The 114,293-nt window shown below is 61.9% G+C and carries 101 protein-coding genes, 2 tRNA genes and 2 pseudogenes (2 of these 105 only partly in view); 62 read left to right on the forward strand and 43 right to left on the reverse strand.

Going from position 1 to position 114,293, the window contains the following annotated elements:
• Together GGQ66_RS02870 and GGQ66_RS02875 are read left to right on the forward strand one after the other, a co-directional pair.
• Nucleotides 1-721 carry the 3' portion of an MFS transporter gene (locus tag GGQ66_RS02870; protein ID WP_183789210.1) on the forward strand. 584 nt of this gene lie to the left of the window's left edge, so the window shows 721 of its 1,305 coding nt (coding positions 585-1,305); its start codon lies off the left edge, out of view; its stop codon occupies nt 719-721.
• Complete coding sequence (locus tag GGQ66_RS02875) at nt 718-912, forward strand: DUF1192 domain-containing protein (RefSeq protein WP_183789212.1); 195 nt, start codon at nt 718-720, stop codon at nt 910-912. The genes GGQ66_RS02870 and GGQ66_RS02875 overlap by 4 nt, the downstream gene beginning before the upstream one ends.
• Before the next feature lie 106 nt (nt 913-1,018).
• Here the strand turns inward: GGQ66_RS02875 and GGQ66_RS23305 are convergent, their stop codons facing one another.
• Entirely contained in the window at nt 1,019-2,461 is a 1,443-nt protein-coding gene (locus tag GGQ66_RS23305; protein ID WP_306414055.1) for a methyl-accepting chemotaxis protein, read from the reverse strand.
• Nucleotides 2,462-2,980: 519 nt separating this feature from the next.
• On the opposite strand from GGQ66_RS23305, the gene rcdA reads away from it, so the two are divergent.
• Nucleotides 2,981-3,496, forward strand: a complete 516-nt coding sequence (gene rcdA, locus GGQ66_RS02885; protein ID WP_183789214.1) for a protease adaptor protein RcdA — start codon at nt 2,981-2,983, stop codon at nt 3,494-3,496.
• A gap of 144 nt (nt 3,497-3,640) precedes the next feature.
• Here rcdA and rpmE read toward each other — a convergent pair whose 3' ends face one another.
• The gene (gene rpmE / locus GGQ66_RS02890) at nt 3,641-3,862 is read right to left on the reverse strand and encodes a 50S ribosomal protein L31 (RefSeq protein WP_183789216.1); all 222 of its coding nucleotides are present in this window, start codon (nt 3,860-3,862) and stop codon (nt 3,641-3,643) included.
• 194 nt (nt 3,863-4,056) lie between these two features.
• On the opposite strand from rpmE, the gene GGQ66_RS02895 reads away from it, so the two are divergent.
• On the forward strand, nt 4,057-5,847 hold the full coding sequence (locus GGQ66_RS02895) for an ABC transporter transmembrane domain-containing protein (protein ID WP_183789218.1): 1,791 nt from the start codon (nt 4,057-4,059) through the stop codon (nt 5,845-5,847).
• Nucleotides 5,848-5,865: 18 nt separating this feature from the next.
• On the opposite strand, the gene GGQ66_RS02900 is transcribed toward GGQ66_RS02895, so the two are convergent.
• The 7 genes from GGQ66_RS02900 to GGQ66_RS02930 form a co-directional block, all read right to left on the reverse strand.
• Nucleotides 5,866-6,897: a peptidoglycan -binding protein gene (locus tag GGQ66_RS02900; RefSeq protein WP_183789220.1), complete on the reverse strand. Its 1,032-nt coding sequence runs from the start codon at nt 6,895-6,897 to the stop codon at nt 5,866-5,868.
• On the reverse strand, nt 6,898-7,920 hold the full coding sequence (locus tag GGQ66_RS02905) for a flagellar motor protein MotA (RefSeq protein ID WP_183789222.1): 1,023 nt from the start codon (nt 7,918-7,920) through the stop codon (nt 6,898-6,900).
• 103 nt (nt 7,921-8,023) lie between these two features.
• Nucleotides 8,024-8,824 carry an inositol monophosphatase family protein gene (locus GGQ66_RS02910; protein WP_183789224.1) on the reverse strand — a complete coding sequence of 267 codons (801 nt, stop codon included), beginning with the start codon at nt 8,822-8,824 and terminating at the stop codon, nt 8,024-8,026.
• Nucleotides 8,825-8,937: 113 nt separating this feature from the next.
• Nucleotides 8,938-9,237: a hypothetical protein gene (locus GGQ66_RS02915; protein ID WP_183789226.1), complete on the reverse strand. Its 300-nt coding sequence runs from the start codon at nt 9,235-9,237 to the stop codon at nt 8,938-8,940.
• A gap of 143 nt (nt 9,238-9,380) precedes the next feature.
• A complete protein-coding gene (locus tag GGQ66_RS02920) occupies nt 9,381-10,532 on the reverse strand; it encodes a tetratricopeptide repeat protein (RefSeq protein ID WP_183789228.1) in 1,152 nt (383 codons plus the stop codon).
• An 8-nt stretch (nt 10,533-10,540) separates the two neighbouring features.
• Nucleotides 10,541-11,194, reverse strand: coding sequence for a thiamine phosphate synthase (locus GGQ66_RS02925; protein ID WP_183789230.1), 654 nt, complete (start codon nt 11,192-11,194; stop codon nt 10,541-10,543).
• A 232-nt stretch (nt 11,195-11,426) separates the two neighbouring features.
• Nucleotides 11,427-11,603: a YdcH family protein gene (locus tag GGQ66_RS02930; RefSeq protein ID WP_183789232.1), complete on the reverse strand. Its 177-nt coding sequence runs from the start codon at nt 11,601-11,603 to the stop codon at nt 11,427-11,429.
• A gap of 323 nt (nt 11,604-11,926) precedes the next feature.
• Here GGQ66_RS02930 and GGQ66_RS02935 point away from each other — a divergent pair, with 323 nt between their 5' ends.
• The 6 genes from GGQ66_RS02935 to GGQ66_RS02960 all read left to right on the forward strand — a co-directional run bounded on the left by GGQ66_RS02935 (nt 11,927) and on the right by GGQ66_RS02960 (nt 15,797).
• Nucleotides 11,927-12,130 (forward strand): YdcH family protein, encoded by a 204-nt coding sequence (locus tag GGQ66_RS02935; protein WP_183789234.1) that lies wholly within the window; start codon nt 11,927-11,929, stop codon nt 12,128-12,130.
• A gap of 16 nt (nt 12,131-12,146) precedes the next feature.
• Nucleotides 12,147-12,647 carry a 5-(carboxyamino)imidazole ribonucleotide mutase gene (gene purE, locus GGQ66_RS02940; RefSeq protein ID WP_183789236.1) on the forward strand — a complete coding sequence of 167 codons (501 nt, stop codon included), beginning with the start codon at nt 12,147-12,149 and terminating at the stop codon, nt 12,645-12,647.
• The gene (locus GGQ66_RS02945) at nt 12,644-13,720 is read left to right on the forward strand and encodes a 5-(carboxyamino)imidazole ribonucleotide synthase (RefSeq protein ID WP_237358766.1); all 1,077 of its coding nucleotides are present in this window, start codon (nt 12,644-12,646) and stop codon (nt 13,718-13,720) included. The genes purE and GGQ66_RS02945 overlap by 4 nt, the downstream gene beginning before the upstream one ends.
• A gap of 159 nt (nt 13,721-13,879) precedes the next feature.
• Nucleotides 13,880-14,005 (forward strand): type B 50S ribosomal protein L36, encoded by a 126-nt coding sequence (gene ykgO, locus GGQ66_RS02950; RefSeq protein WP_141147817.1) that lies wholly within the window; start codon nt 13,880-13,882, stop codon nt 14,003-14,005.
• An 88-nt stretch (nt 14,006-14,093) separates the two neighbouring features.
• On the forward strand, nt 14,094-14,726 hold the full coding sequence (locus GGQ66_RS02955; protein ID WP_183789239.1) for a tetratricopeptide repeat protein: 633 nt from the start codon (nt 14,094-14,096) through the stop codon (nt 14,724-14,726).
• 9 nt (nt 14,727-14,735) lie between these two features.
• Nucleotides 14,736-15,797, forward strand: coding sequence for a hypothetical protein (locus GGQ66_RS02960; protein WP_183789241.1), 1,062 nt, complete (start codon nt 14,736-14,738; stop codon nt 15,795-15,797).
• Between the two features lie 56 nt (nt 15,798-15,853).
• Here the strand turns inward: GGQ66_RS02960 and pyk are convergent, their stop codons facing one another.
• Together pyk and GGQ66_RS02970 are read right to left on the reverse strand one after the other, a co-directional pair.
• Nucleotides 15,854-17,293, reverse strand: coding sequence for a pyruvate kinase (gene pyk, locus GGQ66_RS02965; protein WP_183789243.1), 1,440 nt, complete (start codon nt 17,291-17,293; stop codon nt 15,854-15,856).
• Nucleotides 17,293-17,742 (reverse strand): DUF1036 domain-containing protein, encoded by a 450-nt coding sequence (locus GGQ66_RS02970; RefSeq protein ID WP_370686282.1) that lies wholly within the window; start codon nt 17,740-17,742, stop codon nt 17,293-17,295. Before GGQ66_RS02970 ends, pyk begins: the two co-directional genes overlap by 1 nt.
• A gap of 205 nt (nt 17,743-17,947) precedes the next feature.
• Between GGQ66_RS02970 and GGQ66_RS02975 the strand changes: the two genes are divergently transcribed.
• From GGQ66_RS02975 to GGQ66_RS02985, 3 genes are all read left to right on the forward strand, one after another.
• Nucleotides 17,948-18,733 carry an N-formylglutamate amidohydrolase gene (locus GGQ66_RS02975; protein WP_183789247.1) on the forward strand — a complete coding sequence of 262 codons (786 nt, stop codon included), beginning with the start codon at nt 17,948-17,950 and terminating at the stop codon, nt 18,731-18,733.
• An 11-nt stretch (nt 18,734-18,744) separates the two neighbouring features.
• Nucleotides 18,745-19,050 (forward strand): DUF1244 domain-containing protein, encoded by a 306-nt coding sequence (locus tag GGQ66_RS02980; protein WP_183789249.1) that lies wholly within the window; start codon nt 18,745-18,747, stop codon nt 19,048-19,050.
• Between the two features lie 82 nt (nt 19,051-19,132).
• Complete coding sequence (locus GGQ66_RS02985) at nt 19,133-19,399, forward strand: DUF2312 domain-containing protein (protein ID WP_183789251.1); 267 nt, start codon at nt 19,133-19,135, stop codon at nt 19,397-19,399.
• Nucleotides 19,400-19,477: 78 nt separating this feature from the next.
• Here the strand turns inward: GGQ66_RS02985 and GGQ66_RS02990 are convergent, their stop codons facing one another.
• The 3 genes and pseudogenes from GGQ66_RS02990 to GGQ66_RS02995 all read right to left on the reverse strand — a co-directional run.
• Nucleotides 19,478-21,322 (reverse strand): peptidoglycan L,D-endopeptidase MepK, encoded by a 1,845-nt coding sequence (locus GGQ66_RS02990; protein WP_183789253.1) that lies wholly within the window; start codon nt 21,320-21,322, stop codon nt 19,478-19,480.
• A 297-nt stretch (nt 21,323-21,619) separates the two neighbouring features.
• Nucleotides 21,620-21,811 (reverse strand): annotated as a pseudogene (locus tag GGQ66_RS23345) (helix-turn-helix domain-containing protein); the annotation flags it as partial.
• A 120-nt stretch (nt 21,812-21,931) separates the two neighbouring features.
• Nucleotides 21,932-23,158 (reverse strand): annotated as a pseudogene (locus GGQ66_RS02995) (sigma-54-dependent transcriptional regulator); the annotation flags it as partial.
• A gap of 135 nt (nt 23,159-23,293) precedes the next feature.
• Here GGQ66_RS02995 and GGQ66_RS03000 point away from each other — a divergent pair.
• The 9 genes from GGQ66_RS03000 (at nt 23,294) to GGQ66_RS03040 (ending at nt 34,779) form a co-directional block, all read left to right on the forward strand.
• The gene (locus GGQ66_RS03000; RefSeq protein ID WP_183789256.1) at nt 23,294-25,099 is read left to right on the forward strand and encodes a M3 family oligoendopeptidase; all 1,806 of its coding nucleotides are present in this window, start codon (nt 23,294-23,296) and stop codon (nt 25,097-25,099) included.
• Nucleotides 25,100-25,254: 155 nt separating this feature from the next.
• Nucleotides 25,255-26,184, forward strand: coding sequence for a heme-dependent oxidative N-demethylase family protein (locus tag GGQ66_RS03005; RefSeq protein WP_210287167.1), 930 nt, complete (start codon nt 25,255-25,257; stop codon nt 26,182-26,184).
• A gap of 162 nt (nt 26,185-26,346) precedes the next feature.
• Nucleotides 26,347-27,789 (forward strand): homospermidine synthase, encoded by a 1,443-nt coding sequence (locus GGQ66_RS03010; RefSeq protein ID WP_183789259.1) that lies wholly within the window; start codon nt 26,347-26,349, stop codon nt 27,787-27,789.
• 198 nt (nt 27,790-27,987) lie between these two features.
• On the forward strand, nt 27,988-28,371 hold the full coding sequence (omp10, locus tag GGQ66_RS03015; RefSeq protein WP_183789261.1) for an outer membrane lipoprotein Omp10: 384 nt from the start codon (nt 27,988-27,990) through the stop codon (nt 28,369-28,371).
• 281 nt (nt 28,372-28,652) lie between these two features.
• The gene (locus tag GGQ66_RS03020; protein WP_183789263.1) at nt 28,653-30,542 is read left to right on the forward strand and encodes a 5'-nucleotidase C-terminal domain-containing protein; all 1,890 of its coding nucleotides are present in this window, start codon (nt 28,653-28,655) and stop codon (nt 30,540-30,542) included.
• 164 nt (nt 30,543-30,706) lie between these two features.
• Nucleotides 30,707-31,741: a ferrochelatase gene (hemH, locus tag GGQ66_RS03025; RefSeq protein ID WP_183789265.1), complete on the forward strand. Its 1,035-nt coding sequence runs from the start codon at nt 30,707-30,709 to the stop codon at nt 31,739-31,741.
• A 94-nt stretch (nt 31,742-31,835) separates the two neighbouring features.
• The gene (locus tag GGQ66_RS03030) at nt 31,836-32,831 is read left to right on the forward strand and encodes an SPFH domain-containing protein (RefSeq protein ID WP_183789267.1); all 996 of its coding nucleotides are present in this window, start codon (nt 31,836-31,838) and stop codon (nt 32,829-32,831) included.
• Between the two features lies 1 nt (nt 32,832).
• On the forward strand, nt 32,833-33,291 hold the full coding sequence (locus GGQ66_RS03035; protein WP_183789269.1) for an NfeD family protein: 459 nt from the start codon (nt 32,833-32,835) through the stop codon (nt 33,289-33,291).
• A 90-nt stretch (nt 33,292-33,381) separates the two neighbouring features.
• Complete coding sequence (locus tag GGQ66_RS03040; RefSeq protein ID WP_183789271.1) at nt 33,382-34,779, forward strand: outer membrane beta-barrel protein; 1,398 nt, start codon at nt 33,382-33,384, stop codon at nt 34,777-34,779.
• Nucleotides 34,780-34,858: 79 nt separating this feature from the next.
• On the opposite strand, the gene galU is transcribed toward GGQ66_RS03040, so the two are convergent.
• Entirely contained in the window at nt 34,859-35,743 is an 885-nt protein-coding gene (gene galU, locus GGQ66_RS03045; RefSeq protein WP_183789273.1) for a UTP--glucose-1-phosphate uridylyltransferase GalU, read from the reverse strand.
• A 198-nt stretch (nt 35,744-35,941) separates the two neighbouring features.
• Here galU and GGQ66_RS03050 point away from each other — a divergent pair, with 198 nt between their 5' ends.
• Entirely contained in the window at nt 35,942-37,153 is a 1,212-nt protein-coding gene (locus GGQ66_RS03050; protein ID WP_183789275.1) for a lytic murein transglycosylase, read from the forward strand.
• 17 nt (nt 37,154-37,170) lie between these two features.
• Complete coding sequence (locus tag GGQ66_RS03055; protein ID WP_183789277.1) at nt 37,171-38,367, forward strand: SGNH/GDSL hydrolase family protein; 1,197 nt, start codon at nt 37,171-37,173, stop codon at nt 38,365-38,367.
• Between the two features lie 77 nt (nt 38,368-38,444).
• Here GGQ66_RS03055 and GGQ66_RS03060 read toward each other — a convergent pair whose 3' ends face one another.
• From GGQ66_RS03060 to gltB, 3 genes are read right to left on the reverse strand one after another with little or no spacing between them, the layout of a single operon-like run.
• Nucleotides 38,445-39,899, reverse strand: a complete 1,455-nt coding sequence (locus GGQ66_RS03060; RefSeq protein ID WP_183789279.1) for a glutamate synthase subunit beta — start codon at nt 39,897-39,899, stop codon at nt 38,445-38,447.
• A 14-nt stretch (nt 39,900-39,913) separates the two neighbouring features.
• Complete coding sequence (locus GGQ66_RS03065; protein ID WP_183789669.1) at nt 39,914-40,084, reverse strand: hypothetical protein; 171 nt, start codon at nt 40,082-40,084, stop codon at nt 39,914-39,916.
• Complete coding sequence (gltB, locus tag GGQ66_RS03070; protein ID WP_183789281.1) at nt 40,081-44,808, reverse strand: glutamate synthase large subunit; 4,728 nt, start codon at nt 44,806-44,808, stop codon at nt 40,081-40,083. The genes GGQ66_RS03065 and gltB overlap by 4 nt, the downstream gene beginning before the upstream one ends.
• Nucleotides 44,809-45,246: 438 nt before the next feature.
• Between gltB and GGQ66_RS03075 the strand changes: the two genes are divergently transcribed.
• A complete protein-coding gene (locus tag GGQ66_RS03075; protein WP_183789283.1) occupies nt 45,247-46,299 on the forward strand; it encodes a threonine aldolase family protein in 1,053 nt (350 codons plus the stop codon).
• Here the strand turns inward: GGQ66_RS03075 and GGQ66_RS03080 are convergent, their stop codons facing one another.
• Nucleotides 46,300-47,160, reverse strand: a complete 861-nt coding sequence (locus tag GGQ66_RS03080; protein WP_183789285.1) for a LysR family transcriptional regulator — start codon at nt 47,158-47,160, stop codon at nt 46,300-46,302.
• Between the two features lie 81 nt (nt 47,161-47,241).
• Here GGQ66_RS03080 and GGQ66_RS03085 point away from each other — a divergent pair, with 81 nt between their 5' ends.
• Nucleotides 47,242-48,225 carry a bile acid:sodium symporter family protein gene (locus GGQ66_RS03085; RefSeq protein WP_183789287.1) on the forward strand — a complete coding sequence of 328 codons (984 nt, stop codon included), beginning with the start codon at nt 47,242-47,244 and terminating at the stop codon, nt 48,223-48,225.
• Between the two features lie 52 nt (nt 48,226-48,277).
• Here the strand turns inward: GGQ66_RS03085 and GGQ66_RS03090 are convergent, their stop codons facing one another.
• On the reverse strand, nt 48,278-48,745 hold the full coding sequence (locus GGQ66_RS03090) for an Hsp20 family protein (RefSeq protein WP_183789289.1): 468 nt from the start codon (nt 48,743-48,745) through the stop codon (nt 48,278-48,280).
• Between the two features lie 383 nt (nt 48,746-49,128).
• Between GGQ66_RS03090 and GGQ66_RS03095 the strand changes: the two genes are divergently transcribed.
• Entirely contained in the window at nt 49,129-50,088 is a 960-nt protein-coding gene (locus GGQ66_RS03095; RefSeq protein ID WP_183789291.1) for an alpha/beta fold hydrolase, read from the forward strand.
• Here GGQ66_RS03095 and hisN read toward each other — a convergent pair.
• Nucleotides 50,078-50,851, reverse strand: a complete 774-nt coding sequence (gene hisN, locus GGQ66_RS03100) for a histidinol-phosphatase (protein WP_183789293.1) — start codon at nt 50,849-50,851, stop codon at nt 50,078-50,080. The two genes, GGQ66_RS03095 and hisN, sit on opposite strands and share 11 nt — an antisense overlap.
• Nucleotides 50,852-51,257: 406 nt before the next feature.
• Nucleotides 51,258-52,142 (reverse strand): N-formylglutamate amidohydrolase, encoded by an 885-nt coding sequence (locus GGQ66_RS03105; RefSeq protein ID WP_183789295.1) that lies wholly within the window; start codon nt 52,140-52,142, stop codon nt 51,258-51,260.
• A gap of 188 nt (nt 52,143-52,330) precedes the next feature.
• On the opposite strand from GGQ66_RS03105, the gene cpdR1 reads away from it, so the two are divergent.
• The 3 genes from cpdR1 (at nt 52,331) to GGQ66_RS03120 (ending at nt 53,087) form a co-directional block, all read left to right on the forward strand.
• Nucleotides 52,331-52,693, forward strand: a complete 363-nt coding sequence (gene cpdR1 / locus GGQ66_RS03110; RefSeq protein ID WP_112828718.1) for a response regulator CpdR1 — start codon at nt 52,331-52,333, stop codon at nt 52,691-52,693.
• 83 nt (nt 52,694-52,776) lie between these two features.
• Nucleotides 52,777-52,851: transfer RNA gene (locus GGQ66_RS03115), tRNA-Val, on the forward strand.
• Between the two features lie 161 nt (nt 52,852-53,012).
• Nucleotides 53,013-53,087: transfer RNA gene (locus GGQ66_RS03120), tRNA-Val, on the forward strand.
• Nucleotides 53,088-53,190: 103 nt separating this feature from the next.
• On the opposite strand, the gene GGQ66_RS23245 is transcribed toward GGQ66_RS03120, so the two are convergent.
• From GGQ66_RS23245 to GGQ66_RS03130, 3 genes are all read right to left on the reverse strand, one after another.
• On the reverse strand, nt 53,191-53,316 hold the full coding sequence (locus GGQ66_RS23245; protein ID WP_272872518.1) for a hypothetical protein: 126 nt from the start codon (nt 53,314-53,316) through the stop codon (nt 53,191-53,193).
• A gap of 236 nt (nt 53,317-53,552) precedes the next feature.
• Nucleotides 53,553-55,346 carry an ABC transporter ATP-binding protein/permease gene (locus tag GGQ66_RS03125; RefSeq protein WP_183789297.1) on the reverse strand — a complete coding sequence of 598 codons (1,794 nt, stop codon included), beginning with the start codon at nt 55,344-55,346 and terminating at the stop codon, nt 53,553-53,555.
• An 88-nt stretch (nt 55,347-55,434) separates the two neighbouring features.
• Nucleotides 55,435-56,418 (reverse strand): zinc-dependent alcohol dehydrogenase family protein, encoded by a 984-nt coding sequence (locus tag GGQ66_RS03130; RefSeq protein WP_183789299.1) that lies wholly within the window; start codon nt 56,416-56,418, stop codon nt 55,435-55,437.
• Between the two features lie 148 nt (nt 56,419-56,566).
• On the opposite strand from GGQ66_RS03130, the gene GGQ66_RS03135 reads away from it, so the two are divergent.
• The 15 genes from GGQ66_RS03135 to GGQ66_RS03205 all read left to right on the forward strand — a co-directional run bounded on the left by GGQ66_RS03135 (nt 56,567) and on the right by GGQ66_RS03205 (nt 79,053).
• Nucleotides 56,567-56,956 (forward strand): DUF2946 family protein, encoded by a 390-nt coding sequence (locus GGQ66_RS03135; RefSeq protein WP_183789301.1) that lies wholly within the window; start codon nt 56,567-56,569, stop codon nt 56,954-56,956.
• A 117-nt stretch (nt 56,957-57,073) separates the two neighbouring features.
• On the forward strand, nt 57,074-57,571 hold the full coding sequence (locus GGQ66_RS03140) for a copper chaperone PCu(A)C (protein ID WP_183789303.1): 498 nt from the start codon (nt 57,074-57,076) through the stop codon (nt 57,569-57,571).
• Between the two features lie 69 nt (nt 57,572-57,640).
• Nucleotides 57,641-58,015 carry a c-type cytochrome gene (locus tag GGQ66_RS03145; protein ID WP_237358768.1) on the forward strand — a complete coding sequence of 125 codons (375 nt, stop codon included), beginning with the start codon at nt 57,641-57,643 and terminating at the stop codon, nt 58,013-58,015.
• 298 nt (nt 58,016-58,313) lie between these two features.
• Nucleotides 58,314-61,640, forward strand: a complete 3,327-nt coding sequence (locus tag GGQ66_RS03150; RefSeq protein ID WP_183789305.1) for a transglutaminase family protein — start codon at nt 58,314-58,316, stop codon at nt 61,638-61,640.
• A gap of 6 nt (nt 61,641-61,646) precedes the next feature.
• On the forward strand, nt 61,647-64,067 hold the full coding sequence (locus tag GGQ66_RS03155; protein WP_183789307.1) for a circularly permuted type 2 ATP-grasp protein: 2,421 nt from the start codon (nt 61,647-61,649) through the stop codon (nt 64,065-64,067).
• A 10-nt stretch (nt 64,068-64,077) separates the two neighbouring features.
• The gene (locus GGQ66_RS03160) at nt 64,078-64,959 is read left to right on the forward strand and encodes a transglutaminase family protein (RefSeq protein WP_183789309.1); all 882 of its coding nucleotides are present in this window, start codon (nt 64,078-64,080) and stop codon (nt 64,957-64,959) included.
• 125 nt (nt 64,960-65,084) lie between these two features.
• Nucleotides 65,085-66,263, forward strand: coding sequence for a vWA domain-containing protein (locus GGQ66_RS03165; protein WP_183789311.1), 1,179 nt, complete (start codon nt 65,085-65,087; stop codon nt 66,261-66,263).
• A gap of 311 nt (nt 66,264-66,574) precedes the next feature.
• Entirely contained in the window at nt 66,575-69,037 is a 2,463-nt protein-coding gene (locus GGQ66_RS03170; RefSeq protein ID WP_183789313.1) for a glycogen/starch/alpha-glucan phosphorylase, read from the forward strand.
• On the forward strand, nt 69,037-71,250 hold the full coding sequence (glgB, locus tag GGQ66_RS03175) for a 1,4-alpha-glucan branching protein GlgB (protein WP_183789315.1): 2,214 nt from the start codon (nt 69,037-69,039) through the stop codon (nt 71,248-71,250). The genes GGQ66_RS03170 and glgB overlap by 1 nt, the downstream gene beginning before the upstream one ends.
• 34 nt (nt 71,251-71,284) lie before the next feature.
• Complete coding sequence (gene glgC / locus GGQ66_RS03180; protein ID WP_183789317.1) at nt 71,285-72,544, forward strand: glucose-1-phosphate adenylyltransferase; 1,260 nt, start codon at nt 71,285-71,287, stop codon at nt 72,542-72,544.
• A 2-nt stretch (nt 72,545-72,546) separates the two neighbouring features.
• On the forward strand, nt 72,547-73,986 hold the full coding sequence (gene glgA / locus GGQ66_RS03185) for a glycogen synthase GlgA (protein ID WP_183789319.1): 1,440 nt from the start codon (nt 72,547-72,549) through the stop codon (nt 73,984-73,986).
• A gap of 7 nt (nt 73,987-73,993) precedes the next feature.
• A complete protein-coding gene (locus GGQ66_RS03190; protein ID WP_183789321.1) occupies nt 73,994-75,622 on the forward strand; it encodes an alpha-D-glucose phosphate-specific phosphoglucomutase in 1,629 nt (542 codons plus the stop codon).
• A 20-nt stretch (nt 75,623-75,642) separates the two neighbouring features.
• Nucleotides 75,643-77,622 (forward strand): glycogen debranching protein GlgX, encoded by a 1,980-nt coding sequence (gene glgX / locus GGQ66_RS03195; RefSeq protein WP_183789323.1) that lies wholly within the window; start codon nt 75,643-75,645, stop codon nt 77,620-77,622.
• A 177-nt stretch (nt 77,623-77,799) separates the two neighbouring features.
• Nucleotides 77,800-78,024 carry a 30S ribosomal protein S21 gene (rpsU, locus tag GGQ66_RS03200; RefSeq protein ID WP_183789325.1) on the forward strand — a complete coding sequence of 75 codons (225 nt, stop codon included), beginning with the start codon at nt 77,800-77,802 and terminating at the stop codon, nt 78,022-78,024.
• A gap of 141 nt (nt 78,025-78,165) precedes the next feature.
• Nucleotides 78,166-79,053 (forward strand): tetratricopeptide repeat protein, encoded by an 888-nt coding sequence (locus tag GGQ66_RS03205; protein WP_183789327.1) that lies wholly within the window; start codon nt 78,166-78,168, stop codon nt 79,051-79,053.
• Nucleotides 79,054-79,131: 78 nt separating this feature from the next.
• On the opposite strand, the gene GGQ66_RS03210 is transcribed toward GGQ66_RS03205, so the two are convergent.
• The gene (locus tag GGQ66_RS03210) at nt 79,132-81,378 is read right to left on the reverse strand and encodes a putative bifunctional diguanylate cyclase/phosphodiesterase (RefSeq protein ID WP_183789329.1); all 2,247 of its coding nucleotides are present in this window, start codon (nt 81,376-81,378) and stop codon (nt 79,132-79,134) included.
• Nucleotides 81,379-81,629: 251 nt separating this feature from the next.
• Here GGQ66_RS03210 and GGQ66_RS03215 point away from each other — a divergent pair, with 251 nt between their 5' ends.
• Together GGQ66_RS03215 and GGQ66_RS03220 are read left to right on the forward strand one after the other, a co-directional pair.
• The gene (locus GGQ66_RS03215; protein ID WP_183789647.1) at nt 81,630-82,169 is read left to right on the forward strand and encodes a TRAP transporter small permease subunit; all 540 of its coding nucleotides are present in this window, start codon (nt 81,630-81,632) and stop codon (nt 82,167-82,169) included.
• A 50-nt stretch (nt 82,170-82,219) separates the two neighbouring features.
• Nucleotides 82,220-83,698 carry a TRAP transporter large permease gene (locus tag GGQ66_RS03220; protein WP_183789331.1) on the forward strand — a complete coding sequence of 493 codons (1,479 nt, stop codon included), beginning with the start codon at nt 82,220-82,222 and terminating at the stop codon, nt 83,696-83,698.
• Nucleotides 83,699-83,826: 128 nt separating this feature from the next.
• Here the strand turns inward: GGQ66_RS03220 and GGQ66_RS03225 are convergent, their stop codons facing one another.
• On the reverse strand, nt 83,827-84,933 hold the full coding sequence (locus tag GGQ66_RS03225) for a TRAP transporter substrate-binding protein (RefSeq protein ID WP_183789333.1): 1,107 nt from the start codon (nt 84,931-84,933) through the stop codon (nt 83,827-83,829).
• Between the two features lie 257 nt (nt 84,934-85,190).
• Between GGQ66_RS03225 and GGQ66_RS03230 the strand changes: the two genes are divergently transcribed.
• Complete coding sequence (locus GGQ66_RS03230) at nt 85,191-85,949, forward strand: gamma-glutamyl-gamma-aminobutyrate hydrolase family protein (protein ID WP_183789335.1); 759 nt, start codon at nt 85,191-85,193, stop codon at nt 85,947-85,949.
• A gap of 45 nt (nt 85,950-85,994) precedes the next feature.
• Here the strand turns inward: GGQ66_RS03230 and GGQ66_RS03235 are convergent, their stop codons facing one another.
• From GGQ66_RS03235 to GGQ66_RS03245, 3 genes are all read right to left on the reverse strand, one after another.
• A complete protein-coding gene (locus GGQ66_RS03235) occupies nt 85,995-86,954 on the reverse strand; it encodes a 2-hydroxyacid dehydrogenase (protein ID WP_183789337.1) in 960 nt (319 codons plus the stop codon).
• A 32-nt stretch (nt 86,955-86,986) separates the two neighbouring features.
• Nucleotides 86,987-88,009, reverse strand: a complete 1,023-nt coding sequence (locus GGQ66_RS03240) for a LacI family DNA-binding transcriptional regulator (RefSeq protein ID WP_183789339.1) — start codon at nt 88,007-88,009, stop codon at nt 86,987-86,989.
• Nucleotides 88,010-88,105: 96 nt separating this feature from the next.
• Complete coding sequence (locus GGQ66_RS03245; protein ID WP_370686277.1) at nt 88,106-88,636, reverse strand: MarR family winged helix-turn-helix transcriptional regulator; 531 nt, start codon at nt 88,634-88,636, stop codon at nt 88,106-88,108.
• Nucleotides 88,637-88,728: 92 nt separating this feature from the next.
• Between GGQ66_RS03245 and GGQ66_RS03250 the strand changes: the two genes are divergently transcribed.
• The 3 genes from GGQ66_RS03250 (at nt 88,729) to GGQ66_RS03260 (ending at nt 91,639) form a co-directional block, all read left to right on the forward strand.
• On the forward strand, nt 88,729-89,487 hold the full coding sequence (locus GGQ66_RS03250; RefSeq protein WP_183789341.1) for a creatininase family protein: 759 nt from the start codon (nt 88,729-88,731) through the stop codon (nt 89,485-89,487).
• Between the two features lie 77 nt (nt 89,488-89,564).
• A complete protein-coding gene (locus GGQ66_RS03255; RefSeq protein WP_183789343.1) occupies nt 89,565-90,647 on the forward strand; it encodes a CobW family GTP-binding protein in 1,083 nt (360 codons plus the stop codon).
• Nucleotides 90,647-91,639 (forward strand): WD40 repeat domain-containing protein, encoded by a 993-nt coding sequence (locus tag GGQ66_RS03260; protein WP_183789345.1) that lies wholly within the window; start codon nt 90,647-90,649, stop codon nt 91,637-91,639. Before GGQ66_RS03255 ends, GGQ66_RS03260 begins: the two co-directional genes overlap by 1 nt.
• Before the next feature lie 12 nt (nt 91,640-91,651).
• On the opposite strand, the gene GGQ66_RS03265 is transcribed toward GGQ66_RS03260, so the two are convergent.
• From GGQ66_RS03265 to odc2, 3 genes are all read right to left on the reverse strand, one after another.
• Nucleotides 91,652-92,584 carry a bifunctional helix-turn-helix transcriptional regulator/GNAT family N-acetyltransferase gene (locus GGQ66_RS03265; RefSeq protein ID WP_237358769.1) on the reverse strand — a complete coding sequence of 311 codons (933 nt, stop codon included), beginning with the start codon at nt 92,582-92,584 and terminating at the stop codon, nt 91,652-91,654.
• 140 nt (nt 92,585-92,724) lie between these two features.
• Nucleotides 92,725-93,315 (reverse strand): GNAT family N-acetyltransferase, encoded by a 591-nt coding sequence (locus GGQ66_RS03270; protein ID WP_183789347.1) that lies wholly within the window; start codon nt 93,313-93,315, stop codon nt 92,725-92,727.
• Between the two features lie 142 nt (nt 93,316-93,457).
• Nucleotides 93,458-94,591 (reverse strand): ornithine/lysine decarboxylase, encoded by a 1,134-nt coding sequence (gene odc2, locus GGQ66_RS03275; protein ID WP_183789349.1) that lies wholly within the window; start codon nt 94,589-94,591, stop codon nt 93,458-93,460.
• Between the two features lie 542 nt (nt 94,592-95,133).
• Here odc2 and GGQ66_RS03280 point away from each other — a divergent pair.
• The 3 genes from GGQ66_RS03280 (at nt 95,134) to GGQ66_RS03290 (ending at nt 97,827) form a co-directional block, all read left to right on the forward strand.
• Nucleotides 95,134-96,033: a LysR family transcriptional regulator gene (locus GGQ66_RS03280; protein ID WP_183789351.1), complete on the forward strand. Its 900-nt coding sequence runs from the start codon at nt 95,134-95,136 to the stop codon at nt 96,031-96,033.
• Nucleotides 96,034-96,163: 130 nt separating this feature from the next.
• Nucleotides 96,164-96,799, forward strand: a complete 636-nt coding sequence (locus GGQ66_RS03285) for a DUF1007 family protein (RefSeq protein WP_183789354.1) — start codon at nt 96,164-96,166, stop codon at nt 96,797-96,799.
• Nucleotides 96,793-97,827 carry a nickel/cobalt transporter gene (locus GGQ66_RS03290; protein WP_183789356.1) on the forward strand — a complete coding sequence of 345 codons (1,035 nt, stop codon included), beginning with the start codon at nt 96,793-96,795 and terminating at the stop codon, nt 97,825-97,827. Before GGQ66_RS03285 ends, GGQ66_RS03290 begins: the two co-directional genes overlap by 7 nt.
• 33 nt (nt 97,828-97,860) lie before the next feature.
• Here the strand turns inward: GGQ66_RS03290 and GGQ66_RS03295 are convergent, their stop codons facing one another.
• From GGQ66_RS03295 to GGQ66_RS03305, 3 genes are all read right to left on the reverse strand, one after another.
• Nucleotides 97,861-98,535 carry a GNAT family N-acetyltransferase gene (locus GGQ66_RS03295; protein ID WP_183789358.1) on the reverse strand — a complete coding sequence of 225 codons (675 nt, stop codon included), beginning with the start codon at nt 98,533-98,535 and terminating at the stop codon, nt 97,861-97,863.
• 74 nt (nt 98,536-98,609) lie between these two features.
• A complete protein-coding gene (locus GGQ66_RS03300) occupies nt 98,610-99,314 on the reverse strand; it encodes a tellurite resistance TerB family protein (protein WP_183789360.1) in 705 nt (234 codons plus the stop codon).
• Nucleotides 99,315-99,392: 78 nt separating this feature from the next.
• Nucleotides 99,393-100,028, reverse strand: a complete 636-nt coding sequence (locus GGQ66_RS03305; protein WP_183789362.1) for a 2-dehydro-3-deoxy-phosphogluconate aldolase — start codon at nt 100,026-100,028, stop codon at nt 99,393-99,395.
• Nucleotides 100,029-100,145: 117 nt separating this feature from the next.
• On the opposite strand from GGQ66_RS03305, the gene GGQ66_RS03310 reads away from it, so the two are divergent.
• The 3 genes from GGQ66_RS03310 to trhO all read left to right on the forward strand — a co-directional run bounded on the left by GGQ66_RS03310 (nt 100,146) and on the right by trhO (nt 102,529).
• On the forward strand, nt 100,146-100,634 hold the full coding sequence (locus GGQ66_RS03310; RefSeq protein ID WP_183789364.1) for a CYTH domain-containing protein: 489 nt from the start codon (nt 100,146-100,148) through the stop codon (nt 100,632-100,634).
• The gene (locus tag GGQ66_RS03315; RefSeq protein ID WP_183789366.1) at nt 100,618-101,514 is read left to right on the forward strand and encodes a CHAD domain-containing protein; all 897 of its coding nucleotides are present in this window, start codon (nt 100,618-100,620) and stop codon (nt 101,512-101,514) included. Before GGQ66_RS03310 ends, GGQ66_RS03315 begins: the two co-directional genes overlap by 17 nt.
• A gap of 70 nt (nt 101,515-101,584) precedes the next feature.
• Nucleotides 101,585-102,529 (forward strand): oxygen-dependent tRNA uridine(34) hydroxylase TrhO, encoded by a 945-nt coding sequence (gene trhO, locus GGQ66_RS03320; RefSeq protein ID WP_183789368.1) that lies wholly within the window; start codon nt 101,585-101,587, stop codon nt 102,527-102,529.
• A 58-nt stretch (nt 102,530-102,587) separates the two neighbouring features.
• Here the strand turns inward: trhO and GGQ66_RS03325 are convergent, their stop codons facing one another.
• From GGQ66_RS03325 to GGQ66_RS03355, 7 genes are all read right to left on the reverse strand, one after another.
• The gene (locus GGQ66_RS03325; RefSeq protein ID WP_183789370.1) at nt 102,588-103,367 is read right to left on the reverse strand and encodes a MetQ/NlpA family ABC transporter substrate-binding protein; all 780 of its coding nucleotides are present in this window, start codon (nt 103,365-103,367) and stop codon (nt 102,588-102,590) included.
• Between the two features lie 71 nt (nt 103,368-103,438).
• Nucleotides 103,439-104,218 (reverse strand): MetQ/NlpA family ABC transporter substrate-binding protein, encoded by a 780-nt coding sequence (locus GGQ66_RS03330; protein WP_183789372.1) that lies wholly within the window; start codon nt 104,216-104,218, stop codon nt 103,439-103,441.
• Between the two features lie 24 nt (nt 104,219-104,242).
• Nucleotides 104,243-104,911, reverse strand: coding sequence for a methionine ABC transporter permease (locus GGQ66_RS03335; protein ID WP_183789374.1), 669 nt, complete (start codon nt 104,909-104,911; stop codon nt 104,243-104,245).
• A complete protein-coding gene (locus GGQ66_RS03340) occupies nt 104,901-105,944 on the reverse strand; it encodes a methionine ABC transporter ATP-binding protein (protein WP_183789652.1) in 1,044 nt (347 codons plus the stop codon). Before GGQ66_RS03340 ends, GGQ66_RS03335 begins: the two co-directional genes overlap by 11 nt.
• Before the next feature lie 338 nt (nt 105,945-106,282).
• Nucleotides 106,283-107,656, reverse strand: a complete 1,374-nt coding sequence (locus GGQ66_RS03345; RefSeq protein WP_183789376.1) for a GH1 family beta-glucosidase — start codon at nt 107,654-107,656, stop codon at nt 106,283-106,285.
• A 100-nt stretch (nt 107,657-107,756) separates the two neighbouring features.
• Nucleotides 107,757-109,334, reverse strand: coding sequence for a DHA2 family efflux MFS transporter permease subunit (locus tag GGQ66_RS03350; RefSeq protein ID WP_183789378.1), 1,578 nt, complete (start codon nt 109,332-109,334; stop codon nt 107,757-107,759).
• Between the two features lie 12 nt (nt 109,335-109,346).
• Nucleotides 109,347-110,459: an HlyD family secretion protein gene (locus tag GGQ66_RS03355; protein ID WP_183789380.1), complete on the reverse strand. Its 1,113-nt coding sequence runs from the start codon at nt 110,457-110,459 to the stop codon at nt 109,347-109,349.
• Between the two features lie 138 nt (nt 110,460-110,597).
• On the opposite strand from GGQ66_RS03355, the gene GGQ66_RS03360 reads away from it, so the two are divergent.
• The 5 genes from GGQ66_RS03360 to lysS form a co-directional block, all read left to right on the forward strand.
• Nucleotides 110,598-111,278, forward strand: coding sequence for a TetR/AcrR family transcriptional regulator (locus GGQ66_RS03360; RefSeq protein ID WP_183789382.1), 681 nt, complete (start codon nt 110,598-110,600; stop codon nt 111,276-111,278).
• 105 nt (nt 111,279-111,383) lie between these two features.
• Entirely contained in the window at nt 111,384-112,133 is a 750-nt protein-coding gene (locus GGQ66_RS03365; protein ID WP_183789384.1) for a TerC family protein, read from the forward strand.
• A 125-nt stretch (nt 112,134-112,258) separates the two neighbouring features.
• A complete protein-coding gene (locus tag GGQ66_RS03370) occupies nt 112,259-112,441 on the forward strand; it encodes a hypothetical protein (RefSeq protein ID WP_183789386.1) in 183 nt (60 codons plus the stop codon).
• A gap of 200 nt (nt 112,442-112,641) precedes the next feature.
• Nucleotides 112,642-114,096 (forward strand): glutamate--tRNA ligase, encoded by a 1,455-nt coding sequence (gltX, locus tag GGQ66_RS03375; RefSeq protein WP_183789388.1) that lies wholly within the window; start codon nt 112,642-112,644, stop codon nt 114,094-114,096.
• Between the two features lie 21 nt (nt 114,097-114,117).
• Nucleotides 114,118-114,293: the start of a lysine--tRNA ligase gene (gene lysS / locus GGQ66_RS03380; RefSeq protein WP_183789390.1), read on the forward strand. 1,318 nt of this gene lie beyond the right edge of the window; 176 of the gene's 1,494 nt are visible here — the first part of the coding sequence; it begins with the start codon at nt 114,118-114,120; its stop codon lies off the right edge, out of view.

Genomic DNA, 114,293 nt, shown 5'->3' on the forward strand with positions numbered 1-114,293 from the left:
ACTCTATCGCACCTCGCCCATTGCCTGTTTCGGCATTCTGCTTATCGGCATCGCCAACGGCGCCTATGGCACGCTCGGCGCCGTGTTCGGCGCTCGCGCCGGCCTCTCCCAGAGCAGTGTGGCGCTGATGATGAGCCTCACCATCTTTGCCGGCGCATTGGCCCAGTTTCCGGCCGGCAGGCTTTCCGATAGGGTGGACCGCCGCCTCGTTCTCGCGGGCCTGTCCGGCGTTGCGGCCCTTGCCGGCCTTCTGGTGGTGGTGACACACCCCTTCGAGGCCCTACACCTCATCCCGCTCATCATTTTCTACGGCGCCGCCGCGAATGCGCTCTATCCGATCGCCGTGGCCCATGCCAATGACTTTGCTGCTCCGGAAGATTTCGTGAAGGTCTCCGGCGGCCTGCTTCTGCTCTTCGGCATAGGCACCATCATCGGCCCGACCATCGGCGGCCCGATCATGACCCTTTACGGCCCGCATTACCTCTTTGCGGTCACGGCATCGGCCCATCTTGCAATCGCGCTCTACGCCATCTTCCGCAGCCGCATGCGCGCACCGGTGCCTGTCGCCGACCGGGAAAGCTATGCGACCATGCCCATGGGCACCACCCCGGTCAGCACGCCGGAGGCCAGCGCCCTTGACCCGCGCGCCACAGCGGAGGACATTTCTCCCGAAGGGCAGCCCGAGGCCGCCCCGGCAGAACAGGAAGGGGAACGCCCATGAGCTTTCTGGCGGATGACGACAGACCCAGGAAGAAGGCCGCACACGAGATCGGCGAGGATATCAGCAGCTTTTCAGCCGATGAACTGTCGGCGCGCATCGCCGTGCTGCAAGCGGAAATCGACCGGCTGGACGCCGAAAAGGCCCGCAAGTCTGCGGGCCGTTCGGCTGCGGAAAGCCTGTTCAGGCGCTAGAGTGTTTCCAGTCGAAGCGTGCCCGCTTCAACGTCGGACAATGCGGCAAAGAACAGAAGGATAGTGCGTTTCCGGTGATCCCGTGATCACCGGAAAGACTCAAGCATCACGCCGCACGGCGCGGTGCCGCGGCGCGACCGGCCCCGGAATCCACGCCGATCTTGAAGTGACTGACAAGCCGCGCCAGTTCGGCGGCATCGCTGGCCAGCGAGTGGCTGGAGGCGTTGGTTTCCTCCACCATGGCCGCGTTCTGCTGGGTCATCTGGTCCATCTGGTTCACAGCCGTGTTGATCTGGTGCAGACCGGTGGACTGTTCCTGCGTCGACGCGGCGATTTCCGTCACCAGACCGGCAACATCGGTAATCTGCCGCACGATACCCTTCAGTGCCTCGCCGGTCCTGTCGACAAGCTTGACGCCCTCCTCCACCTGATGGGTCGAAGCGGTGATGAGCGCCTTGATTTCCTTGGCGGCATTGGCAGAACGCTGGGCAAGCTCGCGCACTTCCTGTGCGACGACCGCGAACCCCTTGCCGGCTTCGCCCGCACGCGCAGCCTCGACGCCCGCATTCAGCGCCAGAAGGTTGGTCTGGAAGGCGATTTCATCGATAACACCGATGATCTGGCTGATCTGGCTGGAAGACTGCTCGATACCCGCCATGGCGGCGGTGGCGCTCTCCACCACAATCCCGGAATTCTCGGCATCGGAGCGTGCCGCCGACGTTGCCCGCGCCACACGCGTGGCCCCTTCAGCGGTCTTCTTGACGGTCGCGGTGATCTCGTCGAGGGCGGCGGCTGTTTCCTCAAGCGATGCCGCCTGCTGCTCCGTCCGGCGCGAAAGATCGTCCGCCGCCTGGCTGATTTCGCCCGAACCGCTGTGCATGCTGACGACAGCGTTGTTCACCGCCTTCATCATCTCCAGCAACTTGTCGGCGGCAGCGTTGAAATTGTCCTTGAGCGGCTGCGCCTTCGGCACCATGTTTTCCGTCACCCGGTGCGTCAGGTCACCATTGGCCAGGGCAACCAGTCCACCAAGAAGCGCGGTAATGGCGATGCGATCGCCCTCCGCCTCCTCAGCCACACGGATTTCGGCAAGCTTCTGTTCGTGAACATCCGTCAGCGATCCACAGGCCCGGATCGTCACCCCATCGGCCTGATGAATGCACCCGCCGGTCGCCCTGAACCAGCGATAGGAACCGTCACGCATCTTGAGGCGATACACAACGTTGTAGCGGGCGCGACCAGTCTTGTCTTCAAGGTGCTTGCCAAAGGCCGCAAAGGTCGGCTCCACATCGTCGGGATGCAGCCTGTCGGACCATGAATTGACGACATTGGGAAACTCGCGGTCATTGTCGAAGCCGAGCATGCGACGCATCTCCGCCGACCAGGTCCAGCGGCTTTGCGGATGCATAGCGTCTCCCTGAAAAAGGACAGCCTCCCACAGCCCTACACCGCAGGCCTCATCGAGAAGTGCAGAACGCTCCGCTATCCTGGCGACTTCCGCCTTCAGCGCCTCGATCTGCCTCGACGTCCCTTTTCCGAATAAGCTCATGACTTTGCCCTCCCGTGCGACGTCACGCGAATTTGAATTTCGCGCGTCAGGCTAGGGATCGAATGGTTAACGCTTTCGCAACGGGGCACGCCCACTTATGACCAGTTGCATTTTGTTATATTTTAGAGTGCCTTCATCTAACTGCACCCTGCCGGACAATACTGTAAAACAACTTCCGGAACTCGATTTTTATCAATTCACGGCATCAGAAATTAGGGAAACATTAAGCTTTATGGGAGATTACTATGGGTATCCGGACTCGTTCGGATTCAGACAGTTTCACCATCTTGGCGAATTGGTCTGATTTTCTCCCTGTTTTACCTTTGGAGCCGCTTCTTGAGCGGCTCTCTTTTTTTGCCCCAAAAAGCGCAAAATTGTGGGAATTAACCTTTCCTTAAGAAACGGCTTGCGCATTTCTGGTATAGGGGGCATCCTCAAGGACAGAAAAAGACGGGATAAAAAGCTTTGTTCAGCGACCCGTCGATGCCCGAAAGTGATGCGTTAACAGGGATTGGTTCTATGTCTGACCTCGGATTGAATACGATCAGCTTTGCAGGTCGCGCGGCGTCCTCCTCGCAGTTCAAGGCACTTTATGCCGAAGGCATGGCGCTGGTTGAAGAAACGGCAACCTATCTCGATGGCGACGGCCGCACGGCTTCCAAGGTTCTGCCCCGCATGGCTTCCGTGCTCTATGCAGCCGAGTCGATGCGCCTCACCACCCGCCTGATGCAGATGGCCTCCTGGCTGCTTTTGCAGCGCGCCGTCAACAATGGTGAAATGACCCGCGATCAGGTTCTGTCCGAAAAGAGCAAGGTGCGCCTCGATGGTTTCAACGTCGACCGCCATGCACCGGGCTGGAACGATCTGCCGGAAGCCTTCCGCGACCTCATCGAGCGTTCGCTGCGCCTCCAGAACCGCATCGCCGTTCTTGACCGTGAAATCTACCGCCCGAACGATGCGGCCATCGTTCCGGACAACGAGAACAGCGTCCAGGCACAGCTCAACCTGCTGCGCACGGCCTTCTCGGTTCACTGACTTCCAGTAGAGTACCTCCAAGTCAACTTCCAAAGCGCGGTTTCGACCGCGCTTTTTTTATTGCCCACATCATCAGGGTCTTTCGCAGACAACAAAAAACCCGGCCAGAGGCCGGGCTTTCGAAACGTCGAGTTCCAAGCGGAATTAGAGGCCGAGGCCGCCGAAACGCTTGTTGAACTTGGACACGCGGCCACCGCGGTCCATGAGCTGCTGGTTGCCGCCGGTCCAGGCCGGGTGCGAGCTCGGGTCGATATCGAGGTTCATGACAGCGCCTTCCGAACCCCAGGTCGAACGGGTTTCGTACTCGGTGCCATCGGTCATAACTACCTTGATAACGTGATAGTCGGGATGGATGTTCGCCTTCATCTTATTCTTCCTGGTGTTTCGTGGGCCATTTGCCTTATGTCAAGGAGGCAAGCGGACCGATCCAATATTCGAACCCATGCGCGCGCGGAACGGAACACGGCTTTTCAATTTCGTGCCGTGCCTATACATGATGGCCAGCAAGATAACAAGAGCCTGATGCGGGTGATCCGCAGCGTGGTGAGAATGGAGGAAGCGTGTCGAGACAAGCCCAGGGAACGGAAGAAAAGCGCCGCAAATCCGTCAAGCCGCTGCTCGGTCTGCTGCCCTATATCAAGCGCTATCGAAAACTTGTAACCGGCGCGCTGTTCTTCCTCGCGCTTGCCGCAGTCGCCACGCTGGCGCTGCCGCTTGCCGTGCGGCGCATGGTGGACCACGGCTTCAACCAGACCGATTCCGGCTTTATCGACAGCTATTTCGTCATGCTGATGGCAATTGCCGCGGTGCTCGCCGTCTCTAGCGCCATGCGCTATTATTTCGTGATGCTGCTGGGCGAACGGGTCGTGACCGACCTGCGCAACGATGTCTTCGCCCACATCACCGCGCTCTCGCCGGAATTCTTCGACAAGAGCCAATCCGGCGAAATCGTATCGCGCCTGACGAACGATGCCTCGCAAATCCGTTCCGCTGCCGGCTCCACCGCATCCATGGCGCTGCGCAACACCATCCTCTGTCTCGGCGCCATCGCCATGATGGTCTATACCAGCCCCAAGCTGTCGGCCATGGTGCTGGTCGCCATCCCGCTCATCGTCTTCTCGCTGGTCGCATTCGGCCGCTCCGTGCGCCGCCGTTCGCGTCAGGCGCAGGATACGCTGGCCAACGCATCGGCCTTCGCCGGCGAAACCATCGGCGCGATCCGAACCGTGCAGGCCTTCAACGGCGAACCCGCCGCCAACCGGCATTATGGCACGGCCATCGAGGAGGCCTATGAAGCCGCCCGCTCGGCCGTCGGCGCTCGCGCGGTGCTGACCGGTGTCGCAATATCGCTGGTCTTCGGCAGTGTCGTCGCCATCCTGTGGTTCGGCGCACAGAGCGTGCTTTCCGGCTCCATGTCCGCCGGAACGCTCGGCCAGTTCGTGCTCTATTCCGTGATTGCCGCAAGCGGCCTCGGCCAGCTTTCGGAAGTCTGGGGCGATCTTTCTCAGGCCGGTGGTGCGGCCGAACGGCTGGGCGAACTGCTGGTGGAAAAATCGGCCATCACCAATCCGCAGGCGCCAAAGCCCCTGCCCGAACCGGCCAAGGGCGCCGTGGAATTCGACGGCGTGACCTTCGCCTATCCCGCCAGCCCGAACCGCACCGTGCTCAACGGCCTCTCCTTTGTGGCCAAGCCGGGCGAGACGGTCGCCATTGTGGGCCCGTCGGGCGCCGGCAAGAGTACACTCTTTGCACTGCTGCTGCGCTACTACGACCCGAAGAACGGAGCGATCCGTATCGATGGCACGGATATTCGCGAAAGCACGCTGAACGACCTGCGCGCGCGCATCGCCATCGTGCCGCAGGATACCACGATCTTTGCGACCTCGATTCATGACAACATCGCCTTCGGTCGACCCGACGCCACGCCGGAGATGGTGCGCGCCGCCGCCATCGCGGCTCAGGCCGATGAATTCATCAACCGGCTGGAAAAGGGCTACGACACGCTGGCCGGCGAACGCGGCGTGACGCTTTCCGGTGGTCAGCGCCAACGCATCGCCATTGCCCGCGCCATCCTGCGCGATGCCCCGCTGCTGCTGCTCGATGAAGCGACCTCAGCGCTCGATGCCGAAAGCGAAACGCTGGTGCAGCAGGCGCTGGAAGGGTTGATGCTGAACCGCACGACGCTCGTCATCGCCCACCGCCTCGCCACCGTGCTGAAGGCCGACCGCATTCTGGTGATGGATGAGGGCCGCGTGGTGGAAGAAGGCACGCATGAGAGCCTGGTGCGCGCCGGTGGCCTCTATGCACGCCTCGCCCGCCTGCAGTTCGAGGCCGGCAACACCGACCTCTGAGACAGCGTCAGCCCCGCATCAGCGCTCCGTGAGCTTGAACTCGATGCGGCGGTTCTGGGCGCGGGCTTCCGGCGTGTCACCCTCCGCAATCGGCTGGTACTCGCCGAAACCGGCGGCCACCAGCCGGCTGGCAGGCACGCCCTGGCTCATGAGGTACTTAACCACCGATGTCGCGCGCGCCGAAGACAGTTCCCAGTTATCGGCATAGCGACCCGTACCGGAAAGCTGGACATTGTCAGTGTGGCCGTCGACGCGCAGAACCCAGTTCACTTCTGGTGGAATTTCCTTGGCGATCTCGATCAACGCCCCGGCAAGCTTCTTCATTTCCTCCTGCCCCGCCGGGTTGATCTCGGCGGCACCGGAAGGAAACAGCACTTCCGACTGGAAGACGAAGCGGTCGCCAACGATGCGGATATTCTCGCGGTCGGAGAGGATTTCGCGCAGGCGGCCGAAGAAATCGGAGCGGTAACGGTTCAGTTCCTGCACCTTCTGCGCCAGCGCCACATTCAGCCGCCTGCCAAGATCGGCGATCTTTGCCTGCGAAGACTGGTCACGCGCTTCCGAAGCCTGCAAAGCCGCTTCCACCGCCGCGATCTGGGCGCGCAGCGCGGCAATCTGCTGGTTGAGCAGTTCGACCTGAGACAGCGCCCGTTCGCTCACCTGCTTCTGGGTGTCGAGTTCGCCGGAGAGCGTCGTGATCCGCTGGTCCGCGGCGCTGGCGGAGCCGGTTCCGGCCTCAAGCAGCATTTGCAGCCGCGAGCGCTCTTTCTCTGAGGAAGCGAGCGATGATTGGAGCGCCGCCAGCGAATCCTCCAGATCCTGCTTGCCGCCCTTTTCCAGCGCCAGCAATTCGGTCAGTTCGGCGATCTGATTGTTGAGACGGGTGAGAACCTCATCCTTCCCCGAGATTTCCCGCGACAGCACGAACTGCGCCAGCACGAACACCGTAAGCAGGAACATGATGGCGAGAAGCAGGGTGGACAGCGCATCCACGAAACCCGGCCAGTAGTCCACGCCGCGCTCGCGGCGGCGGTTCTTCCCCAAGGCCATTTAGCTGTTGCTCCCCTGCCGGGAAGCCAGAATATCGATGACCCGGCGAAGCTCCTGGCTTTCCTCCTGCTGCTTTTCGATCCAGTCGCGCAGCATCTGCTGTTCGTTGCGCATGTTGCGCACCAGCCCCTGCACACCCTCCGCCAGATTGGCCATGGCGGCAATCGAACGCTCCTCGGAGCCGCCGGTCTTGACGAGTTTGGCAAGCTCTTCCGTCAGCCGGCGGAGATCCTCCGGATTGCCAGAGGAAAGCACGCCGGCGGCCCCGGAATCGACGTCGGTGACGGAGGAGAGCCAGTTTTCCAGCTCCATGTAAAAGCGGTTCTGGGCGCGGCCCGCCTGAAGATCGAGGAAGCCGAGAATAAGCGAACCCGAAAGGCCGAGCAGCGAGGACGAGAACGCCGTGCCCATGCCCGCCAGCGGTTGACCGAGACCGTTCTTCACGGCCGCCAGAACATCGTTGGTATCGCCACCGGCATCGAGCGACTGGATGACGCCGCTGATGGAGCCGATGGTGCCGATCAGGCCCCAGAACGTGCCGAGCAGACCGAGGAAGACGAGAAGGCCGATAAGATAGCGCGAGGTATCGCGCGACTCATCAAGGCGGGTCGCAATGGAATCGAGGATCGATCTGAGCGCTGCCGTCGACAGCGCCTGCGATTGGCGCCGGCCGATCATGGCGCGCATCGGTCCGAGCAGTTTTGGTTCCACCCCCACCCGGTCGGCGTTCTGGCCGACCGCCTGGAAGGAGTTGAACCAGCGCGCCTCACGCCGCAGCCCGAAGACATGGGCGAAGATGAGGATTGCGCCGATGAGGAGCACGCCGAGAATGAGCCCGTTCAGGCCCGGATTGGTCATGAAGGCGTTGTGCGCCTGCCGGTAAAGGATCGCGGTGATGAAGCCGACGATGGTCAGAAACAGCACCATCGTCCAGAAAACCGGCATCGGGCTTGAAAGCTTTGCAGCAAAGCCATGCCGCCCCGTTTCGAAACCATCTGTCTCGTCCAGCCTCACGTCCGCCATGTCACTCACACTCGCTCAGGGAATCCTGCGCGAAAGCTAGAGTAAAATTGCGAAGATTAGAAGGGCGAACCCGCCCTTCCCGGCTATGCGTGGGAAGCAGGGATCAGGCCTTGGGGATAGGACGGTTCACCACTTCGACCAGCGCCTTGTGGATGTGCTCGTTGCCGGCCGCCACGGTGCCAGAGATGAAGATGTCGTTGCCGCCCTTGATGTCGGAGGCAAAGCCGCCGGCTTCGCGGATCAGCACCAGACCGGCCGCCATGTCCCACGGCATCAGGTCCGTTTCCCAGAAGCCGTCCAGACGACCGGCCGCGACATAGGCGAGATCGAGTGCTGCGGCACCGAAACGGCGCACGCCGGCGACTTCGCCCATGACATGGCGCAGCTCAACGAGGAACTTGCCGTGATGGCCACGGCCCAGATGCGGCACGCCGCAGCCGATAACGGCATCCGACAGCACGCGACGCGCTGCGGTGCGGATACGGCGATCGTTGAGGAACGCACCGCCGCCGCGCTCGGCCACGAAGAGTTCGTCAGTCGCCGGATTGAAGATCACGCCGGCGACGATTTCGCCGTTGCGCTCCAGTGCGATGGAGACGGCGAACTGCGGAATGCCGTGCAGGAAGTTGGTCGTGCCATCCAGCGGATCGACGATCCAGCGATGGGCGCCATCCGTGCCGATGACCTCTTCGCTTTCCTCACCGAGGAAGCCATAGGTCGGACGGGCCTTCAGAAGTTCTTCGCGCACGATGCGCTCGGCGCGAAAATCGGCCTGCGACACGAAATCGCTCGGACCCTTCACCGAAACCTGAAGGTTCTGCACTTCGCCGAAGTCGCGGGCCAGAGACTTGCCGGCCTTGAGAGCGGCCTGAACCATCACGTTGAGAAGGGCTGAGCGAGCCATAGTCTGAGTTCCTTGAAAAATCCGGCGAGCCGTCCGGCAATCCGGATCGGCCAAAAGCGTTTCATGCGGTCATGATTGATCGGCGGGTTCAAGACCACAAAATGCGGTGGAATTCAAGGGGCGGCGCTGCCGGTCGTCAATTTGCCTGCCGAATGGCGCGGCTGCTCGTTCTTTTCAAGCGCCCGGAACGGCTGGCGGACGAAATCGCGCACCGCCGTCCGCAGGCGCAGGCCGCGCGGGCTGCTGAAGAAAAGGAGCGTGATGATGAGCGGCCAGAACAGTGCGAGCGCAAGGCCCGCAACGCGCATCAGGTCCCAACCCCGGTGCCGCCCCAACGCGCCTTCGATCAACGTCATGGCAAGGCAGAAGCCGGCGATGATGGCGTAGAGAACGCCCAGAATGCCCATGAACATCGACAGATCCATTCCCGCTGAAGAACGTCTGCACCTTCGGCAGCCGTTCTGCTTAACATCCGATAAACCCTGAGAATGGACTTCGTTGGTTAATCAAAGGTGTCGGAAGCGGATAAAATTGCGGTGCCTACCAGAGCCGGGACCTATTGCGCGAGTTTGCGCAGTTCGACACGGGCAATACCGGCGGCGGCGCGGCGGCTGGCGGCCATGCGCGAGGCGGCATCATTCGCCTTCTTTTGAACCTCATCGCTCACGCCGAGAAAGAAATCCTCGAGATCGTCATCGGCAAGGCCGGCGCGGCGTGACAGCACATACCACATGCCCGCCTCGACCGGATCGGGCTTGGTACCGATGGCATTCACATAAAGAAGCGCCAGCTTGTTTTCCGCCGCTACATTACCCCGCAGCGCGGCAATGCGCATCCAGCGGAAGCCGGTCTCGTAATCGACATCGCCGCCAATACCCTCGACCAGCCACACGCCCATGTCGTGCTGGGCGGTGTCGAAGCCGGCGATCGCCGCCCGCTTGAGATAGTCTCGGGCCTTCGCCTTCTTTTCCGCAGGCACGCCTTCAAGCCCGATATAAAGCTGGGCGAGCGCATATTGCGCATCGGCAAGCCCCTTGTCGGCCGCCTGTTCGTAATACGGCATGGCGAGCCTCAAGCCCTCGTCGTCCGGATTTTCCGTAGCGAGCATCTGCGCATAGTTGAACAGTGCCGAGACGTTGCCCGCATCGGCGGCCCTGCGCATATAGTCCCGCGCCAGTTTCTCATCGCGCGGCACATCGCGCCCGTCGGTCAGAAGCAGCGCATACTTGAACATCGCAGCGGGATCGCCGCCCTTCGCGGCCTCGCCATACCAGAAGGCGGCGTTCTTGCGGTCGCGCTTGATGCCAAGCCCCTGCGACATCATTTCGGCAAGCAGCGTCTGGGCGACGGCATCGCCCTTTTCCGCCCGCGCCAGCGCAAGCTGGAAAGCCGTGAGGTAAAGTCCGCGCTGATAGGCGCCGTAAGCGTCATCGACCGGCCCGGCAAAAGGCTTTTCCGGCGGAAGCGGCGGCAGGTTGGCCCCCATGCGGTCAAATATGCGCAACCCACCCGCAGGGCCATCCGGCGCTTCCATGATGGAACGTGGCCGTTCGCCGCTTTTCACCCGCTTGGTCTTCACCGGCGATGCGCCGCCTTCCATCTGCTGGCCGCTGCTGTTTTCGGCAAAGGCGACAGGGGACAGGCCCGCGGCGCCGAGCACCGAGGCAAGCACGAAAACGGAAAGACGGCGGGGCGAAATGAGGCTCATGCGAACCTTCAAGCCTCAAACCGTGGCGCTTTTTCGTCAAGCAGGGCATTCGCTTCGGCAACGGCCACCGCAGCACCCGCCGGATGGGCGAAAACGGCCTTGCACAGCGCCACGAATTCGGACCCCGTATCCGCCACCGCGAGAACGGAAGCGAGATCGGAACCGCCCATGACGATGCAGGGAATTTCCACCATTTCGGCCCACCACCGGCCAAGCGCAAGGTTTTTCGGATGCGGCTCCGGCTTGATATCGCCATCCAGCTTGCCGAAGAACAGGTAATCGGGGTTGGCGTCGCCCATTTCCAGCGCCGTGTGGCGCTCGGTCGCGTTACCGCCGCCGACGATCATCTTGGGCGTGAACTTTTCCACGGCTTCCGCCAGGGCGGCAAGATTGCCGGCAATGTGGATGCCATCGGCCTTGACCCGGCCCGTCACGCGGCTGTCACCGGCAATCAGCGCCGCCGCGCCGGCTTCCTGTACCAGCGGCACGAGCAGCGCCGCGCGCTTCTGGAACGCGCCGTCTTCCTCGTCATATTGCGGGATGATCACCGAGGCGACATCGCCGCCCTTCAGCGCATCGCCCAGAATTTTCGCCTGTGCTTCCGCGTCTTCTCCCTGGGGAACGATCAATACCAGGCGGCAACGGTCTTCGGGTCCGGTCATGTCAATCCTGCTCGGCTGGGCCAGTCGCGCATGGCGCGGCCCTGTTTCTTCGGCTCTTCGATAAACCGGACGCGCGCAAGGTTCAATGGTGCGCGAAGTCGTACGGGCGGGATCGGGCGGAAATGAACCCCGGAAACGGGACCGCCGCCCGGTGGTTCCGTTTCCAACCTCCGGGAAACGGAACCACATTCGAGCGGCGGCATGTTCACAAATAAATGCAACTGTTACGCGGTCAGTGGCGTGTCGATTCCTTGATGCGCTGCATTTGGTCCTTGATGCGCAGCTTGCGCCGCTTGAGATCGGAAATCAGTCTGTCAGTCGAAGAGGGTGACGTCAGTGCGGTGCGCAGCTCCTCCTCAAGAGCACCATGCTTCTTTTCAAGCGTTTCAAGATGAGCCTGAATCGTCATGTAACACGTCCTTCCTTCGTGTACCCGCCCCGGCCATCCCATCGCCGGGACCTCAGGTTTACGAAGGAAGTGTGACACGAACAGCCGGCATTGTCGAAGGTGAAATCTTGTCGCAACCGTGGTAATTTCGTGATCATGTCTAACTTCCCGTGAAGACGGTTTGATGGTAGAGGCATGGCCAACGCGCAAGGACGGCCATGATGGCCGCCCGGTGTCCGGAAACGGATCGCGCAATGAAAAGTTCAAGAAGGGTTTCAGCCTTGCGCATGTTTTCGCGCCCGATCGCGCGAACGGCATCCGGGGTTCCACTGGGGAAATGGACTATGGCAGATCAGGATCAGGCCGAAACCAGGCTCACATTGGCACGTCTGCGCCAGGAGCACGAGGACTATGACGCGGCCATCAACGCCATGATCAAGACGGGCTGCGACGCGCTGCGCGTGCAGCGCATGAAGAAGAAGAAGCTGGCGATCAAGGACAAGATGAGCCAGATCGAAGACCAGATCATTCCCGACATCATCGCCTGAAAGCCGGAGGCCGCACATGAGCGTCACATCGCCGCCCGTCGCCATCATCATGGGCAGCCAGTCCGACTGGGAAACCATGAAGAACGCCGCAGACACGCTCGAAGCGCTCGACGTGGATTATGAGGCCCGCATCATCTCGGCTCACCGCACACCGGAACGCATGGTGGAATTTGCCAAGGGTGCGCGCGAGGAAGGCTTCAAGGTCATCATCGCCGGCGCCGGCGGAGCCGCCCACCTGCCCGGCATGACGGCAGCGCTCACTCCGCTCCCCGTCTTCGGCGTTCCCGTTCAGTCGAAAGCCCTCTCGGGACAGGACAGCCTGCTCTCGATCGTCCAGATGCCCGCCGGCATTCCGGTCGGCACGCTGGCCATTGGCAAGGCCGGCGCGGTGAATGCCGCCCTGCTCGCCGCCGCAGTACTTGCCCTTTATGACGATGCGCTGGCCGAGCGGCTGGACGAATGGCGCCGCCGCCAGAGCGCATCCGTCGCGGATTACCCGCTGGACGACACCCCATGACTTTCGCCCCCCTGAAGGCCGGCAGCACGATCGGCATCATCGGCGGCGGCCAGCTTGGCCGCATGCTGGCCATGGCAGCCGCGCGTCTCAGCTATCGCACCGTCATTCTCGAACCGCAGGCCGATTGTCCCGCAGCGCAGGTCGCCAACCGCCAGATCGCCGGCGCCTATGACGATCCGGTGGCGCTGGCCGAACTTGCGGCGCTCAGCGATGTCGTGACCTATGAATTCGAGAACGTCCCGGTCATCGCCGCCGCCACGCTGGCGCGCGAGGTGCCTGTCTTCCCGCCGCCGAAGGCGCTGGAAGTGGCCCAGGACCGGTTGACGGAAAAGACCTTCCTCAACGCCGCCGGCATCGAGACCGCCGCCTTCCGCGCCATAGACGATCAGGCGGGGCTTGAAGCGGCTCTTTCCGAATTTGGCGGCAAGGGTGTGCTGAAGACCCGCCGCCTCGGCTATGACGGCAAGGGCCAGCGCGTTTTCAAGGGGCCGGATGACAGCCCTGAAGGCGGCTTTGCAGCCTTGGGCGACGTTCCGCTCATTCTGGAAAGCTTTGTGCCCTTCGAGCGCGAGATTTCCGTGATCGCCGCCCGCGCGGCGGATGGCGCGATCGCCTGCTACGATCCGGCGGAAAACGTGCATCGCAACGGCATTCTCCACACCTCCACCCTGCCGGCCAATGTGGCGGACGAAACCGTGAAGACCGCTTTTGCCGCAGCGGAAAAGCTTCTGGGCGCGCTCGATTATGTCGGCGTGATCGGCATCGAGTTCTTCGCCCTGCCCGATGGCAGGCTGGTGGCCAACGAGATTGCCCCGCGCGTGCACAATTCCGGCCACTGGACGGAAGCGGCCTGCGTGGTTTCGCAGTTCGAGCAGCACATACGCGCCGTGGCCGGCCTGCCGCTCGGCAACCCCGTACGCCACAGCGATTGTGTGATGACCAACCTCATCGGCGACGATGTGGACGGGCTGGATGGCTGGCTGAGGGAAAAGGAGGCTCTCGTCCATCTCTACGGCAAGGCGGAAGCGCGCCCCGGCCGCAAGATGGGCCACGTCACCGTGCTCAAAAGGTAGGAAATACGGGGCTTTCTCAGGAAATGCCCCGCGCGGCGGTTGACAGGCCACAGACGAGCCTGTATCCACCTGCCAACCCAAAAGAACGCGCTTGAGAGCGTGTTTTTTATTGTTGAGACAGAAGGGGACGCGTCCCCGAAGCCTTGCGGACTTAAAGAAATGAAGATCAAGAACTCTCTGAAAGCCCTGAAGGCCCGTCACCGGGAAAACCGTCTGGTTCGCCGCAAGGGCCGCGTTTACATCATCAACAAGCTGAACCCGCGTTTCAAGGCTCGCCAGGGCTGAGACTGCGGACGGCTCCGCGCCCCGGATTTTTCTGAGGATGCGCGGAAAATTGATTGGATCACAGCGCATGGCGGGATAAACTCCCGCCATGCGCTTTTTGACGTCTGCTCTTGTCTGTGCCGGTCTTGCCCTGCCCACCATCCCCGCGATGGCGCAGCCTGCTGCCGTTCCCGCACCCGGCCCGCAACAGACGCCCCCCGCCGACACATGGCCCGCACCGCTTGCCGCACAGCCGACAGAAGACGAGCGAATCGACTCGCTTCTGGGAGAACTGAAGCGCGAACGCGACTCAGACAAGGCCGCCGTCATCGCACGCCGCCTGTGGGGGGCCTGGAACGATTCCGGCAGCCCGACCGTCAATCTTCTGGTCAAATGGGCCGATGACGCCGCCAAGGCCAAGCGCAACGCCGCGGCCTTCGACTTTCTCGATCAGGCCGCCGTTCTCGAACCGGATTCCGTTAGCGTCTGGACCAAGCGCGCGGTGCTCAACCACGAAATCGGCAACGACAAACGCTCGATGAGCGACCTCAATCGCGTTCTGGTGCGCGAACCCCGCCACTTCGGCGCGCTTGCAATGATGGCGGAAATCCTCGAAGGCTCGGAGAAAACCGAAGCCGCGCTCAAGGCCTGGCAACGCTATCTGGAAATTTACCCTGCTGACCGCGACGCCCAGAAAAAGGCCGCCGACCTCTCGGAAAAACTGGCGGGAAGCCGGGCCTGAGCGCCGGCCATGACGATCCTTTCCTGGCTGCGAAAATCCATGGCGATCATCACGCTTGCCGCCACAGCCATTGCCTTCACGGCTTCGGGGCAGATCGAGGTGCTGAAACTCGTCTGGTCCTATGCCGACCCCGTTTCCATCACCGGCTTTCGCCTGCGCCACGCCCCGCGCGAAACCTTCATCGCCGAAATTCGCAAGGCGGTAGCGGAAGAGGATTTCGATGACGCCCGGCAACTGGTGCGGCTGGCCACGGAAAGCGGCCACACCCTGCCGCCCGAACTTGTCGCAGCAACGGAACCGGATACGGCCACCACCGCATGGCTCAACACACGCGATTTCGCCTATGGTGCCGTAACCGGCGACGTTTCCAGCCTTGCAGCGCTGGGCGGCACCCTGACGGCCGACTACCTCGTAGTAGGCGACATCCGGGATGTCGTTCTTCAGGGCACGCGCCTCGCACAGGGTGAGGATTATGACGGATTGACGCTCGGACTGGCGGCGCTGGGACTGGTGACTCTCCTGCCCGGCTCAGGTCCGATCGATCTCGGCCTGTCGCTGGTCAAGACCGCCAACCGCACCAACAAACTGTCGCGCCCCCTGCGCAAGCGCTTGACGGTGCTGGCCTCCGATCTCATCGATACCCGCGCCCTCAAGCAGCTATGGCACGGAAAGCACGGGCTGGCCGACAAGGTTGACAGGGTCGATCCTGCCGCTCTCCGCAAGACACTGGCGCCCGTCATTCGCCCGAAGATTGCCGCCGAGATCGGCGCCATAGCCCGCAACACCGGCGAACTCGTCAACGCCGGCGGCGTCAAAGCCACCCTGCGCGCGCTCGAGCATGTCGATGACGTCGCAACCGACCTGCCGCGCTTCACCAAGATGGCAAGGCGCATGGGTGACAACAGTTCCGCCGTGGTGCGACTGTTCGGCAAGGGCGCGATCCGCCTTGGCAAGCTTGCCTATGCCATTGCCGGCGCGCTCCTCGCCCTGCTCGGCTGGGGCCTCGGCCTGCTCTGGACGGTGATCGACACCATCCGCAACCTGCGTCGCCTTTTCGCACGCGCTGCCTGAAAGCGGAAAGGCCGGCGTTCCCGCCGGCCTTTCGCAATCATCCCGTTTCTGCGCGATCAGATGCCGCTTAGCCCGTCCGAGCCGATATAGGCAATGCGCAGAAGGTTGGTGGAGCCGGGCGTGCCAAGCGGCACGCCAGCGGAGATGATGATGCGGTCGCCCGGCTTGCCGAAGCCTTCCTTGGCCACGATACGGCAGGCGCGGTTCACCATGTCCTCAAGATCGGTCGCATCCTGTTCGACAACGCAATGCAGGCCCCAGACAACCGACAAGCGCCGCGCGGTCTGCACCGAAGGCGACAGTGCGATGATCGGCACCTGCGGACGTTCACGGGCAGCGCGCAACCCGGTCGTGCCGGTGGCGGTGTAGCAGACGATGCCGGTCAGTTTCAGCGTTTCGGCGATCTGGCGGGCAGCAAGAGAGATGGCGTCCGCGCCGGTTGCTTCCGGCTGGGGGCGCTGGGCGTAAATGATGCCCGGATAGTGCGGCTCGCGCTCGATGGTCGTGGCGATGGAGGCCATCGTCGAAACTGCCTCGATCGGATAAGCGCCCGAAGCGGACTCGGCCGACAGCATGATGGCATCCGCCCCTTCGAACACCGCGGTGGCCACGTCTGACACTTCGGCGCGGGTCGGCACCGGTGATGTAATCATCGATTCCAGCATCTGGGTGGCGACGACGACCGGCTTGCCGGCCTTGCGGCACGCGCGGATGAGCTGCTTCTGCAGGCCCGGAACGGCTTCGAGCGGCATTTCCACGCCAAGGTCGCCGCGCGCCACCATCAGCGCGTCCGAAAGTTCGATGATTTCATCGATGCGCTCGATGGCCTGCGGCTTTTCGATCTTGGACATCAGGCCAACGCGACCGCGCGCCACCTTGCGCACATCCGCCAGATCTTCCGGGCGCTGGATGAAGGACAGCGCCACCCAGTCGACTTCGTTGGTTTCGAGAACGGCGTCAAGGTCGGCATGGTCCTTCGGCGTCAGCGCACCAACCGGCAGCAGTGTATCGGGAAGGCTCACACCCTTGCGGTCGGAAATACGGGTGCCGGAAATGACCGTACAGACGATGCTTTTGCCGTCGCACTTTTCGGCGCGCAGGTTCAGCTTGCCGTCATCGATCAACAGACGGTGGCCGGGGCGCACGGCTTCGAGAATTTCGGGATGAGGCAGGAACACGCGGGTCGTGTCGCCGGGTTCGTCCTTGTTGTCCAGCGTGAAGGTGGCGCCGGGCACGAGGTCGGCCTTGCCTTCGGCAAACTTGCCGACGCGCAGCTTCGGGCCCTGAAGGTCGGCCAGGATACCGATGGGACGGCCGCAGCGGGCTTCGACCGAACGGATACGCTGGATAAGCGTTCGCATCAGGTCGTGGCTGGCATGGCTCATGTTGATGCGGAAGAGATCAGCCCCCGCCTCATGCAGCTTCTGGATCATCTCCTCCTCGGCGGAGGCAGGACCAAGCGTGGCAAGGATCTTGACTTTACGGTTCCGCTTCATCAGTTCTGGCCTTCCTGAGCACCGGGCGTGTCCGAAAGCTGGACCATCCAGCTACCCTGCCGACCCGTATCGTATTCCTTGAAACCCATTCTCTGATATCCGCGCGCGAAGCAGTCCTCGACGCCGGAAATCTTGAACTCGTTTTCCGCCACGCACATGTTCACCTCGCCGGTCCAGCGACCGCCACGGGCCGCATCTTCGGCGTAGAGATAATAATAACGCGATTGCAATTCGCCCTCGATGAGGGTTGCGCAGGTGGATGCCGGAACCTGCCACCAGCCTTCGCTGATCCAGCCCTGAGCCGCGCGATAGCCGATGGCCACGCCGACGAGGTTCTGGGTTCCGTTGCAAACACGGAAATCGGCACGCGCATCGCTTGCTGTGAAGAACGGCGCCAGGCAGAAACTTGCTGCGATACCGGCATAAAGAAGATGCCGGCCTTTGGCCACGGCGGCGAATGACTGAAATTTCGGCACGACTCGCACCATGTCTCCCATTTTCGTATGCCTTGTCTTTTTCGCGCGCCACTGAACGATTGTCAACGCGAGGAACGCCCTCGCACAGGCCGCACGATTAAATCGGTTAAATTCTTGCATGACACAGCCCCCCGTGCGATCACACCGCCGATTTTTGAGCGGACAATCCGGTAAAGCTATGACCGAAAACAAACCTTTCGAAATTCTGGACGGCGATTATGACAAGGCGATGGTGATATTGGCGGATCATGCCACGAACATCGTACCGGAAGCCTACGCCCGTCTTGGCCTGCCGGACAGCGCCTTTACCCGTCACATCGCCTTTGACATCGGCGTCGAGGGCCTCACGCGCCACCTTTCGGCCTCGCTCGGCGTGCCGGCGGTCCTGTCGCGCTTCTCCCGCCTGTTGATCGATCCCAACCGCGGCGAGGATGACCCGACGCTGGTGATGCAGATTTCCGACGGCGCGATCATTCCCGGCAATTATCCACTTTCGCCGGAGGAGCGCGAACACCGCCTGACGCACTATCACCGGCCCTATCATCAGGCAGTCAGCGAAACCATCGCCCGTGTCGCCACAATGTCGGGCCGCGCACCGCTCGTCATCTCCCTGCATTCCTACACACCCGCCTGGAAGAATGTGCCGCGCCCCTGGCACGCCGCCATCCTCTGGGACAGCGATTTCCGCGCCGCCGGCCAGCTTATCGAGCGGCTGCGCGAACCCGGCGATATTCTGGTTGGCGATAACGAACCCTATGACGGCGCACTGAAAAACGACACCATGTACTGGCACTGCACGAAGAACGGCACGCCGCATGTGCTGCTGGAAGTGCGGCAGGACCTGATTGGCGACGAGGCCGGCATAGAAAGCTGGGCAAAGCGCCTGCACCCCATTTTCGCCGCGATGAATGAAGACCCTGCGCTCCATGTCTACGAGGTTCACCCCTCCCGCGCCGACATCTGAAGGAACCAGCAATGACCGAACTCAGCGAAGCCGAAAAGACCGCCTTCGAAGCCGCTACCTTCCGCCGCCTGCTCGCCCATCTCGACGCCCGTCCGGATGTGCAGAACATCGACCTCATGAACCTTGCAGGCTTCTGTCGGAACTGCCTTGCCAACTGGTACGGTGAAGCAGCGAAGGAAGCGGGCGTTGCCCTTTCCAAGGACGAGACCCGCGAGATCGTCTATGGCATGCCCTATGAGGAATGGAAGGCGAAGCACCAGACCGAGGCATCCGACAAGAAGAAGGCCGCCTTCGAAAAGAACAGGCCGCACGGCTGATCAATTCACTTGACCTTCGCTCGCGGTTTGGGCAGGTCATCCCCGACAGATTTCACGGCACACGCACCACAAGGAGAAACCGATGACGGATGTTCACGGCGTCGCCCGCGACCAGCTTCGCGCTTTCATCGAGCGCATCGAACGTCTTGAAGAGGAAAAGAAGACGATCGCCGACGATATCAAGGATGTCTATGCCGAAGCCAAGGGTACCGGCTTCGACACCAAGATCCTCAAGAAGGTGATCGCGCTTCGCAAGAAGGACGATCAGGAGCGCATGGAAGAGGAAGCCATCCTCGAAACCTATCTTGCCGCGCTTGGCATGATCGAAGGCCCGCCGGACGCCGAATAAGGTCGGCCCGAAAAGCGAGAATCGAAAAAGGCCGGGGAGCGATCCCCGGCCTTTTGATTGGCTGTCTGGCACCCGTTTTCAGGGAACGTTGACGGTCAGCACGCGGGCCGTGCCGGTGAAGGTGGCGCGGTCTTCGTCGGACTGGAGCTGCTGCGGGCGGCTGCCGGACTCGACGCCGGCAAGCGTCTGGGCGACGACGCGCGAGGCCTTGAAAGCACCGGCGGAGGCCGGCTTGCGCTGCGTGGCGAAGGCCCATTGCGCGAGCTTGTCACCCGTCAGGTTGGCGGTACCGGAGGTCATGGCGCGGTTCGCCTTTTCGGCCTCGGCCTGTTGCGGACGCCCACCCTTTTCCGGGAGACCGGCCTCGATGCCGGCGGCGCGCGGAGCGGCCTTCGGCTGCGGCGTATCGAACACATCGCCGAAACGGCCCGAAACCGTCGCGCTGGTTTCCAGTGCCGCCACTTCGGTCGTGGCCTGCTTCGGTGTGGACGAGGGAACCGGAACACGGGTGGCGATGACGGTGGCGGTCGCTGCCTTTTCCAGAGCTGACTGGAAGTCACGACGGGCATCGGCACCGCTGGTCGAAAGGGCGGCCACCATGTCGGCGGACAGCGCTTCCTGCTCGACGGCATCCTCATCGGCCTCCGGATCGGAATCCGTGCCGGCCATCAGATTTTCGGCAACAGCGGGACGGGCCACCGGCAGCGGAACCCCGGCGGACAGGTCCGGCGTGATCGGCTGGGCGGATGCCGTCAGTACGGCATCACCCTTGGCCTGCGGATTGCGGTTGGCAAGCAGGGTCGGCACGGGAATGGCCATGCCGGCAAGATCATCCGCCACGGCACGGGCTTCAGCCGTCTGCGGGCGTTCCGCAGGCAGAACCGAGGCGATGGCTTCCTGCGCCGTGTTCCGCGGCGGCGAATAGAGGGCCGTCGCAAGGCCGTTGCCGGCAATCTGGCCCGCAAAGGCCGGGCGCGAGGCCGGAACCGGTGCCGAAGCGACTTCCGTGCCCGGCAGATTGCGCACTTCCTGACGCGCCGTCATCACGGGCTGCTGCGCGGGTTCGACAGGCTGGGCAGGTGCCACGCGGGTAGGTGCCTGCGGCCTGGACGGCGGCGCTGCCGGAGAAACAATGGCGTCGGCGTCTTCATCCTCGTCGCCACCGCCGCCGAACAGGGCGGTCAGAAGGTTACGCTTCTTCGGACGCGAGCCGGAGGAGGCATCGGCCACGGCGAAACTCGTGGAATTGACGCGGCGCTTGTATTCGGCAAGCGCAAGCTGGTAACCCGGTAACGGTTGTCCGTCGGCGGGAATGTGCATGGTCTTGCCGTTCGGGAACAGATTGACCAGTTCCTGACGCGACAGGCGCGGCCAGGAGCGAACGCTCGCGACGTCGATATGGACGAAGGGCGAACCGGAATTCGGATAATAGCCGACGCCGCCCGACTGCTGCTTCAGCGCGGTGTCGCGAATACGTTTCAGGTTCACGCCCGGAATATAGAAGTCCATGGCGCGACCGAGCGTGTGCTGGCTGTTCTTGGCCACCCCGGCGGAACGCGAACGCAGCATGTTGTTCGTGGCCGGTGCGCGATAGCCGGAAACGGCATAGATATATTCGTTGGTCCCGAGGTCCTGATAGATTTCCCAGGCCAGATCCCACAGGCGCGGGTCCATGCGCCGGGCTTCGTTGCGGCGCCAGTCGCGCAACAGGCGGTTAAGCGCCTGCAAGCCCTTTTCGTCATAACGGCCATTGCGTTTGAAGACGATATTGGCGCGCTCGCCGGTGTGAACGAAATAGATCTTGAGGCTGCGCGTTTCGCCAGCAGCCAGCGCCGTGGATACCGGCCAGGACGAAAAAACCATCGCAAGAGCGACGATACCGGCGACGATCCTGTCTGCAAACAGTGTCCTGAAGTGGGCCATCAAGCCGCGCGCGGCAGCTTTCGGCGTTTCATTTCCATACCCGTAAGGCAAGGCGATCCCCATCGCAGACAATAGATATTGCCTGAATTGACTGTCAAATACGGTGACACGATGGCAAATTGGCCACAGTCACCCGCTCGTTTCCCGTATGGTGAATCGTGCACTAACGGGACATTGATAAAGGGTAACTGTTTATCCTTGCCGAGACCTTAACTTGGATCAACGTGGTCGCAACAACGCAAACGCCCCCGAAACCGCGAAGGTCCGGGGGCGTTTGCTTTAAGGTCGAAGATCGTGTCAGGCGACATCCCGGGTCGGGTTGTCGGGGTCGATGCCGTAGTCCTTCAGCTTGCGATAAAGCGTCGAGCGACCGATGCCGAGCCGGCGCGCAACGCGGCTCATCTGTCCGCCGTAGAATTTCAGCGCGAAACGGATCAGCTCCTCCTCGACATCGGCCAGCGTGCGAACCTCGCCGCTGTCGTCGGTGCTGACGATAACGTCTTGCCGGAGGCCCGGCGGCTCGGCGGCAACGACCTGCACCGGTGCAGACAGGCTTTCGATAAGCCGCAAGTGCCGTTCGCCCGCAGGACGATGTACCGCTTCGACCGCAAAATCCGGAAGCTGGGCGAGGATCTGCGGAAAATCCGTCTCCGTCAGTTCCAGCCCCTGTGCCAGAACCACGGCACGGTAGATGGTGTTTTCAAGCTGGCGGATATTGCCCGGCCAGTCATAGGCGGTGAGCAACGCCATGGCACCCGCACTGATCGTCACCGGCACGCCGAGCCGTTGTTCGGCTGAAAAGCGGCTGAGGAAGACGCGAACGAGATTTGGAATATCTTCCTTGCGGCGGCGAAGCGCCGGAATGGTGATGGGAAAGACGTTGAGGCGATAATAGAGATCCTCCCGGAACCGCCCCGCCTTCACTTCCTCGATCAGATCCTTGTTGGTGGCCGAAATCAGCCGCACATTGACCTTCTGCACGCGCGACGAGCCGACGGTTTCGATCTCGCCCTGCTGCACGGCGCGCAACAGCTTCACCTGAATGTCGAGCGGCAGATCGCCAACCTCATCGAGGAACAGCGTACCGCCATCGGCTTCCATGAACTTGCCGGTATGCTTTTCGGTCGCGCCGGTAAAGGCGCCCTTCTCGTGGCCGAAGAGAATGCTTTCGACCAGATTTTCCGGAATGGCACCGCAATTGACGGTCACGAAGGGCTTGCCCGCCCGTTCGCCCGCCGACTGGATGGCGCGGGCCGCCATTTCCTTGCCAACGCCGGATTCCCCTTCCAGCATGACGGGAATGGTCGATTGCGACGCGCGACGCGCCAGATCGATGACACGGATCATGTCCGGGCTGGCGGACGCGATGTCGGCGAAACTCACGGCACCGCCGCGCTTGCCCCGGCCCGGGCGTGCGCGCGCCTCCCCCTGCTGCTCGAGCTTCAGCGCGTTGGAAACAGCCATGGCCAGACGTTCGGGCGAAACCGGCTTGACGACGAAATCGAAGGCGCCGGCACGCATGGCCCGCACCACGGTTTCAATGCCGCCCTGTCCCGTCTGCACGATCACCGGCACATCGATCCGCATCACGGCGAGCGCGTCGAGAACGGCAAGGCCGTCCATCTCCGGCATCATGAGATCGAGAACCACCACATCGACGTCAGGGTGTGATTTGATGAATTCGAGGCCCTGGCGCCCGTTTTCCGCCAGAAAGGCCTGATGCCCCTCACGTTCCACAGCGGCCTTGAGCAGTCGGCGCTGTACCGGATCATCGTCGACAATGAGAATTTGCGCTGTCAATTTCCTGATCTCCCCTGCTTTTATGGCAGCTTTCATGGGAGCAGCCTGCCACAAAGGCTTGAACATCGGGTTTTGGGAAAGGCTTGCATTTTAACGACCGAGACACCACACAAGGACAATGACGCATGACGCCGTTTCGCCCGACGCGGACGGCCAGCAAGGAGCCGGATCATGTCCTCTGCCACTTCCCCGCTCGGCGAACTGCCCCTCTGGGATCTCACCCACCTCTATCCCTCGGCCACCGCGCCGGAGTTCATCGCAGCGCTGGAGCAGGCCGGGCGCAAGGCCATCGCCTTCGAAGAAAAGTGGAAGGGCAGGCTGGCGGATGCCGCCACGAAGACAGGCGCGGACGGCATTGGCGCGGCTCTTGAGGAATATGAAGCACTATCGGACCTGATGGGCCGCATCGGCTCCTTTGCCGGTCTTGCCTATTATGCGGAGACGACCAGCCCGGAAAAAGGCAAGCTCTTCGGCGATACGCAGGCAAAGCTGACCGACGTCTCCGCGCATCTGCTGTTCTTCACGCTGGAACTGAACCGCATCGACGACGCCGTCATCGCCACCTGCCTGAAGAACGACGCCAGGGCCGCCCATTATGCGCCCTGGGTCGAGGATCTGAAGAAGGACAAGCCCTACCAGCTCGAAGACAAGGTGGAGCAGCTTTTCCTCGAAAAGAGCCAGACGGGCGCCGGCGCCTTCAACCGTCTTTACGATGAAACGCTGGCAAGCCTCACCTTCACCGTCAACGGCGAAACCATGCCACTCGAAGGCGCGCTGACGCTGCTTCAGGATGCCGACCCGGCCAGGCGTGAAGCCGCCGCAGCAGCTCTGACTGCCGTGTTCAAGGACAATCTGCGCCTCTTTACCCTCGTCACCAATACGCTGGCCAAGGACAAGGAAATCTCCGACCGCTGGCGCGGTTTCCAGGATATCGCCGACAGCCGCCATCTGGCCAACCGTGTCGAGCGCGAAGTGGTCGATGCGCTGGCCGCCGCCGTCAAGGCCGCTTATCCGCGCCTTTCGCACCGCTATTACGCGATGAAGGCGAAGTGGCTCGGTCTTGAAAAGCTCAACACCTGGGACCGCAACGCGCCGTTGCCCGAAACGCCCGATGCGGTGATCCCGTGGGCGGATGCGAAGAAGACCGTGCTCGACGCCTATGGCGCCTTTGCGCCGGAAATGGCGGCGATCGCCCGGCGCTTCTTCGATGAGAACTGGATCGATGCACCGGCCCGCCCCGGCAAGGCATCGGGCGCCTTCGCCCATCCGACCGTGCCCTCGGCTCACCCCTATGTTCTCGTCAACTATCTCGGCAAGCCGCGTGACGTGATGACACTGGCGCACGAACTCGGCCACGGCGTCCATCAGGTTCTCGCCGGAGCGCAGGGCGCTCTGATGTGCGACACACCGCTGACGCTTGCCGAAACCGCATCCGTCTTCGGAGAGATGCTTACTTTCCGCGCCCTTCTCGACAGGACGGAAAGCAAGCGCGAGCGCAAGGCGATGCTGGCCCAGAAGGTGGAGGACATGATCAACACGGTCGTGCGCCAGATCGCCTTCTACGAATTCGAACGCAAGGTCCACACCGCCCGCCGCGAAGGCGAACTGACGGCCGATGACATCGGCAAGCTGTGGCTATCGGTGCAGGCCGAGAGCCTCGGCCCGGCCATCGAGATCAAGGATGGCTATGAAGTCTGGTGGACCTACATCCCCCACTTCATCCACTCGCCCTTCTACGTCTACGCCTATGCCTTCGGCGATTGCCTGGTGAACTCGCTCTACGCCGTCTATCGCGATGCCGACGAGGGCTTCCAGCAGAAGTATTTCGAGCTTTTGAAGGCCGGCGGCACCAAGCACCATTCCGAGCTGCTGAAACCCTTCGGCCTCGATGCCACCGATCCGACCTTCTGGGATCGCGGCCTTTCGATGATCGAAGGTCTGATCGACGAACTGGAGGCGCTGGACAGGGAGGCGTAAGCCGCAGCTTGGCCAATGGCACATTTCTCGACGCCCGCACCCGCTGCGGGCGTTTTCGTTTGCGGCGTCCGGAAAGCCGGAACACGCAAAAACAGCGCTTGCCCTGACGCTGTTCGCAGCGCAACATGCCCGAAAAAGACATGGGAACAGCAACAATGGATCAAGGCATTCAAAAGCCGGTTTACACGCCCTTCCGGGGTAACCACAAACCCTTCACCATCGCGACTTCGCCGCTGGATCCCGGTCGCTGGATCGAGCCGGACGAGGAGATCGGCTTTTACCTCAGCGAAAAGCGGGCGCTTGGCGAAACGCACTTCGACACGATCTACAAGGGCGAACCGGAAACGGACGCCGCCCAGCGCGAGGTCTTGAAGGAACTCTCCGACTGGCTGGTTACAAACCGCCCGGATGTGTGGACACGCGACGGCAATCTCATTCATGTCGCGGGCCAGACCGTCGATCTGACGGATGAAAGCCTGCCGCCTATCGTGCGGGCCGGGCTTCTGGTGCAGGACGATCTTGTACTGATGCGGCGCGGTGAGGACGGCTGGCGGATTGCCGCCGCCCATCTTGCCTTCCCGTCCTCCTGGTCGCTGGCAGAAAAGTTCGGCAAGCCGATGGAACAGGTCCATGCCTCCGTGCCGGACTTCAAGGGCGGCACCCGCAACGCCATGCTGATCAACCGCATGTTCGACAACTTCAAGCCCGGCATGCCGGTGAAGCGCTTCAACTGGACGATCAACTGGAGCTATGCCCTTCACCTGCCCGCCACCAAGACCTATGCGCCCAGCGTCGAGGCCCGCCGCGTGCATCCCGGTGAAAGCTTCATTCGCATCGAACGCCAGTCACTGGCCAGAATGCCCGTCTCCGGCGACCTGCTCTTCACGATCCGCATCTATATCGATCCGGTGAAGGCTATGGAGGAGAATCCGGAGCTGGCCCCGGCCGCCCTTTCCCTGGCCGACCAGCTTGAGGGACTGACGCTCGAACAGGCGAATTACAAAGGCTTGACCGAAAAGCGGCCGGAACTCGCCGCCCACCTGCGCGCCATCGCCGCCGCCCATGCCCGGGCTGAAACGGCCTGAGACATTTCGGCGCAAAAATCGCGCTGCACGCAGCCGGACCGCCACTTTATTGTGACGAAGTTTTGTGATCTAGCACTGTCCGGGAAGACATCTTCCCGGCATCGCGCCCAATTCATGAACGAGCCGGACGACCTCGATCCGCCGAAGGAGCAAAACCTTACCATGACCGACCAGACCTACCCGGTTTACGCTGAAATCACCGGCCCGATCGTGATGATCGGTTTCGGCTCCATCGGTCGCGGAACCCTGCCGCTCATCGAACGCCACTTCAAGTACGACAAGAGCCGCCTGATCGTCATCGATCCGCGCAACGATGAAGCCGAACTGCTGGCAAAGCACGGCGTCCGGCACATTCAGGCGCATGTCACCAAGGACAATTACAAGACGCTGCTCAAGCCGCTTCTGACCGAAGGCGAAGGCCAGGGCTTCTGCGTCAACCTGTCGGTGGATACCGGTTCGCTGGACCTGATGAAGCTCTGCCGCAAGCTGGACGTGCTCTACATCGACACCGTGGTCGAGCCGTGGCTGGGCTTCTACTTCGACAAGAGCATGAAGAACGCCGACCGCACCAACTACGCGCTGCGCGAAACCGTTCGCCACGAGAAGAAGAAGAACCCCGGCGGCACGACGGCTGTTTCCACCTGCGGCGCCAATCCGGGCATGGTCTCGTGGTTCGTCAAGCAGGCGCTGGTCAACCTCGCCAACGAAATCGGCGTGGAGTTCACCGAGCCCGCAACGGATGACCGCGACGGCTGGGCGAAGCTGATGAAGAAGGTCGGCGTGAAGGGCGTCCACATCGCCGAACGCGACACCCAGCGCACCATCAATCCGAAGCCGCTCAACGTGTTCTGGAACACCTGGTCGGTGGAAGGCTTCATTTCCGAAGGCCTTCAGCCCGCCGAACTCGGCTGGGGCACCCATGAAAAGTGGATGCCGAAAAACGCCAAGAAGCACAAGAAGGGCTGCAAGGCCGCCATCTATCTGGAACAGCCGGGCGCCAACACCCGTGTTCGCACCTGGTGCCCGACGCCCGGCCCGCAATACGGCTTCCTCGTGACCCATAACGAGTCTATCTCGATTGCCGATTACTTCACGGTCGAAAAGGATGGCGAAGTCGTTTACCGCCCGACCTGCCACTACGCCTATCACCCGGCCAACGACGCCGTGCTTTCGCTGCACGAAATGTTCGGCAATGGTGGCACGGCCCAGCCGGTTCTGCACGTTCTCGACGAGAACGAACTGGTCGATGGCGTCGATGAACTCGGCGTGCTGCTCTACGGCCACGAAAAGAACGCCTACTGGTATGGATCGCGCCTGTCGCTGGAAGAAACCCGCCGCATCGCGCCCTACCAGAACGCCACCGGCCTGCAGGTGACCTCCGCCGTGCTCGCCGGCATGGTGTGGGCGCTGGAAAACCCGAAGGCCGGCATCGTCGAGGCAGACGAAGTGGATTACAAGCGCTGCCTGGAAGTGCAGTCGCCCTATCTCGGCCCGGTCGAAGGTCACTACACCGACTGGACCCCGCTCGAAGGCCGTCCGGGCCTCTTCCCGGAAGACATCGACGAGAAGGACGCCTGGCAGTTCCGCAACATTCTGGTGCGTTGAGCCCCGCAAATAACGCCGGCAGCCGGAGCGACAGCTCCCGTTGCCGGCATATCCGCCAGATCTTTGCGCCAAGACATTTTTGCAACGCCTGCCGATTCATCAACATGTTGCAACCTTGACGACTTGTCATAAGAACGCCCAGTCGGCATGGTCAGAACTGACATGCGTAACGTGCGTGAAGAGTCGCGGGAGAATGCCATGAATATCAGGACGAGCCTCACCCTTTCGCTGGCTGCAGTCGGTCTGTCCGCCTGCGTTTCCGGGCCGCCGCAGGGCCAGTATACCCGCCCCGTTCCCCAGCCGCAGACAGCTTTTTCGCCGGTCGATGGCCAGTGGGCCGATGCCAACGGCATTGTCTCGACCTTCCAGAACGGCGCCTTCTCGACACGCACGACCGATGGCACCAATACGCTGCTGGCTTCCGGCAACTATACCCAGCAGTCCGACCGGCTGTTCGAAATCAACATGACCTCGCTGGTCCGCAAGACCCAGTCGCGCGTCAACTGCGCTTTGGTCACGCCGACACAACTGAATTGTACCTCGGATTCCGGCGGCCAGTTCACCCTGTCGCGCCGCGGCTAACCGCCTGAAAATCATGTCGAACAGAGCAAGCGCCCTTTCGGGGCGCTTTTTCTTTGCAACATGGTCTGCCCCGTGGATTTTGTCCGCCCGATCAAAAAATGTCGGACCTTCCCTCTTGCGATCCAGCGCCCTAAATGGAACCATGCCGCTTCCTAAAGGCGATTGATTTTCGTCTCTGCCCGTCACGGCGGTGAAACATCCTCCCGGTATCAGGCGTTGACCGCCGGGATCGACAATAAGCACGATCGCGGCCAGCGCGGCGTCACGAACAGGAGAACAGGATGCACAGGATCACCAAATTCGCGCTTATCGGCGTTTCCGCGCTCGGCCTTTCCGCGGGCGCCGCGCTTGCCGATTACGAGCTGAACATTCTTCACATCAACGATCTGCACTCGCGCATCGAGCCGATCAACAAGTTCGATTCGACCTGCTCCACCGCCGAGAAGGACAAGAACGAATGCTTCGGCGGCATCGCCCGCGTGAAGGCTGCCATCGATGCCCGCCGCGCGGCGCTTTCCGGCGGTAACATTCTCGTGCTCGATGCCGGTGACCAGTTCCAGGGCTCGCTCTACTACACCAGCTACAAGAGCGCGCCGATTGCGGAATTCATGAACGGCATCGGTTTCGACGCCATGGCCATCGGCAATCACGAATTCGATGACGGTCCGCAGGAACTCGCCAAGTTCATCGACGCGCTCAAGTTCCCGATGATTTCCGGCAACACGCTGGCCGGTCTCGACAGCCCCGTCGCCAACAAGTTCAAGGGCTATATCGTCAAGGATCTCGGTGGCCAGAAGGTTGCCGTCGTCTCCGTTCTCGCAACAGATACCGATGAAACGTCCTCGCCGGGCGACAGCATCCTGTTCGCCGACGAGATTTCCTACCTCAAGGAAGCCGTGAAGGAGATCACCGACGCCGGCGTCAACAAGATCGTGCTGCTCTCCCATGTCGGCTATCTGCGCGACCAGGAAATCGCCAAGGCCGTGGACGGCATCGACGTGATCGTCGGCGGCCACAGCCACACCTACCTTTCCTCCACCGATCCGAAGGCCGCCGGTCCCTATCCGACGCTGGTGAAGGGGCCGAGCGGCGTTGAGGTGCCGATCGTCACCTCCTATGCCTATTCCAAATATCTCGGTGACCTGAAGGTGACCTTCGATGACGCTGGCGTCGTCAAGACCGCCGCCGGTGCGCCGCAACTGCTCGATTCCTCCGTCACGCCCGATGCCGCCTATGAGGCCCGCGTCGCCGAACTCGGCAAGCCGCTGGAAGAACTGCGCAAGAAGGAAATCGGCGCGACAACCGCCACCATCGACGGCACGCGCGACAATTGCCGCGCCCGCGAATGCACCATGGGCAACCTTGTTTCCGATGCGCTGCTCGACCGCGTGAAGGATCAGGGCATCGTGCTCGCCATCCAGAACGGCGGCGGTCTCCGCGCCTCCATCGATGAAGGCACGGTAACGATGGGCGAAGTGCTGACCGTACTGCCCTTCCAGAACTCCATCGCCACCTTCCAGCTCAAGGGTTCGGATGTGGTCGCCGCTCTTGAAAACGGTCTCAGCCAGATCGAGGAAGCCGCCGGACGCTTCCCGCAGGTTGCCGGTCTGAAATATTCCTTCGACCGTTCGAAGCCGGCCGGCAGCCGCGTCGTCTCCGTCGAGGTCAAGGAAGGCGGCGCTTTCAAGCCGCTCGACCCGGAAAAGCTCTACGGCGTCGTGTCCAACAACTACATGCGCTCCGGCGGCGACGGCTACAAGGTCTTCGCCACCAAGGGCGTAAACGCCTATGACTTCGGCCCGAGCCTTGAAGATGCGGTTGCTGCCTATATCACGGCAAACTCGCCCTACAAGCCGGCGCTCGATGGCCGCATCACCGATGCGACACCGGCTGGTTATGTGGCCCCGGCCAAGGAAGCCGCCCCTGCGCCGGCCGCCGCGCCTGCGCCCGCTGCAACCCCTGCACCCGCCGCCACGGCCCCGGCTGCGACACCTGCTCCGGTGGCTGCCGCCTCCGCGAAGCACATCGTCGTAAAGGGTGAATCGCTGTGGAAGATCGCCGAAACCGCCTATGGCGATGGTGGTCTGTGGAAGAAGATCGCCAAGGCCAACAGCCTGAAGAAGCCGAACCTGCTGACGGTTGGCACGGAACTGGAAATCCCGGCAAAATAAGACACTATGTCTCATGTTAAAAAGGCCGGTCCGGGGTTTCCCGGGCCGGCCTTTCTTTTTAAAATGCTTAAAAAAGCAAGGTAGCGCCCGCCCCGGCAATCCGGAGCACAGCTTCAGGCGTTATGCTCCGAAAATGCCTGAATAGAGAAATGGAAGCCCGTCCGATGACCACGATGCCCTCTCCCCTTCCGAGTGACCACCCCCCGGTCAAGTTTGGCCGCGTCGGCGTCCTGCTCGTCAATCTCGGCACGCCGGAGGGCACGGATTACTGGTCCATGCGCCGCTATCTCTCGGAATTCCTTTCCGACAAGCGCGTCATCGAATGGTCGCACCTGTTCTGGCAGCCGATCCTCCAGCTTATCGTGCTCTCCAAGCGGCCGCAGAAGGTCGGCAAGGCCTATGAGGAAATCTGGAACCACGAGAAAAACGAAAGCTTCCTGCTGACCTATACGCGCAACCAGTCCGATCTCCTCGGCGCGGCGCTGAAGGATCTGCCGAACGTGACGGTCGATTGGGCCATGCGCTACGGCAAGCCTTCGATCCAGTCGAAGATGAACGAGCTGAAGGACGCAGGCTGCGAGAAAATCCTGGTCTTCCCGCTTTACCCGCAATATTCGGCACCGACGACTGCGACCGTGAATGACGAAGCTTTCAAGGCGCTGCTCCAGATGCGCTGGCAACCGGCATTGCGCACCGTACCGCCCTATCACGATGACCCCGCCTATATCGAGGCGCTCGCCAACTCCATTCAGGCCAAGCTTGCCACGCTCGACTGGGAGCCGGAAGTGCTGCTCACCTCCTTCCACGGCATTCCCCAATCCTATTTCAAGGGTGGCGACCCCTATCACTGCCAGTGCCACAAGACGGCCCGCCTGCTGCGCGAAAAACTCGGCTGGTCGAAGGAAAAGCTGCAACTGACCTTCCAGTCCCGCTTCGGGCCGGAGGAGTGGCTCCAGCCCTACACCGACAAGACGGTGGAGGAACTGGCGAAGACCGGCGTCAAGAAGCTTGCCATCATCAATCCCGGCTTCGTTTCGGATTGTCTCGAAACCCTTGAGGAAATCGCCGGTGAAGCGGGCGAGATCTTCCTGCACAATGGCGGCGAAAAATTCGCCCACATTCCCTGCCTGAACGATACGCCAGCCGGCATGCGTGTGCTGGAGACTGTCGTCAGGCGCGAATTGCAGGGTTGGGTGTGATAGACTGCGACCAACACGCGAACGAATCGCGCTGCCTGCGCGGTTCATTCAAAAAAATGGTGGCATGAACGCCATCCGCCAAAGGGAGGATGCTATGGAATTCAACGGCTTCGACATATCGGTCCTGACGCTCGTCGGTCTGGTCATCCTCGTCCTCTTTGCCGGCATCAAGACCGTGCCGCAGGGTTTTCGCTACACGATCGAGCGTTTCGGGCGCTACACCCGCACGCTGGAGCCGGGCCTGAACCTCATCATCCCCTTCATCGAGCGCATCGGCGCCAAGCTGAACGTGATGGAGCAGGTGCTGGAAGTGCCGACGCAGGAGGTCATCACCCGCGACAATGCCAGCGTCTCCGCTGATGCCGTGGCCTTCTATCAGGTTCTGAATGCCGCACAGGCGGCCTATCAGGTCGCCAATCTTCAGGAAGCGATTCTCAACCTCACCATGACCAACATCCGTTCGGTCATGGGTTCGATGGACCTCGATGAACTTCTTTCCAACCGCGACCAGATCAATGAACGCCTGCTGCGCGTCGTGGATGAAGCCGTCGGCCCCTGGGGCATCAAGGTCACGCGCGTCGAGATCAAGGACATCCAGCCGCCCGCCGATCTGGTTGATGCGATGGCCCGCCAGATGAAGGCCGAGCGCGAAAAGCGTGCCCAGGTTCTGGAGGCCGAAGGTTTCCGCAACGCCCAGATTCTGAGGGCCGAAGGCGCAAAACAATCCGCCATCCTTCAGGCCGAAGGCCAGCGCGAAGCCGCCTATCGCGAGGCCGAAGCCCGCGAACGTCTGGCAGAAGCCGAAGCCAAGGCCACCCGCCTCGTTTCCGATGCCATCGCCGGCGGCAATGTGCAGGCTGTCAATTATTTCGTGGCGCAGAAATATACCGAAGCGCTCGCCGCCATCGGCACCGCCGGCAATTCCAAGATCGTGCTGATGCCCATGGAAGCCTCGGCGCTTGTGGGTTCGCTCGGCGGTATCGGCGCGATTGCCCGCGAAGTGTTCGGTGCAGACGCCGCACCGGCCGCGCGTGCCTCCGCTCCGCGCTCGACGCCCGCCGTCAATCCCTTCACCCAGCAGGGAGAATAAGATGCTGGCCCGGATCGCCGCAGAACTCGGGCCGTGGAGCTGGTGGGTGGCCGGCATGGTGCTTTTGGCCGCCGAACTCGTCGCACCCGGCGTTTTCCTCGTCTGGATCGGTCTCGGTGCGCTCACCACCGGCGTCCTTTCGCTTCTGTTCTGGGATGCGGGTTTCTGGGTCTGGCAGGTGCAATCGCTTGTCTTCGCCGCCTTTTCTGTCGTCTTTACGCTCATCGGTCGCAAGATCATGCGCGGGCGCGGCGCCGATAGCGACGAACCGCACCTCAACCAGCGCGTGGCAAGTCTTGTCGGCCGCACGGCCACCCTTGAGGAGCCGATCCGCGAAGGTCGCGGCCGCATACGCCTCGACGATACGTGGTGGCCCGTCAACGGCCCGGACCTTCCCGCTGGCACTCGCATCCGCATTGCCGCCGGCCACGGCCGCGACCTGACGGTGGAACCCTTCTGACACCGGAAACGCCGGTTCGAAACCAAACGTTAACCACATGGGTTTACGTTTGGGTAAGCAATTTCGAGCCTGTCAGGACCCGTGTCATCCATGCCCTCTCCGCCCCTTAAAGCACCGGGTCGTGCGCGCCAGAAGCGATTCGCGCTGGCCGTTCTCGCGTGCAGCGCAACGCTTGCGCCGGGCGCACAATCCTTTGCCCAATCCCCGGACACCGGCAGCACCCCGGACGTCGCCGCCCCGCCAGCCTTTGCCTCTGACAACGGCTCCGGCCGTCTGGGGCAGGCCGACAGCACCGTCGAAGGCCGGGTCAACGCCCCAGAAGGACCGGCCGATGGCGCGGGTTCCGCCAACCGCGACGATGGCGAGGCGACGGGCATCCGCTTCGGCAGCTTCGTTCTCAAGCCGTCGCTGACCACCAGCCTCAAGAGCCAGAAGACGACAAGCGGCAGTGAGACGGACAAGCGCAGCTTCGTGGAAACCGGCATTCGCGGTACGATGACCTCCGACTGGTCGCGTCACGAACTCAGCATTGTCGGCGAAGGCCTCTGGCAAAAGAACATCAGCGGCGACATTGCCACAGACCCCGGCGCGAAGATCGATGGCGATCTGCGGCTTGATCTGTCCAACGATACCATCGCCCACATCACCGGCGGTTATGAACTCGGCCGTGAGGATAATACCGATCCGAACGCCGTCAGCGGCGCCAGCGCACAGTCCGATGTCATGACCTTGCGCGGCGGTGCCTCCGTACAGCGTGATCTCGGGCGCATTCGCGGCCTCATCGGCCTCGATGTCGACCGCACCACCTATTCCGACGTGACGCTTTCCAACGGCTCGAAGCTCGATCTGTCCGACCGCGATCGCAATACCGCAACGCTGCGCGGGCGCATCGGTTATGAGCTTTCACCGGCGCTTATACCCTATCTTCAAGCCTCGGTCGGCAAGACCATCTATGACCGCGAGACGGATTTTGACGGTTACCGTCGCTCCTCTTCCAGCTATGCCCTGCGTTCAGGCCTGGAACTCGATCTCGGCGAAAAACTGCGCGGCGAACTTGGCGTCGGTTACGAAAATGTCTCCTATGACGACGCCCGCCTGACATCCATCGGCGCATTGACGCTGGACGGCAAGGCCACCTGGTCGCCCCAGCGCGGAACCGATGTCACCGCAGGCCTTTCCACCTCCGTCGAGGATTCGACCGCGCCCGGCGAAAGCGGCGGCGTCGTCTATCGTTTCAACAGCGAAGTGGCCCACGAACTGCGCGCCGATCTCGTCGCTCGCCTTTCCGGCGCCACGACCTGGCGGCGTTATCCCTCCGGCAGCCTGATCGCCAATGCCACGACCTACGAAGTCGGCGCCGGCATGACCTACAAGATCAACCGCTACCTCGAACTGAACGGTACGGTCGATTACGAATGGACCAGACGCGATGACGGCAGCCGCTCCAGCGACTTGACCGCCGGCGTCGGCCTGACACTGCGACGCTGATCCTCCCAAGCTTCTGCCGACGCAAAAAAGCCCGCGATCATCGGATCGCGGGCTTTTCGTTTTCAGTCATTGCCGGTGCTCAAAGCTTGCCGACGAGGTCCTTGATCTGGGCTTCAACCAGCGGACGGATATCATCGCGCTCCAGGGCGAAGGCGAGATTGGCCATGATGAAGCCGTCCTTCGCACCGGTATCGTAGGTCTTGCCCGCAAACGGGAACGCCGCGAAGTCCTGCCCCTTGGCCAGCGTCAGCATGGCGTCGGTGAGTTGGATTTCATTGCCCGCACCACGCTCCTGCGTGGAAAGAATATCGAAGATTTCCGGCTGCAGAATGTAGCGGCCATTGATGTAGAGATTGGAAGGTGCCGTACCCTTGGCAGGCTTTTCAACCATCTCCGTAATCTTGAAGCCGTTACCGACCTTGTCGCCGATGCCGACGATACCGTATTTGTGGGCCAGTTCCGGATCGCACTCTTCCACGGCGATCACGTTGCCGCCGGACTTCTCGTAGAGATCGACCATGCCGGCCAGGCAACCCTTCTCACCCTTCATGATCATGTCGGGCAGCAGAACCGCGAAAGGCTCGTCGCCGACGATGTCGCGGGCGCACCAGACCGCGTGACCAAGGCCGAGCGGTGCCTGCTGGCGGGTGAAACTGGTGGTGCCGGCAGCCGGCAGGATATCGGCGAGCAGCTTGAGTTCGACCTTCTTGTTGCGTTCGCTCAGAGTGGCTTCAAGCTCGAAATTGATGTCGAAGTAGTCTTCGATTACACTCTTTCCGCGACCGGTCACGAAAATGAGGTGTTCGATTCCGGCCTCAAGGGCCTCTTCAACGACATACTGGAGCACTGGCTTGTCGACGACGGTCATCATTTCCTTCGGAACAGCCTTAGTGGCTGGCAGGAAACGGGTGCCGAGACCGGCAACAGGAAATACGGCTTTACGGATCTTTTTGCTAACTGCCACGAATGCCTCCAGTGCAGAACAGGTTCATTTCTGCGTCATCCCCTCGATAGGGGCAAGTTACTACTTTTTTGCAAAGACCATGGGTCAGTTCAAGCCTTGGTAAAGAATTTGTTGACCGTAACGCGTTAAGTCTAAGCATTCACCGGTGTGATTCATATCGCGCCGAAAATGAACGCAAGAGTAACGGACACGAAGCAGATGACCGGAACCGCAAGATTTGGCCTGAAAAGCCTGATAATCGCTGCCGCCATGGTCCTGGCACCGCTGCCCGCGCTGGCTGATCGCAATTTCCAGGCATGGATCAACAATTTTCAGCCGGTCGCCGCAAAGGCAGGCATCACCCAGAAGACATATAACACCGCTTTCGCAGGGGTCAGCGAGCCCGATCCGGAAGTGCTGCGCAAGGCAACCTACCAGCCTGAATTCACAACGAAGGTCTGGGACTATCTCGACAGCCGGGTCAATCCGCACACGGTTGCCAATGGCCGCAAGATGGCCGCGGAATACAGCCGCCTGCTGGCTGGCATCGAGAAGCGCTTCAACGTCAACCGCTACGTCATCCTCGCCATCTGGTCGATGGAATCGAATTACGGTTCCGTTCTGGAAAACCCGGAACGGCTGCACAGCGTGCCGCGTGCGCTCGCGACGCTCGCTTATGCCGATCCCAAACGGTCGAACTATGCCCAGAAGCAGCTCATCGCCGCGCTGAAAATCCTCCAGTCGGGCGATATCTCGCTCCGGAACCTGACGGGTTCGTGGGCAGGCGCCATGGGCCACACCCAGTTCATCCCCACCAGCTACCTGCTTTACGCCTATGATGCCGACGGTGATGGCAAGCGCGACATCTGGCATTCGGTGCCCGACGCCCTGGCGACGGCGGCAAACCTGCTTTCGAAAAACGGCTGGCAGGGCGGCAAGACCTGGGGCTATGAGACCGTTGTTCCCGCATCCGCGGCCAGGTTTGCCGGCAAGACGAAGACACTCAGCGAATGGGCGGCCCTTGGCCTCGTTCGCCCCAGCGGCAAGCCGTTCCCGCGTGGCGACGAACGCGCGCAGCTCAAGATGATGGGCGGGCCGAACGGTCCGGGCTTCCTGATGATGAAAAACTTCTTCGTCATCAAGAACTACAATGCCTCCGATTCCTATGCGCTGGCGGTCGGCCTTCTGGCCGATGAGATCGCCGGTCACGGGGGCATGCAGCAGCGCTGGCCCCGTCCGGCGGGCTCCATGGACATGAAGGACAAGTTCGAACTCCAGACTCGCATGAAGGCGCTCGGCTATTATAATGGCGAGGTCGATGGTAACTTCGGTTCCGGCTCGAAGGCGGCCATTTCCACGATCCAATCGCGCCTTGGCCTGCCGGCGGACGGAGAACCCTCGCTGCAGCTTCTGGAGAGACTGCGTCGTTAACAACGGAGAAGGCGGGCATGAGGCTTCCGCTGGACAGGATCGACATCGGTGGCGCCCTTCTTCGGGTCAGGCGCACCGCAAGGATTGTCGTTTCGCTGGCCGTCGCCCTGATGCTCGCCATACCATTGACTGCCGGGGCGCAGGAGCGGAAGACCCTGCTCGACATGCTGTTCGGCAAGAAAACCGAGGCGCCGGCGTGGTCGACCTATCCGCCGCCGCCCCCGCCGGTGCAGCGCAATCAGCGCCCGCGCAAGCCCGCCAAACCGGCTGCGGCAACCACTCCCGCCCCTGTGATAGCCGATGCGCCCGTGGAAAAGCGAGCAAATGCCCGGACCGTCCTGGTCGTCGGAGACTTTCTCGCCAACGGCCTTGGCGACGGGCTGATGGAGGCTTTCGCCAACGCGCCCGGCGTGGTGATCACCACAAGGCAAAGCGGTTCCTCCGGCCTTGTCCGCGAGGATTTCTATAATTGGCGGCAGGAACTGCCGGGGATGCTCGATGAAGTGAAGCCGTCCGCCGTCGTCGTCCTGCTTGGCGCCAATGACCGCCAGCAGATCGACCTTCCCGATGGGACGCGAAAGTTCGGCTCCGACGAATGGTTTGCCGAATATGGCCGTCGCAGTGCGGCCCTTGCCACCCTCGTCGAAGGGCGCAAGATACCACTGCTGTGGGTGGGGCTGCCGCCCTTCCAGTCCCCGTCCATGAGCGCCGACGCCGTCAAGCTGAACCTGTTGCTGCGCAAGGCGGCGGAACAGGCGGGCGGCGACTTCATCGACATATGGGACGGTTTTGCCGATGAGGCCGGCAAATTCGTCACCACGGGTTCGGACATCAATGGCAAGCCCGCCCGCCTGCGCGGCACGGATGGCATCGGCCTCAGCAAGGCCGGCAAGCGCAAGCTTGCCTTCTATCTGGAAAAACCGATCAAGGATCTTCTCGGCGGCGATGCCGCACCAATGACCGCGGAAGGGCTGCGCCTGGAAACGAAAGACCTGCCCGGCCTCGGCACACCGGCACCCGCCAACCGTGACCTGCCCGCAAACACCATGCCCGTATCCATCACCGATCCGGCGCTCGATGGCGGCGATGAATTGCTCGGCACCCGTCCCGCTTCCAGGCAATCCGCGCTTTCACCGCGCGATCTGCTGGTCGAGCATGGCGAGATCGCCCCCGCGCCCGCTGGCCGGGCGGACAATGCCCGCTTCACACCCTGACACGCGAGAACCGCGCCCGCGCCTGAAACGGAAAACGGGCCGCGAACGGCCCGTTTTCTCAATTCTGCGATCATCAATCAGCGCGGCAGAACCGAAGCCCCCATCAGAGCCTCGTCGATGGCGCGGGCGGCCTGACGGCCTTCGCGGATGGCCCAGACGACCAGCGACTGGCCGCGACGCACATCACCTGCCGACCACAGCTTGTCCACCGAAGTCTTGTAATCCTCGGTGTTGGCAACGACATTGGTCGAGCCGCGACGGTCGGTGTTAAGCTTCAGCTTGCCTTCGAGATCCTTCAGCACGCTATCCGTGAACGGGCCGGAGAAGCCGATGGCGATGAAGGCGAGATCGGCCTTGATGATGAACTCGGTGCCGGCGATCGGCTTGCGCTTCTCGTCCACCTGGCAGCACTTCACGCCGGTCAACTGACCGTCTTCGCCCACGAACTCAAGCGTTGCCACCTGGAACTCGCGCACCGCACCTTCGGCCTGCGAGGAGGAGGTGCGCATCTTCGTGGCCCAGTAGGGCCAGACAGCGAGCTTGTCTTCCTTTTCCGGCGGCATAGGGCGGATGTCGAGCTGCGTGACCTTAACCGCGCCCTGACGGAACGCCGTACCGACGCAGTCGGACGCGGTATCCCCACCGCCCACGACGACGACATGCTTGCCGCCGGCGAGGATCGGATCGGACGGCCAGCCGACGCTGTCAATGTTTTCGCGACCGACGCGGCGGTTCTGCTGCACCAGATAGGGCATGGCATCATAGACGCCGTGCAGGTCCGCACCGCCGATGCCGGCCGGGCGCGGCGTTTCGGAGCCGCCGCAGTAAAGAACGGCGTCGTATTCGGAAAGCAGCGTTTCCATCTTCACGTCCACGCCGACATTGACGCCGTAGTGGAAAGTGACGCCTTCGCCGCGGATCTGCTCGACGCGACGATCGATGAAGTTCTTCTCCATCTTGAAGTCCGGAATACCGTAGCGCAGCAGGCCGCCGGCCTTGGATTCGCGCTCATAGACGTGAACCTCATGACCCGAGCGGCCAAGCTGCTGGGCAGCCGCAAGACCGGACGGGCCGGACCCGATGATGGCGACCTTCTTGCCGGTGTGGACCGTCGCCGGCTGCGGCACGATGAAGCCGAGTTCATAGGCCTTGTCGGCAATCGCCTGTTCCACCGTCTTGATGGCGACCGGCGCGTCTTCGAGGTTCAGCGTGCAGGCTTCCTCGCAGGGTGCCGGACAAACACGGCCGGTGAATTCCGGGAAGTTGTTGGTCGAATGCAGGTTGCGGATCGCCTCTTCCCAGTTGCCGCTATACACCAGATCGTTCCAGTCCGGGATCTGGTTGTGCACGGGACAGCCGGTCGGGCCGTGGCAATAGGGAATGCCGCAATCCATGCAACGCGCCGATTGCTTCTGCACCTCGGCGTCCGACATCGGAATGGTGAATTCGCGGAAATGGCGGATACGGTCGGAGGCGGGCTGATACTTTGCCACCTGCCGGTCGATTTCCAGAAAACCTGTAACCTTACCCATTTTCGTTCCTCAGATCATAGAGGTGGCCATGTCGGCCCCCAGTACCAGTAGGCGAAGCCTGTCAGCGCCCCCAGCACGATGAATTCCACGTCAAGTTGACCGTTCACGATGGCCGCAGCCGCCGGCACGGCGACCGCGATCATCACCGCCATCACCCGGTGACGGATGATGGCGCTCCGCCTCATTCGGCAGCGACACCCATCTTCATGCGCTCCATGTCCTCAAGCGCGCGGCGGTACTCGACCGGCATGACCTTGCGGAACTTCGGACGGAAGTCGCTCCAGCGGTCGAGGATTTCCTTGGCACGCAGCGAACCCGTGTAGTGAAGATGGTTCGAGACGAGCTGATAGAGGCGCTCCTCATCGTGGCGCGTCATATCCTCGGAAACGTCCACACGCCCCTTGTGCATGATGTCGCCGCCGTGATGGTGCAGCTTTTCCAGCATGTCGTCCTCTTCCGGAACCGGCTCGAGTTCGACCATCGCCATGTTGCAGCGCTTGGCGAAATCGCCGCTTTCGTCCAGGACATAGGCCACGCCGCCCGACATGCCCGCTGCAAAGTTGCGGCCGGTCTTGCCGAGAACGACGACGATGCCGCCCGTCATGTATTCGCAGCCATGGTCGCCCACGCCTTCGACAACGGCCACCGCACCGGAGTTGCGGACAGCGAAGCGCTCGCCGGCGACACCGCGGAAGTAGCACTCGCCGGAGATCGCGCCGTAAAGCACGGTGTTGCCGACGATGATTGACTCTTCCGCCACGATCCGGGTGTTTTCCGGCGGACGGACGATGATGCGGCCGCCCGAAAGCCCCTTGCCGACATAGTCGTTACCGTCGCCAATCAGGTCGAAGGTCACGCCGCGCATCAGGAACGCACCGAAGGACTGGCCCGCCGTACCGCGCAGCGTCACATGGATCGTATCGTCCTTGAGGCCCTTCTGGCCCCAGCGCTTGGCAACAGCGCCCGACAACATGGCGCCCGCCGAACGGTCGACGTTCTTGATGGCCACGTCGATGACGACCGGCTCCTTGCTTTCGATCGAAGGCGTTGCCTTTTCGATCAGCTTGCGGTCGAGAACGTCCTCGATCGGGTGGTGCTGGCGCTCGGTCCAGTAGGTCTTCTCCTTCGGAGCCTCCACCTTGTGGAAGATCTTCGAGAAGTCGAGACCCTGAGCCTTCCAGTGCTCGATTGCGGCTTCCTTCACCAGCAGTTCCGAAGCACCGATGATTTCATCGAGCTTGCGGACGCCGAGCGAAGCAAGGATTTCGCGCACTTCTTCCGCAACGAAGAAGAAGTAGTTGATGACATGCTCCGGCGTACCCTTGAAGCGCTTGCGCAGGACCGGGTCCTGGGTGGCAACGCCAACCGGGCAGGTGTTCAGGTGGCACTTGCGCATCATGATGCAGCCGGCGGCAATCAGCGGCGCGGTGGCGAAGCCGAACTCGTCGGCCCCGAGCAGCGCCCCGATGATGACGTCGCGACCAGTCTTCAGACCGCCATCGACCTGAAGGGCGACGCGCGAACGCAGTCCGTTCAGCACCAGCGTCTGCTGGGTTTCGGCCAGGCCGATTTCCCAAGGCGAACCGGCATGCTTGACCGAGGTCAGCGGCGAGGCGCCCGTGCCGCCGTCGAAGCCGGCAATGGTGATATGGTCGGCACGCGCCTTGGCGACACCGGCGGCAACCGTGCCCACGCCCACTTCCGAAACGAGCTTCACGGAAATATCGGAGGTCGGGTTGACGTTCTTCAGATCGTAGATGAGCTGGGCCAGGTCTTCGATCGAATAGATGTCGTGGTGCGGCGGCGGCGAGATAAGGCCGACGCCCGGCGTGGAGTGACGGGTCTTGGCAATCGTCGCATCGACCTTGTGGCCGGGCAACTGGCCGCCTTCGCCGGGCTTGGCGCCCTGCGCGACCTTGATCTGCAGCATGTCGGCATTGACCAGATATTCGGTGGTCACACCGAAGCGGCCGGAGGCCACCTGCTTGATGGCGGAACGTTCGGGGTTCGGCGAACCGTCGAGCAGCGGGTAGTAGCGTTCGGCTTCCTCGCCGCCCTCACCGGTGTTCGACTTGCCGCCGATGCGGTTCATGGCGACGGCAAGCGTCGTATGCGCCTCACGGCTGATCGAGCCGAAGGACATGGCGCCGGTGGCGAAACGCTTGACGATCTCGGCAGCCGGCTCGACTTCATCGAGCGCAACCGGCTTGCGGCCGATCTCTTCCGCCGTCTTGACCCGGAACAGGCCGCGAATGGCGTTCATGCGCAGCGTGCTCTCGTTGATCATCTTCGCGAATTCGCGATAGCGATCCTGGCTGTTGCCGCGCACGGCGTGCTGAAGCTCGGCCACCGCATCCGGCGTCCAGGCGTGGCTTTCGCCGCGCATGCGGTAGGCATATTCGCCGCCCACTTCGAGCGTCGAGGCCAGAACAGGGTCCTTGCCGAAAGCCGCGGTATGGCGACGAACGGTTTCCTCGGCGATTTCCTTGAGGCCAACGCCTTCGATGGTGGTCGCCGTGCCGAAGAAATACTGCTCCACGACTTCCGACGACAGGCCGATGGCGTCGAAGATCTGCGCGCCGCAATAGGACTGGTAGGTCGAGATGCCCATCTTGGACATGACCTTGAGCAGACCCTTTCCGACGGCCTTGATGAAGCGGTAGACCACTTCGTCTTCAGACACTTCCTTCGGATATTCACCGTGCTTGTGCAGGTCGAGCAGCGTGTCGAAGGCGAGATAGGGGTTGATCGCTTCCGCGCCGTAGCCGGCAAGGCACGCGAAGTGGTGCACTTCGCGCGGCTCACCGGATTCCACCACGAGACCGACCGAGGTGCGCAGACCCTTGCGGATCAGGTGATGGTGCACGGCAGCGGTTGCCAGCAGCGCCGGGATCGCGATGCGATCCGGCCCCATCTGGCGGTCGGAGAGAACGATGATGTTGTAGCCGCCCTTCACCGCCGCTTCGGCACGTTCGCACAGGCGTTCCAGAATTTCCGGCATGCCTTCAGCGCCACGCTCTGCGTCATAGGTGAAGTCAAGCGTCTTGGTGTCGAAACGGTCTTCCGTGTGGCCGATGGAGCGGATCTTTTCCAGATCGCCATTGGTCAGGATCGGCTGACGCACTTCCAGACGCTTGGCGTGCGAGGCGCCCTCGTGGTCGAGAATGTTCGGGCGCGGGCCGATGAACGACACGAGGCTCATCACCAGTTCTTCGCGGATCGGGTCGATCGGCGGGTTGGTGACCTGCGCAAAGTTCTGCTTGAAGTAGGTATAGAGCAGCTTCGACTTCGACGACATGGCCGAGATCGGGGTGTCCGTACCCATCGAGCCGATGGCTTCCTGACCGGTGGTGGCCATGGGCGACATCAGAAGCTTGGTGTCTTCCTTGGAGTAGCCGAAGGCCTGCTGGCGGTCGAGCAGCGAAACGTCACGACGCAGCGCGCGCGGTTCCACCGGCTTCAGTTCTTCCAGAATGAGCTGGGTGCGATCCAGCCACTCGCGATAGGGGTGGCGGCCGGCGAGTTCGCCCTTGATCTCCTCGTCGGAGACGATGCGGCCCTTTTCCATGTCGATGAGCAGCATCTTGCCCGGCTGGAGGCGCCACTTCTTGACGATCCGCTCTTCATCCACCGGCAGCGTGCCGGCTTCGGAGGCCAGAATGATGCGGTCGTCGTCGGTGACGAGATAGCGGGCCGGACGCAGGCCGTTACGGTCGAGCGTCGCGCCGATCTGCTTGCCATCGGTGAAGCAGACGGCGGCGGGGCCGTCCCACGGCTCCATCAGGGCGGCATGATACTCGTAGAACGCCTTGCGTTCGGCACCCATGAGCTGGTTGCCGGCCCAGGCTTCCGGAATGAGCATCATCACGGCATGCGCCATGGAGTAGCCGCCGCGCAGCAGGAATTCCAGCGCGTTGTCGAAGCAGGCGGTGTCCGACTGACCCTCATAGGAGATCGGCCACAGCTTGGAAATGTCGGAGCCGAACAGCGGCGAGGACACCGAAGCCTGACGCGCCGCCATCCAGTTGACGTTGCCGCGCAGCGTGTTGATTTCGCCGTTATGGGCAACCATGCGATAGGGGTGCGCCAGCTTCCACGACGGGAAGGTGTTGGTCGAGAAGCGCTGGTGGACGAGCGCCACGGCCGACTCGAAACGCGGGTCCGCAAGGTCCTTGTAATAGGCGCCGACCTGATAGGCCAGGAACATGCCCTTGTAGACGATGGTCGAGGACGACAGCGAGACGGGATAGAAGTTCTGGTTTTCCTTGCCGCCGGCCGCATCATAGATACGGTTGGAGATGACCTTGCGGATCAGGAACAGCTTGCGTTCGAAATCGAGCGTCGTCGCGGCATCCTTGCCGGCGCCGATGAAGACCTGAACATGGTGCGGTTCGGTGGCGGCGATATCCGGCGCCTTGGAGAGCGAGGAATTGTCGACCGGCACATCGCGGAAGCCGAGCAGCGTCTGACCTTCCTCGGCCACGACGGTCGCGATCACATCCTTGAAGTGAGCGATCTGTGCGTCGTTACGCGGCATGAAGAAGTGACCGACAGCATATTCGCCAGCCTTCGGCAGCACGACGCCCTGCGCAGCCATTTCCTCGCGGAAGAAACGGTCGGGGATCTGCACGAGAATGCCCGCGCCATCACCCATCAACGGGTCTGCGCCGACAGCACCGCGATGCGTCAGGTTTTCGAGGATGAAAAGACCGTCCTTGACGATCTGGTGCGACTTCTGGCCCTTCATATGGGCGATGAAGCCAACGCCGCAGGCGTCGTGTTCATTCTTCGGATCGTAAAGGCCCTGCGCTTCCGGCAATCCGGTGGGACAGTTTTTCGCCCCGGCGGAGATTTCAGCGCCGGCGACCGGCACGCCCGTTTCAGTTGCGACAGGATGGAACTTCGTCATCGCCTAATCTCCTTGAAGGCCGGCCGAAGGGGCCGCATGCGAACCTTACCGCTTGTCGCCATGCCCCGCGCCCGGAGCTTAGCGTAAAAAATCGGCCAGACCAGAGATTTCTCCCGCCCAGCGCGATCTCGAATTCAATAATTAGGACAGTCATTCTGTCCTAATTCTCATTCCCTATGACAGAAATACCGACTTATGACAAGACCGCACTGCAAAAATAGAGTTCAGCTTTCATCGAAAAATTTCGACGTTCGCGAGAGTGGCGACATAAAATTTCACGCCAGCCGATATATCAAGCAGAACATTACCCTGGCCGATATGTCCGAAACGGGATCATCCTTTGCAGTTGACGCTCGCCGCTCTGCCCCGCTACGAATTGCGTGCGGCAAACGCCCGCAATTTCCGCACGCAGCCAAGATTTTCAGAAGTGGTACCGCCATGTATTTCGCCTCCGACAACTGGGCCGGCGCTCATCCCGCCATTGCAGCACGACTGGTCGAGGAAGCCGCCGGCTTCGCCGCGCCCTACGGCGTCAGCGATCTCGACAAGCAGGTGGAGGCCCGTTTTTCCGAAGTGTTCGAGCGTGATGTCTCCGTCTTCTTCGTGGCCACCGGCACCGCCGCCAATTCGCTGGCGCTTGCCAGCGTCGGCCGCCCCGGCGGCGTCATCTTCTGCCATTCGGAGGCGCATGTGACCGCCGACGAGTGCGGCGCACCCGAATTCCTGACAAGCGGCAACCGCCTGCACACCGTTCCCGGCGCCAATGGCCGCATGAACCCGAAAGCCCTGGAAGCCGCCATCGCGCGTTTTCCATCGCAGGCGGTTCATCAGGGGCGGGCGACGGCAGTAACGCTGACCCAATCCACGGAGGTCGGCACCGTTTATTCCCTGGAGGAAATCGCGGCCATTTCCGCCATCGCCAAGGCCCACGATCTGCCACTGCATATGGATGGCGCCCGCTTTGCCAACGCGCTCGTACGGCTGGGTGTAACGCCGGCGGAAATGACGTGGAAGCGTGGCGTGGACATGCTGTCTTTCGGTGGCACGAAGAACGGCTGCTGGTGCGCGGAAGCCATCGTTTTCTTCAATCGCGATCTCGCCGCCGACATGGCCTTCCTGCGCAAGCGCTCGGCCCAGCTCTTTTCCAAGACCCGCTTCATCTCCGCCCAGCTCGATGCTTATCTGAAGGACGATCTGTGGCTCTCCATGGCCAAGAACGCCAATGCCATGGCCGAGCGGCTGGCCGCCGGTCTAGGCAGCCTGAACAGCGCCCGCCTTGCCTGGGCTGCCGAAGCGAACGAAGTCTTCGCCATCCTGCCGGAAGAGCGGGCCGCCGCCGCCGAAGCCGCCGGTGCGCGCTTCTATCGCTGGGAGGTGCCGCGCGAAACGCCCGACCTGCTGGATGACGGCGAAACGCTGATCCGCCTCGTTACCTCCTTCGCCTCCACAAAGGACGACGTGGACGCCTTCCTCGCCATCTGCTCGGGTTGATCAATCGCCGATCGAGGATGGCAGGATTCGGGTACGAATTTCCTTGGAAAGCGCCTCTATCAAGGCCCGGTCCGCACCCCGGCTCGGCACCAGCACGAATTCCACCTCCTCAAGCGGCGGCAGATGGCCGCCGACCACTTCCCGCAGGCCGGATGGCGCCATGCTGCGTGGTTGAACGAGAACGCCCATGCCCGCCCGCGCCGCCGCGGTCAGCCCTGTCAGGCTGCCGCAGGTGCAGACGATGCGCCAGGCGATACCGTTGCTGTCGAGTGTTTCCTGCGCAATCTTGCGCGTCAGGCTGGGCGGTGGAAAGGCGATCAGCGGTAACGGCTCGCTGGATGCCGCAAAGCGTTCGGGATCGCGCGCCAGCCACACCAGCGGCTCCCGATAGAGCGCAACGCCGTGTCGCTCGCCGAGCCGGCGCTTGGCCAGCACGATATCGAGATCGCCCGCCGCCTGCATCTGGTAGAGCGTGGCGCTGAGCGCCACCGTCAGTTCCAGATCGACCAACGGATGCAACCGGGTGAACTGCTCCAGAATATCGCTCAGCCGGTTCGCAACAACATCCTCGGAGATGCCGAAGCGCAAGCGTCCTCGCAAACGGCCCTCATCGAACAGCGCCATGACCTTGCCATCGATTTCCAGCATGCCGCGCGCATAACCGATCAGCGCCTCTCCCTCCGCCGTCAACCCCACCTTATGCGTATTGCGCTCTATGAGTTGCTTGCCGAGTGTCTTTTCCAACCGCTGGATGTGCTGGCTGACAGTGGACTGCCCGACACCCAGCCTTTCCGCCGCCAGGGTGAAGCTGCCGGTTTGCTGCAATGTGAGAAAGCTTTGCAACTGTTGAAGATTAAGCATCGCGCTTCATGATAACTGTTAGTGTTTGCATTGAGCTTCATGATGAAGCATGAGTGCGCCCGAAATTCAAGGAGCTCCGCCATGAAGCGCTTCATGCCCGACCAGTTCACCCTGATGCTGATTGCGACCGTTCTGACCGCCAGCCTGCTGCCGATCAGCGGCGAGCCCGCGCATTGGTTCGCCATTGCCACCAACATCGCCATCGGTCTCCTGTTCTTCCTGCATGGCGCCCGCCTGTCACGCTCCGTAGCGCTGGCCGGCCTCCTGCACTGGCGGCTGCACCTGACGATCCTCGCCATGACCTTCGGCGTGTTTCCGCTGCTCGGCCTCGCCATCGGTTTCATTCCGACGGATATCCTCTCGCCGCAACTTTATGCCGGCATTCTCTATCTCTGCATCCTGCCCTCGACGGTACAGTCCTCCATCGCCTTCACCTCCATGGCCGGCGGCAATGTTTCGGCTGCGGTTGTCGCCGCCTCCGCCTCCTCCATCCTCGGCATGTTCATCACGCCCCTGCTTGTGGGCCTGATGATGCAGGCGAATGGCAACGCCGGCTTTTCGCTCGACGCCATTGAGAAGATCGTGCTGCAACTGCTCGTGCCCTTCATTGCCGGCCAGCTTCTGGAGCCATGGATCGGCAAATGGATCCGCGATCGAAAAAAGCTGCTCAACCCGGTTGACCGGGGCTCCATCCTGATGGTGGTCTATCTCGCCTTCTCGGAGGCGGTGATCGAGGGCCTGTGGCACAGTTTCTCGCTGCGCGACCTTGGCGTGATCGTTGTGATCAATATCGTGCTGCTGGCGATTGCGCTTTCAATCTCGATGTTCGGCAGTCGGGCGCTGGGCTTTTCGAAGGAAGACGAGATCGCCATCACCTTCTGCGGTTCAAAAAAAAGCCTGGCAAGCGGCGTGCCCATGGCCAACGCTATCTTTGCCGGACAGAACATCGGCGCCATCGTTCTGCCGCTGATGCTTTTCCACCAGATCCAGCTTATGGCTTGCGCCGTCATTGCCCAACGTTATGCCGCGCGCGCCAAGGCCGTCGCGGCCACGGCAACCGCCTGACACAAAAAAGCCCCTCCGGTTGGAGGGGCCAGTCTTGGGGAAATGGGCCTTCTCAGGCGACGTGAGTCTCGATGGTCTTCGCCTGCTGGGCGGCATCGGCGGTAATCGCGATCCGTCGCGGCTTCATGGCCTCGGGAATGGAGCGAAGAAGATCGATATGCAGGAGGCCGTTTCTCAGCGAGGCGGCCTTCACCTCCACATGATCGGCAAGCTGGAAGCGGCGCTCGAAGGTGCGCTTGGCAATGCCGCGATAGAGATATTCGGTTTCGGCTGCTGCTTCGTCTTCGATCTTTTCGCCCTTGATGGTCAACGTCTGCGCATGCGCCTCGATGGACAATTCGCGGTCATCGAAGCCGGCAACGGCCATGGTGATGCGATAGGCATTTTCGCCCGTGCGCTCGATATTGTAGGGCGGATAGGTCTGGGTCTGCTCAGGCGTGGTAAACCCGTCCAGCATGTTGAACAGGCGATCGAAGCCGATCGTGGAACGGTAAAGCGGTGAAAAATCGACGTGGCGCATGGTGTCCTCCTTGAAGCGACCTGGCGTTTGAGGGCTCCCCTGCGATGGCGGAGCCGAGTAGAAGTGCAGACCCGCACTCGCGGCGTCCACATGCCATAAATGGGAGGACGAAACCGGGCTTTCAAGGGTTGCCGGACAGGTGAACGCCGCGTGAATGGAGGGTTCGGGCACCGTTCAGTCTCACCCGGCTACAACAGCAGCATCGGGCCCGACTGCCCGAGACTGAAGGTATTCGTCCCCCTTATCAGTCCATTTTCTGCCGGTTCTGCGACGTGGCCCTCCAAGCGCGCTCGCGAACCGGCATTTTTTCCGCCATATTTGCATTGGCTCTTAAAGGATCTGCGCTAGGCTGCAGCCAAACGATGCATTCGGAAAGTCTGACCATGGACGCTCCCCTCTACGCCCTGTCGCCCGAGCACCTCACCTTCGGGGGCGAAAAGACCCTCGGCTTTTTCGAGGGGCACGACGGCATTCGATTGCGCTACGCCATCTTCCGGCCGGACCATGCAACTCCGCGCGGCACGGTCGTCATCGTGCAGGGGCGAAACGAGTGCATCGAGAAGTATCTGGAAACGATCCGTGATCTGACGGCGGCGGGTTTCGTCGTCGCCACCTTCGATTTGCGCGGACAGGCGCTCTCCGGTCGCCTTGGCAGGAATCCGCGGGCCGGCCACGTCCGCCATTTCCGGGATTATCTCGCCGATGTCGATCACTTTCTGTCGGCGATCGTCGAACCGGCGGCGGCGCAGCCGATCCACATTCTCGCCCATTCGCTTGGCGGCCTGATTGCCCTGTCGCTCGCGCCCCGGCTTGGCGCACGCATTTCCCGCATGGTGGTGAGCGCGCCGCTGGTGGGATTGTCCGGTCTGCCGGTTTCGCCCCGGCTTGCCTTTTCCGTCGCCGCCTTTTTCAGCACCTTCGGCCTCGGTGAAAAACCGCTTGGCAAGGAACGCGGCGCCATGCCCTTCGACGGCAATCCGCTGACCTCCTGCCCGACGCGCTTCGGAGACTTCAGCCGCCTGCGTGAAACCCACAGCGATCTCGGCATCGGCCCGCCGACGGCCCGCTGGCTGAACGAGATCCGCAAGGCAATGACCCGCGTCCTCAGGCCGGAACATCTGACCGGGATCACCATCCCCACCCTCATCCTCGCACCGGCGTTGGATGGCGTGGTGCCCTTCACCGCCATGGAAGGTCTGGCAAGGCGCTTCCGCGCCGGGCGGCTGATCCCGATCCCCGGCGCGCGCCATGAACTCCTGATGGAACAGGATCGCTATCGCGCCCAGGCGCTCGCGGCGATCCTCGCCTTCCTGCCGGAAAAGACCGAGCCCCTCACGGATTGAGGAGACGCAGAACCTGTTCGTGAACGGCCTTGCTGCCGGCAGCGACCACCGTGCCGCCCATTTCCGCACGCCCGCCCGTCCATGAGGTCATGATGCCGCCCGCCTGCTCGACAACCGGAATGAGGCCGCCGACATCGTAGGGCTTCAGCCCGCTTTCCACCACGAGATCGATATGGCCGGCGGCCAGCAACGCATAGGCGTAGCAATCGACACCGTAACGGAAGAGCCGCACCTTTGCCTCCACCGAGCGATAAAGATCGGCCTCCACACCTTCGAAAATATGCGGCGAAGTGGTGAACAGCGTAGCATTGGAAAGATCACCGCAATCACGCACCTTGAGGACCCGTTCGCCATCGGGACCGCGATAGAACGTCTTCGTTCCATCAGCGAAATAGCGTTCGCGGGTGAAGGGCTGATCGATGAGGCCCATCTTCGCCCGGCCCTTTTCGTAAAGACCGATCAGCGTGCCCCAGGTCGGCAACCCGGAAATGAAGGCGCGCGTGCCGTCGATCGGATCGATGACCCAGATACGGTCACGATCAAGGCCGACGCTGGCATGCTCCTCGCCCAGAATACCGTGCTCGGGAAAACTGGCCTCGATCAGCGTGCGGATCGCCGTCTCGGCGGCCCGGTCCCCCTCGGTCACGGGATCGAAACCGCCGGCCTGCTTGTTGACGACATCAATGCCTGCGCGAAAGCGCGGCAGCGTCTCTGCGCTGGCAACATCCGCCAGCCGGTCAAAAAAGGCGCGATCAGGAAGCATGAAAGACCTCAAGGGAAAGGGATACGGAAAGGACAGAACATCGTTGCGCGGGCAAGCCATTGCCCGTCAGGCGGCACTGCACCAGCACAGGCTCAGCACTTACCCCAATTCGCGGCCCGTGCCTATCCCCCGAGAAACGCAGCGGTTTTGAGCAGTCAACGCCCATATATGGAGCAAAGAACGAAAAAATGCACATATTTTGCACATGCTGAAATAAAAAGCACAAATTACGTCAGCAGCCTTGACAGTTCACCCCCTCGGGCATAGCTTTGACCTCGCAGTCCGCTGACTGCAGAATACCCTCCTTGGGTGTTTCCTCCCTAGACTCAGCCGCGCCCCGAGCGCGGTTTTTTTTGCCCGCAATTCGCCCGTTGAAGCCGGAGCAACGCGGCTTGAAAGACGGCCTTCACTCGGCGGCGAGCGAGGTTTCCACGGAGAGGTTTTCGGTGAATTCGGCCATGCGCCGCATGAAGGTGGCGATGAGGGATTCCATGACAGAGAAATCCGGCCGCTTCTGCAGCGTGACTTCATCGATGTAGAGCGCGCGGTTGACCTCGATCTGCAGCGCGTGCAGGCCGCGCCGCGGCCGTCCGTAATGCTCGGTAATGAAACCGCCCGCGTAAGGCTTGTTGCGCACCACCCGGAAGCCGAGATCTTCCAGCGCACCGATGGCGGCATCCGAAAGCGCGGAGGATGCGCTCGCCCCGAACCGGTCACCGACGATGAAGTCCGGACGCAGGCTGGAACCCGCCAGCCGCGTCGTGCCCGGCATGGAATGGCAGTCGATCAGCACACAGAATCCGAAGCGGCTGTGGGTGCGCGAAATCAGCCGCCGCAGGCAGGCATGATAGGGCTTGTAGATCGCCTCCACCCGGGAGATCGCCTCTTGCACGGGCAGGCGCCCGGGATAGATATCGAGATTCTCGGCCACGATGCGCGGTACGGTGCCGAGACCGCCGGCAACCCGGAGCGAAGCCGTGTTGGCATGCGGCGGCAAGGCGCCGTCGAACATGCGCGGATCAAGCTCATAGGGTTCGCGGTTCACATCCAGATAGGCGCGTGGAAAATGGGCAAGAAGCAGCGGCGCGCCGATGGAAGGCGCGCTGGCATAAAGCTCATCGACGAAATGATCCTCCGATCGGCGAATGGTGTGGGCATCGAGCCGCGACTGCGCCAGAAAGGATTTCGGATAGTTACGACCGCTGTGGGGTGAATTGAAAACGAAGGGGATGGCCTGGATCGCCGGCTCGCGCACCTCGAAGTCAGGCGTTTGACCGGTTTCCTGTTGCATCGCGCCTCTTTACCATATTCCGAACTTCATATTGCGGCATGTTGCCAGTTGCGGCCGCCCAAGTCCATACTATGTAAGGACGGTGGAAACGCATTGGCGAGCCCTCTTCACAGGTTGTTTACCCGGAAGACGCTAAGGTCGATCTCTCGAATCCACCCATGGCATTCATTTGAATAACGGTCACCCCAATGAGTCAAAAAATCCTTCTCGCCGAAGACGACAACGACATGCGCCGCTTCCTCGTGAAGGCGCTGGAGAAGGCGGGCTACAAGGTCTCGTCCTTCGACAATGGCGCGAGCGCCTATGATCGCCTGCGCGAGGAACCCTTCTCCCTGCTTCTGACCGACATCGTGATGCCGGAAATGGACGGCATCGAACTGGCGCGCCGCGCCACCGAACTCGATCCCGACCTCAAGGTCATGTTCATTACCGGCTTTGCCGCCGTGGCGCTGAACGCCGATTCGAAGGCTCCGAAGGACGCCAAGGTTCTTTCCAAGCCTTTTCACCTGCGCGACCTCGTTGACGAAGTGAACAAGTTGCTTGCTGCGTAAGGCTTTCGGGGCGATTGTCAAAAAACGGAAAAAAAGCGGTTGACGCGAAACCCCGTTTCATGATGTAAGCCGCCCCATCGGATGGGCGTGTAGCTCAGCGGGAGAGCACTACGTTGACATCGTAGGGGTCACAAGTTCGATCCTTGTCACGCCCACCATCCAATTACCTGAATACGTTGAGAAATCCGCTTCGGCGGATTTTTCCGTTTCTGGGCGTCCGCTTCCCGCGAAACTGTGAAAATCGAAAATCAATCGCCGCGGACTGCTTGTGAGGCGTTGACGCCGGTTCTGATTTGTGGTGTAAGCCGCCACATCGGATGGGCGTGTAGCTCAGCGGGAGAGCACTACGTTGACATCGTAGGGGTCACAAGTTCGATCCTTGTCACGCCCACCATTCGAATTCGCTTTGAAAGCAAAGGCTTCCGGGAAACCGGAAGCCTTTTTCGTTTCCGTCGCGCCCATGGCTGCAGACAACCACGCGGCGCGACTTTACCGCCTCAGAAAGGAAAATAATCCGGGTAAAGCTCGTAGAGCGCCGGAAGCATGGCCAGAAAGAACATGACGGCCGAAAAAATGACTGTCGCGATCCACATGACGACCAGTTGTTTGGTGCGTGGGTGCATGAAAGATCCTCGAACTCGTTTATCCTCAGGGCGTTTCACACGGAGCAACCTCCGGCGACGCGCCTTTCTTTTCTTCTTATGTCCGGCAGCAGGCCCGGCAGGTAAAGCCGCTCGCGACTATACCGGGCCTGTATCAACGCTTTCGCCGCACCTTCGGTTCCTTCGGTCGCGTGAAGGCGATTCAGGCCCGTCACCGCAATATAGAAAGCCGCGGGCCTCCTGTCGCCCCCTGCCGGTCATTTATCGACGACGGCATGAAGCCCACGGGCGGTTTCCAGATGCACGACGCGCGGCGTCAGCGCCTCGATGAAGGCCTGCGACCGGCCGATATAGAGCAGTCCGGTATCGCCGAGATCCTCGATGACGCCAACAAGGTTCGCCTGCGTTTCCGGCTCCAGCCCTTCAAGCAGATCGTCCATGATGATGAAATCGGGCTTAAGCAGTAGTGCATTGGCAAAGCGCAACTTCATCTGGTCGTCGCTATCCAGCACCTTGTCCCAGCGCGCCGTGGTGTCGAGAATGGGCTTCAGGCGTGAAAGACCGGTGCGGTCGAGCGCCAGAAGCAACTCGTTCTTGGAAAACACATCCGGCGAAAGCGGATAGGCCAGCACCTCCTGCAACGACGCGCCGGCCAGATAACCGGTTTGCGGCATGAAGAGAACGCTTTCCTCCGGCGGCAGGCCGATGACGCCGCGCCCCCAGGGCCACAGGCCGGCCATGGCGCCGAACAGCAGGTGCCGGTTGATGCCGGGATCGCCGTTCACCATGACCCGCTCGCCGCGCGCTACGCTGACGCCCCCTTCCTGAAGCCTGAGACCGCTCTCGAAATGCGCCGCGCCCGCCCTCAGGCACAGCGTCAGATCCTCGATGCGGATCGTTTCGTCGCTCTGCAAGCGGTAGTCGATGACCATCCCGGTCGCCTTCTTGCGGTCCATCTCCAGCAGCGCGTGGCGAAAGGCGCTGACGCGCCCGAGCGTCGCATGCCAATCGGCAATCTGGCCGAAATTGGTCACATACCAGCGCAGCGCCAGATTGACCTGATTGAAGGCGCCGACCGCCATCATCAGGCCGCCGAAGGTAATCTGCCCGGAGAAATAGACCGGGGCCGCGATGATGATCGGCGCCACCTGCGACAGCCAGCCGAAACCGGCGGACACCCAGGTCAGGTTGGTATTGGCGGTCACGAGCTGGCGGGTAATGGAGAGCACCGCGCTGATGCGGCCCATGATGCGTTTGCGCTCGCGCTTTTCACCGCGCGCCAAAGAGATTGCCGTGAGGTTTTCATTGGTGCGCATCAGCAGGAAGCGCATGTCCGCCTCGCGGGAATAGCGCTCCGCATTCAGCCCGACGAGCCGGCGCCCCACGACGCGACTGAGCATGGAGGCGACGCCGGCATAGAAGAAGGCCGCCCAGACCATGTAGCCGGGCACCGCGATGTGCTGCGTGCCGATGGTGAAGGCGAAATCGTTGGAGAGCGTCCACAAGACGCCGATGAAGCTGCCGAGCAGGATGGTCGATTGCACCAGACCGATGCTGAGTGCTGTCGTGATCTCCGAAAGGTTGCGCGCGTCCTCATGCAGGCGCTGGTCAGGATTGACACCGATCGTGCCGGAATTGGCGAGCCTCACGGCGCGGCGATCCTTCAGCCATTCGTCGACCAGATCGCGCGTCAGCCCCTCGCGCATCGAAAGAGCGGCCATCTGGTTCAGCCAGGTCTGGCAGACATTGAGCAGAAGCAGCGTGCCGGCAATGCCCACGAAGATCTGCAACTGCCGCAGGAACTCCGGTACATCGCGACGCTCGAGCGAATTGTAGAAAGGCACGTTCCATTCGTTGAGAACGATCTGCATGTAGGCGGTCGCCAGAATGACGAGCAACAGCGCCAGCGCTTGCCACAAAACCCGGTTTCTGACGCTTGAATGCCAGAACGCGCCGCCCATCATCCGGACCTGTGCCCAGATGGGCAGTTCGTAGCCCCCCGCCGTATCCTCGGCGGGCGCGTGCCCGCCGGTCTCTTCCGCCACTTTCATGCACACCTTCCAGCCGCCTGCGCGCCACCGGTCTCACCAACCGCAAAAGCCGCAACAGCAATGTCTTTCCACGCCGATTCCGTCATTCTCAGGGCACCAGCACCGCGGCACCCTGAAAACGCCCGGCCCGCAGATCCGCCAGCGCCTCGTTGGCCCGTTCGAGTGGATAGACGGTCGTCGTTGTCTTTACCCCGGCCACCGGCGCCAGCGCCAGAAACTCGACCGCATCGGCCCTCGTCAGGTTCGCGACGGAGAGCACCTGCCGCTCTTCCCAGAGCAGCCGGTAGGGGAACCGGGGAATATCGCTCATATAAATGCCGCCGCACACGACGCGCCCACCCTTGGCCACTGCTTTCAGCGCCGCCGGCACGAGATCGCCGACCGGGGCAAAGATGATCGCGGCATCGAGCACCACGGGCGGCGCTTCCAAAGAACCACCGGCCCAAACCGCGCCGAGCGACAGCGCCATCGTCTGCGCCGCCTCATCACCGTCCCGGGTGAAAGCATAGACCTCGCGCCCCTGATAACGACAGACCTGCGCGATGATATGAGCGGCCGCACCGAAACCGTAAATGCCGATACGCCTGGCCGGCCCCGCCATCTTCAGCGAGCGCCAGCCGATCAACCCGGCGCACATCAGCGGCGCCACCGCGACCGGATCGTCGAAGCCATCGAGGGCGAAGGCGTAATCGGCCCGCGCCACCACATGCGTCGCAAAGCCGCCATCGCGGGTGTAGCCGGTGAAGACAGGCTCGTCACACAGGTTCTCGCGGTCGCTTTCACAATAGGAACAGCAGCCGCAGGTGCCCCCGAGCCAGGGAATACCGACCCGCCGGCCGATAGCGTGTGTGGTGACACCCTCGCCGAGCGCCTCGACAATGCCGACGATCTCATGGCCGGGCACCAGCGGCAGGTGCGGGTCCGGCAGATCGCCGTCGACGACATGCAGATCCGTACGGCAAACGGCGCAGGCTTCCACCCGCACGCGAATTTCGCCAGCGCCCGGCACGGGGTCCGGCCGCTCGACCGGTTGGAGCGGTGCACCTTTCGTCGTGAGTACCATTGCCCGCATGCTGCTCTCCGCAAATCGTCTCGTTCGAGAATTACCACGACGCAGCCCGCCGCAACAGGCAAAGCAGAGGCGGGATTGGGACAGAATGCCGCGCATGATTGTTTTTCAGAAAACTTCCCCTTAAAACGGCAGGCGAGAGGGAGCACCCATGACCAACCGCAAGGGACAGATCAGCCGCTGGACGCGCATCATCTGCGCGCTTGCCCTGATTCTCGTCGGGTTTGCCCACAAGCCTCCGCAGGTCTTCACCACCGTTCCGGCGTCCGAATTCGCGGCCTATGTGCTGCCGGACGGAACGCTGCCATTCCTGTGCGACGTCGCCAATCTCGATGGCGACAAGGGTCCGATGCACGACCACGGTCGCTGCGAAGCCTGCCTGCTCTCCGCTTCGACGCTGCTGCCGCCTCCCCCCTCGCTGGCGGTTCCCCCACTGCGTCTTGCAGAAACGCTGCTGCCGCAGAGCCCGAAAAGCGCTCTCGTTACGCCCTTTCGCCTGACATCCGCACCGCGCGGACCACCATCCATTTCCCACGCCTGAAAGCCGAACGGTGCGACGGAACAGTCGGTTCGCACCGCATTTCAAGGAAAAAGCCGGAACCGCCAAGGGCTCGAAAGCACGCCCGCAGCCGGCGCATTATTCGTGAGGAAAACCAAGATGAACCGTTTCCTGAAGCAAAGCCTTGCCGCTGCTCTCATTACCGCCGCCGGTATCTCCGCCGCGCTCGCCCATGGCTTCACTGTCGGCGAACTGAAGATCGGCCACCCGTGGGCCAAGCCGACCGTTGCCGGCGCAACCGTGGGCGGCGGCTACCTGAAGGTCACCAACGAAGGCAAGACGGACGACCGCCTCGTTTCCGTGACCACCGATCGCGCGCCCATGGCGCAGCTTCATGAGATGAAGATCGAGAACGACGTCATGAAGATGCGCGAAGTCGAAGGCGGCATCGCCATTCCCGCCGGCCAGACGGTTGAACTGAAGCCGGGCGGCCTGCATGTCATGTTCATGAACCTTCCCCAGCCCTTCGTGGAAGGCGAAAAGATCAAGGCCAAGCTGACCTTCGAAAAGGCCGGCCCGGTCGAAGTCGAATTCGTCGTGCAGAAGCCGAAGGCAGACGATGCCATGGGCGATCATTCCGAGCACGCTAAACCCTGATCACGGCGATCAAGTCCACACGGACCGGACGACCGGTCCGTGTGGACAGCAACGGAATGAGGATTGCGCATGAACAAGATGCTCGTGCTTCTCGCGCTCGCCGCCTCTGCAACGGCTGCGCATGCCGGTGGCGACGCGACGAAAGGTGCTGCGGTTTTCAAGAAGAACTGTTCCGCCTGTCACACGGCAACGGAACCGAAAAACAAGGTCGGCCCCTATCTCGGCACCGTGATCGGTCGCCCGGTCGCAACCTATGAGGGGTTCAGGTATTCGAAGGCGATGACCGAATTCGGCGCCGACGGTAAGGTCTGGGACGAGGCGCGCCTCGCCGAATACCTGCCGAAGCCGAAGGATCTGGTGAAGGGCACGACCATGGCCTTCGCCGGTCTCAAGACGCCCGATGAGGTCACTGACCTCATCGCCTATCTGAAGGCGCCGCAATAAGGCGTGCGGCCGGAAAACCCGATCCGGCTGATGGCCGGTGCTTCTTTGCTCGCGGATTGCCGGGCTGCGAACTTGCCCTTCGCCAGAAGCAGAAATGGCCTGAAAGCCGAAGGCCGCCACGTCTCTCCATGCGTGGCGGCTGCCGCTCGAAGGGCCTGTCTGACAAGACTTTGCAGCAAAAATCAACGGCTTGGATATTACCGATTGGTACTTGCTTTATTCCAAAGCATTGCCCAAGATTGCGGCATTTGTTTCACGCGACCATTCCGGACGCGTAAGGGTTCAGGCACGGGGCAGTATGTCGATCAAAGCCAGTATCTATCACCTCACCCACTACAAATATGACAACCCCGTCCAGCTTGGCCCGCAGATCATACGGCTCAAGCCCGCCGCCCACTCCAAGACCAAAGTTCTCTCACATTCCCTGAAGATCACGCCCGCCAACCACTTCGTCAATCTTCAGCAGGACCCCTACGGCAACTACCTCGCCCGATACGTGTTTCCCGAGCCGGTGACGGAGTTCAAGATCGAGGTCGACCTTGTCGCCGACATGACGGTCTACAACCCCTTCGACTTCTTCGTCGAGGAAGAGGCCACAAAGTGGCCCTTTACCTATCCGGAAACGCTGATCGAAGACCTCTCGATCTACCGCAAGGCCGAAACCGCAGGTCCCCTGTTCGAAGCCTATTACAAGTCCATCGACAAGACGCCGGAACAGGTCACCGTCGACATGGTGGTTGGCCTCAACGCCCGCCTCCAGCAGGATATCGGCTACGTCATCCGCCTGGAACCCGGCGTGCAGACGCCTGAAGAAACCCTGGCGGCCAAAAAGGGTTCGTGCCGCGATACGAGCTGGCTTCTCGTCAACCTGCTGCGCCGTCTGGGCTTTGCCGCCCGTTTCGTCTCGGGTTATCTGATCCAGCTCGCCCCCGATCTCAAGGCGCTCGACGGCCCCTCCGGCACCGAGGTCGACTTCACCGACCTGCACGCCTGGGCGGAAGTCTACCTGCCGGGTGCGGGCTGGGTTGGCCTTGACCCGACCTCTGGTCTTTTGACCGGCGAAAGCCACATTCCGCTGGCCGCGACCCCGCACTACAAGAATGCCGCACCGATTTCCGGTGGCTATTTCGGCAAGGCCGAGACCGAATTCGATTTCGACATGCAGGTCGCCCGCGTTTCGGAGCATCCGCGCATCACCAAGCCGTTCAACGACGAAAGCTGGGATGCGCTGAACGAACTGGGCGAGGAAGTGGACCGCGTGCTGCAGGCCGAGGACGTCCGCCTGACCATGGGCGGCGAGCCGACCTTCGTGTCCATCGACGACTTCCAGTCCGAGGAGTGGAACACCGCCGCCGTCGGCCCCACCAAACGCGACCGTGCCGACGTGCTGATCCGTCGCCTGCGCGAGAAATTCGCCCCCGGCGGCTTTCTGCATTACGGTCAGGGCAAGTGGTATCCGGGCGAATCCCTGCCGCGCTGGACCTTCTCGCTCTACTGGCGCAAGGATGGCCTGCCGGTCTGGAACAATCCGGACCTGATTGCCGTGGAAGCCCGCGATCATGGCGTGACCCACGAGGATGCCTCGCGCCTGCTGCAGGCGGTTGCCGTCGAACTCGATCTCGACGTCACCAATGTCGTGGCGGCCTACGAAGACCCGGCGGAATGGATCATTCGCGAAGCCAACCTGCCGGACAATGTCGATCCGGCCAATTCCAAGCTCAAGGACCCGGAAGAGCGCAACCGCATCGCCAAGGTCTTTGCCAACGGCCTGACCCAGCCCGCCGGTTACGTGCTGCCGGTGCAGGCATGGCAGAACCGCGCTTCGGGCCGCACCTGGGTCAGCGAAATGTGGCGCACCCGCCGCGGCCGCCTCTACCTCATTCCCGGCGACAGCCCCGTCGGCTTCCGCCTGCCGCTGAACGCGCTGCCCTATATCTCGCCCTCGTGGTATCCCTATATCAACCCGGTCGATCCGACCGTGCAGAAACCGCTGCTGCCTGATTTCTCCACCGAGAAAGGGCGCGTCATGCCGGAACACTCGTTCCAGCCGGATACGCCGCACCAGCAGATGAGCGGCCAGTCCTACGAGGAAATCGGCGGCCACGTCCGCACCGCCATCTCGGTGGAAGTGCGTGACGGACGATTGTGCGTGTTCATGCCGCCAACGGCAGCCCTTGAGGAATATCTCGATCTCATTGCCTCCACCGAGCGCGCGGCTGCCGCCCTTGGCCTGCCCGTCCATATCGAAGGCTACACGCCCCCGCACGACGAGCGTCTGAACGTCATCCGCGTCGCGCCCGATCCGGGCGTCATCGAGGTCAACGTGCATCCGGCCTCTAACTGGCAGGAATGCGTGGACATTACCTCGACGGTCTATGAGGAGGCCCGTCAGTCGCGGCTCGGCACCGACAAGTTCATGATCGATGGCCGCCACACCGGCACCGGCGGCGGCAACCATGTGGTGGTCGGCGGTGCCAACACCAATGACAGCCCCTTCCTGCGTCGGCCCGACCTGCTGAAGAGCCTCGTGCTGCACTGGCAGCGCCATCCCTCCCTCTCCTACCTGTTCTCGGGCATGTTCATCGGCCCGACCAGCCAGGCGCCGCGCATCGACGAAGCCCGCCACGACAGCCTCTACGAGCTGGAAATCGCGCTGGCCCAGATCCCGATGCCGGGTCACGGCCTTCTGCCGCCCCTGCCGTGGCTGGTGGACCGCCTGTTCCGCAACCTGCTGATCGACGTCACCGGCAACACCCACCGTTCGGAAATCTGCATCGACAAGCTGTTCTCGCCGGACGGCCCGACCGGACGTCTTGGCCTTGTCGAATTCCGCGGCTTCGAAATGCCGCCGAATGCCCGCATGTCGCTGGCCCAGCAGCTTCTCGTTCGCGCACTCATCGCCCGCTTCTGGAAGAACCCGATCGGCGGCAATTTCGTGCGCTGGGGCACGGCGCTGCATGACCGTTTCATGCTGCCGCATTATGTCTGGGCCGATTTCCTCGACGTTCTGGCCGACCTGCGCGACCATGGCTTCGATTTCCGCCCGGAATGGTTCGCGGCCCAGCTCGAATTCCGCTTCCCCTTCTGCGGCGAGGTCGAATACGAAAATTCCCGCCTCGAACTGCGTCAGGCGCTCGAACCCTGGCACGTCATGGGCGAACAGGGCGCCATCGGCGGCACCGTGCGTTACGTCGATTCCTCGGTGGAACGCCTGCAGGTCAAGCTGGAGACCTCCAACCCGGAACGCTACAAGGTCGCCTGCAACGGCCGCGCCGTACCTCTCACCCAGACGCCGACCTCCGGCATCGCGGTGGCCGGTGTGCGCTACAAGGCCTGGCAGCCGGCCTCCGGCCTGCATCCTGTCCTTCCGGTCAACACGCCGCTGACCTTCGACATTTATGACACATGGTCGAACCGTTCCATCGGCGGGTGCATCTATCATGTTGCCCATCCGGGCGGGCGCAATTATGAGACGTTCCCGGTCAACGGCAATGAAGCCGAAGCACGCCGGCTGGCGCGGTTCGAACCCTGGGGACATACGGCGGGCGGCTACATCCTGCGGCCCGAGCGCACTGCGGAAGAATTCCCGCTGACCCTCGATCTGCGAAGGCCGCAAGGATTCTGATAAACGATGGCGAAAGTACCAGCCACCGAACGCAAGACCGAAGCCAAGACCGCGCCGCCCGACGCGAGCGCGACGCTCAGCTATCGCGCCATTCCGGGCGTCGCCGATGAAATGCTGGATACGGCCGGCAATGTCCGTCCGGTCTGGCAGCCCATGCTGGCGGCGCTGGGACGCATGAGCGCCCATGAGCGCGGTGAACGCTTCGCCCGTGCCGACCGCTATCTGCGCGATGCCGGCGTGTTCTACCGCGCCTATGGCGCACAGGGCAGCGCCGAACGCCCCTGGCCTATCAGCCATGTCCCCGTTCTGATCGCCGAGAAGGAATGGGAAGCGCTGGCCGAAGGGCTGAAGCAGCGCGCCGAGCTTCTGGAAACCGTGGTCGCCGATATCTACGGCGCCAACGATCTGGTGCGCGAAGGCTTCATTCCCCCGGCGCTGATCGCCTCCAACCCTGAATTCCTGCGCCCGTTGGTCGGCGTCGCACCGCCCGGCGGCCACTACCTGCATTTCTGTTCCTTCGAAATCGGCCGTGGGCCGGACGGGAACTGGTGGGTACTCGCAGACCGCACACAGGCGCCCTCGGGCGCCGGTTTTGCACTGGAAAACCGTGTGGCGACCGCCCGCGCCTTCTCCGACATCTACGCCGAAAGCCATGTGCACCGCCTCGCCTCCTTCTTCGGTGCTTTCCGCAATGCGCTTCAGGCCTGCAAGAAGACCGCCGACGACCGCATCGCCGTTCTGACGCCCGGCCCCGCCAATGAAACCTATTTCGAACACGCCTATATCGCCCGTTATCTCGGTTTCATGCTGCTGGAGGGTGAAGATCTGGCGGTGGTGAACAACCGCGTGATGGTGCGCACCGTCTCCGGCCTGAAGCCGGTCAGCGTGCTGTGGCGTCGTCTGGATGCCGCCTATTCCGACCCGCTGGAACTGAACCAGAATTCACACATCGGCACGCCGGGCCTGACACAGGCCGTCCGCGCCGGCAATGTGACCATGGTCAACGCGCTTGGCTCCGGTATTCTTGAAACCCGTGCGCTGCTTGCCTTCCTGCCGACGCTCTGTCGCAAACTGCTGGGCGAAGAACTCAAGCTGCCGTCCATCGCCACCTGGTGGTGCGGCCAGCCAGCCGAGCGTGAGCATGTAACGCGCAATATCGACCGCATGGTCATCGGCCCGGCCTATTCCTGCCTGCCCTTCTTCGACGATCACGGCCAGTCCGTGCTGGGTTCGACGCTGCGCAGGAACGCCAAGACTTCCATGACCGAATGGCTGGCCAGCGACGGCGCCCGCCTCGTCGGTCAGGAGGCCGTAACCCTTTCCACGACCCCCGCCTTCATCGATGGCAAGCTGACGCCGCGCCCCATGTCGCTGCGCGTTTTTGCGGCCCGCACGGCGGATGGCTGGCAGATCATGCCCGGCGGCTTCGCCCGCATCGGAGCAGGCGACAATGTCGCGGCGATCGCCATGCAGTCGGGCGGCATGGCCGCCGATGTCTGGATCGTCTCGAACAAGCCGGTCGAGGTGACGACGCTTCTGCCGCCGGAACAGGAGTTTGCCCGCAACCTGCCCGGCGCCCTGCCGAGCCGCGCCGCCGACAATCTGTTCTGGCTTGGCCGCTATATCGAGCGCGCCGAAGGGGCCTTGCGCATTCTGCGCGCCTGGCACGCACGCTTCGCCGAAAACGCCGATCCGACACAACCGCTGCTGGCCTATGTGTCGGCTTATCTTGCCGATGTCGATATCGACAGCAAGGAAGGCGTGCCGGCCAGCCTGCTCGGCAACATCGACAGCGCCGTCTATTCCGCCTCGAACATCCGCGACCGCTTCTCCCCCGATGGCTGGCTGGCGCTGAACGATCTGGCCAAGACCGCCCGCCGCTTCCACGAGAAAGTGCAGCCGGGAGACGATGCCTCGCACGCCATGACCATTCTCCTGCGCAAGCTTGCGGGCTTTGCCGGCCTGGTGCACGAAAACATGTACCGCTTCACCGGCTGGCGCTTCCTGACGATCGGCCGCATGCTGGAACGCGGCCTGCACATGACGCGCCTGCTCGGCCATATGTCCAAAGAGGATACGCCGGACGGCGCGCTCGACATGCTGCTGGAAATCGGCGACAGCGTGATGACCCACCGCCGCCGCTACAATGTCTCGACAGCGCGGCTGACCGTCACCGACCTTCTGGCGCTCGACCCGCTCAACCCGCGCTCGATCCTGTTCCAGATGAACGAGATCCGGCAGGAGGTGGAGCAACTGCCCCAGGCCTTCGTCAACGGCCAGATGTCGCCCTTCTACCGTGAAGCCATGCGCATGCAGGCGAATCTCGCCGTCATGACCCCCGATGCGATGAACGCCGCCGTTTACCGGCAGCTCGAACAGGATCTCGAACATCTGTCCGACATTCTGGCGCAAACCTATCTGAGCTGATCCGAACCCCATGCTTTACGACATCGCGCTCACCATCGGTTACGACTACGACACGCCGGCATCCGGCGCGCGCCACATCCTGCGCGTGCTGCCCTTGTCCATTCCCGGTCGCCAGCGGCTGATTGCCGGCTCGGTGAAGGTGTCGCCCGAGCCGGACGAGAAGTCCTCGCTGACCGATTTCTTCGGCAACCCCACCACCGCCATCATGTATCGCTCGCAGCACGGCACGCTCGAAATCCGGATGCAGGCGCGCGTGCAGGTCGATCAGGTGGAGCCGGTGGCGGATTTCTCGCCGCTCGTCGGCAAGCTGCAGGCAGAACTGGAAGCAGTGTGGTCGATGGACGGGGACTCGCCGCATCATCTGGCGGGCCCCAGCCCACGGCTAGCCGACAATGTGGAAATTGCCGCCTATGCGCGCGCCATGATCAAGCCGGGCATGACGGTGCGCGAGGCAGCCTACGAAATCTGCAAGCGCGTCTATACCGATTTCAAATACGATCCGGAGGCGACGACCGTCGATTCCACGCCGCAGGAAGCGTTCAAGATGAAACGCGGCGTCTGCCAGGATTTCAGCCATGTGATGATCGTGGCGCTTCGCAGCCTCGGTATCCCCGCCGGTTATGTCAGCGGTTTCCTGCGCACCATTCCGCCGCCGGGCAAGGAAAGGCTGGAGGGAGCGGACGCCATGCATGCCTGGGTCCGCGTCTGGTGCGGCGAAAGCCTAGGCTATATCGAACTCGACCCGACGAACAATATTGTGGCTGGCACCGACCATATTGTCGTGGCCTACGGACGTGACTATTCCGACGTGGCGCCGGTCATCGGTGTGCTGAAAAGCTACGGAAGTCACTCCACCCGGCAGGCCGTGGACGTGATTCCGCTCAAGAACTGACCGGTCGTTAAAATACCAAATGTCCGTTTAACGGCTTCTCCAGATTGTGACCCTACACGTCTCGCATAGGCTCACTTTAACTCTGGATGATCATGATGTTCATCGAATGGAGACTGAAGCCTCGCATGTCCCGGATGTTCAGGGACAAGCGCGGCAATTTTGCGATCATGACTGCGCTCACCCTTCCGGTGGGAATCATTGCCATCGGTGTCGGCATTGATCTCAGCACCATGATGTCCTCGAAATCGGAACTTCAGAACGCCGCGGATTCGGCGGCGCTGGCGGCCGCCTCGGGCATGGCGAACAAGGGCGTTACCAAGGATGCGGCAATTCTTCTTGTCGAAGACTTCGTAACTGGCCAGCTTGCCAACGAAGCGCAAAGCAGCGGTTCACGCTACGTCCCGCCGACGACCAGCACCGTCGTCACCGAGACCACAAACGCGGATGGCGCAAAATCCTTCCGCGTCAACGTCACCACGACCTATTCGGTGCCGCTTTCGCCTTTTCTGGCGCTTCTGAACATGACCTCCCAGAACGTGGTCGTGAACAGCGAGGCTTATGCCTCACAGGAAATGAAAAGCAATCCGCTCTCCATGTATCTGGTGCTCGACAAGTCCGGCTCGATGGGTGAAAACACCGACAACGTCGATGCAGACAATCCGACCAAGAGCGTCGCCTACGACTGCTCCTACTATTCAGGCCGGCAATATGTTCAAAAGACCTGCTACCGGAGCGAAACGAACTACATCCTGAAGATCGATGCCCTGAAAACGGCCGTGACTGGCCTGATGGGGCAGTTGACGACGGCCGACAAGAATGCCCAGTTCGTGCGAACGGGCGTCTCGACCTTCGCCTCGTCCATGGAAAAGGGCACCGATCTGGAATGGGGAACGACCACGGTCAAGAACACCACCAATGCACTTTCGGCATCCGGCGGCACCAACTCCACGGCCGCATTCCAGAAAGCCGTGCAAAAGCTGACAGCCAGCACGGAAGCCACCCTCCACAAGCAGAAGAATGGCGGCGTTCCCACCAAGTACATCGTCTTCATGACCGACGGTGACAATAACTCCTCCAGTTCGGACACTTCGACAAAGACCCAATGCGATCAGGCGCGCAAAGCTGGTATCGAGGTGTTCACCATCGGCTTCATGGTGGCCACCACCCGCGCCAACGACCTGCTGAAATACTGCGCCACGACAACGTCGCACTATATGTCCGCCAAGAATGCCTCCGAACTGAACGATAACTTCAAGACGATCGGCATGAAGGCGACCCAGGCCATGACCCGCCTGACGAACTGAGACCGGGGCTCCGGCACGGCTCTACCAACGAATTCCCGATATATCGCGGCGGCGCCTTTGGGCGCCGTTTTGCGTGTATTGGGCTTTGGCTGCACCGCGCAGATGACAGCACGCCCGAATGACGCTTTCAAGACAATAATTCAAAACAAAAACAAACAGTTAAATAAATAGTCAGCCCCAGTTCCGTCAATTTTGGCGGAATGCAATTACTGTGTTGCAACTGCGCTGTAAGGGTGCGTAAACTGCCGTGGCAAATCGCGTAGCAGATTGACAGAATCAATGGCTTAGACCGAAAAACCTCCGGGGATCCCATGACCAAGAAACCGTCCACAGCCGATCTTCCGCTTCCCACACCCCGCGTCTCGACGCCGGAAATTCTCGCCTCCGAGATCATTGAACGTCTGACGTATCGCATCGGCAAGGACGTCATCGTCGCCAAGCCCCATGACTGGCTGACCGCGACCATTCTGGTCATTCGCGACCGCATCATCGACCGCTGGATGGAATCCACCCGCGGCGTCTATAATTCCGGCGCCAAGCGCGTCTATTATCTCTCGCTCGAATTCCTCATCGGCCGCCTGATGCGCGACGCCATGTCGAACCTGCAACTGGTCGACGCGATCCGCCAGGCGCTTGAATCGCTCGGCGTCGATCTGAACGTCATTGCCGGTCTGGAGCCCGACGCCGCATTGGGCAATGGTGGTCTCGGCCGTCTCGCCGCCTGTTTCATGGAGTCCATGGCGACCGTCGACATTCCTGCTTATGGTTATGGCATTCGCTATGTCCACGGCCTGTTCCGCCAGCAGATGGCCGACGGCTGGCAGGTGGAACTGCCGGAAACCTGGCTCGCCCACGGCAACCCGTGGGAATTCGAACGCCGCGAAGCGTCCTATGAAGTCGGCTTCGGCGGTGCGGTGGAAACCGTCAACGGCCCGGACGACAAGCCGCGTTATCTCTGGAAGCCCGCCGAGCGCGTCATCGCCACGGCCTACGACACCCCGGTCGTCGGCTGGAAGGCCAAGCGCGTGAACACGCTGCGCCTGTGGTCGGCCCGGCCGATCGACCCGATCCTGCTCGACGCCTTCAACGCCGGCGACCACATCGGCGCGCTGCGCGAAAGCAACAAGGCGGAATCGCTGACCCGCGTTCTCTACCCCGCCGATGCAACGCCCGCCGGCCAGGAACTGCGCCTGCGCCAGGAGTTCTTCTTCTCCTCCGCCTCGCTGCAGGACATCCTGCGCCGCCACATGCAGCAGTATCCGGATTTCACCAATCTGCCGGACAAGGTTTCCATCCAGCTCAACGATACGCATCCGGCCATCTCCATCGCCGAACTGATGCGCCTGCTGATCGACGTGCACGGCTTCGATTTCGATCCGGCCTGGGAGATCACCCGCAAGACCTTCTCCTACACCAACCACACGCTGCTGCCCGAAGCGCTGGAAAGCTGGCCGGTGCCGCTCATCGAGCGCATGCTGCCGCGCCACATGCAGATCGTCTATGCGATCAACGCCAAGGCCCTGCTCGAGGCCCGCAAGGAGAAGTATTTCTCCGACAACGAGATCCGTCATATCTCGCTGATCGACGAAAGCGGCGATCGCCGCGTGCGCATGGGCAATCTTGCCTTCATTGGCTCGCACTCCATCAACGGTGTTTCGGCGCTGCATACGGAACTCATGAAGGAAACGGTGTTCTCCGACCTTCACAAGCTTTATCCGGACCGCATCAACAACAAGACCAACGGCATCACGCCCCGCCGCTGGTTGCAGCAGTGCAATCCCGGCCTGACGGGTCTTTTGCGCGAGGCCATCGGCGACGAGTTCCTCGACGATGCCGAAAAGCTGACGGCGCTCGATCCCTTTGCCGAGGATGCCGGCTTCCGCGAAAAGTTCGCCGCCGTAAAGCGCACGAACAAGGTGGCGCTCGCCAACCTCGTCTACGAGCGCATGGGCATCCGCGTCGATCCCTCCGCCCTCTTCGATATCCAGATCAAGCGTATCCACGAATACAAGCGCCAGCTCCTCAACATCATCGAGGCCGTTGCGCTCTATGACCAGATCCGCTCGCATCCGGAACTGGACTGGGTGCCGCGTGTCAAGTTCTTCGCCGGCAAGGCAGCGCCGAGCTATCATAACGCCAAGCTCATCATCAAGCTGGCCAACGATGTCGCCCGCGTCATCAACAATGACCCGGCGGTGCGCGGCCTCCTGAAGGTGGTCTTCATTCCGAACTACAACGTCTCGCTGGCGGAAGTCATGGTGCCTGCCGCCGATCTCTCCGAACAGATCTCGACCGCCGGCATGGAAGCCTCCGGTACGGGCAACATGAAGTTCGGCCTGAACGGCGCGCTGACCATCGGCACGCTCGATGGCGCCAACGTCGAAATGCGCGAGCATGTCGGTGCCGAAAACATCATCATCTTCGGCCTGACCGCCGACGAGGTGACACGCGCCCGTGCTGAAGGTCGCAATCCCCGCGCCACGATCGAAGGGTCCCGCGAACTCAGCCAGGCGCTGTCGGCCATCGCCTCGGGCGTCTTCTCGCCCGATGATCGCGGACGCTATTCGAGCCTGATCGACGGCATCTACAATCACGACTGGTTCATGGTCGCCGCCGACTTCGATTCCTACGCCAGGGCACAGCGCGAAGTTGACGCACTGTGGATCGACCAGCCAACGTGGTACACCAAGGCGGTGCTCAATACCGCCCGGATGGGCTGGTTCTCTTCGGACCGAACCATTCGGCAATATGCTCAGGACATCTGGAGAGCTTGATGAAAAAACCACCGAAAAGCCTCGATCCGGCCCGCAAGGCCGCCAAAATTGCCCAGAGCGAGATCGAGGACATTATCGGTGGCACGCATGCCGATCCCTTCTCTCTCCTCGGCCTTCATGATGTCGGGGAAGGGTTCGATGCGCGCTGCTTCATTCCCGGCGCGGAAGCCGTCACGGCTCAAGCTCTGGATGGCACCGCGATCGGCGAACTGGAATGTCTTCACCCCGCCGGCTTCTTTGCCGGCGCGGTGGCCATGGCAACGCAGCAGCCGGTGCGTTACCGCGCCCGGCGCGGCGATAGCGAGTGGGCGGTCACGGACCCCTACAGCTTCTGGCCGGTTCTCGGGCCCATGGACGATTATTACGTCCGCGAGGGATCGCACCTGCGTCTGTTCGACAAGATGGGCGCGCATCCGATGAAGCATCAGGGCGTCGATGGCGTGCACTTCGCCGTCTGGGCGCCCAATGCACGGCGCGTTTCCGTCGTCGGCGATTTCAACCATTGGGACGGCCGCACCCACGTCATGCGACTCAGGATCGACACCGGCATCTGGGAAATCTTCGCGCCCGACGTGCCGGTCGGTTCGGCCTACAAGTTCGAGATCATCGGTGTCGACGGCAATGTGCTGCCGCTCAAGGCCGACCCCTATGCCCGCCGCAGCGAACTTCGTCCGGCAACCGCCTCGGTTGTTACCGCCGAACTCGAGCAGGAATGGGAAGACGAAGCCCACATGGCGTTCTGGGCCAAGGCCGATCAGCGCCGCCAGCCCATTTCGATCTACGAAGTACATGCGGGTTCCTGGCAGCGCAATGCCGCAGGCGGCTTCCTGACCTGGGATGAACTCGCCGAACGGCTGATCCCCTACTGCGTCGACATGGGCTTCACCCATATCGAGTTCCTGCCGGTGTCCGAGCACCCCTTCGACCCCTCCTGGGGTTATCAGACGACAGGGCTTTATGCGCCGAGCGCCCGCTTCGGCGAGCCGGAAGGTTTTGCCCGCTTCGTCAACGGCTGCCACAAGGTCGGCATCGGCGTCATTCTGGACTGGGTGCCGGCCCACTTCCCGCGCGACGACCACGGCCTGCGCCTGTTCGACGGCACCGCGCTCTATGAGCACGAGGACCCGCGTCAGGGCTACCATCCGGACTGGCAGACCTCGATCTACAATTTCGGTCGCAACGAAGTTTCGTCCTACCTCATCAACAACGCGCTCTACTGGACGGAGAAGTTCCACGTTGACGGGTTGCGCGTCGATGCGGTGGCCTCGATGCTCTATCTCGACTACTCCCGCAAGGAGGGCGAGTGGGTGCCGAACGAATATGGCGGCCGCGAAAATCTGGAGGCCGTGCGCTTCCTCCAGCACATGAACAAGTTCGTCTATGGCGGCCATGCCGGCGCAATGACCATTGCCGAGGAATCGACCTCCTGGCCGAAGGTTTCCCAGCCGGTACACGAAGGCGGGCTCGGCTTCGGCTTCAAGTGGAACATGGGCTTCATGCACGACACGTTGCGTTACCTGTCGCGCGATCCGCTCTATCGCAAGTATCACCATCAGGAGATCACCTTCGGCCTGCTCTATGCCTTCGCCGAAAACTTCGTCCTGCCGCTCAGCCATGACGAAGTGGTGCATGGCAAGGGGTCGCTGATCGCCAAGATGGCCGGCGACGACTGGCAGAAATTCGCCAACCTGCGTGCCTATTACGCCTTCATGTGGGGCTATCCCGGCAAGAAGCTCTTGTTCATGGGCCAGGAATTCGCGCAATGGAGCGAGTGGAGCGAGGCCCGCTCGCTGGACTGGAACCTGACGCAGTATCCGCTGCACGAGGGCATGCGCCGGCTGGTACGCGACCTCAACTTCACCTACCGGGCCAAGCCGGCGCTTTATGAGCGCGACTGCGAACCGGAAGGGTTCCGTTGGCTCATCGTCGATGACCACGACAACTCGGTCTTTGCCTGGCTACGCGAAGCGCCAGGCCAGAAGCCGATTGCGGTCATCTGCAATTTCACACCCGCCTACAAGGAGAATTACTGGCTTCCCCTGCCATCCGGCGGGCGCTGGCGGGAAATTCTCAACACCGATGCCGAGATCTACGGGGGTAGCGGCAAGGGCAACGGCGGACGTGTGGAGGCCGTCGTCAACATCGATGGCGCAAGCGGCGCGGTGATTACGCTACCGCCGCTCGCCACCATCATGCTGGAACCGGAAAACTGACAGACTGACCACAAGAAAAGCGGGAGGGACGCCCATGGAAAGACGCATTCAGCCGCTGTCGCGTGACGCGATGGCTTACGTTCTTGCCGGCGGTCGCGGCAGCCGCCTCAAGGAATTGACCGACCGGCGCGCCAAGCCCGCGGTCTATTTCGGCGGCAAGGCGCGCATCATCGACTTTGCCCTTTCCAACGCCATCAACTCGGGTATCCGCCGCATCGGCGTCGCCACCCAGTACAAGGCGCACTCGCTCATCCGCCACCTTCAGCGCGGCTGGAACTTCCTGCGTCCGGAACGCAACGAAAGCTTCGACATTCTGCCGGCCAGCCAGCGCGTGTCGGAAACGCAATGGTATGAGGGCACCGCCGACGCCGTTTACCAGAACCTCGACATCATCGAGCCCTACGGCCCGGAATACATGGTCATTCTCGCCGGCGACCATATTTACAAGATGGACTACGAGCTGATGCTCCAGCAGCACGTCGATTCCGGCGCCGATGTAACCATCGGCTGCCTGGAAGTGCCACGTGCCGAGGCGACCGGCTTTGGTGTCATGGCCGTCGATGAAAACGACGTCATCACGGATTTCGTCGAAAAGCCTGCCGATCCGCCAGGCATTCCCGGAAACCCGGAGAACTCGCTGGCCTCGATGGGCATCTACGTGTTCCACACGAAATTCCTGCTCGACCTCCTGCGCCGGGACGCCGCCGATCCGACTTCCTCGCGCGATTTCGGCAAGGACATCATCCCCTATATCGTCAAGAACGGTAAGGCGGTGGCCCACCGCTTCGCATCGTCCTGCATTCGCTCACATCTGGAAAAAGCGCCCTACTGGCGCGATGTCGGCACGATCGACGCCTACTGGCAGGCGAATATCGACCTGACGGACGTGGTGCCGGAACTCGACATCTACGACAAATCCTGGCCGATCTGGACCTACGCGGAAATCACCCCGCCGGCCAAGTTCGTGCATGACGATGAAAACCGCCGCGGTTCGGCCGTCTCCTCGGTCATCTCCGGCGATTGCATCATCTCGGGTTCGTCGCTTTATCGAAGCCTGCTGTTCACCGGCGTGCGCGCCAATTCCTATTCGCGCCTTGAAAACGCCGTCGTGCTTCCAAGCGTCTTCGTCGGCCGGCATGCGCGCCTGCGCAATGTCGTCATCGATCATGGCGTGCAGATTCCCGAAGGGCTTGTCGTCGGTGAAGACCCGGAACTGGACGCCAAGCGCTTCCGCCGCACGGAAAGCGGCATCTGCCTGATTACGCAGAACATGATCGACAGACTGGAGCGTTGAGAATGAAGGTACTGTCGATTTCTTCCGAAGCCTTCCCGCTGGTGAAAACCGGCGGGCTGGGCGACGTGGCCGGCGCCTTGCCGCTCGCGCTCGCGGCCAAGGGAGTGCAGACGAAAACGCTCATCCCCGGTTACACCCAGGTGATGAAGGCCGTGACCGGTCTCGTGAAAAAGTACGAGTTCGACAACCTGCTCGGTGAGCAGGGGACGTTGTGGGAGACGCGCTACAAGGGTCTCGACCTGCTGATCCTCGATGTGCCCGATCTGTTCGATCGTCCGGGCGGGCCCTATATCGATCCGAAGGGCAAGGATTACGAAGACAACTGGCGGCGTTTTGCCGTGTTCTCGCTGGCTGGCGCCAAGATTGCCGCCGGCTGCCTGCCGGACTGGAAACCCTCGCTCGTCCACGCCCATGACTGGCAGACGGCGATGACCCCCGTCTATATGCGCTATGCCTACGAGCGGGAAATCCCGAGCGTCCTGACCATCCATAACATCGCGTTTCAGGGCCAGTTCTCGCCGGCCATCTTCCCCGCACTTGGCCTGCCCGCCCATGCCTTCATGGAAAGCGTGGAGTATTACGGCGATGTCGGTTTCCTGAAGGGTGGCCTGCAGACGGCGACCGCCATCACCACCGTCAGCCCGTCCTATGCCGAGGAAATCCTCTACCCGCAGTTCGGCATGGGTCTGGAAGGGTTGATCCGCGCCCGCGTCAACGCCGTACACGGCATCGTCAACGGCATCGATACCGATGTGTGGAACCCGGAAACGGACACGTTCCTCGCCCGCAACTATTCGCTCAAGACCCTGCAGCAGCGCTCCACCAACCGGCAGGCGGTGGCCGCCCGCTTCGGCCTGCATGACGACAACTCGCCGCTCTTCTGCGTCATCTCGCGCCTCACCTGGCAGAAGGGCATGGATCTTCTGGCGGAAACGGTGGACGAACTGGTGCGCCTTGGCGGGCGTCTGGCCGTTCTCGGCTCCGGTGATGCCGCCCTTGAACACGCCTTCCTGAATGCCGCCGCCCGCCATCCGGGCCGGGTGGGCGTGGTCATCGGCTATAATGAACCGCTGTCGCATCTGATGCAGGCGGGTTCGGATGCCATTCTCATCCCCTCACGCTTCGAACCCTGCGGCCTAACCCAGCTCTATGCGCTGCGCTATGGCTGCATTCCGGTCGTTGCCCGCACCGGCGGTCTGAACGATACGGTGGTGGACGCCACCCACGCCGCGCTGACCAGCGGTTCGGCAACCGGTATCCAGTTCACCCTGAACGACACCAACAGCCTGCTCTACGCCTACCGGCGTGCCTTCAAGCTCTATGAGGATCACAAGAGCTGGACGAAGGTTCAGAAGCAGGGCATGAAGACGGATGTATCCTGGGATGCCAGCGCCGATGCCTATGTGGCGCTTTACTCCAGTCTCGTTGCGAAAGGCCAGTAAGAGAGACATGACCAAGATCGTTGCCACCAAGCCCTATGCGGACCAGAAGCCCGGCACCTCCGGCCTGCGCAAGAAAGTTCCGGTTTTCGCCCAGGAAAACTACGCCGAGAACTTCATCCAGTCGATCTTCGACAGCCTCGAGGGCTTCGCCGGCAAGACGCTGGTGATCGGCGGCGATGGCCGTTACTACAACCGCGAAGTCATCCAGAAGGCGATCCGCATGGCCGCCGCCAACGGCTTCGGCAAGGTTCTGGTCGGCCAGGGCGGCATCCTGTCCACGCCCGCCGCCTCGCACGTCATCCGCAAATACGGTGCCTATGGCGGCATCATCCTCTCGGCCAGCCACAATCCCGGCGGCCCGGATGAAGATTTCGGCATCAAGTATAATATCGGCAATGGCGGCCCGGCGCCGGAAAAGATCACCGACGCCATCTTCGCCCGCACCAAGGTTATCGACAGCTACAAGACGCTCGACGCCGCAGACATCGATCTCGACACGATCGGTACACTGAAGGTCGGGGATCTGACGGTCGAGGTGATCGATTCCGTTGCCGATTACGCCGCGCTGATGGAAACCCTGTTCGACTTTGGCGCCATCCGCGCGCTGATCGGCTCCGGCTTCAAGGTGGTGATCGATTCGATGTCCGCCGTCACCGGGCCCTATGCCGTGGAAATCCTTGAAAAGCGCCTCGGCGCGCCGGCAGGCTCCGTGCGCAACGCCGTGCCGCTGCCCGATTTCGGCGGTCATCATCCCGACCCGAACCTCGTTCACGCCAAGGAACTCTATGACGACGTGATGAGCCCGCAGGGCCCGGATTTCGGCGCGGCCTCCGATGGCGATGGCGACCGCAACATGGTCGTCGGCAAGGGCATGTTCGTGACCCCGTCCGACTCACTCGCCGTCATCGCGGCAAACGCAAAGCTTGCACCCGGTTACAAGGACGGCATTGCCGGCATCGCCCGCTCCATGCCGACGAGTGCCGCCGCCGACCGCGTGGCCGAGAAGCTCGGCATCAACATGTTCGAAACGCCGACCGGCTGGAAGTTCTTCGGCAATCTGCTGGATGCCGGCCTTGCAACCGTCTGCGGCGAGGAAAGCTTCGGCACCGGCTCAAACCATGTGCGCGAAAAGGACGGCCTGTGGGCCGTTCTCTTCTGGTTGAATATCGTTGCGGCCCGCAAGGAAGGCGTGAAGGCGATTGTCGAGAAGCACTGGGCCGACTATGGCCGCAACTACTATTCACGTCACGACTATGAAGCCGTCGAAACCGAAAAGGCCGATGCGCTGATGGCCGAACTGCGCGGTAAGCTCGCCACGCTTCCGGGCGCGGCCTTCGGTGCACTGAAGGTCGCGGCTGCCGACGATTTCGCCTATAACGATCCGGTCGATGGTTCCGTTTCCGCAAAGCAGGGTGTCCGCATCCTGTTCGAAGGTGGCTCGCGCGTGGTGTTCCGCCTCTCCGGCACAGGCACCAGCGGCGCAACGCTGCGCGTTTATGTCGAGCGCTATGAGGCCGATCCGGCCCGTCATGGCATCGACACGCAGGAGGCTCTGGCGGACCTGATCGCCGTCGCCGACGAAATCGCTGGCATTACCGCACATACCGGTCGTACCGAACCGACCGTTATCACCTGAGGTCGCAACCGGAACCCAGCATGGCGTCAAGATTTCCCGTCACCCGAGGCGGCGTCGAGCTGACAGAGCACGGCGCTGTGTTTTCGCTGTGGTCGCATCATGCGACCGCCGCCACCCTCTGCCTCTTCGATGAGAAGGGGCATAACGAGGTCGCCCGCATTCCCATGGAACGTGGCGAACACGATATCTTCCGTTGTTTTGCGGAAGGGGTGCGGGAAGGCGCGCTTTACGGCTACCGGGTCGATGGTGACTATGCCCCCGACAACGGGCTGTGGTTCGACCCGGCCAAGCTTCTGGTCGACCCTTACGCCACGGCCATCGACCGACCCTTCGTCTACGATGCGAAGCTTAGCGTCTTCGCCGCTGACACAGCGCCCCTGATGCCGAAATGCGTCGTCGTAGCGGATCGTCCGGTGGAACGCCGGGCGCCGTTCTTCAAGCCTGGCGGGTTGGTCTACGAGGTGTCGGTCAAGGCCTTCACCAAGCTGCATCCGGATGTGCCGGAGGCACAGCGCGGCACGGTGGCGGCCCTGGCCCATCCCTCCGTCATCGCGCATCTGAAGACAATCGGCGTCGATGCCATCGAACTCATGCCCATCGTCGCGTGGATCGATGAGCGCCATCTGCAGCCGCTCGGCCTGACCAATGCCTGGGGCTACAACCCCGTGGCCTTCATGCCACTCGAACCGCGCCTGTGCCCCGGCGGCATCGAGGAACTGCGCGACACCGTGGCGGCGCTGCATGCAGCCGGCATCGGCGTGCTGCTCGATCTCGTCTTCAACCACACAGGCGAGAGTGACCGCTTCGGCCCCACCCTGTCCTTCCGCGGCATCGACAATTGCTGTTTGTACCGCCACCTGCGCGATCAGCCTGGCGTGCTGGTGAACGACACCGGCTGCGGCAACACCGTCGCCTGCGATCATCCCTTCATCCGCAACCTGATCGTAGATAGCCTGCGCCATTTCGTGCTGAATGCCGGCATCGATGGCTTCCGTTTCGATCTCGCCACCATCCTGTTTCGCAATCATGCCGGCTTCAATCCGCACAGCGAGCTGATCGAGGCCATTCGCCGCGACGAGGTTCTGGCCGACCGCATCCTGATTGCCGAACCCTGGGATATCGGCCCCGGCGGCTATCAGCTCGGCAATTTTCCCGAACCGTTCATCGAGTGGAATGACCGGGCCCGTGACGGCATGCGCCGCTACTGGCGTGGCGACCGCCACATGACCGGGCCGTTCGCCACCATTCTCGCCGGCTCCTCGGACGTGTTTTCCAACCGCCCGGAAAACAGTACCCGCTCGGTGAACTTCCTTGCTGCCCATGACGGCTTCACCCTGATGGACCTCGTTTCGCACGAAACGAAGCACAATGAGGCCAACGGCGAGGATAACCGCGACGGCCACAACGAAAACCTCTCCTGGAACAATGGCGCTGAGGGCGCGACGATGGCCCCGGCGATCCTCGAGCGCCGCCGCGCCGACGTTATGGCGCTCCTCTCGACGCTGTTCGTCTCCAGTGGCACGATCATGCTGACCATGGGCGATGAGGCCGGCCGCAGCCAGCGCGGTAACAACAACGCCTATTGCCAGGACAATGAGATCACCTGGATGGACTGGACGGGGCTGGACGAGACGCTGATTGCCCACACGGCTTTCCTTGCCGGCCTGCGCAAGCGTTTCCCCAAGCTGGCGGACCCCCGCTTTTACGAGGGCGGTCACGATGCGGAATGGATTTCCCCCTCCGGCCAGCCCATGACGACCGAAGACTGGGACGACCCCGACGGCTCGGCCTTCAGCCTGCTCATTGCCTCGAAAGACATGGAAACGGGCTTGCCCTCGAAGCTCGTTGCGCTGTTCAACCGCGCGCACCAGCCCTGCGGCTTCATTCTGCCGGACGGCGGCCATTACCAGTCGCTCGATGGCACCGCCCAGCCGAAGCGTGGCGGCGGCGCTGTGGCCGTTCCCGCCCGCAGCGTTGGCTTCTACGTCTGGACCGCATGAGTGAGAGCCCGGAAACCCGGGATTTTTCGACCGAAAACGGCGGCAAGGATATGGACTTCGCCAATCCGATCTGGTAATGCGCTGGCCAATCGTGAGGGTTCCGGCTCCGCGAAGGCTAATTTCGTGCCGACGCTTCATTCCGCCGGCCGCAACCAGATCTAAAGGAACGGGATAAACGTGCAGGTACTTGTCCGCGACAATAATGTTGATCAGGCTCTCCGCGCTCTGAAGAAGAAGCTGCAGCGCGAAGGCGTTTTCCGCGAAATGAAGATGCGCGACTACTACGAAAAGCCGTCTGAAAAGCGCGCCCGCGAAAAGGCTGAAGCCGTTCGCCGCGTTCGCAAGCTGGCTCGCAAGCGCGCTCAGCGCGAAGGCCTGGTTGCTGGCCCCCGCGCCCGCTAATCGCCGTTTTTTCGACGTTATTCACAGGCATGTGAAGCGGGGGTGATTTACGTCACCACCGCTTTTTTTCATTGCGCTTCCGCGGTCCGTCGCGGCATTGTGGCGCTTCCCTGCTCTCCCAACGATGTGGAATCGAGCCTGATGACGATGGGTTCTGCAAATCCTGTTTCTGCACTCGAACGCCTGAACGTGCGCGGCAAGCGTCGCGGTACGGCCATCCTGATGCCCGGTGCGGCTCTTGCGATGGCTCTCGCACTCACCGCCTGCGCATCGACACCGGCTCCGACCGACGTCATCAGCATCGACCGCACGCAGGGTTCCCAGGAAAACATCTCGTCGCTGACCTCGGTGATCAGCTCCAACCCGTCCGATCCGGAAGGCTACAACGTCCGCGGTTCGGCTTACGGCAAGGCTGGCGAATTCCGCAAGGCGCTGGCGGACTTCAACACCGCGCTGCAGCTCAATCCGCGCTTCTATCAGGCTTACGCCAACCGCGGACTGGTCTATCGCAACATGAACCGGCAGGCGGAAGCGCTCGCCGATTACAGCGCCGCCCTGCAGATCAACCCGTCCTATGATGTGGCGCTTATCGGTCGCGGCAACCTCTACCGTCAGGCCGGTCGCGATGTCGAAGCCTTCAACGACTTCAACAAGGCGATCCAGCTCGACACGACCGATGGCCGCGCCTATCACAACCGCGGTCTGATCTATCAGAAGCGCGGTCAGCACACGCAGGCCATCGAAGACTTCTCCCGCGCCATCTCGTTGTCGTCCGGCTCGCCGGAACCCTACAATGGCCGTGGCATTTCCTATCTGGCGCTGCGCGACGACGAGAACGCCTTTGCCGATTTCAACACCGCCATCGCGCTCGACGGCACCCGTGCGGAATCCTGGACCAACCAGGCGCTGGTCTACGAACAGCGTGGCGAACGCGCCAAGGCCGCCAAATCCTATCAGCACGCCGTACGCCTCGATCCAAATTACGCTCTGGCCCGCGCCGGCCTAGCACGCGTCAAGGGCGGCGTCTGATCGCATCTGCGATACCGGAATCAAAAAAGGCGGTACGCTCGAGCGACCGCCTTTTTCATATCTCCCCAATAACCCGGATCAACGCTGCATCAGCGCAAGCGCCTGATCGGGCGGCAGCGGTCGGGAAAACACGAAGCCCTGCACAAGATCCGCAGCCCCGTTTTCAACGATCACGGCAAGCTGCTCTTCGGTCTCCACCCCCTCCACCACCACATCGAGGCCGAGCGCACGCACGAGATTGACCGTGCCCTTCAGCAGCTTGAGGCGGCGACCGTCGCTCGTCACGTTGCGCACGAAGGAGCGATCGATCTTCACCACATCAAGCGGCAGCGTGTCGAGATAGGCGAGGCTCGAAAAGCCGGTGCCGAAGTCATCCACGGCAATGGTCACGCCCATCGTCCGCAGTTCCGCCAGAAGCGCGCCGGCCGCCAGTGGCTCGTCCATCAGGCAGCTTTCAGTCACTTCGAGATGCAGGCGCGACGAGGAAAGCCCCGTCAGCGCCAGCGTTTCGGCCACGAGATCCACGATCGCCCGGCTGCGCAGATCATGCGCCGAGAGATTGACCGAAACGGATGTCTGCCCCGGCCAGCGCATGCATTCGCGGCAGGCCTGCTCCAGCACGAAGGCGGTGATGGTGGAAACGACCCCCATATCCTCGGCCATGCGGATGAACACATCGGGGCTGACCGGACCGCGCTCGGGATGCGTCCAGCGCACGAGCGCCTCGCAGCATTCGATATGCCTGCCATCCGGTGTATACATCGGCTGAAACATGGTCGTCAGACCCCGATCCAGAAGGGTCTGACGCAGATCCGCCTTCAGGCGGCGACTGGCGATGTAGCGCTCGTCCATTTCCCGCGCATAGCCGACACACAGCCCACGCGCCCTGCCCTTCGCCTCCGAGAGCGCCAGATCGGCCTTGACCTGCCACTCCTCCGTCTCCGCTTCGCGGTTGGGCAACAGCACATAACCGGCACTATAGGTCAGGGGCAACACGACGTCGCCGACGGTGTAGTTGCCCTGCAACGCCGCATGGAACTTCAAAATGCGGGCCTTCATGGCCAGTTCGTCGCCATCGCGGCCAAACAGAAAGACGCCGAACTGGTCGCTGATCATCCGCGCGGTAATCGTCTCGGAATCTGTCAGCGCCGCGAAACGTCGGCCGATTTCGTTCAGCACACGATCACCGAAAGCGTGGCCGCGCATGTCGTTGACATTCTTCAGGTCGTCCACGTCGATCAGCAGAAAACCGATCGTAACCCCTGCCGGCAGACGCTCAAGCGTCAGGCGCACCTGTTCTGCAAAGTGATGCCGGTTCGACAGACCGGTCAGTGCATCGAACTTGGCCATGTGCAGGATCTTTTCCTCGGCCCTTACCCGCGCACTGACATCCTCGAAGATGACAACCGCACCGCCATCCGCCCGGGACGCCCCGTCGAATTCGAAGTAGGTCTTGCCGGGCAGCGGCACCTGCACCCGCTGGAAATCACCGTCGAGAAACTCGCAGAGCCGCTGGCTGAAAGCATGCTTGTGCCCGTCGCCGTCCTCTTCCAGCGCCACAGGAATCAACGCGTCGGCGGCAACACCTTCAGGACCCGCACCAGCGAAAAATGCCCGGGCACGACTGTTGGCAATCTGCACCCGACGACTTGAATCGAGCATCATCAACCCGTGCGGCATGGTGTCGAGTGCGGCGTTGAACCGCTCCACCAGCACGGAAAGGTGGCCGGCAGCAGCGGCACTCCGGGCAAGTGCGTTGCGAATGCCGCACGCCATCACCCGGGCCTCAAAGCCAAGCGGCAAAAGCATGAAGCACATGATAATGACGGAGAGATCGCCATTCAGCGGCCCCGCAACCGCCGGCGGCAGAACGAGAAAGGCCGTCTGCAAATCAACGCTGCGTCGCGATGCATAGCTTCGGCCGGCAACAGCAACGAGCAGGCCCATGATGACCGAAATGCAGATGAAAACGGAAAAGCCATCGACACCGGAAACGATGGCATAGGCAGTGCCACCACCGAGCAGCGCCGCAGTCAGACCGGAACCGACGATATGGTTCCGCTCGATCCTGCGGGCGCGCGCGGCGTCAATCGCCGTCACATCGAAGCGCCCAAGCGCGATCGTCATGACCAGCCGCAACAGACCGATGGCGGAAGCGCAAAGGGCGAGCACCAGAAAGGCCGTGAAATCCGTCCGGACCCAGACAACCGTAAAGCAGACGATGCTGACCAGCGCACCCGCCAATTGTTGCCAGCGATGCCGGTAAAGCGACCCGCTCAGGGCAAGGCCTTCGCCGTCCCCATCGATGTTCGAGTCTTCAGCCATCCATTCGCGGTCCTTTTCGCGCAGACTCTCATGTCCGCTAGGTGCTTTTTTAGCGACTTGATTAGTCTTACGAAAACGTTTCAGTAGATTTTCCACAAACTTTAAATCGACACGCATGAAACGTGAACCCGCAACGGCGACACGAATGCGCTGATCGATGCAAAATGCCGGATTTGCGCGGCTTTCCCGCTTTTCTTTTACGCCCCCTTGGTTTATGGCTGTCGCGTTTTCAAAGAAGGGGGACTGGCGCCGTGACGGCACTCCTCAAAATCAGCAAGCTAATTGACGCACTAAGCAGCCTGGTCGGTCGGATCGGCGACTATCTCGTTCTTCTGTGCTGCCTCATCAGCGCAGGCAATGCCCTTGTGCGCTATACCTTTCATTACAGCTCGAACGCGTGGCTGGAGATCCAGTGGTATCTCTTTGCCTATGTCGTGATGCTCGGCTCGTCCTACACGCTGTGCCGCAACGAACATATCCGCGTTGACCTGATTTACGGCGCCGTATCCGAACGCAAGCGCCTGTGGATCGACGTCATCGGCTTCACCTTTTTCATGCTCCCGATCTGCGTGATCTGCGCGGTGCTGTGCTGGCCCTTCTTCGAGCGCTCCTTCCTTCTGGGGGAAATGTCCGAAAATGCTGGCGGCCTCATCCGCTGGCCAGTCAAGTTTATGATTTTCATCGGTTTTGTACTGCTCGCCGTTCAGGGCTTCTCCGAGCTTGTCAAGCGCATTGCTGCGCTGCGCGGTGATATCCAGATCAGCACGGATTACGAAAAGCCGGCGCAATAACAAGGGCGGCCGGCGCGTGGACGTGACCGGCCCAATACGAGGACCTCAACGTGTTTGAGTACGGAATACTGCCGCCGGCCATGTTCGCGGCAATGGTCGCATTCATGCTGTTCGGCTTCCCGGTCGCTTTCTCGCTCGGCGCGGTTGGCATGCTGTTTGCCGTGGTCGGCCTTGTGGGCGGCTTCTTCGATCCGAGCTTCATGAATGCCCTGCCGCTGCGCTTCTTCGGCATCATGTCCAACGACCTTCTGCTGGCCATTCCGTTCTTCACCCTCATGGGTGCGGTCATGGAGCGGTGCGGGTTGGCGGAAGAGTTGCTCGAAGGAACCGGCAAGCTGTTCGGCGCCATCCCGGGCGGCCTCGCCTATGCGGTCATCTTCGTGGGCGCCATCCTTGGCGCCATCACCGGCACCGTGGCGGCCTCGGTCATCACCATGGCGATGATCTCGCTGCCTGTGATGCTGAAATATGGCTATAATCCGCGCCTTGCGACAGGCGTCATCGCCGCATCCGGCACGATCACCCAGGTCATCCCGCCCTCTCTGGTGCTCGTCGTTCTCGCCGACCAGCTCGGCAAGTCGGTTGGCGATATGTATCTCGGCGCCATCGGCCCTTCGATCCTTCAGGTGGCTATCTTCGCCGGCTACATTGCGATCATGTCGATCATCAAGCCGTCCAGCATGCCCGCCCTGCCAGTGGAAGCGCGCGGCGAGTTGAACATGAAGCTCGTGCTGAAGGTTCTGCTCAGCATGGTCCCCTCCGTGGCGCTGATTTTCGTCGTCCTCGGCACCATTTTCATGGGCCTTGCCACCCCGACGGAGGCCGGTGCGCTCGGCGTTGTCGGCGCCATGGTCATCGCGGCAATCAATGGCAAGCTGACCTGGCCGCTCATCCGCCAGGGCATGGCCAGCACGATGCAGATCACCTCCATGGTGGTCTTCATTCTGGTCGGCTCGACCATCTTCAGCCTGATCTTCCAGGGCCTCAATGGTTCGCTGTGGATCGAGCACATGCTGTCGGGCCTGCCGGGCGGCCAGATCGGTTTCCTGATCTTCGTCAACGTCTTCATCTTCTTCCTGGCATTCTTCCTCGATTTCTTCGAAATCGCCTTCATCGTCATCCCGCTTCTGGCCCCCGTTGCGGACGCGCTCGGCATCAACCTCATCTGGTTCGGGGTGCTGCTGTGCGTGAACATGCAGACATCGTTCATGCATCCGCCGTTCGGCTTCGCGCTGTTCTATCTGCGCTCGGTCACGCCGCGCGAAATTCCGACGATGGACATCTACAAGGGCGCCATTCCGTGGCTGTGCATGCAGCTTCTGCTTGTCGCCATCATCATCTTCTGGCCCGAATCCGTCACCCACTGGCTCGACAAGGGGCCGAAGATAGACGTTGACGCTATCAGGATCGAAGTCCCCGGCTTCAATCCGCAAGGGGGGGGCATGGGTTCGGCACCCGCCGGCAATGGCCTGCCGGCGCTCGGTCCGCTTGGTGGCGGCCTTTCCGGTCCGCCCAAGATCAACCCCTGATCTCAAGTCCTGAAAGCATGAAAACCGGCGTTTCGAGCGCCGGTTTTTTCTGATCTGTACAGGCCCGAAAACAAAAAGCCCGGCGTCTTTCGACGCCGGGCTTTTCGCGATCGGATAACGCCTGAGGCTTAGAGCTTGCCGGCGCGCTGCTGCAGCATCATGAACGTGTCGAAGGAGTATTCGGCAAGCTGCATCCAGAGATAGGAATCGCGCTTGAGAGCCTGCTGGCTGTCATAGAGCTTCTTGAAGTTGGCGTTCGTGGCCGAAATACCGGCATAGACTTCCTGGGCAGCGTTGAAGCTTGCTTCCAGAATTTCCTGGCTGAACGGACGAAGCACGGCGCCATCGGCCACGAGCTGCTTGAGCGCATGGGCGTTGCGCTGGTCATACTTCGCCAGCATGTTCGTGTTGGCCATGGCGCAGGCATCGCTGAGGATGCGCCGGTAGCTCTTCGGCAGACCCTTGAACTTCTCGAGGTTGAAGAAGGCGTGAACGGTCGGGCCGCCTTCCCACCAGGCCGGGTAATAGTAGTACTTCGCGACCTTGTAGAAGCCAAGCTTCTGGTCGTCATAGGGACCGACGAATTCGGTCGCGTCGATCGTGCCCTTTTCCAGCGCCGGATAAACGTCGCCGCCGGCAAGCTGCTGCGGGATGACGCCAAGCTTTTCGACGACCTTGCCGGTCAGACCGGCGATACGCATCTTCAGACCCTTGAGGTCGTCAACCGTGTTGATTTCCTTGCGGAACCAGCCGCCCATCTGCGCGCCGGTGTTGCCGGCCGGCAGGGCATAGGTGTTGTAGGTGGCCAGAAACTCGTTCAGCAGTTCATTGCCGCCGGCCTGATAGAACCAGGAATTGGTCAGGCGGGCATTGAGACCGAACGGAACAGCCGTACCGAAGGCGAAGGCCGGGTCCTTGCCGACATAATAGTAGGAGCAGGTATGGGCCATTTCGACCGTACCGCTCGACACGGCGTCAAGCGCCTGGAGGGCCGGAACGATTTCACCGGCCGAAAAGACCTGAATATTGAAATTGCCACCGGTGGCTTCCGAAACGTTGGCGGCGATTTCCGTCGCGGCGTCGAAAATGGCGTCGAGGCCCTTCGGGAACGACGACGTCAGACGCCAGTTGACCTTCGGATTTTCCTGGGCGATGGCAGGCGCGGCAAGAGCGGATGCGGCAACGGCGCCAGCGCTCGCGGCTCCCGCCTTCTTGAAGAATGAACGGCGATCCATGAACAAACCTCCCGGTAAGAAATCGCTTGAAAACCAGGGGTCTTCGCGCCCCCGCTGCGTGGGCCGGAACTAAACATTTTGGCGCTGGCCTTGCAAGCGCAAAGCGCAATATTGTTCCAAGCGCGCAACCGGTTCTTGGCTAAAATTTCCCGCCGCTTCGAATGCGCAAACCCGGTTGACAAAAGCCACGAACCGGCATGAAACCTTCCTGTCGAAACCACGCAGCATCACCTCTTTTGCCCCATTGGAGCCCCGTCATGTCCAGACCCGTCGTCGCCGTTCCCGCCGATCTGAAGATCGTGGATGGGGTTGTCTGGCACGCCGCACAGAACCAGTATGTCAAGGCCGCGCTGAAAGTGGCCGATGTCATGTCCTTCATCGTTCCGGCCTTCGAGGACGGTAACGAGGCCGACGCCATCCTCGATCATGTCGATGGTCTGCTGGTTTCCGGCTCGGTCAGCAATGTGCATCCCTCGCTTTATGGTGTCGAAGCCCGCGAGGAAGACGGCCCCTTCGACCCCGGTCGCGACGCCACCAGCCTGCCGCTCATTCGCCGTGCCATCGAACGCGGCATTCCCATGCTCGCCATCTGCCGTGGCATTCAGGAGCTGAACGTGGCGCTGGGCGGAACGCTGCAAACGGAAATTCAGGAAAACGAAGGCATCTGGGACCATCGCAAGCCCGACACCTCAGACCGCGACGAAGCTTTTGCCATTCGCCAGAGCGTCATCGTGCGGGAAGGCTCCTGCATCGCCAATTATCTCGGTCTCGCCGGCGAAATTCAGGTGAATTCGCTGCACCGTCAGGCCATCGCGGAAACAGCACCGCGCATTCAGGTGGAAGCCACCGCGCCCGATGGGACGGTGGAAGCCGTATCCGTGATCGACGCCAAGGCCTTTGCCTGCGGCGTGCAATGGCACCCGGAATACTGGGCCGAAACCGACGGCCCCTCGCGTCACCTCTTCACTGCGTTCGGCGATGCCGTCCGCGCCTACGCCGCTGCGAAGGCTCGCTGAACATGCAGGAAATGAAAACGGCGCCCACGGGCGCCGTTTCAGCCATCAGACCGGAGCCGGTGTTTCCGGCACCGGCGTCAGCGTCTTGCCCTCTGCAAACCAGCGAATGATGTTGTCCACCACCAGATCGCCCATGGCATCACGCGTCGGCACGGTGGCGGAAGCGATATGCGGCCAGAGAACGGCATTTTCCGCATCCAGCAGTCCCTGCGGCACCTTCGGCTCGTCATAGAACACATCGAGGCCGGCAGCGGCGAGGGTCTTCGCGTTCAGCGCCTCGATGAGCGCATCCTCATCCACCGATGTGCCGCGCCCGACATTGATGAACACGCCGTTGGGACCCAGCGCCTTCAGCACCTCGGCATTGATGGCCTTGTGCGTTTCCGGCGTTCCGGGAACGATACAGATCAGCGTATCCACGGCCTCCGCCAACGCCAGCAGCGTGGGGTAATGAGCGTAATCCACGCCCTCGCGCTTGCTGCGGGTGTGATAGGCGATCTTCACCTTGAACGGCTCCAGTCGCCGGGCGATCTCGATGCCGATGCGGCCGAGGCCATAAAGACCAACCGTCCGCCCCTTCATGGACATGGGCGACAGGGGGCACGACCCCTTCTCAGCCCAGTCGCCGGAACGCAGCCAGCGTTCGACACGGGGAATCTGGTGAATGGTGTTGAGCAGCAGTGCGACGGCGGAGTCCGCCACCTCATCGTTCAGCACATCCGGCGTATTGGTAACGATGATGCCGCGTCTGGCGGCCGCGGCACAATCGACACCATCATAACCGACGCCGAAATGGGCGATGATTTCGAGATTGGGCAGGAGGTCGATCCAGTCGGCGCCGAAGGCACCGAAAATCGCCGCCCCTTTCACCCGTTCTGCATCCTCGGGCGAAATCGACGGCGGCACGCCGCGCCTGACCAGGATGAGTTCGAACTTCTCTTCGAGCCGTGTCAGTACACGGCCATGAATGGTGTCGTAAACGAGAACGGCGGTTTTTCCCGTCATGCTATCCCTCGAAAATCTGGATTGTCTTGTCGTCAGGTCCGGGGCTTGACCGGGCCTGTGGACTGGCGGATTCGCATCTCCGGCTTGATCAGGTGCAACCCGTCAGGCTCGTGACTGCCGCCCAGTTTATCCAGAAGCGCGCGCGCTGCAAGCCGCCCGACCTCTTCCTGACCGTTCCACACCGTCGTCAGCGCCGGCGTGGCGATGGAGGCTTCCTCCAGATCGTCATAACCGGTCACGGAAATATCGCGGCCAGCCACGAGACCGGCGCGGGCAATGCCGTTCATGAAACCGATCGCGACGAGATCGTTCCAGCAGACTGCCGCCGTCGGCTTCTGCGGCAGGGAAAGAAACTCCATCGCCGCCTCGAAACCGGCCTGCTTGCCGCGCGGTCCCTGAATCCGCAGGGCCGGGTCGACCTCCATGCCCGCCTTGCGCAGCGCATTCACATAGCCCTGATAACGGTCGCGGCCCGTCGATGTCTGCTCCGTGCCGCCCACCATGGCAATGGTGCGGTGGCCGAGGCTGATGAGATGATTGGTGGCAAGCGAAATGCCATAGCTGTCATCGCCGCGGAAGGTCGGCAGGTCGCCCCCTTCCATCGAGCGGGCAATGAGAATGGCCGGCATGTTGTTGTTCTCGGCCAGAGCCACATCTTCCGGCGGTGTACCGATGGCGGGCGACATGATGACGCCATCGCCCCCAAGTTGCAGCAGCATTTCGATGAAGCTGCGCTGCTTTTCGACGGAATCATAGTGATTGGAGAGAATGAAGGTGTGCGAGCGGCGGTCGAGTTCGCCTTCGATGGCCTTGAGAATTTCGCCGTAGAACGGGTTCATGATGTCATGCACCACGACGCCGATAATGCCCGAGCGCGAGGTGCGCAGACTGGCCGCGCGACGGTTGTAGATATAGCCCATGGCACGGGCCTGTTCCTTGATCCGCTCGCGCGTGTCGGCGGCCACGAGCGGGCTGTCCCGCAGCGCCAGCGAGATGGTCGCGGTCGAAAGCCCCAGACTTTCGGCAATGGTCGATAATTTGATCTTCTGTGCCATGCGCCTCTCCCTCCCCCGTATCGATTCTGCCTTACTCCCATAGGGCGAACGATTTCAATTAAATTAAACAATTTAATTGCGGAGCGCAATGGCGGCCTAACCGGCGGAAGCCTCATCCTCTGCAGGAACACCGTCCGGATTGAGGTTGGCATCGACCGCTTTCAGAAGCCGGATCAGCGTCTTCACTTCCTTTCCGGAAAGCCCTGAAACGGCGAGCCGGTCGCAATTGGCAACCGAAGCCGTGATGGACGAGACAGCACTGCGGCCAAGATCCGTGAGATAGACTTTGCTGAGACGTCCGTCGCCGGCATCATCGCGGCGGGCAAGAAAGCCCTGCGCTTCCATGCGTCCGATGGTGCGCGTCATGGTGGGCGGCTTCACGCCCAGCGCCTGCGCAAGCTGGCCGGTCGTCAGCCCGTCCTGTTCGAACAGGGCAAGAATGACGCCATCCTGCCCGGCATAAAGACCGGTGGCCGTGAGATTGCGCGACAGAACGGTGCGCAGCGAGCGCGATGCCTGAACGAGGCTGTTGGCAAGCGCTCCCGGTTCGGAAAGCGCCTCCTCGCGTTTGCGCAGGGCTTTTTCCTGCTTGCGCAGCGCCTTTTCCTGCTTGTCTTTCTTGCCCACGGCACCTCTCCCGCTTTCAAACGAAGCGCACCGCCGTTATACCGGCCTTATCGCCGAAAACTACCGGAAATCCCTGCGGGAAACGTTAATCCATGACGCTCGAGATCGATGAAGCCGCCATTGCCGTTCTGCCGCTTGGCGCACATGAACAGCACGGCCCCCACCTGCCCTTCGAAACGGATGCGATCATCGCCGCCGGTATTGTCGAACGCGTCAAAGCTGCGCTGCCTCCGGAACTTTCCGTGACTTTTCTGCCGGTTGAGCCCGTCGGCTACTCGATCGAGCACATGGATGTCGAGGGAACGAAAACCCTTGCCTATGCGGAAGCCGTGGAGAAATGGCTGGGCATTGCCGGCTTTCTGGCGGCCCGCGGCGTGCGCAAACTGGTGATGCTGAACGCCCATGGCGGCAATTCGCCGCTGATGACCATCGTTGCAACCGAAGCCCGCGTGCGCTTCGGCATGCTGGTCGTCGCCACAAGCTGGACCCGCTTCGGCCTGCCGGACGGTGTGATTTCGCCGGAGGAAAAGGCCATCGGCATCCATGGCGGCGAAATCGAAACCTCGGTAATGCTGGCGCTTGCCCCCGAGACGGTGAAGATGGACCTCGCCCGGAACTTTCCCTCGAAGCAAACGGAATTCTGCAACTGCTTCACCCATCTGCGCGCCTATGGCCCGCATGCCTTCGGCTGGAAGATGCGCGATCTGAACGCCGACGGCGTGACCGGCAATGCCGCCGCCGCGACTGCCGAGAAGGGCGAGAAGCTGATTGCCCATACGGTGAAGGGCTTCATCGAACTTCTGCGCGATGTCGATGCCTTCGACCTCGCGCTTCTTGCCGAAACCCTTTGAAACGGGCGCAGTCAGCGCCTATATGGACGTCAGCTCTCGCGCCGCCCGGCGCACCCCATTCTTCCGAGGTTTTTTCCATGACCGATGCGCAAACCGCCAAGCCCATTCCCGTCACCGTGCTCACCGGCTATCTCGGCGCCGGCAAGACGACGCTTCTGAACCGCATCCTCACCGAGAACCACGGCAAGAAATACGCGGTCATCGTCAACGAGTTCGGCGAAATCGGCATCGATAACGACCTGATCGTCGAGTCGGACGAAGAAATCTACGAAATGAACAATGGCTGCGTGTGCTGCACGGTGCGCGGCGACCTCATTCGCGTCGTGGAAGGCCTGATGCGCCGTCCGGGCCGCTTCGATGGCATCATCGTGGAAACGACCGGCCTTGCCGATCCGGTTCCCGTCGCCCAGACCTTCTTCATGGATGATGACGTGCGCACCAAGAGCCAGCTCGACGCCGTCGTCGCGCTCGTGGATGCCAAGCATCTGCCGTTGCGCCTGAAGGACAGCCGTGAGGCCGAAGACCAGATCGCCTTTGCCGATGTCGTCGTGATCAACAAGACCGACCTCGTGACGAAGGAAGAAGCCGACGTCATCGAGGAGATCGTCCGCGCCATCAACCCCTCGGCCCGGGTCTACCGCGCCGAACGTTCGGGCGTGCCGCTGGACAAGGTGCTGAACCAGGGCGCCTTCGACCTGAAGCGCGTGCTGGACAACGATCCGCATTTCCTCGATCACGACGATCCGGATCATGTCTGCGGTCCCGATTGCGACCATCATCACCACGATCATGGGCACGATCACGACCACCATCATCATGACCACGATCACCACCACGGCCATGTCTCGGCCATCCATGATGTGACCGTGCGCTCCGTTTCGCTGCGCGGCGGCGAACTGATCGCCGACAAGTTCTTCCCGTGGATCCAGAACCTGACGCAGACGCAAGGCCCGAACATCCTGCGCCTCAAGGGCATCATCGCCTTCAAGGGCGATCCGGACCGCTACGTGGTGCAGGGCGTGCACATGATCATCGAAGGCGATCACCAACGCCCGTGGAAGGAAGACGAGAAGCACGAAAGCCGCCTCGTCTTCATCGGCCGCGAACTCGATCCGGTCCAGCTTGAAGCCGCCTTCAAGGCCTGCGAGGCCTCTGCCTGATGCCGACGGTTGCGCCTTACGACATCGAAGGTCACGTCGCCACCGCCGCCTTTTTGGGTGAAACCGCTTTTTTCGCAGCCGCCAGCGGTGAAATCCACCGGCTGGAGGGCGGCGCCAAAGTGACGGCGGCCCATGAGGGTCTTCTGACCTGCATTCGCGATCCCTACAGCGAAAGCCTGTTGAGCGGCGGCGAAGACGGTCGCGTTCTGCGCATCGCCGCAACCGGCGACGTCACCGAACTCGCCAACGTGCCGCGCAAGTGGATTTCCGCCGTCGCCGCCGGCCCGCAAGGCGCGGTGGGCTATGCGGTGGGCAAGTCCAGCTTCGTGCGCCTTGCCGATGGCACGGTGAAGGAATTTGCCGAAACCCGCACGGTGGAGGCCATTGCCTTCGCTCCGAAGGGCCTCAGACTGGCCGCCGCCCGCTATAATGGCGTGTCGCTGCACTGGGCCGGCATGAATGCCGAACCGATGGACCTTGAGTGGAAGGGCGCGCATACCATCGTCACCTTCTCGCCGGATGGCCGCTTCGTCGTCACCGCCATGCAGGAAAACGCCCTGCACGGCTGGAAGCTCGATGGCGCCAAGACCGGTGCGGAAGCCCGCCACATGCGCATGACCGGCTATCCCGCCAAGGTGAAATCGCTGTCCTGGTCGCCCAAGGGCAAGTGGCTCGCCTCCTCCGGTGCACCCGCCGCCATCGTCTGGCCCTTCTCGGCCAAGGATGGCCCGATGGGCAAGGCCCCGCTTGAGCTCGGCACCCGCGCCGATATCATGACGACCTGCGTTTGCTTCCACAACACCGACGAAATCCTCGCCATCGGCTTCATCGACGGCATGATCCTCGGTGTGCGCATCGCCGACGGCAAGGAAGTTCTCCTGCGCCGCCCCGGCAAGGGGGCGATCACTTCGATGGGCTGGAGCGGTGACGGCAGGCTGTTGGCGTTTGCGTCAGAAGCCGGCGATTGCGGCATCATCGATATTGCGGGGTAAAGAATCCCGCCCTCACGGACGGAGCCGGACGAAGCGCTGTTCCAGAACCTCGTTTCCCCATTGCGTGCCGGGGTGCTCTTCCGCCAGAACGAACCCCCGCGCCTCGTAAAGGTGCCGGGCGGCGTGAAGGCCGGAGAAGGTCCAAAGATGGGTTTCGGCAAAGCCCTGCGCGTCGACAAACGCCAAGGCGGCATCCAGAAGCGCCTTGCCGCTGCCCGTTCCCCTGAGCCCGTCATCGACGATGAACCAGCGCAGATGGGCGATGCCGTCACCCATATCCTGTCCGTCGATGGCGACGGAGCCGAGAATCCGCCCATTGCGGCTCACCGTCCACACCCCGTTCGCGGCGTGATGAAGACGACCGCAAAACTCGGAGAGCCCGCTGGCGACAACGCTTTCGAACGGCTGACCGAAGCCTGACGTGCGGGCATAATAGAGTGCATGCATCTCCGTGATGCGCGCGATGAGACCGGGACGGTATCCCTCCTCCACCCGAACGCCTGTCTCCGCGCGGGTTGCAGCGCCGGTCAGGGCGCCGGCATAGAGGTGAAGCCCCTCCCCGACCGTCCGGGCCTCGTCGGGCGTCAGTTGCACGAGGGCGCTGGCGACCTGATCGCGGGCGAACCGGTGGATCGCCGCCACGCGCTCCCGTCCCGCCGCCGTCAGGGACAAAAGCTTGAGGCGGGCGTCGTTCTTATCCTCACCTTCATGAAGGTCGCCCGCATCGACAAGCTTGCGCAACAGGCGACTGACGCTGGATTTTTCCAGATGCAGGCGCGCCCCAAGCTCACGCGCAGTGACGTTGCCATGCTCAATCTCGATCAGGGCATGTACCGCGGATGGGGGAAGCGTGGTTCCGGCGAAATCGCCGCCCATGAAGCCCAGCTCCCGCACGAGCTGACGGGAAGCCGTTCTGATGATGTCGATCGAATCCTCCGGAACCATGGGATGAGGCTTTCCATTTAGTTGCACAATACAACTAAAAAATCACCGCAAGCGAAACAAGTCAAGAGGTCGCCGGAAACGAAAGAAAGCGCCCCGCCGTTTCCAGCGAGACGCTTCTGCATGCGGGCAGGGAATGCGTATCAGGCAGCTTTACGCTCACGGCCACCGCTCAGGCGGCGGCCGCTGGCGACCACCATTCCGGCGGCGCCGTCGAGCCAATTGTCCTTGAGTTCGAGCGCGAGGAAACGGTCGCGGGCAGTCGGGCCGGGCATCATCAGCAGCTTCGTCTTTTCAGTGAAAAAGCCAAAGCGCTCGTAATAGGGCGCATCGCCGACGAGCAGGATGGCGCCGTGGCCGCGATCATGGGCGCGGGCGATCGCCGCGCGCATGAGGGCAGCACCGATGCCGCGCCCTTCATGGGCCGGATCGACCGCAAGCGGACCGAGCATGAGCGCGTCCACGGGGGTACCGGCCGGCGTGACGCCAGCCTCGACATTCCACAGGCGGACAGTGCCGATCACATGGCCCTGCGGATCGCGCGCCACCAGCGCCAGACCTTCGGCCGGCAGCCGGTTGCGGCGCAGCTTTTCCGAGGACTTCTTGCGGCGATCCGGCCCCATGGCGAGATCGAGCAGCTTTTCGCGCGCCAGAACATCACCGGCGTTCTCGTCATCGACGGTGAACGCTGCGGGGGTGAAAAATGCACGCACATTGTCAAAAACAGTGGCCATCGAAGCCTCCCGTTTCCAAATGCCGCCAGAACGGCAACCCAACGATGAATTGTGAAAGGTCGCCCCGGCCGTTCGCCGGGACTGACGCTTTGATCGACGCATTATCCGACGCCGAAGCGAATACGCTTCGGCCGGAAATGCTTTAGATCACGTAGGACTTCAGCGGCTCGAAGCCGTTGAAGGCGACGGCGGAGTAGGTCGTCGTATAGGCGCCCGTGCCTTCGATCAGAACCTCGTCGCCGATGGTCAGCGTCACCGGCAGCGGATACATGTTCTTCTCATAGAGCACGTCAGCCGAATCGCAGGTCGGGCCGGCCAGAACGCAGGGCTCCATTTCATCGCCGTCGCGCTCGGTGCGGATCGGGTAACGGATCGCCTCGTCCATGGTTTCGGCCAGCCCGCCGAACTTGCCGATGTCGAGATAGACCCAGCGATGCGTGTCGTTATCCGACTTCTTTGAAACTAGAACGACTTCCGCCTTGATGACACCGGCATTGCCGACCATGCCACGGCCCGGCTCGATGATCGTGCGCGGGATGTGGTTGCCGAAATGCTTGCGGAGTGCTGCGAAGATCGCCTGACCATAGGCTTCCGCCGCCGGCACGTCGCGCAGGTACTTCGTCGGGAAACCGCCGCCCATGTTGACCATCTTCAGGTGAATGCCCTGCTTGGCAAGCTGCGAGAAGACGCGCTTGGCATCGGCCAGAGCCGCATCCCAGGCATCGACCTTCAGCATCTGCGAACCGACATGGAACGAAACGCCGTAGGATTCGAGACCGAGCTGATGGGCATAGACAAGTACGTCGACAGCCATCTGCGGCACGCAACCGAACTTGCGCGACAGCGGCCATTCGGCCCCTTCGCCATCCGTGAGAACGCGGCAGAACACGCGGGCGCCGGGAGCGGCACGGGCCACCTTCTCGACTTCTTCATGGCTGTCGACCGCATAGAGGTTGACGCCGAGGGCATGCGCCCGCGCAACGTCGCGCTCCTTCTTGATCGTGTTGCCGTAGGAGATACGGTCGGCCGTTGCACCGGCGTCGAGCGCCATCTGGATTTCGGCAACGGAGGCGCAATCGAAGCTCGAGCCCATGTCGGCGAGCAGCTTGAGCACTTCCGGAGCCGGGTTGGCCTTCACGGCGTAATAGATCGAGCTATCCGGCAGGGCGTGACGGAAAGCGGAATAGTTGTCGCGGACCACGTCGAGATCGACGACGAGGCACGGACCTTCCGGACGACGGGTGTTGATGAAGTCGAGGATGCGCTGAGTGGTCATCGGTCTATTCCCTAACGTTCCAAAGCTCCGGAAACCGGAGGACAAAGGGCATACGGGCGTGCGAACAGGAACCAGCCGGTGGAGACCCCGGAACCTTCGCATACGCTCGACGCGCAAATGATGAACCGACACCCCGCCTAGGGCATCAATTCGGCTTTGTCTGCCATGGATTGGTGGGAAACCCGACCGCACTTCCGGCAATGATGGTGTGCCTCTTCAGTGACCCCGGCTGGTGGAAAGCCGGAAGAGAACCAGAAAGGCCCGCACCGTCGTTGCTTCAAGATGTCCTCGCATTTCCCGGTTGGCCGGAATAGCGACTGGAGGGGTTAGTTCCAGGTACCTTACCGATGACCTCACCTTAGGGATAAATCCCAGTTCGAGGGTCGGCGGACACCCACAGGCACGTGCGACTTTGGGCAGCCACGGAAATAGGGTTGTTCGCCGTCATAATCAAGAACTTTTTCACATGCGTTATCAAAAAATTCATTGAACAAAAGGCGGGGACTGTTCGATAAGAGAAAACAACAGGGAGAAACAAACAGATGGATACGCTAACCCGCATCCGGGCCTTCATCGACGTCGTGGAAGCGGAAGGGTTTTCGGCGGCTGCACGCAAGACGGGACGTTCCAAGGCCCTGCTTTCCAAATATGTGCGCGAGCTGGAAGACGACCTCGGCGCGCTACTGCTCAACCGCACAACACGCCAGTTTTCCCTGACGGAAGCCGGCCACACCTATTACCGCACGGCCTCCGACATTCTGAAGGAGATCGACAACCTCGCCGATCTCGTGCGCGAGAACAATGCGGACCTCAAGGGCCGCCTGAAAATCTCCGTGCCGCGCACCTTTGTGGATGCGGATGTCGGCCAGTCGCTGATCGATTTCGCCCGCGAACATCCCGACCTCTCGCTGGACATCCTCGCCGATGATCGCTTTGTCGATCTCATCGAGGAAGGCTTCGATCTGGCAATCCGCGTCACGCGGCTGGAGGATTCGGGCATGATCGCGCGCAAGCTTGCACCGTTTCGCACCCATATCTGCGCCACGCCGCATTTCATCGCCATGCACGGGCCCTTCACCCACCCGCAGGATCTTTCCAACGTTCCCGCGATGATCGACAAGAACAGCCGCAACTACAACACGCTGCGTTTTGTCGACAAGGAAGGCAGCATCTTCACCGTGGGCATCAGCGGCCCCATCGAAGTCAATAGCCCGCAATCGACGCTGCGCGGCGCGTTGTCCAGCCTCGGCTTTGCCGCATTGCCCGATTTCATTGCCCATTCCTACCTGCGATCCGGCGCGCTGGTTTCTCTCTTCGATGAATATGTGCCGGAAGACCGTGGCATCTACGCCGTCTATCCGCATCGTCGCTACCTGCCGGCCAAGGTCCGCAGCCTGGTGGATTACCTCTACAACTGGTTCCGCACCCACCAGCCGGAATGACCGGCTCAAGGCCGCGTGTTTTGACAGAAGCGGAAGCCTCACGCATTCTGCCGGCGCTTGTCCGGCCCTGATTCTGCCGGAATCACCCATCACACAGAACCATGACATGCCGCCCGGCGGGAATCCCTTGATGAGAAAAGCATTGCTTCTGGCCTTGGCTGCCCTCTTCCCCTCGCTGGCTGAGGCGCATCCACACGTTTTTGCCGAAGCACGGCTGGAAGTCATTTCCGATGATGCCGGGAACATCGCCGAGTTGCGCAATGTCTGGCGCTTCGATGAGGTCTTCTCCTCCAGCGTTCTCATGGATTTCGACAAGAACAAGAACCTGAAGCTTGACCCCGACGAGGCCGCGACGGTGGGGCAGACGGTGAAGGACTCTCTGGCCGACTACGGCTATTACATGAACATCAATGCCAACGGCAAAGAGCTGAAGGTCGCCCAGCCGGACACGATCAACGTGCTCTACCAGGACGGCAAGCTGCTGATGTTCTTCATCGTCAAGCCGGCGGAACCTTTACCGCTCAAGGGCCGCATCCTTCTCGGCGTCTGGGACCCCACTTTCTACACGTCGATCGATTTCAACCGCGACGAGGACATGGCGACCGATGGAAAAGCCATCACCGCCTGCAAGCGCACCGTCATCCGTCCCGATCCCGACGAAGTGATGAAGCAGAATCAGGACAAGCTGACAGCCGCCTTCTTCGACGATCCGGCCGGCACGAACATGTCGAAGCTGTTCGCCATTCAACTGGAGCTGCAATGTTGAAGCCGCACCGGCTTCTTGCCTTGACGGCGCTGGCGCTGTGCCTTGGCGCCGGGGTTGCCGCCGCGCAATCCTCGCTCGGCATCGGCACCGCCGAACCCTCGTTCGACATTTCCGGCCCTTTCGGCCCGTTCCTCGCCTTCGTGAACCGCGAGCAGCAGGGCTTCTACCGGGCGCTGACAGGCGCGCTGATCGCCATGCGCGAAGACCCGTGGAAGCTCTCCGGTCTCGTCGGCCTCTCCTTCGCCTATGGCGTCTTCCACGCCGCCGGTCCCGGCCACGGCAAGGCGGTCATTTCCTCCTATATGATCGCCAACGAAACGCAGCTCCGGCGCGGCGTGGCCATTTCCTTCCTTTCCGCACTCGTACAGGGCCTGATGGCGCTGCTGCTTGTGGGGATTGCCTGGGTGGTGCTGCGCGGCACATCCGTTTCGCTGACTGCGGCAACGCAGGTCATGGAGCGCGCGAGCTTCGGACTGGTGATCCTGTTCGGCCTCTGGCTGCTTTACGGCAAACTGAAAACATTGCGGCTGCGCCCGGCCTCAACCGCCAGTGCCCTGTTCGATGGTGCCAGCACTTCCGCAATGAAGACAGGCCTCAGCTTTCGCGCCGAGGCTTGCGACGGCAGCACACAGACCGGCCCGGATGGCGTTTGCCTCGATTGCGGCGTGACGCATATGCCGAACCCTGAAAGCCTGAAAGGCGAACGCTTCAGCCTGCGCGAAGCCGCCTCCGCCACACTTGCGGTTGGTCTTCGCCCCTGCTCCGGCGCGCTGCTCGTCGTCAGCTTCTCGCTGCTGAACGGGCTTTATCTCGGCGGTGCACTTTCGGTCGCCGCCATGTCGCTCGGCACGGCGATTACCGTTTCGATCCTCGCCGCACTCGCGGTCGGCGCCAAGGATGTGGCGTTGCGCTTCACCACCAGCGGCTCGAAAGCAGCGGGACGCATGAAGGCCGCCATCGAGATCGGCGGCGCCCTTTTCGTAATCTTCGTGGGCGTAACGCTGCTGGCCGCTTCGCTGCAGGCGTAAGCGCAAGCCGGAAAAAGTCTCCGGCCCCGCCCCTCACCCCGCGCGAAACGATTCCAGCTTGCGGATCTGCTTGCCGTCCGCATCGAAATTCTCCGGCGCCAGCCAGGCCTCGAAGGCGGCCTTCACCACCGGCCACTCGCCATCGATGATCGAGAACCAGGCGGTATCGCGGTTCTTGTGCTTGGACAGCATATGCTGGCGGAAAAGCCCTTCATAGGTGAAGCCGTAGCGCTTCGCCGAGGCTTTGGACGGTTCGTTCTCGTTGTGGCACTTCCATTCGTAGCGGCGGTAGCCCAGATCATCGAAAACGTGCTTCGCCATGAGGTAATGGACTTCCGTGGATAGCGGAGAGCGCGACATGGCCGGTCCGTGCGCCACACCGCCCACTTCCACCACGCCATTGGCGGGATCGGCGCGCATGTAGCTTGCCATGCCAACCACCTTGCCAGTGGCATTATCGCGGAAAACATGGATCAGCCAGTTGCCCTTGGTGCGGCAGGCATCGAGCCAGGCATCGAAATCCTCGATCCCGCCGAAATCGTCATTGGTGAAATAGAGCAGCAGCGGATTGATGGCGAGACCGCCCATCGCATCCCACAACGCCTGCAGGTGCTTGTCCCGGTCATAGGGCTCGACCGTGACATAGCGGCCCGTGAGCGTTACCGGCTGCGGTGCGGGGCACCCCTTGAACTGACTGAGATCGCGCATGGTTCCTCTCGATGCTTATGCTTTCGAGAAGGAATAGGCCGGTTGCGCAGGCATGACAACCGGCCTTGGCACAATCAGGCCTTGTGTGCGGATACCGTCGCTTCGATGTGATCGACCAGTGCGTCGGCAAGGCCAAGACGACCGGCAAGCAGATCGAGATAGCCGCGTTCCGCACGGCTGTCGGGCTCGATGGCAAGGCGGGAGGCGGTATAAAGCTCCACCTTCTGCTCCTCGGTTTTCGCCGCACCGATCAGCGCATCGAGATCGGTGGGCGAAGCCAGTTCAGACGCGAGAAACGCCTCGGCCTCACCACCCAGCCCCACCGCATGGGCGCGATCCACGATCCGCGCACGCTCGGCCTCATCGATCTGACCATCGGCCTTGGCGGCGGCGATCATCGCGCGCACCAGAACCAGCACGAAATCATTGGAGAGAATTTCCGGCTCGAAACCCGATTCGACCGGCGGCGGCGCCAGCACCGGTGGCTCGTTCACCGGCGCATCCGGCGTTGCCGTCGCAGGCGCCTTGCCCTGCTGATAGTTTCTGTAGGCCTGATAGCCCAGCCCGGCAATGGCCGCGAGCCCGCCGACCACGGCGGCATTGCCCGCCAGCTTGCGCCCCGTCTTCGTGCCCAAAAGCACGGCGGCAATCGCCCCGGTCGCCAGCGGATTGTCCTTTGCGAGCTTTGTCGCGCCGGCCGCCTTGTCGCGAAGGGAGCCGGAGGTTCCCGGCACCTGCGTGCCCAGCAGTTGGTCGAGAAGCGTCTTGGGGTCGAACATCGTGCGGGCTCCTTATGCTCACGGTTTCCCGCATGACATAGGAAGCACCGCCCGATGAAAAAAGATGGGCTGCCGCGATTATCTGAGCGCGGCGGCTTCCGCGGCAAGCTTGGTGATGCCGGCCCAATCACCGGCAACCACCATGTCCTTGGGCGCGACCCAGGACCCGCCGACGCAAACGACGTTGGGCAGCGACAGATAGTCGTTGGCGTTCTTCAGCGAAATGCCACCCGTCGGGCAGAACTTCATATCGGCAATCGGCGAGGAAATGGCCTTGAGGAACGGCGCACCGCCCGACTGTTCCGCCGGGAAGAACTTCACCACGCGAAGACCGGCTTCGCGCGCCAGCATGATTTCGCTGGCCGAAGACGTGCCGGGCAGGAAAGGCACATCGCTCGCCTTGGCGGCGGCAAAAAGCGCAGGCGTCGCGCCGGGGCTGACGATGAACTTGGAACCCGCCTTGACGGCGGCCTCATAATCCTCCGGGGAAAGAATGGTGCCGGCACCGACCAGCGTATCGGGCGAGCCCTCGGCGATGGCGCGGATGGCTTCGAGCGCGACCGGCGTGCGCAACGTCACTTCAATCGCCTTCAACCCTCCGGCAGCCAGCGCGCGCGCCAGTGGCACGGCATCCTCCACACGTTCGATGATCAGCACCGGCATCACAGGCTGGCTCTTGAGAATGGAAAGGAGGGTCTCGGTCTTGTCGCTCATGAAATCTCGCCTTGGTTTAAACCGATTGAATTATCGCATGAATAAGCTGGAAGACTGTCATTGTCGATTCAAAAGCGTAACCTATAAGCCAAGCCTCGACTATATGGACCTGATGCGATGGCAACGGAAATCGAGCGGAAGTTCCTAGTGAACGATGAGCAATGGAAAGCGGCGGTCCTGTCGCGTTCCAGCCTGACGCAGGCCTACCTGATGACCGGCGAGGACCGTTCGCTGCGGGTGCGGATCGAAAACGACAATCGGGCCACACTCTGTATCAAGATCGGCGTATCATCGCTGCAACGGGAGGAATTCGAGTATCCGGTCCCGGTTGCCGATGCGCGGGCGATGGTGAGGCAGGCCATAGGCAACGTCATCGAAAAGACGCGTCATCTCATCCATCACCATGGCTATCTCTGGGAGGTTGATGTCTATCACGGCGCCTATGCGGGTCTGGTGGTCGCAGAGGTCGAACTGGAACAGGCCGATGAGACGCCGCCCCTGCCGGACTGGGTTGGGCTGGAAGTAACAGCCGACAAGCGTTATTCCAACGCCAGCCTCGCCACCTCAGACTGTTTCCGGGAGCTTTGCAATGGCCCTTCGTCTTGATCCGACCACCCTGACCGACGCGAAGCTGCGCGCCGGCGTGGGCAAGGCGCTGACCGAAATGATCACCGGCCTGACGGACCAACCACAGGGGCAGCACATCGCCATCCACGAAGCGCGCAAGACGCTGAAGCGCCTGCGCGCACTCTACCGACTGATCGCCGATGGCGACAAGCACTTTTGCGAGCGGGAAAGCGCCCGGCTGCGCGATGTGGCCCGGCATCTGGCCAGCGGTCGTGAAGCCGCAGCCTTTGCCGAAACCGCGCGCTGGCTGGTTTCGCAGGCAAGGTCGGCGGACGAGACCGCGCTCGTAACCCGCATTGCGACGGCGCTCGAAGCCCGGCGCGATGCGTTGAGCGACGCCGATGTGGCGCAACAGATTGCCCTGGCTGTCGGCGATTGCCAGGCCGCCATGGAGGGCGCCGGCGAACTTTCACTTCCCGATAGCCGCAAGAAGATGGCCCGGCGCGTGGCGGGCGGCTGGCAACGCGCGCTGCGGCAGGGGCGACGCGCCCTTTCGCCGCTGACGGTGGATGCGGATGCAGACGCGTTCCACGAATTGCGCAAATGCATCCAGCGCCTCAATGCCTATCACGACCTGCTGCGTCCCCTCTGGCCGCAGGCGATGATCGCGCGGCAGGACAAGTTGCGCGACCTGATCGACACGCTCGGCCGTGAGAACGATCTGGCCGGCATCGCCGCGCTGATGGGCCGGGAGCCGCAGCATTTCGGTGAGGCCATCGAGCAGGTGGTGTTCCAGCGCATCCTGGCAAAGCGACGTCAGGCGTTGCGGCTTGCCGCCCTCCAGCAGGCCGCGAAGGTGTATGCCACCGATCCGCAGGAGGATGCCAGCCGGATCGAGGTGCTCTGGCGCGCGGCTTGACGAAAGGCAAAGCTTGCGCAGCCAAGGGAATCCGATTGCGAAAAGCCCGCCAAAGCGGTATTTCCCGCCCATGACCGAGAGCACCACACTTCCCCGCCCCGAAACGCACGGCTCCTTCCTCGTGGCCGCGCTTTACCATTTCGCGACCGTGCCGGACCATGCTGCCCTGCGCGAACCGTTGCAGGCGTTGTGCGAGGAAAACGGCGTCAAGGGCACGCTGCTTCTGGCCCGCGAAGGCATCAACGGTACCATTGCCGGCCCGGATGCAGGCATTCGCAAAGTGCTGGCCTTCCTTCGCAGCAAGCCGGAATTTGCCGCGTTGGAACACAAGGAAAGCCGCGCTTCGAAAATGCCGTTCCTGCGCATGAAGGTTCGGCTGAAGAAGGAAATCGTCACGATGGGCGTCGAGGATATCGACCCCAACAAGATCGTCGGCACCTATCTGAACCCGCGCGAATGGAATGAACTGATCACCGATCCCGATACGATCCTGATCGACACCCGCAACGATTACGAAACGGCCATCGGCATCTTCAAGGGCGCGGTCGATCCCGACATCAAGACCTTCCGCGAGTTTCCGGACTGGGTGCGCAACAATCCCGGCCTGCACAACAAGCCGAAGATTGCCATGTACTGCACTGGCGGCATTCGCTGCGAGAAGGCGACCGCCTTCATGAAGCAGGAAGGTTTCGACGAGGTCTATCACCTCAAGGGCGGCATCCTGAAATATCTGGAGGAAATGCCGGAGGAGGAAAGCCTGTGGGAAGGCGCCTGCTTCGTCTTCGACGAGCGCGTATCCATCACCCATGGCCTGAAGGAAGGCGAGCACACGCTCTGCCACGCCTGCCGCTATCCGCTGACGGAGGAAGACCGCCGCTCGCCGCTCTACGAGGAGGGTGTCACCTGCCCCCATTGCCATGGCAAGCACGCCGCCGCCGATCTCGATCGCTACCGGCAGCGCCAGAAGCAGATCGAACTGGCCAGGCAGCGCGGTACCCGCCACATCGGCAGTTGAAACCAGCAAAAAACCCGCCTTCCGGCGGGTTTTCCATGTCGGTGGCAGAACGCGTCACTTACCAGGACGGAATGACCGAGCCGTTGAACTTTTCGAGAATGAAGGCCTTCACCTCGGGGCTCTGATAGCTCTCGACAAAGGTCTTCACCCACGGCTTGTCCTTGTCTTCGGCGCGCACGGCGATGACGTTGGCATAGGGCGACTTCTCGCTCTCGATGGCGATCGCATCCTTCTTCGGGTTCAGCCCGGCCTGCGAGGCGTAGTTCGTGTTGATCACAGCGGCATCGACATCGGCCAGCGCGCGCGGCAGTTGCGCGGCTTCAAGTTCTGCGAACTCGAGCTTCTTCGGGTTTTCGATGACATCCGCCGGCGTCACCTTCAGTCCGGCTTCCGGCTTCACCTTGATAAGGCCCTTGCTGGCCAGCACGAGAAGGGCGCGGCCACCATTGGTCGGGTCGTTCGGAATGGCGACGGTTGCACCGTCCTTCAACTCGTCGAGGCTCTTGATCTTGCTGGAATAGACACCCATCGGCGTGGTGATGGTGGTGCCGACGCTGACGATCTTGAAGCCACGATCGGCAACCTGATTGTCGAGATAGGGCTGGTGCTGGAAGGAATTGACATTGAGTTCGCCATCGTTCAGCGCCTGGTTGGGCACCACGTAGTCGGAAAACTCGATGACGTCGAGGTCGAGGCCCTTCTCGGCCGCGATACCCTTGACCTGTTCCATGATCTGGGCGTGCTCACCGGGCGTGACGCCGACCTTCAGCGTTTCAGCAAGTGCGCCGGATGCACCGGCAAGCACGGAAAGGGCAGCCGCAAGCAAAATTCTCTTCATGGATATTTCCTCTGATTTTCTTATGGGCAGTCAGACCCCGCCGGCAGGCCGGCGGGAATACGGTTCGGCTATCACCAGGTGGGCGTGATCGCGCCCTTGAACTTTTCCAGCACGAAGGCCTTCACCTCGTCGCTGTGATAGCTTTCCACGAAGGTCTTCACCCACGTTTCATCCTTGTCCTTCGCCCGCACGGCGATGACACCGACGTAGGGAGCCTTCGTATCTTCCTGGAAAATGCCGTCCGTCTTCGGGTTGAGGCCGGCGGCAAGGGCGTAATTGGTGTTGATGAGCGAAACGTCGACATCATCCAGCGAGCGCGGAAGCTGGGCGGCATCGAGTTCGACGATGTTGAGGTTCTTCGGATTGCCGGTCACATCGGCCAGCGACGCCTTGACGCCAACGCCGTCCTTGAGGGTGATGAGCTTCTGGTCGGCCAGCATCAGCAGGGCGCGCGCGCCGTTGCTCGGATCGTTCGGAATGGCGACGGAGGCGCCGTCCTTCAACTCGGCGAGCGACTTGATCTTCTTGGAGTAGCCGGCCATCGGAAAGTTCACCGACTTCGCGACGCTGACGAGATCGTAACCGCGATCCTTCACCTGATTGTCGAGATAGGGCTGGTGCTGGAAGGAGTTGATGTCGATGTCGCCATCGTTCAGCGCCTGGTTAGGCACCACATAGTCGGAGAACTCGACCACATCGAGATCGAGCCCCTTCTTGGCGGCCACTTCCTTCACCTTTTCGACGATCTGTGCGTGGGGACCGGGCGTCACGCCGACCTTCTTGGTCTCGGCAAGCGCCGAACCGGTGGAAAACAGAGCGGCAAGCGCCGCGACAGCAATCAGTTTCTTCATGGAAAACACTCCTTGGGATGAATGTCAGTTCTTGCGGGTTCGTTTGTCGAAGTGGCGGGCGAGCCTGTCACCGGCGCTCTGTACCGCCTGCACGAGCAGGATGAGGACGATGACCACGGCCAGCATCACCTCCGGCATGAAACGCTGATAGCCATAGCGAATACCGAGATCGCCGAGACCGCCGCCGCCCACCGCACCGACCATGGCCGAATAGCCGATGAGACTGACGACGGTCAGCGTGAGGCCAAGGATGAGGCCGGGGCGTGCTTCAGCCAGCAGCACCTTGACGACGATCTGCACCGGCGTCGCGCCCATGGCGCGGGCGGCCTCGATCAACCCCTTGTCCACCTCGCGGATCGAGCCTTCGACCAGACGCGCGAAGAAGGGAATGGTGGCGATGGTGAGCGGCACGATGGCCGCCGACGTGCCGATGGAGGTGCCAGCGATCATCCGTGTGAACGGAATGATGGCGACGACGAGAATGATGAAGGGCGTCGAACGCGCCGCATTGACGATGAGGCCGACGATGCGGTTCACCTGCGGCGCTTCGAAAAGTTCGCCCTTGCCGCTCGTGGCCAGAAAAATGCCGATGGGCAGGCCGATCAGCGAACCGATGATGCCCGATACCAGCACCATGTGCAATGTCTGCCACAGCGCCTTGCCGAGCAGCGAAAGAAGCATGTCATACGCCATAGCCGATGACCTCCGTCGTCAGACCGGTTTCAGCATAGAAACGGGCCGCGCGCTCCAGCACGGCCGGTTCGGCGGGATAGGACACGACCAGCGAACCGAAGGGCTCGCCGGCAATCTCATCGATGGCCCCGGCCAGAATGTTCACGTCCGGGCCGATTTCGGCCACCAGCCGCGCCGTCAGCGGCTGGAAAGCGGTTTCGCCGAAGAAGACGAGCCGCACCAGCGCCCGGTCGCCCGGCTGCGGAGCGGGCTTCAGATCGGCACTGATCCACTCCGGAAGCTTTGCTCCGCCGGAGGCCGCCGAAAGCAGGCTGCGTGTCGTTTCGTGCTGCGGACGGGTGAAAACGTCGAAGGTGCGTCCCTGCTCCACGATCCGCCCGCCATCGATCACCGCCACATCGCTTGCCACCGTCTTCACCACTTCCATTTCGTGGGTGATGAGAAGAACGGTCAGCCCGAGATCGGCATTGATGCGCTTCAGAAGCTCGAGGATCGACTGGGTGGTTTCCGGATCGAGCGCCGAGGTCGCCTCGTCGGAAAGCAGCAGCTTCGGGGACGTGGCAAGTGCGCGGGCGATGCCGACGCGCTGCTTCTGCCCGCCCGAAAGCTCGGCCGGATAACGTCCCGCCTTGTCCGACAGGCCGACGAGATCGAGCAACGGCAGAACCTTCGCGCGGATCGCATCGGCGCCGACACCGGCAATCTCCAGCGGCAGGGCCACATTGTCGAAGGCGGTACGCGACGACAGCAGGTTGAAGTGCTGGAAGATCATGCCGACTTCGCGGCGAAGGGCACGAAGACCGGCGGCATCCAGCGCCGCAACATCGACGCCATCGACAAAGACCTTGCCTGCGCTCGGCACTTCCAGCCCGTTGACGAGGCGGATCAACGTTGATTTGCCCGCACCGGAACGGCCGATGATGCCGGCAATCGCGCCACGCTGCACGGTGTAGTCGACCCCGGTCAGCGCCGTGAACGCCGGATGCCCGCCGGTTCCACCGAAGGTCTTTCCGACCGCCTCGAAGCGGACCATGGGAGTGGCATTCACATCAACCGAGGGAGACAACGCGTTCATAGCGCCCCCTCTGCCGCAACCGGCGCGAAACGGGACTGTTCGATCATGGGAAAACTCTGAAAAAAAGAGAGGGCGTTCATCCGCCCGTCAAACGGGTGGCGGTTCAATCAATGTGCGCGACAGCACATTCGCATGGAAAGAACGCAACCGGACATGAGCCTGAACCCGTCAAAAACGGCCCAACGGGCCGAAGTGAAAAACCATTGCGGTTTTTATCCCGGAAATAGCAGAAATTTCCGAGATAGAATTTTCCAATATCATGGTCGTTTGAGGAAATTCAATCCCCACCCACCATTTCAACCTGCTTTGTGATTACCGCGTGGAAAGGCGCCTGCGAGTTCGCGATACCACTTGCCGCTCTTCTTGACGGTACGGACCTGCGTTTCGTAATCGACATGGACGAGACCGAAGCGCATGCGATAGCCTTCCGCCCATTCGAAATTGTCCATCAGGCTCCAGGCAAAGTAGCCATGCAGCGGATAGCCCTTCGTTATGGCGTCGGCGGCGGCATCGAGATGCTGGGCGTAATAATCGAGACGGGGCTGGTCATCCACCTCGCCGCCTTCGACCTCCATGTTGTAGCAGGCGCCGTTCTCCGTGATATAGCAGGGCGGCAGATCGTAACGGGCATAAAGCTCGCCGATCAGGTCAGGCAACGCCTGCGGAAAAACCTCCCAGCCGATGTCGGTGATGACATCTGAGACGAAAGGTGCGCCCTGCACCGCCGGGAAAACCGCATCGGGCGCCGGATCGTCCTTGACCCGCATCGGCGTGTAATAGTTCAGGCCCCACCAGTCCATTTTCTGACTGATGGCCGCCATGTCGCCAACCTCGATCTTCGGCATGCGATCCCCAAGGGCCGCCATGAAATCTTCAGGATAGGCACCGTTGATACAGGGCCCGAAGAACACGCCGTTATGGAAGGAAAGCGCGCGTTCCGCGGCAGCCCTGTCGGCATCGCTTTCGCTGTCCGGGACGATACGGTGCGCGTTCAGCACGATGCCCGCCGGCACGTTCGGCGCTTCCGAACGGATGGCGTCCATGCCAAGCCCATGGGCCAGATTGGTGTAATGCAGCGCATGAAGCGCCGCATCCAGATTGCGCTCTCCCGGCGCATGAACACCATAGAGATGGCTGAGCCAGACCGAGCACCACGGTTCGTTGAAGGTGGCGACGGAATCCAGCCGGTCCCCGAGGCGCGCCATGACCGTGCGTGCATAGCGCTGGAAAGCATAGGCCGTGGAACGCGCTGTCCAGCCGCCATCGCCGGCCAGAAGCAGCGGCAGATCCCAATGATAGAGCGTGGCGAAGGTCTTGATGCCGCGTGCCTTGCAGCCATCGACCAATCGGTCGTAGAAATCGAGCCCCTTCTCGTTGAGCGGGCCCGTGCCATCGGGAAAGATGCGAGGCCAGGCGATGGAGAAGCGGTAGGCCGAAACGCCCATGTCTCGGATGAGATCGAGATCGTCGTCCAGACGATTGTAGTGATCGCAGGCGACGTCGCCGTTGTGACGTCCGAACACGCGACCCGGCATGTTGGCGAACGCGTCCCAGATGGAAGGCTTTCGCCCGTCGGTGCGCGAAGCGCCCTCGATCTGGAAGGCGGCGGTCGCCACGCCGAAGACGAAATCACCGGGAAAGCGGTCTGCCAGCTTCTGGGGATCGATCATGACTTCACCTCTCAAAACGTTTGCGGAACTCACTACAACGTTTCAGATCGCAAATCCACCGGCTAACCCGTGGATTCTGGCGGGAGGTGAAGGCATGTCCTCAGTGGGCGTCGGCAGTAACTTTTCGTGCGCCGGGACGCTGCACCATCATCGTCAGTGCCGAAAGGCCGATGAACAGGAAGGTGAGCAGCAGGAACACATCGCCGAAGGCCATGATGGTGGATTGCTGGCCGACAATGCCGGATAGCTTCTTGACGGCAATCGCTGCACCATCGAGTCCGTAGCCGTTGTAGGTGGCGGTCACGTTGGCCATCCAGTCGAGCGCTTCCGGATTGCTCCAGTCGATCCGCTCGGCCAGCCGCATGTGATGCTCGTCGGTACGGGTGGACAGGATGGTGTTGATGATGGCAAGCCCCACCGCCCCGCCGAGATTGCGGGTGAGGTTATAGAGGCCAGACGCATTCTTCATGCGCTCGGGCGGCAGCGTGCCGAGCGCGATGTTGTTGATCGGAACCATCAGCATCATCAGGCAGGTACCGCGCAGGATCTGCGGCCAGAGCAATTCGTAAAAATCCCAGTCGGCGGTAATGCCGGTGACCATCCATGTGCCGGCGGCAAAGCCGGCAAAGCCGATCAGCATCATGACGCGCGGATCGAGGCTGCTCGCCATTTTGCCAGCCACCGGCGCCATGAAGAACATGGAAAGACCGGAGACAAACATGGTCTCGCCGATCATGAGGGAATCGTAGCCGCGAATGCGCGCGAGATAGAGCGGGTAGAGATAGGTCAGCCCGTAGAGACCGATGCCCATGACGAAGGAAAACAACGAGCCGATGGCGAAGTTGCGGTTGGAGAAGGCACGGAGATCAACCACCGGCAGTTCGGCCCTGAAGGCGCGCCAGAAAAAGACCAGACCGCCAATGAGCATGATGACGGTACCGATGACGATCTTTTCGTCCTGGAACCAGTCCTTGTTGTTCCCCTCCTCCAGCACATATTCCAGCGTGCCGAGGAAGACAGCCATCGAGGCGAGCCCCCACCAGTCGAACTTCTTCAGCAACCCTTTTTCCGGCTTGTCGAAGTCGATGAGCGTCCAGGTCAGCACCGTAACGATAATGCCGGGAATGACGTTGACGAGGAACAGCCAGTGCCAGGAAAAGGCATGGCTGAGATAGCCGCCGATGGTCGGCCCGATGGTGGGCGCCAGTGTCGCGACAAGACCGATCATCGGTGAGACGACATTGCGCTTGGAGGGCGGGAAGATGGTGAAGGCCGCCGCGAACACCGAGGGAATCATGCCACCGCCAATGAAACCTTGCAGGGCGCGGTAAACGATCATCTGTTCGATATTCGCGGCGGTGGCAGCCAGCGCACTGGCAAGCGTGAAGCCAGCCGCCGAAACGGCAAAGAGGACGCGCGTTGAAAGAATGCGCGCCAGCACGCCGGAAAGCGGGATCATGATGACCTCCGCAATCAGATAGGCCGTCTGCACCCAGGCAATTTCCTCGGAACTGGCCGAAAGCCCGGCCTGGATTTCCGACAGCGAGGCCGAGACGATCTGGATATCGAGGATGGCCATGAACATGCCGAACACCATCGCGAAGAACGCGATGACGCGGCGCGGGTCCATATGGTCGCTGGCAGGTGTCGGGGCGGATGCGGCAGCGCTGGCGCTCATGGCACTGTATCCTTACTGCGCGGCAGCGACTTTCGACGGGGCCGTGCGCGTGTCGACATCGACCACCGTGGACAGGCCGGCGCGCAGCCAGCCCTCACCCAGCGCCTCCTTCGGAAGCGCGATACGAACGGGAACGCGCTGGACGATCTTGGTGAAATTGCCCGTGGCATTTTCCGCCGGTAGCATGGAGAACACCGAACCGGATGCCGGCGAGATGGATTCCACCGTGCCCTCCAGTTCACGCCCCTTGGCGGCATCGACGGTGATGCGAACCTTGGAGCCCGGCACGATATGCTCGATCTGCGTTTCCTTGAAATTGGCGTCGATATAGAGCGCATCGCTCGGCACCAGCGCGGCCAGCCGCTTGCCCACCGTCACGTAATCGCCGGTCTGCACCGCGAAATTGCCGGCGATGCCGTCATAGGGAGCGCGCAGCACGGTGAATTCCAGATCGCGGGTCGCCTTTTCCAGGCTGATGTTGAGCGTTGCCAGCGTGCTGGCGGCCTCCTTCCGCTGGGTTTCCAGCAGACGGATATTGGCATCGGCTGCGGCGACGGCAGCCCCGCCGGCAGCCAGATTGGCCGCGGCCTGGTCGAAGGCGATGCGGGCATTGTCACGCGAGGCCGTGGTGCCGACATCCTTTTCCTGCAGGGCCTCGGCCCGGTCACGATTGATGACGGCGCCGCGAAGGGCCGCTTCAAGCGCCACCTTCTGGGCATTCGCCTGCTCAAGCGCGGCCTTCGCGCCAACGATCTGAGCATCGATCCGGTCAAGCGAGAGTTCTTCCGTGGCGATCGCGGCTTCCGCCTGACGGACGGCGAGACGATAATCACCGTCATCCAGCGTCACCAAGGGATCGCCCGCCTTCACAAACTGGTTTTCAGTGGCATTCACCTTGGCGATGTAACCGGAAATCTTCGGTGCGATCACGGCAATATCGCCGGAGACATACGCATCATCGGTCGAAACGAGGAAGCGCCCGTCCTTCCACCAGCCATAGCCATACCAGCCACCAAGACCGACAAAACCGGCCAGCAGCAGAACCACAATCGGCTTCGGGCCCTTGCGTGCCTTGCCAGCCGTAGCCTCGACGCCAGGCGCCACCTTTTCCGCGACATCCGCCATGTCATTACACCGTAAACTGAATTGATTGAACTGAACCGTTCGGTTCGATTAACGTTGACATAGAGCGTTTCCTGACGCATATCAAGTCCAAATCGAACTGAACGGTTCGATTTACCGGCAACGAACACGGACACGGCGATGAGCGGCGAAGATACAGTGCAGACGGAAGGGACGGACACAGCTCCGGCCCATGGCAGCCGTTTTGCCGCCGGCGAAGACCCGGCAAAACGCGAACAGATACTCGACGGTGCCCGCAAGGTGTTCATGGCGCAGGGTTTCGACGCCGCCTCGATGAACGACATCGTGCGTGAAGCCGGCGTCTCCAAAGGCACGGTCTACGTCTACTTCGAGAACAAGGAGCAGCTTTTCGCCGCCCTGATCGCCCGCGAGCGCGACCGCTTCGCCAACGAAATGCGCTCCACGATCGCCCAATACGACACGATCGAGCAGGCCCTGACCCAATATGGCCGGGCGCTGGCCCGACATATGTGTTCCACCTCCACCATCTGCGCCATGCGCAACGTCATCGCCGTGGCCGAACGGATGCCGGGCCTCACGCGCGGCTTCTTCCGCTCTGCCCCCGCCAATATCCGCACGGTCCTCAAGGAGTGGATCGACCGCGAAGTGGACAATGGCCGCCTCGCCATTGCCGATACGGATCTGGCCGCCCGCCAGTTTATCGAATTGTGCAGCGGCACCTTCTTCAAATTCCGCATCTTCGGAGAGATGACGGAGGCTCCGCCGGAGGAAGAAATCGCCCATGTGGTGGACGAAGCCGTGCTGATGTTCATGGCCCGCTACGGGCTGAAACGCCCCTGAGACGTTCATTCCCGATAAACTTAGCGTGAACGCCTTGCAGCCTTCACGCGGCTTCATAGATGTGGAGGGTCAGGAACACACGACAAGGAAGGTTTTCCTCCCCCTATGCAGGACATTTTGCCTCTGCTTCAAGACCCGGCCGCCTGGATCGCACTCGTGACCCTCGTGGTCATGGAAGTCGTCCTCGGTATCGACAACCTCATTTTCATCTCGATCCTCACCAACAAGCTGCCGCCCGAACACCGGGAAAAGGCGCGCAAGATCGGCATCGGTCTGGCGCTCGTCATGCGCCTGGCGCTGCTTGGCACCGTCGCCTGGATCGTGAAGCTTACCGCACCGGTCTTCTCCATCTTCGATCATCCCTTCTCCTGGAAGGACATCATTCTGATCGCCGGTGGTCTCTTCCTCGTCTGGAAGGCGACGAAGGAAATCCACCACAATGTCGACCCCACCGACCACAAGGAAGACATGGTGGGCGGCACAGCCACAACGACCTTCGCCGCCGCCATCGGCCAGATTCTTCTGCTCGACCTCGTTTTCTCGGTCGACAGCATCATCACCGCCGTCGGTATGACACCGCATCTGCCGATCATGGTGGTCGCCGTGGTGGCCGCCGTCACCGTCATGCTGGTCGCCGCCACGCCGCTCGCCAACTTCATCGAGCGCAACCCGACCATCGTCATGCTGGCGCTCGCCTTCCTGCTCATGATCGGCACGACGCTGATCGCCGAAGGCATGGGCTTCCATGTGCCGAAGGGCTATGTCTACGCCGCCATGGCCTTCTCGGCGCTGGTCGAGGTGCTGAACATGCTCTCGCGCAACCGCCGCCAGCGGGCCCACGACGCAAAGCATTGAGGCCCAAACACCACGACCGCCCGCGACGCACCGTTGCGGGCGGTATTTTTGACGGCAACGCTGCTTGATTTTGCCGTCTGGCGGCTCACATCAACCTTGTACCAACAAAAGACAGGGAGAGTCCCATGCACCATCTGCCGATCCCCATCGAGGAAGCCCTCTCCCGCTACGCCGTCGCCGAGGGGCTTTCCCGCGAGGAAGCCATGGAACGCATTCTGCGGAACTGGTTGACGAACCACGGCTTCCTTCATGCCGAGCAAACAGAAATCCAGCACCCCGAAGACCTGAACGCCAGTAACGACGACTGAGCGACACTGGACGCGCCGAGCATCGGCGCGACAAGGCGGGCAAACGCACGGTTTTTCTTGACCTGAGGAAATGGATGTGGCCTAAGCCTTGGCTTTAAGAATGGCCGTTTCAGCGGCGGGTGACGCATGCCCGCATACGGCCTTTTCACCCGCAAAGGTCCCGGATGGCTTCGGGATCACATCATGGATCGAGACTTCTGATGACCACCTCCGGCGTTCGCGTCCGCATTGCCCCCTCCCCGACCGGCGAGCCACATGTCGGCACCGTCTATATCGCGCTGTTCAACTATCTCTTCGCCAAGAAAATGGGCGGTGAGTTCATCCTGCGCATCGAGGATACCGATGCCACGCGTTCGACGCCGGAATTCGAGCAGAAGGTGCTCGACGCATTGCGCTGGGCCGGTCTTGACTGGAAGGAAGGCCCGGATGTCGGCGGCCCCTACGGTCCTTATCGCCAGTCTGAGCGCAAGGACCTCTACCGTCCTTTCGTGGAAAAGATGGTCGGTGAAGGCAATGCCTTCCGCTGCTTCTGCACGCCTGAACGCCTGGAACAGATGCGTGAAGCCCAGCGCGCCGCCGGCAAGCCGCCGGGCTATGACGGCCACTGCCTGCACCTGAAGGCCGAGGAAGTGACTGCCCGCGTTGCCGCCGGCGAGCCGCATGTCGTGCGACTGAAGATCCCGACCGAAGGCGCCTGCGAATTCAACGACGGCGTTTACGGCGATGTGTCGATCCCGTGGGACAGCGTCGACATGCAGGTTCTGCTCAAGGCCGACGGCATGCCGACCTACCACATGGCCAATGTCGTCGACGACCACCTGATGAAGATCACCCACGTCGCACGCGGCGAGGAGTGGCTGGCCTCGGTGCCGAAGCACATCCTCATCTACAGGTATCTCGGCCTTGAGCCGCCGAAGTTCATGCACCTGTCGCTGATGCGCAACGCCGACAAGTCCAAGCTGTCGAAACGCAAGAATCCGACCTCGATTTCCTACTATTCCGCGCTCGGCTACCTGCCGGAAGCGCTGATGAACTTCCTCGGCCTGTTCTTCATCCAGATCGCCGAGGGCGAGGAACTGCTGACCATGGACGAGCTGGCGGAAAAGTTCGACCCCGACCACCTCAACAAGGCAGGCGCAATCTTCGACATTCAGAAGCTCGACTGGCTGAACGGTCGCTGGCTGCGCGAGAAGCTGACGCCGGAAGAGTTCCTCGACCGCATCTTCGTCTGGTCGTCGGAAAACGATCGCCTGACGGAAGGTCTGAAGCTTGCCCAGAGCCGCATTTCCAAGCTCGGCGAACTGCCGCAGCTCGCCGGCTTTCTGCTGGCGAATGAAGTGGGCGTCAAACCCGAGAGTTTCGCGGGCCTGAAAACGAGCCCGGCCGAAACGCTGGAAATCCTGCAGACCGCCGCCGCCGATCTCGAGAAGATCCTCGAATGGAACGTCGAAACCATCGACGCGGAACTGCGCGCCATTTCCGACCGCCTCGGCAAGAAGCTGCGCGTCGTCACCCCGCCGCTCTTCATCGCCGTTTCCGGCACCTCCCGCTCGCTGCCGCTGTTTGACAGCATGGCGCTGCTTGGCCGTTCCGTGGTGCGCCAGCGCCTCAAGGTCGCAGCACAGGCCGCCGCCCAGCTCGTCGGCTCGAACTGAGATCAGGACAAGACAAGAACAATGACCGAAAAGACCGAAACCACCCTTTCCTCCGATGTCTCGGAAGTACGCGGCCAGAAGCTCGCCATCCTGCGTGAAAAGATCGGCGACGTTTACCCCGCCCACTTCCACCGCACGATGACCAATGCGGAACTGGCGGAGAAATATGCCGATCTCGAAGCCGACGTGGAAACGCA

It is taken from the genome of Allorhizobium borbori (assembly GCF_014196535.1).
GTDB classification, from domain to species: domain Bacteria; phylum Pseudomonadota; class Alphaproteobacteria; order Rhizobiales; family Rhizobiaceae; genus Ectorhizobium; species Ectorhizobium borbori.

Excerpts from the sequence above, each read along its gene's own strand:
- GGQ66_RS03240 (WP_183789339.1), bottom strand. The coding sequence starts at position 88,009 with ATGGCACAGAAGATCAAATTATCGACCATTGCCGAAAGTCTGGGGCTT.
- GGQ66_RS03055 (WP_183789277.1), top strand. The coding sequence starts at position 37,171 with ATGAGGCTTCCGCTGGACAGGATCGACATCGGTGGCGCCCTTCTTCGG.
- GGQ66_RS02915 (WP_183789226.1), bottom strand. The coding sequence starts at position 9,237 with ATGTTCATGGGCATTCTGGGCGTTCTCTACGCCATCATCGCCGGCTTC.
- glgB (WP_183789315.1), top strand. The coding sequence starts at position 69,037 with ATGAAAAAACCACCGAAAAGCCTCGATCCGGCCCGCAAGGCCGCCAAA.
- pyk (WP_183789243.1), bottom strand. The coding sequence starts at position 17,293 with ATGAAGCGGAACCGTAAAGTCAAGATCCTTGCCACGCTTGGTCCTGCC.
- GGQ66_RS03210 (WP_183789329.1), bottom strand. The coding sequence starts at position 81,378 with ATGGCTGAAGACTCGAACATCGATGGGGACGGCGAAGGCCTTGCCCTG.
- GGQ66_RS03290 (WP_183789356.1), top strand. The coding sequence starts at position 96,793 with ATGTTGAAGCCGCACCGGCTTCTTGCCTTGACGGCGCTGGCGCTGTGC.
- GGQ66_RS03235 (WP_183789337.1), bottom strand. The coding sequence starts at position 86,954 with ATGACGGGAAAAACCGCCGTTCTCGTTTACGACACCATTCATGGCCGT.
- GGQ66_RS02945 (WP_237358766.1), top strand. The coding sequence starts at position 12,644 with ATGACTTTCGCCCCCCTGAAGGCCGGCAGCACGATCGGCATCATCGGC.
- GGQ66_RS03125 (WP_183789297.1), bottom strand. The coding sequence starts at position 55,346 with ATGAAAGTGGCGGAAGAGACCGGCGGGCACGCGCCCGCCGAGGATACG.
- GGQ66_RS03040 (WP_183789271.1), top strand. The coding sequence starts at position 33,382 with ATGCCCTCTCCGCCCCTTAAAGCACCGGGTCGTGCGCGCCAGAAGCGA.
- GGQ66_RS03360 (WP_183789382.1), top strand. The coding sequence starts at position 110,598 with ATGAGCGGCGAAGATACAGTGCAGACGGAAGGGACGGACACAGCTCCG.
- GGQ66_RS02930 (WP_183789232.1), bottom strand. The coding sequence starts at position 11,603 with ATGACGATTCAGGCTCATCTTGAAACGCTTGAAAAGAAGCATGGTGCT.
- GGQ66_RS03160 (WP_183789309.1), top strand. The coding sequence starts at position 64,078 with ATGCTTTACGACATCGCGCTCACCATCGGTTACGACTACGACACGCCG.
- GGQ66_RS03065 (WP_183789669.1), bottom strand. The coding sequence starts at position 40,084 with ATGAGGCGGAGCGCCATCATCCGTCACCGGGTGATGGCGGTGATGATC.
- GGQ66_RS03365 (WP_183789384.1), top strand. The coding sequence starts at position 111,384 with ATGCAGGACATTTTGCCTCTGCTTCAAGACCCGGCCGCCTGGATCGCA.
- GGQ66_RS03020 (WP_183789263.1), top strand. The coding sequence starts at position 28,653 with ATGCACAGGATCACCAAATTCGCGCTTATCGGCGTTTCCGCGCTCGGC.
- GGQ66_RS03105 (WP_183789295.1), bottom strand. The coding sequence starts at position 52,142 with ATGCAACAGGAAACCGGTCAAACGCCTGACTTCGAGGTGCGCGAGCCG.
- GGQ66_RS03355 (WP_183789380.1), bottom strand. The coding sequence starts at position 110,459 with ATGGCGGATGTCGCGGAAAAGGTGGCGCCTGGCGTCGAGGCTACGGCT.
- hemH (WP_183789265.1), top strand. The coding sequence starts at position 30,707 with ATGACCACGATGCCCTCTCCCCTTCCGAGTGACCACCCCCCGGTCAAG.
- omp10 (WP_183789261.1), top strand. The coding sequence starts at position 27,988 with ATGAATATCAGGACGAGCCTCACCCTTTCGCTGGCTGCAGTCGGTCTG.
- glgX (WP_183789323.1), top strand. The coding sequence starts at position 75,643 with ATGGCGTCAAGATTTCCCGTCACCCGAGGCGGCGTCGAGCTGACAGAG.
- GGQ66_RS03080 (WP_183789285.1), bottom strand. The coding sequence starts at position 47,160 with ATGCTTAATCTTCAACAGTTGCAAAGCTTTCTCACATTGCAGCAAACC.
- GGQ66_RS03330 (WP_183789372.1), bottom strand. The coding sequence starts at position 104,218 with ATGAAGAAACTGATTGCTGTCGCGGCGCTTGCCGCTCTGTTTTCCACC.
- GGQ66_RS03085 (WP_183789287.1), top strand. The coding sequence starts at position 47,242 with ATGAAGCGCTTCATGCCCGACCAGTTCACCCTGATGCTGATTGCGACC.
- GGQ66_RS03000 (WP_183789256.1), top strand. The coding sequence starts at position 23,294 with ATGTCCTCTGCCACTTCCCCGCTCGGCGAACTGCCCCTCTGGGATCTC.
- GGQ66_RS03140 (WP_183789303.1), top strand. The coding sequence starts at position 57,074 with ATGAACCGTTTCCTGAAGCAAAGCCTTGCCGCTGCTCTCATTACCGCC.
- glgC (WP_183789317.1), top strand. The coding sequence starts at position 71,285 with ATGGAAAGACGCATTCAGCCGCTGTCGCGTGACGCGATGGCTTACGTT.
- GGQ66_RS03305 (WP_183789362.1), bottom strand. The coding sequence starts at position 100,028 with ATGAGCGACAAGACCGAGACCCTCCTTTCCATTCTCAAGAGCCAGCCT.
- GGQ66_RS03270 (WP_183789347.1), bottom strand. The coding sequence starts at position 93,315 with ATGGCCACTGTTTTTGACAATGTGCGTGCATTTTTCACCCCCGCAGCG.
- GGQ66_RS03150 (WP_183789305.1), top strand. The coding sequence starts at position 58,314 with ATGTCGATCAAAGCCAGTATCTATCACCTCACCCACTACAAATATGAC.
- GGQ66_RS03335 (WP_183789374.1), bottom strand. The coding sequence starts at position 104,911 with ATGGCGTATGACATGCTTCTTTCGCTGCTCGGCAAGGCGCTGTGGCAG.
- GGQ66_RS03255 (WP_183789343.1), top strand. The coding sequence starts at position 89,565 with ATGACCGATGCGCAAACCGCCAAGCCCATTCCCGTCACCGTGCTCACC.
- GGQ66_RS03325 (WP_183789370.1), bottom strand. The coding sequence starts at position 103,367 with ATGAAGAGAATTTTGCTTGCGGCTGCCCTTTCCGTGCTTGCCGGTGCA.
- purE (WP_183789236.1), top strand. The coding sequence starts at position 12,147 with ATGAGCGTCACATCGCCGCCCGTCGCCATCATCATGGGCAGCCAGTCC.
- GGQ66_RS02875 (WP_183789212.1), top strand. The coding sequence starts at position 718 with ATGAGCTTTCTGGCGGATGACGACAGACCCAGGAAGAAGGCCGCACAC.
- GGQ66_RS03010 (WP_183789259.1), top strand. The coding sequence starts at position 26,347 with ATGACCGACCAGACCTACCCGGTTTACGCTGAAATCACCGGCCCGATC.
- gltB (WP_183789281.1), bottom strand. The coding sequence starts at position 44,808 with ATGACGAAGTTCCATCCTGTCGCAACTGAAACGGGCGTGCCGGTCGCC.
- GGQ66_RS03340 (WP_183789652.1), bottom strand. The coding sequence starts at position 105,944 with ATGGTCCGCTTCGAGGCGGTCGGAAAGACCTTCGGTGGAACCGGCGGG.
- GGQ66_RS03095 (WP_183789291.1), top strand. The coding sequence starts at position 49,129 with ATGGACGCTCCCCTCTACGCCCTGTCGCCCGAGCACCTCACCTTCGGG.
- GGQ66_RS03135 (WP_183789301.1), top strand. The coding sequence starts at position 56,567 with ATGACCAACCGCAAGGGACAGATCAGCCGCTGGACGCGCATCATCTGC.
- GGQ66_RS02975 (WP_183789247.1), top strand. The coding sequence starts at position 17,948 with ATGACCGAAAACAAACCTTTCGAAATTCTGGACGGCGATTATGACAAG.
- GGQ66_RS03170 (WP_183789313.1), top strand. The coding sequence starts at position 66,575 with ATGACCAAGAAACCGTCCACAGCCGATCTTCCGCTTCCCACACCCCGC.
- GGQ66_RS03295 (WP_183789358.1), bottom strand. The coding sequence starts at position 98,535 with ATGCGCGATCTCAGTCAGTTCAAGGGGTGCCCCGCACCGCAGCCGGTA.
- GGQ66_RS03310 (WP_183789364.1), top strand. The coding sequence starts at position 100,146 with ATGGCAACGGAAATCGAGCGGAAGTTCCTAGTGAACGATGAGCAATGG.
- GGQ66_RS03075 (WP_183789283.1), top strand. The coding sequence starts at position 45,247 with ATGTATTTCGCCTCCGACAACTGGGCCGGCGCTCATCCCGCCATTGCA.
- GGQ66_RS02985 (WP_183789251.1), top strand. The coding sequence starts at position 19,133 with ATGACGGATGTTCACGGCGTCGCCCGCGACCAGCTTCGCGCTTTCATC.
- GGQ66_RS03350 (WP_183789378.1), bottom strand. The coding sequence starts at position 109,334 with ATGAGCGCCAGCGCTGCCGCATCCGCCCCGACACCTGCCAGCGACCAT.
- odc2 (WP_183789349.1), bottom strand. The coding sequence starts at position 94,591 with ATGACCACTCAGCGCATCCTCGACTTCATCAACACCCGTCGTCCGGAA.
- GGQ66_RS02920 (WP_183789228.1), bottom strand. The coding sequence starts at position 10,532 with ATGAGCCTCATTTCGCCCCGCCGTCTTTCCGTTTTCGTGCTTGCCTCG.
- GGQ66_RS03265 (WP_237358769.1), bottom strand. The coding sequence starts at position 92,584 with ATGGTTCCGGAGGATTCGATCGACATCATCAGAACGGCTTCCCGTCAG.
- GGQ66_RS03090 (WP_183789289.1), bottom strand. The coding sequence starts at position 48,745 with ATGCGCCACGTCGATTTTTCACCGCTTTACCGTTCCACGATCGGCTTC.
- GGQ66_RS03250 (WP_183789341.1), top strand. The coding sequence starts at position 88,729 with ATGACGCTCGAGATCGATGAAGCCGCCATTGCCGTTCTGCCGCTTGGC.
- GGQ66_RS03145 (WP_237358768.1), top strand. The coding sequence starts at position 57,641 with ATGAACAAGATGCTCGTGCTTCTCGCGCTCGCCGCCTCTGCAACGGCT.
- GGQ66_RS02990 (WP_183789253.1), bottom strand. The coding sequence starts at position 21,322 with ATGGCCCACTTCAGGACACTGTTTGCAGACAGGATCGTCGCCGGTATC.
- GGQ66_RS03035 (WP_183789269.1), top strand. The coding sequence starts at position 32,833 with ATGCTGGCCCGGATCGCCGCAGAACTCGGGCCGTGGAGCTGGTGGGTG.
- GGQ66_RS02900 (WP_183789220.1), bottom strand. The coding sequence starts at position 6,897 with ATGGCCTTGGGGAAGAACCGCCGCCGCGAGCGCGGCGTGGACTACTGG.
- GGQ66_RS03205 (WP_183789327.1), top strand. The coding sequence starts at position 78,166 with ATGACGATGGGTTCTGCAAATCCTGTTTCTGCACTCGAACGCCTGAAC.
- GGQ66_RS03300 (WP_183789360.1), bottom strand. The coding sequence starts at position 99,314 with ATGTTCGACCCCAAGACGCTTCTCGACCAACTGCTGGGCACGCAGGTG.
- GGQ66_RS02925 (WP_183789230.1), bottom strand. The coding sequence starts at position 11,194 with ATGACCGGACCCGAAGACCGTTGCCGCCTGGTATTGATCGTTCCCCAG.
- GGQ66_RS03060 (WP_183789279.1), bottom strand. The coding sequence starts at position 39,899 with ATGGGTAAGGTTACAGGTTTTCTGGAAATCGACCGGCAGGTGGCAAAG.
- rpmE (WP_183789216.1), bottom strand. The coding sequence starts at position 3,862 with ATGAAGGCGAACATCCATCCCGACTATCACGTTATCAAGGTAGTTATG.
- GGQ66_RS03280 (WP_183789351.1), top strand. The coding sequence starts at position 95,134 with ATGGATACGCTAACCCGCATCCGGGCCTTCATCGACGTCGTGGAAGCG.
- GGQ66_RS03345 (WP_183789376.1), bottom strand. The coding sequence starts at position 107,656 with ATGATCGATCCCCAGAAGCTGGCAGACCGCTTTCCCGGTGATTTCGTC.
- GGQ66_RS03005 (WP_210287167.1), top strand. The coding sequence starts at position 25,255 with ATGGATCAAGGCATTCAAAAGCCGGTTTACACGCCCTTCCGGGGTAAC.
- GGQ66_RS23305 (WP_306414055.1), bottom strand. The coding sequence starts at position 2,461 with ATGAGCTTATTCGGAAAAGGGACGTCGAGGCAGATCGAGGCGCTGAAG.
- GGQ66_RS03190 (WP_183789321.1), top strand. The coding sequence starts at position 73,994 with ATGACCAAGATCGTTGCCACCAAGCCCTATGCGGACCAGAAGCCCGGC.
- GGQ66_RS03230 (WP_183789335.1), top strand. The coding sequence starts at position 85,191 with ATGTCCAGACCCGTCGTCGCCGTTCCCGCCGATCTGAAGATCGTGGAT.
- GGQ66_RS02980 (WP_183789249.1), top strand. The coding sequence starts at position 18,745 with ATGACCGAACTCAGCGAAGCCGAAAAGACCGCCTTCGAAGCCGCTACC.
- GGQ66_RS03050 (WP_183789275.1), top strand. The coding sequence starts at position 35,942 with ATGACCGGAACCGCAAGATTTGGCCTGAAAAGCCTGATAATCGCTGCC.
- GGQ66_RS02910 (WP_183789224.1), bottom strand. The coding sequence starts at position 8,824 with ATGGCTCGCTCAGCCCTTCTCAACGTGATGGTTCAGGCCGCTCTCAAG.
- GGQ66_RS03165 (WP_183789311.1), top strand. The coding sequence starts at position 65,085 with ATGTCCCGGATGTTCAGGGACAAGCGCGGCAATTTTGCGATCATGACT.
- GGQ66_RS02955 (WP_183789239.1), top strand. The coding sequence starts at position 14,094 with ATGCGCTTTTTGACGTCTGCTCTTGTCTGTGCCGGTCTTGCCCTGCCC.
- trhO (WP_183789368.1), top strand. The coding sequence starts at position 101,585 with ATGACCGAGAGCACCACACTTCCCCGCCCCGAAACGCACGGCTCCTTC.
- rcdA (WP_183789214.1), top strand. The coding sequence starts at position 2,981 with ATGTCTGACCTCGGATTGAATACGATCAGCTTTGCAGGTCGCGCGGCG.
- GGQ66_RS03370 (WP_183789386.1), top strand. The coding sequence starts at position 112,259 with ATGCACCATCTGCCGATCCCCATCGAGGAAGCCCTCTCCCGCTACGCC.
- GGQ66_RS03030 (WP_183789267.1), top strand. The coding sequence starts at position 31,836 with ATGGAATTCAACGGCTTCGACATATCGGTCCTGACGCTCGTCGGTCTG.
- GGQ66_RS02905 (WP_183789222.1), bottom strand. The coding sequence starts at position 7,920 with ATGGCGGACGTGAGGCTGGACGAGACAGATGGTTTCGAAACGGGGCGG.
- GGQ66_RS02935 (WP_183789234.1), top strand. The coding sequence starts at position 11,927 with ATGGCAGATCAGGATCAGGCCGAAACCAGGCTCACATTGGCACGTCTG.
- GGQ66_RS23245 (WP_272872518.1), bottom strand. The coding sequence starts at position 53,316 with ATGCACCCACGCACCAAACAACTGGTCGTCATGTGGATCGCGACAGTC.
- glgA (WP_183789319.1), top strand. The coding sequence starts at position 72,547 with ATGAAGGTACTGTCGATTTCTTCCGAAGCCTTCCCGCTGGTGAAAACC.
- GGQ66_RS03155 (WP_183789307.1), top strand. The coding sequence starts at position 61,647 with ATGGCGAAAGTACCAGCCACCGAACGCAAGACCGAAGCCAAGACCGCG.
- GGQ66_RS03130 (WP_183789299.1), bottom strand. The coding sequence starts at position 56,418 with ATGCGGGCAATGGTACTCACGACGAAAGGTGCACCGCTCCAACCGGTC.
- hisN (WP_183789293.1), bottom strand. The coding sequence starts at position 50,851 with ATGCTTCCTGATCGCGCCTTTTTTGACCGGCTGGCGGATGTTGCCAGC.
- gltX (WP_183789388.1), top strand. The coding sequence starts at position 112,642 with ATGACCACCTCCGGCGTTCGCGTCCGCATTGCCCCCTCCCCGACCGGC.
- GGQ66_RS03285 (WP_183789354.1), top strand. The coding sequence starts at position 96,164 with ATGAGAAAAGCATTGCTTCTGGCCTTGGCTGCCCTCTTCCCCTCGCTG.
- GGQ66_RS02960 (WP_183789241.1), top strand. The coding sequence starts at position 14,736 with ATGACGATCCTTTCCTGGCTGCGAAAATCCATGGCGATCATCACGCTT.
- cpdR1 (WP_112828718.1), top strand. The coding sequence starts at position 52,331 with ATGAGTCAAAAAATCCTTCTCGCCGAAGACGACAACGACATGCGCCGC.
- ykgO (WP_141147817.1), top strand. The coding sequence starts at position 13,880 with ATGAAGATCAAGAACTCTCTGAAAGCCCTGAAGGCCCGTCACCGGGAA.
- GGQ66_RS03260 (WP_183789345.1), top strand. The coding sequence starts at position 90,647 with ATGCCGACGGTTGCGCCTTACGACATCGAAGGTCACGTCGCCACCGCC.
- GGQ66_RS03315 (WP_183789366.1), top strand. The coding sequence starts at position 100,618 with ATGGCCCTTCGTCTTGATCCGACCACCCTGACCGACGCGAAGCTGCGC.
- GGQ66_RS03225 (WP_183789333.1), bottom strand. The coding sequence starts at position 84,933 with ATGGATCGCCGTTCATTCTTCAAGAAGGCGGGAGCCGCGAGCGCTGGC.